Genomic DNA, 115,343 nt, shown 5'->3' on the forward strand with positions numbered 1-115,343 from the left:
CGACCAGTTATAGGTGTCAGCAATACTCGGGTCATGTCATGCTCCTCATGATATTGAAGTACCTGAAATAAGGTTTTAGCCGATTTTCCCAGTTCAAAATGTACGATTTGCCGCGGACGGTTTTCCCAATCGGTAATTAATGGCACATCAATACTGCCCTGTTCGTTAAGCTGGCCCTGTATCAGCGCAACATAGCGCTTGGTTACGGTACGTGCCTGAAACATTTTGCTGATCGCGACTTCTGCATCACGATGTTTGGCAAACATCAGGATACCTGAAGTTGCCATATCCAGCCGATGGGTGATCTTAGCATGTGGATATTTTTCTAATAGACGTAGATATGCGCTGTCCTGATGCTCAGGCAGACGTCCGGGTACAGAAAGTAATCCTGCTGGTTTATCTATAATAATTAAATCATCATCTTCATATATAATAGATAATGGCTGTTGCGGCGGTGCATAGATAAAGGGTTGATTCAAAGCCATGCGGTTATATGAAGAATGAATTAGCCCGAAAAATAACAAGGGATTATACAGCTGTCAATTCTTGATTTATAACAGGTTAATCAGTTGATTTTCTGGTCTGGAATTCAACCTGAAGAAACAGCTTTATATTTTTGAAAGTATTATTTTGATAGTTCTACTATCTAAAGATTTATTGTAATAACAGAATATTTCAGGTGTCAGGGAAAACTTTACGGTTTACTTCAACTATCATAACTTTGTAAGTGATGATCTTATAGCCTATAAACTTCTGGTTTATAGCGTCCTAAGCCGAATCGAGACCTTTTGGGTAAGTACTGCACTCGCGTTTTGCGCCGCTCACAGCATGCTACTCTTTTCGATCCCTACTACACCTTGAGATCTACTTTAACTAAAGCTGGACGGAATTAATTTTCGAAGTTCAGTTAATTTTTATATTTTTTAGAAAAATTTTCTACTAAAAGTAAAATTTTAAGGATTTTTTCTTTTATCTCTCATTTTTTAATATTTTTATTGCAGTAAAGTTTATTTTTACAGAATTATTTTCTTTTAAAATCAGAAAACTTCTAACTCTATATTTATCTCGTCATTAAATAATTTTATTACTTTAAGTTTCTTTTGTTGAGCTCAGTTAAAAGATCTAGCTGAATTTCCTGAATTTTAGCTAATCGGTCCCACTGGTGCATCAGCAGATGATCAAGCTTTTCATGTAAATGCCGGATTTCAAGTTCTGCTTTCAGGTTGACCTGATAATCATTTTGCGAACGTAACCGGTCTTTGGCTTCCTGACGGTTCTGGCTCATCATGATAATAGGCGCCTGCACTGCAGCCAGACATGATAAAATCAGGTTTAGCAAGATAAATGGATAAGGATCTGCCGGACGGTTTATCATTATAACGGTATTGACTAATATCCAGCCTGCCAGAAAAAGTGTAAAACAGATCAGAAATGCCCAGCTACCACCAAAAGTTGCTATTTTATCGGCCAGCCGTTCACCCAGTGTCCAGTTCTGGTCAAATTCTGTTTCTGTGTCTTTTGTAATAAGCTCATGTTCTTGCAAGCTTTGAATAACTTCATACTGAAGACTAGAAACTTCCCCCTGTTCAGACTTTAATAACCCTTGTACGTACTGCATACGATAATGGGTTAAATCAACCTGACAAATGTAATCATGAATAGACCATGCTGGAAAATCCTTTGCTATTTCCTGTGTAATATCTTGCCGTACCGTATCTAAAGGAATCAGACTCTTTTCATTAAAATTTTTTTTACAAACCAGACATTTATGTAATTCGTTTTTATCATTCACCCTTATGTCCTTTTTTGTAGTTCAGTCTGCTTATTTTAATTAATTTAAACGATCAAAATCTTTAATTTTAGATAAATAAACTGGTGCCTGATTCATCTTATACCAAGTTTCTTTAAATTTTGGTATATCGTCATCCCGGTTCTTATTTATATTTTCTCTTACTAATTTACGCTGAGTTAAGTAGTTAATACTTGTTTGACTATTAATATAAGGACCGAAATTATCTGAATTGTCATAGCCTACCAATTGCAGATCATGTTCTTTTAGTTGAAAGCGATAGCGCCAGTAACCATAACGGCCATGGGCATAATGCACATTCAGCAACCCTTGTTCGACAGATAATAGTAATTCCGGCGCATAATATACGCCCCCATCTTCATACTCCGACGAGAAGCATGACAGATTCTGTATGATCTTTTTATATTGACCATTTTCATTTACAAGCACAATTATGCCACGACGATTTCGGTCTAGCTTTCCCTGATACTCATCATTTACCCATTTTGCAGGATCAGTTGCCTTAACTATCAGCACCACATCTGTTTTCCGGTCTTTATTCAAATCTCCTGTTATAACTTCAGTAAGTCTATAACTTCTCGGAATATAAGATTTGTAGCGACTACTGTCTTCTTTCAGCCGGATTTCTTCAGGACTTTTATTTTCAGCCCATATTAATGTTGGAAACGTAACAACCATGAAGAATATAAAAATATAAGGAATCATCAGAATGATACTTCCAAGGTAATAGCTTTTTACAGTATGAACTCGACTGTCTGTAAAATACAGGAGTGTTTAAAAAGCAAAAAGCCCTATAGAGTAATAGGGCTTTTCTAAAAAACAGGGGTATCTGTTTTATTTATTGCTTAAGCCACCTTATCGTTATATTGGGTGCCGTAGCATTTGGTACACGGGGGTAAACGGTCTGTACCAATTTCTAAGTAAACGCGATGTCCGCATTGAACACAAAAATAGAAACCTGTTCCCGGTTTTGAGCCAGCTGTTACCATCTTTGTTCTCCATGAGTGTTTAGAAAATGGTCTAAGCAGTATAACCCTGTTGTGATGAATGTCTATTGTCCATTTTTGTAAATGATGATGGCAGATGGGCGAAGTAGTATTTCTAAAATGTATTCGCAAAATTAGACTCTAATTTAGGCACTTCAATACTATTTACTGTGAACAGATTTAAAATATCATCTCTGTCCATAAAAATGATCTGACTTCTACGATTAGCGTCTAATTTGTTACCTAACCAATTTCTTGCTGCTTTAGTAATTTCGCCACCAGCAATTATATAAGCATGATCAACCAAGACTCTTTTATTAGTCTCAGGATCAAAGATCTCATGTCCTAACATCATTGTGGTTTGGTTATAAATTTCAGCAATATTATGGTTACCTGATTTAGAAACTCCAGATGAATCTAGCTTCCCTTTTTTAACTTGTATTCCAAAATAAATTATATGTTGCGTAGGTAAAGTATATTTCATCCATATGTCTTTACCGTACTCCAAAGCTTTATCCTTATGACCTGCAACAGTGATCCGTTGGAATCCTATAGTTCTAAATAAGGGGAGTAAAATATTTTCAATAAGCTGGTCTTCGGAACATTTATTTAAGTAATCTGCTAGGTGCTCTCTTTTTTTTATTTCTGCTTCTGAAAATACTCTATTTGGATTTTCATTAGGTTTTATTGTTTGATTCGTAATTATATTTTTAATATAAAGATTATTATCTTCTCCATAATAAGCTTCATAACCTTCTCGACTTAAAGGCTTATTAAGTTCAATCAATGCATTAATCCTATATGGATCATCTTCTGTAGCCTCAGATTTATGCATTAATACCCTTAAAACATTTATAAATTTTTCAGGTAAGCAGTTTTGCAGGCATGGTTCTTGTAATAGCTCATTCAATCGTTCAGCTGTCCAATACCATCGAGTAGAACCATCATGCTTAAATGGTAAATCACATTCCTCAAAAAATTCAGTAATAAACATACTACTCTTGTATTTAAAATAGTTTTTATCACCAATAATACATTCAGCTAGTGCGCGTAAATTTCGATCCTTGAATTTCATAAAACTTAGTTTTTAAATTATTTAACGACAATTTAGATTATTATTTAACCAATTTCAATAAAATAAAATCTCCCCTAACCCCTCTTTAAAAAGAGGGGAACTCTCTCCTTTTTCAAAGGAGGGTTGGGGAGGATTTTAAATTAAGCCACATTCCCTTCCAAAAAATCCTGTGCAAAGCGCTGTAACACCCCACCCGCTTCATACACATGTACTTCTTCTTCGGTATCCAGACGGCAGGTCACAGGCACTTCAATCGTCTGTTCTTTACCATCATCTGTGGCACGTTCAATCACAAGCATCAAAGTCGAACGTGGTGCAATATTCCCAATCACACTATACAGCTCAGTACCATCCAGTTTTAATGTTTTACGATCTGTACCCGGCTTAAATTCAAGCGGCAACACGCCCATACCAACCAGATTGGTCCGGTGAATACGCTCAAAACCTTCAGCCACAATTGCTTCAACTCCCGCCAGACGTACACCTTTGGCAGCCCAGTCACGACTTGAACCCTGGCCATAATCCTTACCGGCAATAATGATCAGCGGCTGCTTGCGATTCATGTAGGTTTCAATCGCCTCCCACATGCGCATCACCTCACCTTCAGGCTCCACACGCGCTTTTGAACCCTGCTTAATGGTACCGTCAGAACGTACCACCATTTCGTTATACAGTTTCGGATTCGCCAGGGTGGCACGCTGTGCAGTCAGGTGATCCCCACGATGCGTCGCGTAAGAGTTAAAGTCTTCCTCGGGCACACCCATTTTTGCTAAGTATTCACCCGCTGCCGAATCACGTACAATCGCATTTGATGGAGATAAATGATCGGTAGTGATGTTATCGCCAAGGATTGCTAAAGGACGCATATTTGCAAGGGTACGCGGTGCAGCCAACGCTCCTTCCCAATATGGTGGACGGCGAATATAGGTACTTTGCGGCCGCCAGTTATATAGCGGGCTTATTGCCTGCTCGGATCGGTCCAGATTGAACATAGGGATATAAACCTGCTGAAACTGCTCCGGTTTTACACTACGTGCCACCAGTTCATCAATTTCCTCATCAGAAGGCCAGATATCTTTCAGATAAATCAGGTTTCCTGCCTGATCATGACCCAGCACATCATTTTCAATATCAAAGCGGATAGTCCCAGCAATTGCATAGGCAATGACTAATGGCGGTGAAGCCAGAAATGCCTGTTTAGCATAAGGATGAATCCGGCCATCGAAGTTACGATTACCAGAAAGTACAGCTGTGGCATACAGGTCACGGTCAATAATTTCCTGCTGGATAGCCGGATCTAACGCGCCTGACATACCGTTACAGGTGGTACAGGCATAAGCTACGATACCAAAACCGAGTTTTTCCAGATCTTCAAGCACCCCTGCTTCTTCAAGATATAATGCTGCCGCCTTTGAGCCGGGGGCAAATGAAGATTTCACCCAAGGCTTACGGGTTAGACCTAACTCATTGGCTTTACGTGCCAGCAAACCAGCAGCTACTGTATTTCGTGGGTTCGACGTGTTGGTGCATGAGGTAATGGCAGCAATAATAACTGCCCCATCCGGCATTAAACCGTCATCACGCTGTTCAACTACCCCGGCAATTCCTTTTGCTTTTAAGTCACTGGTAGAAACACGCGCATGCGGATTAGATGGACCGGCGATGTTACGGGTTACCTGAGACAGATCAAAACGTAATACTTTTGGATAAACCGCTTCTTTCATCTGCTCGGCCCAGAGCCCGATCTGTTTGGCATACTGCTCAACCAGTTGTACCTGCTCCGGTTCACGACCTGTGAGGCGCAAATAGTCGATAGTATTCTGGTCAATATAGAACATTGCTGCAGTGGCGCCATATTCCGGTGTCATATTGGAAATCGTGGCACGGTCACCGACTGACATGCTATCAGCACCTTCCCCAAAAAACTCCAGATAGGCACCTACTACACGCTCCTTACGTAGAAATTCAGTTAAAGCCAGCACAATATCAGTCGCAGTAATGCCAGGCTGACGCTGTCCAACCAGCTCTACACCAATGATATCCGGCAGACGCATCCATGAGGCACGGCCAAGCATCACGTTTTCAGCTTCCAAGCCACCCACCCCAATCGAAATTACGCCCAGCGCATCGGTATGGGGGGTATGCGAATCTGTTCCGACGCAGGTATCTGGAAATGCAACACCATCTCTGACCTGAACCACTGGTGACATTTTTTCAAGGTTAATCTGGTGCATAATGCCGTTTCCAGCAGGAATGACATCAACATTTTTAAATGCAGTTTTAGTCCAGTTAATAAAATGAAACCGGTCTTCATTACGGCGGTCTTCAATAGCGCGATTTTTTTCAAAAGCATCCGGGTCAAAACCGCCATATTCTACAGCCAGCGAATGATCAACAATCAGCTGGGTCGGTACCACCGGATTAACTTTGGCCGGATCACCGCCCTGTTCAGCAATTGCATCACGCAGGCCTGCCAGATCAACCAAGGCAGTCTGGCCTAAAATGTCATGACAAACCACACGTGCCGGATACCATGGAAAGTCACGAGTCTGGAGGCGCTCAATCAGTTGCTGTAAAGATTCGGTTAATATTTCTGGTTCACAGCGGCGCACCAGTTGTTCAGCAAGTACTTTGGAAGTATAGGGAAGCTGGTCATAAGCGCCTGGCTGAATATCTTCGACGGCCTGACGCACATCAAAGTATTCAAGCTGGGTATCTGGCAACGTTTTGCGGTATTGGTTATTCATACGTACTTGCCTCTGCATCTTTTTGCTTTATTTCATCTTTTTGTGTTGATTTCACTTTCCGTGCATTGGCATTGTACGCTGTTCAAAACCCATTTCCCAAATCTTATATATTTCAAATACCTATATATAAAAATACTGGTTTTTGAAATATTTAGTTACCTTTAAATAGGCTTTTCTAGCAAAAAGCTGCTTTTTTATTAAAAATCAGGGAAAATACAACTCATTCTTTAGTATTAAATTGCAAGATTGAGACTGATAACATGACTAGTTTGGCTTTTCTCTGTTTTAGCTTAAAAGGTGTTGATGCACAAAAATTCTTGCAGGGCCAAGTCACGGCAGATGTAGAGCGGCTGGACAGTAACTACCGTTATACTGCTATTTGTGACTTAAAAGGCCGTATTCATTTTGGCTTATGGTTAAGTCGGCAGGATGCTGAAAATTTCAGTATTGTGGTGACTCAGGACCAGTCTGAAGAATTTGCCAAGCATATCCGCAAATATGGTGCATTCTCTAAAATGACATTTGAAGATATTGGTGCCGTTTTTCCAAGCATGGATAATGCTCTCACCAGATTTAGTAGTGAAGATACGGATTTAAATGCCTGGCAATTACAGGCAATTGAACAGGGCCAGGCCTGGATCACCAGTTTAACCGAGCATGAATTCCAGCCTCAGGAACTACGTCTGCATCAGCGTGGTGGTGTGCATTATGACAAGGGGTGTTATCTGGGTCAGGAAATCGTCGCTCGGCTATGGTTCAAGGCAAAACCGAAGCACTGGCTACATTTAGTACAAGGCTCAGGTACTGCCCCTGCTCCGGCGACTCTACTGCATGATGATGTAGAAGTGGTTAATAGTATCGCTGTTGAAAATGGCTATAAGGCATTAGTAGTCGCTAAACCGGTAGCACTTGATACGCTTGGATTAACCTTATTGGAATTGCCAGAATCGCTTAGAGGCGATGTGGCACGGCCAAAATAAAGCTGTGTTTGAAATTATGGGTCGTAAATATGACCTCCAGTAAATCTGGAGGTTTTTTATCAATCAGTCTATATTTTTTAAAACTCATTCTTTCAACCCTATTGTTCTGGAAAAAACCAGGTTTAACCAAATTTTTAATATAAAAATCAAACAACTATAAATATTTTTTATCTCTGAAGCAGGTTAAGATATAAAAACTATTTCAATAGTTTTAGAGCTTTCATTAAAAATTATTACCTAATACATTCTTTTATTTTTTAATCAGAATTTAAAGAAAGACCGGCATAGTCATAGCTGTAGCCTGATTAATCTTGCAAGATTTTTGGTGTCCCATATTTACATTCATATAATTCAGCTTATGATTTATGTTGAATGAATCACAGTTATTCCACATAAATGGAATTATGTGCAGAAAGAAGAGGAAAAAAATGAAAAAAATTCTGCTCGCCAGCCTGATTGCAGTCACCAGCACGTTTAGCATGGCTGCACCAAGTAGTGATAAAAATCCGGCTTTTGAACAAATTGAACAGCTAATTAAAGCAAATGATTACACCACCGCTTATCAACAGTTGCAAAAGCTGGCTCAAGAAGGTAATCCGCAGGCGTTGTATAATCTGGGTTACCTGACCCAGGTGGGAAAAGGCGTAACTAAAAATGAGCAGCAGGCCTTAAAATACTACCAGCAGGCCTCAGAGAAAGGCTATGTAGTGGCCGATTATGTACTTGCCAATAACTACGTGACTGGTGGACTGGGCCTGCCTAAAGATGAGAAGAAAGCCAGAGAGTATCTGGAAAAAGCCTCAAATGCGGGCTTTGATGATGCAACTGTCCAGCTTGCAGTGGCGCTATTTTCAGAAAATAAGCCAGCATCTGACCAACAGGCATTAAAGCGACTTGATCCGCTTATCAAGAAAAACAGTATGCCGGCAATTCATACCAAGGCACTCTATGACATTAGTACGGGGATCAAGAACAAGCAGGAAACCAAGGTTAATCAGGGGCTCCAAAGTATTCAGAATCTGGCCAAAAAAGGTTATATACCAGCCTTGATGGCAGTGGGTAATATGCTTGCCAATGGAACCATTGTGCAGCAGAATCTGCCTGAGGCACAGAAAATTTTTAGTGCACTGGCCCAGCAGAATGTTCCACGCGCTAAAGAATCACTGGATACCGTTAATAAAATGATGACTGATCAGAATAAAGCCAAAAAAAGCTAAAGATTGAATATAAAACCCCGCCAGATGACGGGGTTTTTTATAATTTATTTTTCTGCTTTAAAAGGATGGAACAACTCTTTTAAACCATGCGGTTGACTCCGTAGATACTGCGGTGCGATCGAAATATTTTCACCAAGTTTTGCAGCTGCATGCCAAGGCCAGCGTGGGTCATATAGCATAGCACGGGCTAAACCAATTGCATCTGCCTGACCTTTTTGGAGGATTTCTTCGGCCTGTTCGGGCTCGGTAATCAGTCCGACTGCGATAACAGGAATGCTTACACGCTGTTTAATTTTCTCTGCGAAAGGCACCTGATAATTTGGCCCGACTTCAATACGCTGCATTTCATGCAGTCCGCCTGATGAAACATGGATGTAAACCGCTCCCAGCATCTGTAGGGCTTTTGATAGGCCGGCACTACATTCTACATTCCAGCCTCCCTGCTCATCCATCCAGTCAGTAGCTGAAAGACGTACCCCGACCGGGAAGCCTGCTGGTACTGCATCACGAATCGCCTGAAATACTTCCAGTACCATCCGCATACGGTTTTCAAGTGAGCCGCCATATTCATCTGTACGCTGATTGGATAAGGGCGATAAAAACTGATGCAACAGATATCCATGGGCTGCATGGAGTTCAATCAGGTCAAAACCTGCTTCGACTGCACGACGCGCAGCTGCCGCAAAATCTGCCTGTACCTGATGAATCTGATCAAGTGTTAAGGCATGTGGTTTCAGGTCAGCTGCGGCAAAACTTAATTCACTGGGTGCCACCGTATTCCAGCCATATTCATGATCTGGTGCAATCTGGCCTTTGCCTAGCCATGGCTTATCGGTTGATGCCTTACGCCCGGCATGAGCTAACTGAATCGCAAAAGGCATGGGAGATATCTGGCGGACTTTACTGAGCAAAGCCCACATCTGATCGCGTTGCTGATCATTCCATAAGCCCAGATCAGCATAGCTGATTCGACCTTCAGCCTGTACCGCCGTTGCCTCTACAATGCATAAACCGGCACCAGACAGAGCATAATTGGCCCACTGCTGTTCATGCCAGTAAGTCACCTCACCCTGATCAGTGGCTGAATATTGGCACATAGGTGCAATAATAATGCGGTTGGCAAGTTCAAGGCTACCAAAATTAACTTTCTCAAACAGCTTGGCCATATATTTCTCCGGTTTTATTATTAAGTGGGCAGAGTGCCTAGACGCTCACTAGCCTACACTGAACCAGCTTTATTTTTATAGTCCAGCCTAAAAAAACCATACAAAATCATGAGCAAGACAGCCTTTAATACAACATACTCTGTACAGGAGTTAATATGAACCAAACCTTAACGGCTCAAACTCGGATGTGCTTTCCAGCAGTAACGCTCCAGCCAGTCTTTGGCCTCTTCAGCATAGTCGATCCCAATACGCGGTGTCTGTACAATTTCAGGCTGCTGAGTTTTCTGTTCTATCCATAGCCCACTTTCCAGTCCGACTTTTTGTCCTTTAAAAGTACGATTAATTCCCATATGCCGGGTCAGTTTCCCTGGACCAGCCATTAACTTGAATTCCTGCCGTGTCTCGGCATCCTCAAAATAGCCGGCCCGCAACATCACACCTTCTGGCACACCTTCAGTCTGGGTAATAATATTAAGCATTTCATACATACCATAGATCAGGTATACATAAATAGTTCCACCTGCTTGGTACATAACTTCGGTACGTGGTGTTTTACGGTTATTATAGGTATGACAGGCTTTATCCTGACAGCCCAGATAAGCTTCTGTTTCTGTAATGATACAGCGCCTGATTTCTCCACTATCTTGGCGCACACATAACCTACACCCAACCAGATCATGCGCAACGTCTGAAGTATCGCGCTGAAACCAGGTTAAAGGTAGAATCTCTGCCATGTGTTCCCTCCTTTTCATATCAATGCCAGCTTGTAAATTATTCATGCAACCCGATATTATTGCTATTGCATAAGAATGAGTCGATCAATGCCTGAATTACCCGAAGTTGAAACCACCAAAAAGAGCCTCGAACCCTTATTACAGCAAAAAGTTATGTCTGTTGAGGTCCGTGAGCCGCGGCTTCGCTGGGCCATTCCTCAAGATATTCAAAAGCTACAAGGCCAGAAGCTCATCAGGTTAAATCGCCGCTCTAAATATATTCTTGCGCAGTTTGAACACGATACCATGTTATGGCACTTAGGCATGTCAGGTTCGTTTCGCTTGTGTGAGCCTGCGACCGAATTACGTAAACATGATCACTTGATTATTAGTTTCGAAAATATACAGCTGCGTTATCATGATCCGCGTCGTTTCGGCTGTATTTTATGGCTGAACCATGAAACACAAAATAAATTAATTGACCCATTAGGACCAGAGCCACTATCTGAGGCATTTAATACTGAATACCTGGTAAATAAACTCAAAAACAAGCAGGTCGGCATAAAAGTTGCACTCATGGATAATCATGTAGTGGTCGGTGTCGGCAATATTTATGCAACCGAGAGCCTCTTCAATACCAGAATCCATCCAGCTCAACCTGCTTCAAGCTTAAGCTATGAACAAATTGATCAGCTGGTGATTGAAATTAAAAGGATTTTAAAATTTGCAATTGAACTGGGGGGTTCGACCTTGCGTGATTACAGTAATGCCGCAGGAGAAAATGGCTATTTTCAGCAGACTCTGCTGGCATATGGCCGTGAAGGCGAAATGTGCATTAATTGTGAAACGCCTTTGCAGAATATCCGTTTAGGGCAGCGTGCAAGTGTTTTTTGCCCTGAATGCCAGCCGCTACGAACAGTAAAATAAACCGGTTCAGTTGCAGGAGAAATTATATGAAAACAGCAATCGTCCGTCATATTCTGGTTAAAGAAAAAACACTGGCTGAACAGTTGAAAAAGAAGCTTCAGAGTGGTGCAGACTTTAATAAACTTGCACAGCAATACTCGACCTGTAACTCAGCTAGACGCGGAGGTGAACTGGGTGAAGTCAAAAAAGGTCAACTGGTGCCGGTAATCGATAAACTGGTTTTTAGTGGTGCTGAACGTGTAATCCATGGTCCGGTAAAAAGCCAGTTTGGCTTCCACTTGCTGGAAATCAAGTTCCGTATGAATTTCTAGCGGTTTTATTCAGCTTTATTTTTTTAAAACTTAAAGTGACGCGTTCGGTCAAAATAAAAAACGGCATTTGTTGTGCCGTTTTTCCATTTATATTTTAAGGTGCGGGGCGATTTTTAAGCACATCACGGATTTCGCGCAGTAACTGGATATCTTCTGGTGTAGGTGCTGCCTCTTCTTTAGATGGTGCTTCCTCGTGTTTACGGCGTAAACGGTTAATCATTTTAACCATTAAAAAGACAACCCAAGCCAGCAACAGAAAATTAATCAAGATAGTGAGAAAATTGCCATAGGCAAAGACATTCAAACCTGCTTCCTTGGCCGCTGCAAGATTACTAACATTATTTGGATTATCGCCTAGCACCAGAAACCAGTTAGAATAATCAACTTCTCCACCCAGAATAAAAGAAATCAGGGGCATAAAAATATCTTTAACCAGAGAGTCAATAATTTTATTAAACGCCCCACCAATAATGACACCAATTGCAAGATCAATCATATTGCCTTTAATGGCAAATTCTTTAAATTCTTGAATAATACTCATTCTATCTCCAGACTCAATTTACCGATGCCCTAATTTTTTTCACATTCTTAATCCTATTTAAAGGGCATTAACCTTTAGGATAATTTAGCGATTTCTTTAAAGATTCCAATTTCTTTTTGTTATTTATATAAAAAACCGCCAGATTACTGGCGGTTTTTTCAACTTAAACGAAAATTAACTGCGTGAAGCACGTTTACGTTCGTTTTCTGTCAGGAATTTTTTACGAATACGGATTGATTTAGGTGTAACTTCAACCAGTTCATCATCTTCAATAAATTCAAGCGCCTGTTCCAGCGTAAATTTAATAGCTGGAGTCAGTGTTAATGCTTCATCTGTACCAGATGCGCGCATGTTAGTTAACTGTTTTGCTTTAGTCGGGTTGACTACCATGTCGTCTGAACGTGAGTTCATACCAACAATCATGCCTTCATAAACTTCAAGCTGTGGTTCAGCAAAAAGACGGCCGCGGTCTTGCAGTGAGAACAAAGCAAATGCCAGACAGGTACCATTTACCATAGAGATCAGCACACCGTTTTGGCGTTTAGCTACAGCACCTGCTTTGGCTGGGCCATAGTGTGAGAAGCTAGAAGTCATGATACCTGTACCAGAAGTGATGGTCAGGAATTCAGAACGGAAGCCGATCAGACCACGTGAAGGTACAGTTGCTTCAATACGGATACGGCCTTTACCGTCAACTTCCATATTGGTCAGCTCACCCTTACGGTTACCCATCTGTTCCATGATTGAACCCTGATGCTGTTCTTCAACATCAAAGGTCACATTTTCATACGGTTCCTGCATTTGACCGTCAACTTCTTTCATGATCACTTGAGGACGGGATACACCCATCTCGAAGCCTTCACGACGCATGTTTTCAATCAGTACAGACAGATGAAGTTCGCCACGACCTGAAACTTTGAAACGGTCCGGGCTGTCTGTATCTTCAACACGTAAAGCAACGTTATGGATCAATTCGCGGTCCAGACGTTCACGGATATTACGTGAAGTCACGAACTTGCCTTCACGGCCAGCAAATGGTGAGTTATTTACCTGGAAAGTCATAGATACGGTTGGTTCATCTACAGACAGTGGCGGTAATGCTTCAACATTTTTCGGATCACAAATAGTGTCAGAGATGTTTAGTGCATCAATACCGGTAATACATACAATGTCACCTGCATTTGCAGAATCAACATCGATACGCTCGAGGCCATGGTAACCCATGATTTTCAGAATACGACCATTACGGGTCTTGCCTTCTTTATCAATCACAGTTACTGGTGTATTGGTTTTAACTGAACCGCGCTGAATACGGCCAACACCGATTACACCAACAAAACTGTTATAGTCAAGTGATGAAATCTGCATTTGGAATGGGCCATCAACATCAACTGCTGGTGGTTCAACGATGTCAACAATAGTTTCAAACAGCGGTGTCATGTCTTCAGCCAGTTCTTCTGGTGAAGGACCAGCAACACCGCGTAAGCCTGAAGCATATACAATCGGGAAGTCTAACTGTTCATCAGTTGCACCCAAGTTGTCGAACAAGTCAAATACTTGGTCGATAACCCAGTCTGGACGGGCACTTGGCTTGTCTACTTTGTTAATAATGACGATTGGTTTCAAACCACGTGCAAACGCTTTTTGTGTTACAAAACGGGTTTGTGGCATTGGGCCTTCTTGAGAGTCAACCAGAAGAAGTACACAGTCTACCATCGACATAACACGTTCAACTTCACCACCAAAGTCTGCGTGTCCCGGAGTATCTACGATGTTGATACGGTAAGTGGTATCAGTACGCTTATCTAACCATGTAATCGCTGTATTTTTAGCGAGAATGGTAATACCACGCTCTGATTCAAGCGCATTCGAGTCCATGACACGCTCAATCTCGCCGGCACGATCACCGAGTGCACCTGATTGTTGAAGAAGTTTATCGACAAGAGTGGTTTTCCCGTGGTCAACGTGCGCAATAATTGCGATGTTGCGGAGAGTTTTGATATCTGACATGAAATTCGATACGCCTACAATTTTGAGGGCAAATTATACAAAAAAATGCTACGCATTAGTAGTGACAGTTGATTGACAACTACAATATATTTTGACAAGCGGTGTACTTTAAGGTTTTTAAAGTGTAACAACTCGATTAGAATAGCGCCACCTTGCCACTCCCCTGTTTGTCTCATGTCTGACTTAAACACTTCATCTGATCAAAATGAGCGTCTAGATCTAGTCTACGGCCTTAATGACCGGCCTCGTCCATTAATTGCATTTCTGGCTGCATTACAGCATTTGCTCGCCATCATTGTACCTATTGTTACTCCAGGCCTGCTGATCTGTCTGGCGCTGGGGGTGTCTCGTGAAGATACCAACATGATTTTATCAATGTCTCTGGTCATTTCAGGTATCGCAACATTCTTGCAGTGTAAGAAAGTCGGACCATTTGGTGCTGGACTATTGATTGTACAGGGCACCAGTTTTAATTTTATTGGCCCTATCATTGGGATTGGCTCAGCCATGGTAGCGTCAGGCACGCCGGTAGAAGCGGTTATGGCTGCTATTTTCGGTGTAGTGATTGCAGGCTCATTCATTGAAATGGGGGTATCCCGTATTTTACCTTGGGTAAAAAAACTGATTACGCCTTTAGTAACTGGTATTGTTGTACTGCTCATCGGGTTAACCTTAATTAAAGAAGGTCTGATCTCTATGGGCGGTGGTTATCAGGCAATGGAAAGTAAAACTTTTGCCAGCGCCGATAACCTGATTATGTCTTGTACTGTCCTGGCAATTATTATTTTGCTAAACCGTATGCGAGCAGTCTGGATCAAAAGCTCTGCCATTTTAATTGCTTTAGTTGCCGGTTATATTCTGGCCGGATTTATGGGTTATTTAGACTTCTCTACGCTTGAAGAGGCGCCTTTAATCCAGATACCGACACCAATGCACTTTGGATTAAGCTTTTCATGGAGTTTATTTATTCCGATGGCGTTCATCTATCTGGTTACCTCATTAGAAGCAATTGGTGATATTACCGCAACCAGTAAACTGTCAAATCAGCCAGTAGATGGTGATAGCTGGATGCAGCGTATTAAAGGTGGTGTTCTGGTAAATGGTGCCAACTCTTTGCTGGCAGGTTTATTTAATACTTTCCCGAGTTCAGTCTTTGCACAAAATAATGGTGTCATTCAGCTGACTGGTGTGGCTAGCCGTTATGTAGGTTTGTGGATTGCAATTATGCTGATTATCCTGGGTCTGTTCCCTGCCGTTGCCGGGATTATTCAGGCAGTACCACAAGCGGTACTCGGTGGTGCAGTGATGGTGATGTTCGGGGCAGTTGCTGCATCCGGGGTAAATATCCTGTCAGGTATTCAGCTTGACCGTCGTGCCCTGCTGATTATTGCAATTTCTCTGGCACTGGGCTTAGGTGTGGCGCAGGTGCCTCAAATTCTGGAACATTTGCCTGAATTATTTAAAAATATTTTTAGTTCTGGTGTAGCAACAGGTGGTATTGCAGCATTAATTCTTAATATCGTATTACCTGAAACCAGGAAATAATACTTGTTATAGTGATATTGCCCAGCCCAGCCTGGGCATTGTTTTTGATGAGAAATGCCATGGATCCAAGAAGTGAAGTTGTGCTGCGGCAGATTGACCAGCTCTCTGGGCAGGTGCTTTTTATTCATGCACCTAATGATCAGCTATTAAACCAGTTGGGACCGCGGATAGATGCTTCTATCTGGACCTGGAATTTTAGTGATTATCAGGGGTTTCAGGCAGCAGGTTTTAAAACACATTTTGGTGTAGATTTTCCGCAACAACAGTTTAATCAGGTGGTCATATTTGTTCCCAAGTCCAAGGAATTGCTTAACTATGTACTACATAATATTGTCAGCCATTTAGAAATCGGTCAGTCTGTGTTTTTGGTCGGAGAGAAAAAAGGAGGTGTTGAACGTGCAGCCAAGCAGTTACATACTTTTGGGCATCCGGTCAAGCTCGACAGTGCACGTCATTGCCAGTTCTGGCAATTAAAACTGGAACATATAGAACAGCAAAAACCACTAGAGAGCTGGTTAAAAACCTATACTGTCCAGTTAAAAGACCAGCAAATCGAGATTTGTGCCCTTCCGGGCGTTTTTAGCCAGAGTCATCTGGACGTTGGCACCGCTGTATTAATTCCTTATCTGGACCAAGTAAAATCAGGTACACTTGCCGACTTTGGATGCGGGGCTGGTGTTATTGCCTGCTATTTGGCAAAATCCAATCCGGCAAATACTGTATATGCTCTTGATGTCGATGCTTTTGCTTTACGTTCAACAGAACTTACTTTTCAGCGTAATCAGGTTCCAGCATCCCAATTGCGTCTGCAACCTGTGAGCAGTATTGCAGATGCACCTTTTGAGCTTGATGCAATTGTCAGTAATCCGCCTTTTCATCAGGGTATTCATACCCATTATGAGGCCAGCGAAGAACTCTGTAAGACTGCGCCTCAGCATTTAAAGAATGGTGGCGAGCTATGGATTGTTGCAAACCGTTTTTTAAATTATCCCCATTTGATTGAACAGCGTTTTGGTCAATGCACTCTTAAGGCTGATCAACAAGGCTTTAAAGTTTTGTATGCCTGTGCGCGTTAATGTAATAAAGGAATCTCGATGAGCGAAATAAATCAGCCCGCGAAACTCAAGCGCAAGCTGGGAGCTCGCCACTTAAATATGATTGCGATCGGTGGTTCTATTGGCACAGGACTGTTCCTTGCGTCAGGATCAACTATTGCCAATGCCGGTCCTGGTGGTGCGCTGCTGGCTTATGGCCTAATCGGTATCATGATCTATTTTCTGATGACCAGCCTTGGTGAACTGGCCACCCATAATCCAACCTCTGGTGCTTTTTTTACCTATGGCAGCAAATATGTAGAAGATGGGTTTGGTTTTGCCTTGGGCTGGAACTACTGGTACAACTGGGCTATTACTGTCGCATTTGAACTGGTGGCAGTTCAGTTCATTATGAAATTCTGGTTTCCAGATATTCCTGGTTTTTACTGGAGTGCAATCTTTCTGGCCATCATTTTCGGCATCAATGCACTGACCGTTAAAGGATTTGGAGAAAGCGAATTCTGGTTTTCCATGGTCAAAGTAGTAGCCATTATTGCCTTTATCATTATTGGTATCGCCATGATTATAAAAATCATGTTAACGCCGGGAATGATTACTTTTAGCAACTGGACCAAAGGCGAAGCACCATTCGTTGGTGGCTTACAGGCAATGATCGGTGTAGCCATGATTGCTGGTTTTTCATTTCAGGGCACTGAGATGGTCGGAGTAGCTGCAGGGGAATCCAAAGATCCAAAACGCACTATTCCGCTTGCTATTAAACAGATTTTCTGGCGTATCCTGCTGTTTTATATCGTATGTATTTTTATCATTGGCACGTTAGTGAGCTATGATGATCCAAGATTGCTACAAGCAGCTGCCAGTGAAGATATAGCACTTTCACCCTTTACTTTACTTTATGAACAGGCCGGCTTTGCCTTTGCTGCCAGCCTGATGAATGCTGTAATTTTGACTGCCATTCTATCGGCGGGTAACTCGGGTATGTATTCGTCCACTCGTATGTTATTTGATATGGCACGTGAAGGCCGGGCGCCAAAAATATTTTCTAAGCTGGATTTACGTGGCGTTCCAATGAACGCATTATACGCCACCACTGCGATTGCCGCGCTGTGCTTCTTGACGACATTTGTCGGTGAGCAGGAAGTCTTTAACTGGTTACTGAATATGTCGGGCATGTGCGGTTTCATTGTCTGGTTGGGTATTGCGATCTCACATTATCGTTTCCGTAAAGGTTATATCGCGCAAGGCTACAAGCTTGAAGACCTGGCTTATCGAGCAAAATTCTTTCCTTTCGCTCCATGGTTCGCATTTATTTTATGTTCCATTATTATTCTTGGGCAAAATTATGAAGCTGTGACAGGAGGAAAAATTGATTGGATTGGACTGCTATCAACCTATATCAGTATTCCCTTGTTTTTAGTCATCTGGTTTGGTTATAAGCTTAAACATAAAACCAAGTTAGTTTCTTACAAAGAAATGGATGTTAAACCGGGAAACCTTGACTAGTCCCTACCTTCAAGAACTTAACCCTCTTTCTAAATATGAATATACCCAGCTCACTCTATATATGATTGTGCTGGGTATTTTTATTTCTATATTTCTTTATACTTGTAGCGCTCTTGGTTATTTTCATATGACATAAGATGTAACTATGAAAAGCAATTATTGCCTTCTAAATTAGGAAATAAAAATTATTCTACTATATCGCGCCTGCTCTTCTTAAAAAATTCAGATAAATAAGTAGCCTATAAGTTAAGAATAAAAATTAAGGTAAAAATTTTGAACTGACCAGAGATAAACAGTGAGTAATTAAAAGTAAAGATAGATACTGAAAGATGGCTTATTAGAATAAAATTAGTATAAAAAAAAGCAGTTCCGAAGAACTGCTTTTTTTAGTTAAACTCAGATTATTGAGCTTGACCTGGTTGAGCAACAACAGTACGGCTACCAGTAATTGTCGCGAATACACGACGGTTCATAGCACGACCTTCTTTAGTGCTGTTGTCAGCAATTGGTTGATCCCAGGCAAAACCTTGAGCAGTCAAGCGAGATGGATCAATATTGTACTCGTTCACCAGTGAAGATTTCACAGAGTTAGCACGAGCCAGTGACAGACGTTCGTTCAGAGCACGTGGACCAGTGTTATCAGTGTGACCATCGATGCGAGCAGTAGCATTTGGATATTCTACTAACTTCTCAGCAACTTTAGCGATTTCTGGCTTGTACTGATCTTTGATATTTGATTTGTTAGTATCAAAGAACACACGAAGTTCCATATTCAGATCTTCAGTCAGTTCTTGTGGTTGTGGCTCAACAATTGGTGTTGGCTCAACAGGAACAACTTCTACTACAGGAGCAGCAGGTTTCAGGTGACCACCTAAAACAACGTTCAGACCAGCTAAAGCTGTATAGTTCCAGAACTGCTCGTCAAAATGGTAAGTACCACGTGCTTCTGTACGTAGAGACAGGGCATCATTAATACGCCAGAATGCACCAAGACCTGCGTTACCTAGAGTACCTTCTTCATCTAAGCCACGACCAGCACGACCAGCATCAGTGTCAAACTCATATTTATAGTGACCAGCACCTAACAATGCATAAGGCTTGATTTTACTGTCATAGTTTTTAGTGAACAGGTCAGAAGTAACATAGAAGTTACCAGCGATATTTTCGCCTTTATATTCATTACCTGCAACGCTGGTATCACCTTTGATCTGGCTATATTCAGCTTCAAAACCTAACCATGGAGTAAGTTCAACACCAAGTGCTGCACCAACAAACAGGTCATCATCAAGTTCTACGCTATCAGTCAGGTCGCCATCGTTACCGCCATTGTTGTGCTGGGTATCAAACATTGTGTAACCAAGCATTAATGGGGTAATAGTTACGCCAGCATTTGCAGCAGCAAGAGGAGCAGCAACAAGCATAGCAAGTGCAATACGACTCAATTTCATGGATTATCCTCCAGAGATAACATTGTTGTTCAAGCTCAGCCTAAAACTAACTTTTTGGCTCCTGAGATAAGCTTATATATACCCCAGTATTATTTTTAAGCTACTCACTTTGAATCATACAAACACTTTGTTTTTTTTCCAAGTGCTTGATAATTTTAATCAAGTAAATTATTGACAAAATTACTTACAATTTCCGTTGTAATTCGGTAAATTTTCACTCAATTTATTCTAATGAATAGCTTATCTTTTTCGCTTCTGTTTATTTTAACAGTATTCAAAAGCTAAGCTAATGATCATTTGTTCTGGTTTTGAATGCAATAACTACACACTAATTTACTGTTAAAAAAACAAAAAACTATAATAAACAGGTAATTTTTTAACCATGAAGAAAAATAACAATGGAGTTTCTTTACTGGAACTCGTAGTTTGTATAGCGATTGTGGCAATTTTAGCTTCTTTTGCTATTCCTGCTTACCAAGAGTACCGAGCACAGCAGGAAGCCAAATCACTTCCACACTTATTAAACATGCAGATTATTCAAGCTAAAAATTATGCATTAACTTATCGTAATCAAATAGTTATCTGTTCAAGCCAAAACCTAGAACAGTGTGAAGATGAGCAATGGAATAAAGGTTTGCTCATCTTTGTAGATACCAATAATGATAAGGAGCTTAATTCTGATGAAAAAATACTGTCTAAAATAATGCTTGATCTTGAGTATGGTCGACTAGATTGGCGAGGGGCTCTTAATAAACCGCGTTTGTTTTTTAAAGCAGATACCGGGCTACCGCGTGGTTCGAATGGTAGTTTTTTCTATTGTGCCAGCTCATCTACTAACCTAAATAAACGTTTAGTACTTAGTCCTATGGGCCACTTACGAGTAGAATCGTTAGCAAGTACTTGCTAAGAACTGTTCAGTCTAATGTTCACTAGTGTTTATTCTTTATTCATTAATTTTTTCTAAATATACTGCTCAAGATCAGTTATTTTTATAATGAAATAGTGGAGATTAGAACAATGGTAAACATCGTGATTCTTAACGGTGCGCGTACTGCGATGGGTGGTTTCCAAGGTTCACTCGCTACAAAGACTGCACCAGAATTGGGTGCAGCAGTAATTAAAGAAGCAGTTTCCCGTGCTGGGCTGCAGGCACATGACGTTGAAGAAGTCATTATGGGCTGCGTGCTTCCAGCAGGCTTAAAACAGGGTCCTGCTCGCCAGGCAATGCGTTTGGCTGGCATTCCAGATAGTACAGGCGCTGTTACTATTAATAAACTCTGTGGGTCAGGCATGAAAGCTGTAATGCAGGCCGCAGATATGATCAAAGCCGGTTCAGCAGACATTGTAGTTGCAGGCGGTATGGAGTCCATGACAAATGCGCCTTACCTTCTGCCAAAAGCCCGTGGAGGTTTTCGCATGGGTCATGGCGAAATCAAAGACCACATGTTTCTTGACGGCCTGGAAGATGCAGAAACTGGACGCCTGATGGGATCTTTTGCCCAGGATATGGCCAATGAGCGCGGTTATACACGTGAACAAATGGATGATTTTGCCATCCGCTCTTTAAAACGTGCTCAAACCGCAATTACTGAAGGTTATTTTAAAGATGAAATCGTCCCTGTAACTGTATCTAGCCGTAAAGGTGAGGCAGTAGTAGATCAGGATGAGCAGCCATTTAATGCCAATATTGATAAAATCCCGTCTTTGCGTCCGGCTTTTGCAAAAGATGGAACAATTACAGCAGCCAATGCCAGCTCAATTTCGGACGGAGCATCTGCGCTTGTTCTCTGCTCAGATGAAACTGCTAAGCAACGTGGTTTACAACCTTTAGCAAAGATTATTGCGAGCGCTTCAAACTCCCAGCACCCTTCTGAATTTACCATTGCGCCGGTAGGTGCAGTAAAAAAAGTTCTAGACAAGGCAGGCTGGACCGCGGCTGATGTCGATTTATGGGAAATTAATGAGGCATTCGCAATGGTTACCATGTGCCCAATCGATGAGTTTGGCCTTGATCCAGAAAAAGTAAATATTCATGGTGGTGCATGTGCTCTTGGTCATCCTGTAGGTTCTACCGGCTCACGTATTATTCTGACACTTATTCATGCCCTGAAACGTACAGGTGGACATAAAGGCATAGCTGCGTTATGTATTGGTGGCGGTGAGGCTACAGCTGTGGCAATTGAAATTCTTTAAAAATAATCAAATAAAAAATCCCGCTATTGCGGGATTTTTTATTTAGAAAAATAAACTTTTAATGAAGACGAATACTTCGAGGAGCAGGTAATTGCATTTCTCTAAATACTTCGGGTTGCTGTAAATACAGCTGATATAAATAGTTTTTAAGATCAAGTAAAAATTTTTCTGGTCGAACCAGAATATTTTGTCCCTCTGGTGTCAGATCTAAAGACAGATGTGTGTCATTTACCCTCAGATAAGGCAGAACTTTTCCAATCAAATCTTTTAATGTAATTTCATGAATCTTATAGTTTTCCCACTGATCTTTTATTAACAATCTTGCCAGACTTCTACTTTGCCAGGCGGGAAATGCCTGCTGACCTGAAGGCGTTGCGCAGAGTGCCCATCCTTCATGATAAAGCGCAATAATCATACGTTGCGCGATAATATTTTGAATAAATTGCTGATAGTTCTCGAGCACCGAATAAGTTTTCTGCTGATTTTTTGATACAGTTTTACGCTGATAAGGGTTTTTCATAATTATTAGTTATATTAAGAATATTTTTAGACAATCTTAGGGGAACAAATAATGTTTTGCAACTGAAGAGGATATATGGTGGGCGCTGACGGGATCGAACCGCCGACATTCTGCTTGTAAGGCAGACGCTCTACCAACTGAGCTAAGCGCCCTGAGAAATAGCATAGCTATTAGAGATAGTAGCATAAGCAGTTATGCTTATACACTAATTAATATCTTAATCTCAGGAAATTAGGATACCAAATTTTATGAAATGGCGCAGCGGACGGGGCTCGAACCCGCGACCCCCGGCGTGACAGGCCGGTATTCTAACCAACTGAACTACCGCTGCATCACATTACATTATTTAAAATAATGTAAAAGTCACTAAGTTATGGTGGGCGCTGACGGGATCGAACCGCCGACATTCTGCTTGTAAGGCAGACGCTCTACCAACTGAGCTAAGCGCCCTCAATAGGATTTGCATAAATGGCGCAGCGGACGGGGCTCGAACCCGCGACCCCCGGCGTGACAGGCCGGTATTCTAACCAACTGAACTACCGCTGCATTTGCACAATGTCGCTATTGTGGTACAAACTCTGAAATCTTAAGTGGCGCAGCGGACGGGGCTCGAACCCGCGACCCCCGGCGTGACAGGCCGGTATTCTAACCAACTGAACTACCGCTGCACGAAAGATCACAACATAAAGGCTTGGTGGGCGCTGACGGGATCGAACCGCCGACATTCTGCTTGTAAGGCAGACGCTCTACCAACTGAGCTAAGCGCCCTTTAGGTCTTCATCGTTTGTGAGGTGCATTATAGAGAATCCTCATCTGGTGTCAAACGCTTTTCTATCTGTTTTCATAAAAATACTTTCGAATGATTAAAAAATAGGTAAATTAAAGGAAAAACAATGTTTTTTGTATTTTATTTAAACATTTCTCTAAAAAATTAGAGGTGTTTATACAGACTATTTTTATTTATATCTGATAAACATAATGTGACTTATGTATTGTTTAAATCAATTCAAGCGGTGTTTCTGAGAGAAAAACTAAAGCCTGCTCGGGGATTAAATCAAAAAGCTCAATGATTTCTTCATTACGCATACGAATACAGCCATGTGACATCGGAATACCCATCGGCTCAGTATCTGGTGTACCATGAATATAAATATAGCGCTGGAAGGTATCTCGCCCTTCTCCCTGATTAAAACCAGGCTCAAGCCCATGTAACCAGAGTATGCGTGTTAGAATCCAGTCTCTTTGTGGGAACTGAGCAGCCAGTTCAGGACTATAAATCTCATCAGTAAACTGACGTGCAATAAACACTGAATTTTTAGGATGTTCCGCCCCAATTTTTTTTTCTATACGATGCCAACCTCGTGGAGTCTGGCCTGTATTTTCCTGCTCACCTACTCCATTTTTACCAGAAGAAATGGCATAACACTTTTTTAGTTTAGGAAGATGAAGCTTCTGCTGTGCCAGATCAATTAACAGATCTGTCTGATCCAAGGTATAGCTAAACATTTTTTACTCAATTTCTCCCGGTACTTTTTTTTCGATGGACTGTAAAGGTCGATCTTGAGGCTCAGGACGCATCCATAACCAGATGGCCACAACCAGCATGATGCCATCTGTAAAGATTTTGACAAGCAGTGGTGCATTAGTAAATAGCATCATAATACCGCTTATTAACATCATGATACTGGCCAACCATTTCGCTTTACGCGGAACAGTGCCATTAGCTCTCCAAGCCCTGAGCGTTGGCCCATATTTTGGATGATTCAGTAACCAGTTATCCATTTGTGGCCAGCCTTTAGATGCAGCCCATGCAGCAAGTATTAAAAACACTGTCGTTGGCATGCCGGGTAAAATTGCCCCTATCAGTCCAAGTACAATAAAAATCAGTACCAGACTTCGCCAAAACAATGTTCTCATATCTCTTTCCTAATCCCGCAATTGCGCTAGTATAAAGTGTTTTATATGCGCACTATATTTTTATTCTGCGCGTTTTCTTATGATATTTATGGGCGGACTATGTATATGTTTGGTGATCAGCAGGCTTATTTTGAACCATGGTTACAATTTAAGCATCCTGCCATACGTCAGCTGGCTTTTAGTCTAGCCAGTCCGAATATTCTTAAAAGCCTGCCACAAGAACTCATAATTAAGCATCATTTTAATTTACATCGTGACCATATCTGGCAAAAATATTTCCAAGCCTATTTGCCCCGTTTAAAACAGCTTGACCAGCAACCTGAACCACTTGAGCACTTCCTTGGACAGCTTAAAAGTACGCGCCTAGGACTACGTTTTGAAATGCTGATCTGGTTCTGGCTACTTGATCATGCATATCATCCATATCGTTTACTTGGACATAGCATCCAGATTATTGATGGACCAAAAACAATTGGTGAGCTGGATTTTTTAATTCTAAATACCGAAACGGGAAAAACAGAACATTGGGAAGTGGCTTTAAAATATTATCTGGCTGAAAGAGAACCTTCTTTGGCATCGTGGTTTGGTCTTAACCGTAGTGATACCTTATTACGCAAACTAAATCACTTTACGCAGAAACAGTTCCAGTTTGAAAAGGTATCAGGACATCTTATTCAAGAGCGCTACGCTATTCTCAAGGGACAACTTTACTTCCCCTTAAAAAACTGGCCTGACTCTTCTGAGCCCTTTTCAACCTGGATTAATTTCTCTCGTAGATTTGGAGGATGGGCCGATTATATTCCCCAGCAAGACTACTATCGTCTACAGCGACAGGAGTGGTTATGCCCGGATCAGGTGCAAAGTTCGAACAGGGCTTTATGGTGGACTCAAGGTTTATATTATTCTGATCATGCATCTCCACAGTTCTTTATGTACCGTCTATCTCCCTTACTCAAAACCTCTAATAATGTTTAAAAAATGCAATATAAATAAGTCATTTATCTTTTTCTGAAACATTTAATAACGTTTCTACTATCAAAACATAATGTTATTTAGTAAGCAGATTTTTTAGCCTGAGTGAACATCAAAATAAATCTAACTTGGAGATGATGATGAAAAAAATTTTAGCTGCTTCAATGTTTTTGGCAATAGTACTGACTGGTTGTAACACAGTAAAAGGCTTGGGCGAGGATGTTTCTAGTGCAGGAAGTGCTGTATCAAATACTGCAGAAGATACTAAACAAAAACTTTAATTTTGCTATCAGTTTTTCAAAAAACCTTATCTACGGATAGGGTTTCCTAATTTTATACAGACTAGCTTTGCTTTAATTAAACTCCCTTTCAATTACATATTCCCCTATTATATCGGCAAGTTTTAAAGATATTGACTCTCCGGTATGACTTCATCATCAGACACTCTCGACCTTAGCCTGCAACTTTTGCGCCAGCCCTCAGTTACTCCTGTAGACCATAACTGCCAGAATATTATGGCTGAACGTTTATCAAAGGTCGGTTTTCATATAGAAAACATGCGCTTTGAAGACGTAGATAATTTATGGGCCCGTCGTGGTACTAAAGACCCAGTTTTCTGTTTTGCAGGACATACTGATGTGGTGCCCACTGGAAACCTGGATGCCTGGAATTCTGATCCGTTTATTCCTGAAATACGTGATGGTAAGCTATATGGTCGTGGTAGTGCCGATATGAAAACAGCTCTGGCAGCAATGGTAATCGCTTCAGAACGTTTTGTTGCCAAGCATCCTGACCATAAAGGCTCAATTGCTTTTTTAATTACTTCTGATGAAGAAGGTCCTTCAATAAATGGGACCGTAAAGGTAGTAGAAACACTTGAGTCCCGTAATGAGAAAATGACCTGGTGTCTGGTGGGCGAGCCATCTAGTACTCATCAGCTCGGTGATATCATTAAGAATGGTCGTAGGGGCTCTCTAAATGGTGTTTTAACTGTTAAGGGTAAACAGGGACATGTAGCATATCCACATCTGGCGATTAACCCGATTCATACAGCTTCTGCAGCGCTTGCAGAGCTATGTGAGACTGTATGGGACAGCGGGAATGAGTATTTTCCAGCAACCTCTTTCCAGATTTCCAATATCCAAGCTGGTACTGGTGCAACCAATGTAGTGCCTGGCACAATGACAGTTACATTTAATTTTCGTTATTCTACTGAAGTGACCGCGGATGAGCTTAAAGCACGAGTAATTACTATTTTACAGCGCCATCAGGTTGATTTTGATATTAAGTGGACCTTGTCTGGCTTACCTTTCCTGACACCCGTGGGGGAGCTCGTAAACGCTGCTGTACAAGCGATACATGAGGTTAATGGTGTAGAGGCCAAGCTTTCAACCAGCGGTGGTACTTCAGACGGACGTTTTATTGCTCCAACTGGTGCACAGGTACTAGAGCTTGGGGTATTGAATGCCAGTATCCACCAAATTGATGAACACGTAAATGTAGACGATCTGGAACCGCTAGCAGAGATTTATGAAAAAATCCTGATACAGCTCCTGAGCTGATGAATATAAGATAAACAAAAAAGGAACCCTGTCGGTTCCTTTTTTGTTTCAAATGAATTTTTAGAATGTCTTATGACTTAACTGGTTTTGAATCTCGTTCAGATTGGGAACCTGAAAAATCTGGTCTCCCATACGTACATACTGATAAATATTTGAATCATCAAAGGGCTGTTCTTCATCGACCACCTCTGAAATCCGCAGTCTGATAGTCTGAGGCATTTCATCACAGATCAAGGCAAAGCGCTGATCTACCTGCTCTCCTTCTATTACCAGTGCAACTGCTGTTTTAGCCGTAGGGCTATTTACCTTATAGACCGGAAGCTTAAAATCATGCCAATCAATATGATCGACGTTAATCGAACTATCAAGAGCGGACAATACAATATTCTGGGGTAGCAACATCGGTACCTGAGCATAGCATTGAATAATATAAGCATCGATAAAACCGGTCGATACTGTAATCAGGTGCTGTAACTCCTGTTGATCAATCTTTGCTAGAGTTGAATTCGCATTGGTTTGACTCATCTTTTTTCTCCCGCGTTAGACCATAACCTCAAGTAACGCTTCAATATTGGCCAACAGGTCTGCTTCCTGGAAAGGTTTGCCCATATATTGCGTTGCTCCGAGTGCAAAAGCGCGCTCACGATGTTTCTCACCTGTACGTGAAGTAATCATAATAATTGGCATATTACGATGTACATCATGATGACGTACCAGATTAGTTACTTCAAAACCATCCATACGCGGCATTTCAATATCGAGCAGCATTAAATCAGGCTTAATACTTTCCAGCTGTTCAATCGCTTCAACACCATCTTTAGCGGTCACTACATCATAACCTTGACGCTCAAGCAATCGGCTGGTGACTTTGCGTACAGTGACTGAGTCATCAACGATCATAATCAGACGTCGTTCATCATTAAAGCGATGCAACTCACGAGACTCTTTTACTTCCTTGACACGTAATGAAGACTGAACCTGACGAGCAATATACTGCCCATCCAGAATGAGACAAACCTGTCCATCACCTAAAATTGTTGCACCAGCTACTGCACCTACGCTGGCCAGCTGTTGACCCACTGGTTTTACCACAATTTGTGCACGAGATCCGACCAACTGGTCAACCAGTAACGCTACTGTCTGGCCACTACTCCCTTTAATCAGCAGTACCGGCAGAGAGTGGACTATACCGGTAAGACGAGGCAGAGACTGATTTGCTACAAACTCTGAAAGATAACGTAGCTTATAATACATATTGTCGATACGGAAAGTATCTTCTTTGCCAGCAAAATAGTCTTCCAGCATAGAAGGAGAGATACGCACAATACGTTCAATCTGCGCCAATGGTACAGCGTATTGCTGGTCACCTGCTTTAACCATCAGGGCATCACTGATTGCTACTGTAGTTGGTACACGAATCGTAAATGTTGTACCCTGCCCCTGTACAGACTCGACCGTCACATGACCACCCATCGCCTTGATACTGCTCTGTACCACATCCAGCCCTACACCACGACCAGAAATCTGGGTAATTTCTACTGCAGTGCTTAAACCTGGATGAAAGATCAACTGGGCCAGCTCTTCAGCTTCCAGTTTTTGTTCCGCTCCAATCAGACCTCGCTCTAGTGCTTTATTTTTCAGCTTTTCAAGATTAATACCTTGGCCATCATCTGTAAAAGTAATGATGACATCTGTACCTTGGCGATTAATATTCAGCTCAATACGGCCACTTTCAGGTTTCCCTTGCTTGAGACGCTGCTCAATGGTTTCAATACCATGATCAATTGCATTTCGCAGCATATGTTCAAGCGGGGTGACCAGTCGCTCTAAAATATTGCGGTCCAGCTCTCCTTCAGTGTTTTGAACAACGAGTTCTGCAGGACGGTTTAGTGCTGAAGAGGTCTGCCGTGCTATGCGCTGTAAACGCGGTAATAATCGAGAAAAGGGTACCAGACGGGTCCGCATCAGGTTTTCCTGAATCTCTGCCTGAATCCTTGACTGCTGTAATAGCAGACCTTCAGTATCACGTATTTTTTCAGATAATGTGGTTTTAAAGTCAAGTAAGTCAGATGCTGACTCAGCCAGTGATTTGGATAACTGATTTAGCGAAGAATACTGATCCATTTCTAAAGGATCAAAATCGCTGTAACGTGAATTCTCAGTACCATGCTTGGCAATAATCTGACTCTCAAGCTCACCCTCCATACGGCGTAACTGGTCAGCCAGTCGTTGAATAGCCAGTTCCATGTCGGAAAGAATAGAGCCGACCTGTCCCACATCCATTTCAACACGGGAACGGTTGATGGAATTTTCACCTGCAAGGTCAATCATTTTCTCAACCAGATCGGCTGAAATCCGGATCATTTCATTATTTTCAGTCCGCTCTGTATTGTCCCATTCACCCATCATGGAAGGTGGTTCAGTACCATCACCATGCACGAATTCAAACAGACTGCTATCAGCTACGATATTATCTGCAGGAATCTGATTAATGAGCTGAGCAGGAATTTCAGTAAACTGGATTGAGTCCAAGCTGTGCTTCAAACTGTCAAAGTTTTCATACTGCTCTTTGAAGATAGCATTTTCCAACCAGCGTAAAGCAGTATGTAAAAGCGGGTCATAAACACTGGTGGTAAGATTGTGCAGACCAAATTGTTCAAAAGTATTTTCCAGCGCATAAGCAATCACGGCTACCGGCTCAAGCTCGGCCATCCGTGCGCCGCCCTTAAGACTATGAGCATTCCGTTGCAGCTGTAGCAATAGACTCCGGTTACTGCGCTCTTCTACCCATTGATCTAACAAGTTATGAGCGGTCTGTAACAGCTCTTCGGCTTCCTCGAGAAAAACTTCTTCAACAATTGATCTTACCTGTTCATCTGTTTGTAACTCTTCGGAATGCTCAGCGATTTCCGCATCCGCAAGTGTACAATCAGCTATATCTGATTCAATATTTTGGCTCGACTCGGACAGCTTCTCTTCTGCTACTTTTGGCTCAGCCGTAGTCACTAATACACCAGTGCTGATCGACTCAATATTTTTGAGGATTTCAATAGTTGCTGGCGCCGGGTAGTCAATCTGCTGTTCACGTAGTATCTGGATGCGTTCTGCCAGCTCATCCTGTACCAGCCGGATAATACTCATCAGTACAGTAGAGACCTGAACCTGCCCGTTAATAATTCTCTGATAAATGCTTTCCAGCTCATGTGCAATTAATCCCATATGGGTGGCCTGCACCATGTTTGCACCACCTTTTAAGGTATGCAAATAACGCATTAGATTGTTCAGAGCAGTAACTTGGCCTGATTCTTTTGTCCAACTGTTCAGGTCACTATCCATACCAGCCAGTAATTCTTCGGCCTCTTCCAAGAAGATATCGCGCAGATCAGCATCAGCAACCTGATTACTATGTTCAGAATGCATCAGCGCTTTATCAGCCGCTATACGTGCTGAAAGCTCTCCCAGGTTGAAAGTATGTTCCAAAACTGCTACGTCAACCGGAGCTTTAAAAGGCTCAGTAACAGTGGACAACTCTTCTACCTGTTCTATTTCTTGCTGTACAAATGCAGATAATTCTTCAAGCAGACTTTGATGAGCCGGGCTCAGGCTGACACGCTGTCCCGCTGCAAGCGTATCAAACAGATAAATCAGCTGCTGATGAGCTTGAGTATACAGTTCATATGCATAATCAAGATTTAATAGCTGCGGTTTTGCCAAGAGCTGCTGATAGCTCTGAAGTAGTTCTAACGTAAAATCATATACGCCTTGAGAGGCACGGTTTCGTGTATGTTCAACCAGTTCCTGTGCCTGCTGTACCAAAAGCTGTAAATATTCTGGATATTCGGTACGGACCCGCTGATCAAACTCGAACTCGGCATCTAGTAACTGGTTGATTTCAAGCTCGAGGAGCCGTGAAACCAGACCTTGGGGGTTCACGAGATCATCCACAGGTTCTTGATGGAATCCGTAGTTTTCCCAAGCATGATTAAAAGTCTGATAAACCTGTTCCAACTGTTCTATATTACATTCCTGTTTTAGAATGTAGAGATAATCCCTTACAAATTCAGCATAATGAGTAAGTAAAGCGGTTTCATTTGAAGTAGATACCAGCTCATCTTGCAGCATGGTTTTAAACAGGTTTTCAACTTTACTACTTGCTTCAAATATGTGTTCTACCTGAGCCATGGCCGAGCTGCCACGCAAAGTATGTAAAGCGCGGATCAGAGCATTATAATTACTGCCCTGTTCATTATTATTCAAGAACTCATCAATAGTTGCCAGATGTTCTTCCGACTCTTCAAGAAAGATCGCCAGTGTCTCGGCAGTTAATGAATCAAATTCCTCGTGAATTTCAAGCTTCTCTACACCTAGTGGTGGTAGAGTCTCTGCTGTATGTTCCACCAGCTCAAGCCCGGTGACTGTCTCAGGCGAACATAAGGTCCAGCTAAGCTCCAGTAATTCCTCAAGTGCCGGTTCAAGACTGCCCTGCTGTTGCAGTTGTTGCCCGATCAATACGAGGGGACGCAAATCAATCGCATGAGGCTGACTATTTTGAAAGTTATAAAATAACTTGTATTTGTAAATCTTAAAGACTAATTCTACATAACGACTGATCGCCGGGGTAAAAGCCTGTGTTTTAGCAATTATTCGATTCAAGAGATCTTCAACCGTCCAAGCTAACTCACCGGAACTTTTAGCTCCTACCATCCGGCCGGAGCCTTTTAAGGTATGAAAATAACGGCGAATACTGGTCAGCTTGTCCTGCTGCTCAGGCTGCTGTATCCACTGCTGGATCAAAACATCCAAATCAGTAAAGATTTCTTCTAGTTCTTCAACAAAAATTTCAAGAATCTCTGCATCTTGGTCAAGATAGCTATCTTCAGGAAGAGTCGTTGTTCCAATCAGGTCTTTTAGTATTTGTTTCATAGCTAAAACTTCTTCGTTTCTTCTACCAAGACCGGCAGAAAACTATTTTGTAACCATCATGCAAGACGTTACTTTCGAACACGAATTCATCTTGTCGATGCGCTTAGTGCCTGTGACAGCAGCCTGCTTCAGGGACTGCTGTCTGGTTTTCTATTTTTATTGAGATTATTCAGGCAGTTTAAAGTCAGTTACAGATTCACGTAGTGACTCTGCCATACTGGCCAGCTCTGATACTGAACGTGCAGTATCGAAAGTAGCGCTGGTGGTCTGCGAGGTAATTTCCTGTACGATACTCATGGTACTGGAAATATGACCTGCTGAAGCAGCCTGTAACTTTGCAGCATCAGAAATGCTCGCAATCAGTTTTGCCAGATCGCCTGATACTTTCTGAATTTCATCCAGTGCAATACCCGCATCTTTTGCCAGATTGGCACCGCGTACTACCTCGGCTGTGGTTTGCTCCATCGAGATTACTGCTTCATTGGTATCGGCCTGAATAGTTTTTACCAGTGTCTCGATCTGTTTCGTTGCAGAGGTTGAGCGCTCTGCAAGACGCTGTACTTCATCTGCAACCACAGCAAAGCCACGGCCTGCTTCACCAGCCATCGATGCCTGAATAGCCGCATTCAATGCCAGAATGTTTGTCTGGTCTGCAATATCATTGATGAGGGAAACGATATTACCAATTTCCTGAGAAGACTCACCCAGACGCTTAATACGCTTTGATGTTTCCTGAATCTGTTCACGGATGGTATCCATCCCTTCAATAGAACGGTTTACAACATCTGCACCATTAGAAGCAATCTGTACTGAGCGCTGTGCAACCTCGGCAGATTCAGAAGCATTGGCAGATACCTGGTCAATTGAGGTTGCCATTTCACTGATTGCACTGGAAGCGCCGGCAATTTCCTGAGCCTGATGTTCTGAAGCCTCAGCCAGCTGGTTAGTAATATTTTGCGTATTTTGGGTATAACGTGATACTTCTTGCGAGGTTTCATTGATACGTGATACCAGATCACGTAACTGGTCGATCGCAAAGTTAATCGAGTCCGCAATCGCACCAGTAAAGTCTTCAGATACGGTTGCATAAGAACGCAAGTCACCATCTGCAAGATCTGCAATTTCATCCAGCAAACGTAAAATTGCATTCTGGTTACGGTCGTATTCGTCCTGTAGGCGGGTCACACGCTGTTTATCCGTTGCCCCCCGTAGTGCCAGAAGTTTAATTACAGAGAAAATCAAGGCAGCAATTGAAGCCAGCAGCAGAATTGCAAGAGCCACTTCTGCCCAGTTACTACTTGCCGACTCAGTCAGTTTGTTTAGAGCTGCCAGCAATTCGTCAGATTGAGAGAAAATTTGTGCTGATGCCTGACGGACCTGAACAATCTGGTTGGAGTTATTTAGAACTGTCGCTGCAGCAGATTTTAAGACCGCATTATACTCATCTTGAATATTGGTTAGAGATTCACGTAATGCAGGGTCATTAATACGCTCTACACCTAGCTCACTACTGCCGTTCAGCTGTGCATTGAGATAAGTACCGAAAGTTTCAGTATCAGCATTGAAGTCGTCTGCAGATTCACGTGAGCTGTCATTACCTACAAGTACGGAACTGATCGAACGCAAGATACGTTCTGCAATAAATACCTGGTTTTTAGCAATAACTACCTGGCTACTACTCATATTTTGTCGTGCCATCTGGTCGACTAGCAGGTTATATTCTGCCTGAATACCTGGAATGGTTTCAGAAATAGCAATATTGGTATCGTAGAGTTTGTTAATAATTTTTTGCTGGCTGGTAATCTGGTCAATATTTCGAGATACCGCATTCCAGGTCTGTTCAACCTGCCGAACCTCGGCATCAGTTGAGCCATGAATATCCTGTACAGTTTCTAGGTTTTCAGCAAAGCGCGCCTGTGACTGTGACAGGGTTTTAATGGACTCAGGCGTTCCAGAAGCAGTCGCCTCGGTTGCTTGACGGGAAATAGTTTGCGACAGTAGACGCAATTCCCCCAAACTACGAGTTAACTCATTATGACGAGGTACGCTATAGAATAAAAACAGTAAAAGAATAACGGATAGAATTAAAGATAATGCTGCCCCATAAATAAACGGTTTAGATTTGGAACTATCTCCAAATAACCGTGCAAAGTCTTCGACTTGTGTTTGTATTTTGGTTAAAAACGCATTACTGCTGTGAGCAGCACCGCTTTCTCCCGTATTTTTCTTTTTGAGTTTAAAGCCCATACAGCCTCTCCCCTGAAAACGCTTTTATTGAGTAGGCGCGTCAAATTAGTTTATAAATTTTGTAGATGCGTTCATGTACTGTGAGTCTTTCAATAAACGGCTGAATAAAAACACATGCCAATGCTGGTTATGCTGATAAAAATAACCCTGACAATATGGATTTAACTGATCCTCTAGCCCGTCATTCTTTGAAAAAAAACTTTGTTTGTTAAAATGCTGAATCCCCAAAACCCGATCGACCACCACACCCACATATTGTTCATTATGACTAATGCAGAGTACTTTTTGAGTAGGTGAGAAATTGCTGCGTTGTCCAGATATAAACTGTGCCAAGTCAGCCACACAAAGTAGTCTTCCCCGAATATTAGCCAGTCCACGTACCCAAGGCTGAGTATTAGGAACTGCGGTATACTTTGGAGGATAAATAACCTCAGAAACCTCCCCAAGTGGAGCAACAAAATATTGCCCCAGCATTTCAAAAGCAATACCTGACCACCGGTTTACTTCATTATTGCTGGCAGCATAGCTACGGTTGCCACGCTTTGCCAGCCGAAGTAATTCGATAAATCCATTTGCTGCCATAGCACTATCCTGCGTTGAGGTATTGTTGGATTACTTCGATTAGTTTATTTTCATCAACAGGTTTGGTTAGATAGTCACGGGCGCCTTGACGCTTGCCCCAAACCCGGTCAGTTGCCTGGTCTTTTGTACTGACAATGACCACCGGGATATCTTTAGTTGTTTCACCACGAGCAATCTGACGAGTTGCCTGAAAACCGTTAACACCCGGCATCACCACATCCATCAATACCAGGTCCGGTAATTCTGCCTGGGCAATAGTTACCCCATCTGCGCCATTAGTCGCTTCAAGAACCTCATAACCATGCTTGGTCAAGATCTCTTTAAAACGGAAAGTTTCGGTAGGTGAGTCATCAACAATCAAGATACGAGCCATTTTCTTCCCCAAGTTCTTTTTCTAGACACTGACATGATTACGTATTGCATTGAGCAATTCGTCTTTACTAAACGGTTTGGTCAGATATTCATCCGAACCCACTACACGACCTTTAGCCTGATCAAATAGCCCATCTTTACTAGACAGCATAATGACCGGTATATTCTGATAATTTTGTGAGTTTTTAATTAGTGCACAGGTCTGGTAACCATCTAGACGCGGCATCATGATATCGACAAAGACAATATCAGGATTGGCTTCGGCAATCTTGGACAATGCTTCAAAACCATCAACTGCGGTAATTACCTCACAGCCCTCACGTTGCAGCAAAGTTTCTGCTGTACGGCGAATAGTTTTTGAATCATCGATTACCATAACCTTAAGGTTTTGAAATTTGTCTTCCATCTAATCGGCCTTCCCGCTTATTCAACATAATATTTGACGGATTAATTTTTACAGTTATTCAACTTTTTTAACATAAATTTACTTGTATTTCCAATGAACATTTTAAGTATAGCTTTACAGGGTGTCATTTAAATCAATAAGATAATTTATGTTTTTATCAGAAACTGGTTTTTTTTTGCCTATACCGTATTTTTAACTGCAAAAATCAGCTCTAATATAACAATTTTATTACTGAAAGATAAGTGCTTCGGTCCAGTGTGTTGGGGAATTTTATGGTGTTACATGCTATAGCTAAAAGTTGCTGGATACGAACGAAAAATATAACCCGTGAGTTTTTGATGGTTTGCAGCCTGAGCTGCCTGACTATTCCAGTTATTGCAAATGTCACTGAAACACCTAAAGCGGTGTGGTACCGTTATTATGATAATAATGGTATTGCCAATATTAGTACCTCGGTGACACCGGCCCATATTCGTTATGGATATGAAGCACTAGATCAGAATATGCAGGTTATTCAACGCAGTCGGCCCTACAATGTAGATAAAGACATAAAGCAGGCTCCACAGCGCGCTGTTCAGGCCCGAGAGCGTGAACAGGACCTAAAACTTAAAAGAGCATATACCAACAGCCGAGTAGCTCAGGCTAAACGTGATGAACATTTAGCTAACCTCAAAAAACAGCTTAGTTTTCAACAAGACCAGCTTCGACAATTACAGAGTGACCGGATCTATTTTAAACGGCAGGAAATGGATTATTTAAGGAAAGGCCAACCTGTACCTGCTGTCTTGAAAAATAGTCTGAACAGCAATTATCAGAATCTTGTTCTCATTAAAAATAATATTACTTCTTTACAAACGAACTATCGCAATACCCAAGCCCAATACGACAGAATTATCTCACGTTTAAAAGCCATTGAATAATGTAAGCTTTTTAGAGAAAAATAATTTAAAAGCATTATGCTGAACATAAGGATGAATATGCATGCGAGTAGCAACGCGTATATTGACTCTGCCTACTCTTGACCTTATTCCCAGAATAAGCCTGTTATGTCTCTGTCTGGCCTTAATAGCCTGTGACAGGTCAGAACCTGTTGCAACACCGACCGAAGCCACTAAAATTGAACTGATTCCTCAAGATCTGATTCCGGTTAAAAGTGGTACTTTATTTAATAGAACGGCTTTTACCGGAACAATTAAAGCTGTAAATCAAAGCTCAATTCAGGCACAAATTACAGCAACTGCCACTCAAGTGAATGCATCCGTAGGTCAGTCTGTTCATAAAGGCCAAGTGCTAGTGCGGCTTAATAATCAGGATAATGCTGCCAGACTGGCTCAAGCACAAGCTAATTTAGCCTCTACCCGTGCTCAGGCTGAACAGAGCCGTTTAATGGTAGAACGTAAACGTCGCCTTTTTAATCAAGGATTTATCTCCAAGGTAGAGTATGAAGAAGCCCAGGTTGACTATAGAGGCCAGCAGGAAAACGTCAGAAGCTCAACAGGCGAATGTAGATATTGCACAAAAAGCTGACCGAGACGGTATTTTACGCAGTCCGATTTCAGGTGTAATTACTGCACGCCAAGTGGAGCCGGGCCAGACAGTGAGCGCCGGTCAGACCTTATTTGAAATTGTTGATCCTAGCCAGCTGGAAATACAGGCATCCTTACCAGCTGATCAGCAGCAGGCCTTGAAAGTCGGCCAGAAAATCGAATACCAGATTCAGGGTAACTCGGCGCAGCTCACTGCAACCTTAAGCCGGATTTCACCAATTGCTAATCAGGTCAGCCGCCAGATTGAGTTCTTTGCAAGACCAAATGAAGCCATTCAGTCCCTAAGTATTGGTGCTTTTGTTGAAGGTTATATCATTAGCAGTGACCAGCTTCAGGGTCAGCTTATACCTCTAGATGTGATTCAGAGCATAGACCAGAGCCCATATGTCTGGGCTATCCGCAATAATCGTATTACCAAGGTTCCCCTTACTCTTCTGCGTCAAGACTTCAGCAATAATACGGCTGTGGTAAAAGGACTGCAAAATACGGATGTGGTCAGCCGGGTCCAGTTTTCCAATGATCAGGTTAACCAGCCGGTCAGTATCAGCAAGCCTGCATCATAAGGATCTAGACATATGTGGTTTACGCGGATCAGTGTGAAGTACCCGGTCTTTACTATCATGATGATGTTATGTTTGATGGTGCTGGGACTTGCCTCATGGCAACGAATGGGTGTAGAAGAATATCCCGACGTAGATTTTCCCTTTGTAGTGGTGTATACCAGTTACCCAGGCGCATCCCCGGAAACGGTTGAGTCTGAAATTACAAAAAAAATGGAAGATCAGATTAACACCATTTCAGGCCTGAAAAAGCTTACCTCGACCTCAAGCGAAGGGCTTTCAACCATTGTGGCAGAATTTGACTTGGATATTTCATCCTCTGTAGCCGCACAAGACGTTCGCGATAAAATTGCATCAGTAACAGCACAGTTCAGGGATGAAATTGAAGATCCGGTAGTAGAGCGGTATGATCCGACCTCAAGTGCCATCATGTCGCTGGTATTCGAATCTAATAACATGTCATTAAAAGACCTGAGCTCTTATCTGGATCAGCGGATTTTACCGCAGTTAAGGACTGTAGAAGGAGTCGGTAACGTTAATCTGCTCGGCGATGCACAGCGACAAATCCGCATTGCAGTCGATCCCAAAAAGCTCCGAAGCTTTGGAGTCGGTATTGACCAGGTAATTAATACTTTAAAAAATGAAAATGTACAGATTCCAGGTGGAGCGTTGCAGCAACCTGACTCGGAACTGGTGGTTGAAATTCAGGCCAAGGTTCTCAATCCGTATCAGTTCGGCGAGCTTATTATAGCCAATAAACAAGGTACTCCAGTTTACCTAAAACAGGTTGCCACGATTACCGACTCTCAGGCTGAAATGGAAACCGCGGCCTATTTAAATGGCAAGTCAGCAGTTGCCATTGATATTTTACGTAGTGCGGACGCCAATATTGTAGATGTGGTCAAAAATGCCTATCAAGTCATTGACCGGATCGAGCAACAGTTACCGGCAGGTACTACGCTAAAAGTAGTAGTTGATAACTCAGAATCAATTCAATCCACCATTAAGGACGTTGCCCGTACCATTGTAGAGGGGGCGGTACTGGCAATTATTATTGTACTGTTGTTTTTAGGTTCTTTCCGCTCTACTGTCATTACCGGTTTAACTCTGCCGATTGCCTTGCTTGGAACACTAACCTTTATCTGGGCATTTGGTTTTACTATCAATATGATGACTCTACTGGCACTCTCTTTAAGTATCGGCTTACTAATTGATGATGCGATTGTAGTTCGGGAAAATATTGTCCGGCACAGTGATATGGGTAAAGATCATGTGACCGCAGCACTTGATGGTACTAAAGAAATTGGACTGGCAGTGCTGGCAACTACCCTTACCATTGTGGCTGTATTTTTGCCTGTTGCTTTCATGGGTGGCATTATTGGCCGTTTCTTCTATCAGTTTGGCGTTACTGTAAGTACCGCTGTCCTGATCTCCATGTTTGTCAGCTTTACTCTTGACCCGATGCTCTCTGCACACTGGGCTGAACGCAAAGATAGACCTAAAAAACAGAATACTTTAACTCGTTTTTTTGCATGGACTTCTAAAAAGCTGGATGACCTGACAGCAGTTTATGAAAAGTTGCTCAGGTTAGCCTTACGCTTTCGCCTGTTAACAGTATTGATTGCTGTGCTTTCTTTATTTGGGGCATTTGCCTTGTCAAAACTGATCGGTACTGAATTTGTACCTACACCTGACAAAGGTTCTATTCGGGTAAAGTTTGAAACTCCGGTTGATGCCTCTTTGCAATATACCCAGGCAAAACTGCAACAGGTCGAAAATATTATTCGGCAGCACCCGGAAGTACAGACCACATATGGCGTAATTAACGGTATGACTGACCGCGGAAAAAACCACGGCAGCATCCGGGTGACTGTTACGCCAAGACACGAACGTGAACAAACCTTAAATGATCTGAACAATGACCTGCGTAACCGGTTACAACAGGTCGGTGGTATTACTATTACTTCAGTGGCATCGGCAGATGAGGTCGTTTCTGGTGGACGCAAACCTATCCAGATTTCAATCAAAGGACCCGATCTGGATGAACTTCAGAGAATATCCGACCGTTTTATGGCAGAAATGAAAAAAATTAATGGTGTAGTTGATCTTGAAACTTCTCTTAAAGAGCCAAAACCCACACTCTCTGTCAGTATTAATCGTGTCTTGGCGAGTGATTTAGGACTATCAGTGAACCAGATTGCAAATGTCGTACGTCCACTAATTGCAGGTGATAACGTCACAACCTGGGAAGATGAACGTGGTGAGAACTATGACGTCAATCTACGCCTGAGTGAAAATGCGCGCACTCTGCCAAGTGATATCCAGAATATGTATATTACTTCAGAAAAACTGGATAATAACAACCAGAATATTCTAGTTCCGCTAGCAACGGTCGCAAGCTTCAAGGAAACTTCAGGTGCGTCCCAGATTAACCGCCGTGAACTGTCCCGTGAAGTGTTGATTGAAGCGAATACTTCAGGACGCCCTGCTGGCGATATTGGCGGGGATATTGATGCCATGCAAGCCCAGTTCAAGCTGCCGCCTGGCTATAGTTTCGACACAGAAGGTGCTAATGCAGATATGGCTGAATCTTTAGGATATGCAATCACTGCAATTACCTTATCTATTGTATTTATCTATATTGTTTTAGGTTCACAGTTTAATAGCTTTATTCATCCGGCTGCTATTATGGCTTCTCTCCCCCTTTCACTGATTGGGGTATTCTTGGCCCTCTATTTATTTAACTCGACCATGAACCTGTTCTCGATTATCGGTATCATCATGTTAATGGGTCTGGTGACTAAAAATGCCATTTTGCTGATTGATTTTATTAAAAAAGGAATTGAAAGTGGAATGGACCGCTACGATGCCATTGTTGCTGCGGGTACAACACGCTTGAGACCCATTCTGATGACAACTAGCGCTATGGTCATGGGGATGGTACCGCTGGCACTGGGCTTAGGTGAAAGTGGTGAACAGAGTTCGCCCATGGCTCATGCTGTAATTGGTGGCGTGATTACCTCTACGTTGTTGACACTGGTCGTGGTTCCAATCATTTTTACTTATCTGGATGATCTAAAGAACTTGATGATACGTCAATTCCGTAAATTAATGTCATAATCAGGCCATGAAAAAAATGAGATGAAATATTCATCTCATCTTTTGTCGTATAATCTTATTTTTACAATGCTCACTTTTAGGACTGTTTTCATGCGCGCAAGCCGCTTTCTATTTGCAACGTTAAGAGAAACCCCAAATGATGCAGAAGTTATTTCGCATCAGCTCATGTTAAGAGCTGGGATGATTCGTAAATTGGCTTCAGGGCTGTATACCTGGTTGCCGATGGGCGTACGTGTGCTGAATAAAGTAGAGGCGATTGTACGTGAAGAAATGAACAGGGCTGGTGCTCTGGAAACTTTTATGCCCGTGACCCAGCCCGCCAGTCTCTGGGAAGAATCTGGCCGTTATGTACAATATGGTCCGGAATTACTGCGCTTCAATGACCGTCATACTAACCCGTTTGTACTCGGTCCGACTCATGAAGAAGTAATCACTGACCTGGCGCGTAATGAGCTTAAAAGCTACAAGCAGTTGCCAATCAATTTTTACCAGATCCAGACCAAGTTTCGTGACGAAGTTCGACCGCGCTTTGGCGTTATGCGCTCACGTGAATTTATCATGAAAGATGCCTATTCTTTTCATGTTGACCAGGCATCCCTACAAGAAACCTATGATGTGATGTATGAAACTTACTGCAGGATCTTCAGTCGATTAGGACTCGATTTCCGTCCGGTACAAGCAGATACAGGTTCTATTGGTGGCTCAGGTTCACATGAGTTTCATGTGCTGGCTTCAAGTGGTGAAGATGATATCGCTTTCTCGACAGAGTCGGACTATGCAGCCAATATTGAAATGGCAGAGGCTATTTTAGTGGGAGAACGTGCAGCGCCTACTCAAGCACTCGAAATTGTAGACACGCCAAATCAAAAAACCATTGCAGATGTTTCAACTTTCTTGAACACTGATCCTGCCCATTCTGTTAAGGCACTCCTCGTGCAGGGTATCGCCGATGAAAAAGGTCACTCACCTGTAATTGCATTATTTTTGCGTGGTGACCATGAGCTTAATGAAATTAAAGCAGAGAAGCATCCACTGATTGCTGCACCGCTCACTTTCGCGACTGAAGAACAAATTGCCGCACTGGGCTTGACTGCTGGCTTCATTGGTCCCCAAGGGCTGGTCGAGAAAGGGCTTACCGTAATTGTTGACCGTGCTGCTTCAGTACTTTCAGATTTTGTTGCTGGAGCGAATGAAGCTGACAAACATGCAACTGGAGTGAACTGGGAACGTGATGCATCATTTACTGAAGTTTATGATTTGCGTAATGTGGTCGAGGGCGATCCATCTCCAGATGGCAAAGGTACTTTACAAATTAAGCGTGGTATTGAAGTCGGACATATTTTCCAGCTTGGTAAAAAATATTCTGAAGCGCTAGGCTGTAAAGTTTTGGGAGAAGATGGCAAGCCACTTACCGTTACTATGGGTTGTTATGGTATTGGGGTAACTCGTGTAATTGCTTCAGCAATTGAACAAAACTATGATGAAAAAGGTATCATTTGGCCTGCTGCCATTGCTCCTTTTGAAGTAGCGATTGTACCAATGAATGCCCATAAGTCGCCACGCACTCTGGAGGCCGCTGAAGCACTGTACATCGAACTACAAGCTCAAGGTTTTGATGTACTGCTAGATGACCGTAATGAGCGCCCAGGCGTTAAGTTCTCTGACCTGGAGCTCACTGGTATTCCACATCGAATTGTGATTGGTGAAAAAGGCTTGGATGCGGGTACTTTTGAATATAAAGGCCGTACTGATATAGAATCAGTTAACATTAACAAAGATGAATTACTGGCAAAACTTGCTAAATAGGTTTCCATAAAAAATCCCGCTCAATGCGGGATTTTTTTATTAGCAGAATTTAAGGCCACCGTAACAGTTGGAAATAGGCAGCTGACCTAAGTCCATAGGATCAATATTAACTGTTGCTCCTAATAAACCTCCAACCGCACTTGAAATAGGAAGTTTAACATTTGATCCGTCCATATTTAAATTTGCAAACTGCGTATCAGGAATAGACATCCACCAGCCTTTTTGAGCTGCATTTGCTTTCCAAGAGTTATCAGTTACATTTTGCCAAAAAATATCCTTATTCTGTAATGAGAGAGAAGCATTACTTGTTGCCCCCCCATTGCTATCTGCAATTACTAAGCGATGGACGGTACTAAATGGAATATCTTTCATATTGGTATCTAAATGAAGATTCTTTAATAATGGATAGCCTGCAATATTTAAAGTACTATTCGCGTCCATACCTAATAGATCAAATGTAGAGGAACGATTTACCACTAGAGTAGTAGCATAATCTGTAACTTTCGCATCTGCCGTCGATATTGGTAGTCCCAATAGGGTGACTTGGATGCCTTTAATATTAGCATTTGTAACTCTCACTCCAATATCACCACTTAAACTATTAATCCCCTTATCATCATTAAGTTTACTTAAATCTGAATTTCCACCTATACTCATCATACCTAAAGCTGAAAGTGCACCCAGACGGAAACCAGCCACTTGACGTGTGGCTGCTGAATTAGGATTATCAATAGCAAATTCAATGAAAGGATTATTTAAGACAAAATCTGAGTTTACATATGAACCATCTACAGGATTTATTCCAGTCAGAGCAATATTATCAATATCAATATCACAGCCTGCTCCCTTACTTCCCCCGCATCCTAACTGTAATTTCTTAATATTGGCATTCAGAGATAATTCAGCAGCCAGTCCTAAACGATAAAATCCCATATTGCTTTGCTGCATAGAGCCAGAGTTTATGCCTTGATTATATGTTAAATTTAATAAAGCCTGCCCTTCAACTTGTGAGAGGGCATTGTCATCTAACTCTGTCATCGCATATAGGGTTGAACTGCTTAATATAGAGACAAACAAAATACCTAAACCAGTCTTTTTCATTATCTTTCCTTATCTGTTCTTTTTATAATCTAGCGTGGTGTAATACCTAAAGTACTACGCATGGTGCCACCCGTAATTGCAAGGTCTGCAATCTTTTGCATGCTACCTGAAGGGGACATCGCCATCTCTGCTTTAAAAATCTTACCTGCATTCAATGTATTAACTTGTCCAGGGCTCATTAATGTAGAAGGGCGGTTAAACTGTATTTGACTGTCTACCTTCACGGTATCCTGCTTTACATAGACTCTAGATTCAAGACCGACACTACCCTGCATTTTATTGATATTTATGCTTGAAGTTTTAGACGTGCCATCTGACCTTATGTCTTCATTAATCAGACTTACATAGCTTCCTAGCACTGAAGGCTCTTGCTTTTGTGAAGTATTTAACTCGCTAAAATCGAAATTTGCCTTTAGAGTTAAAAAATTGCTATCCAGATTCCCTTCAGTCGGGTTAATACCCGGAATAATAAACAACTCACCATTACCATCCAGTTTAAATGCCAACGAGGTTAAAACATCATTTTTGCGAGCAAAGTTATCAATGGGTACTACCTTTTTATCACAGCTTGTTACCCCAGCCGGACAATTATATAAAGAGCCAGGTAACTGGCCAATTGCGACTTCTGCTTTAGCAGCGAGTAACAAGTGGTCAGCCTTAATGTAGATTCCCTCATCTTCAAATCCGATGACACCATCAGATTTTAAATACGCATCTATATTTCTGAAACCTGCATAATAATTTACTTCTTCACCATGCGAACCTCTTGCGCCATCAACAATAATAAGCGAGGTAGTACTAGGCGTATTGGTTTTCTGGTCAATGCCATAACCTTCTGTAGACAAAGCCAGGTTATAGCCTAACCCGGCTTTGCTGCTTCCGTGGTAACTATAATTCTTAGAAAATAGGGCAAGATTGGTATTTAAGTTAAAAATAGGAATACCAATACCCCATTCCGCACTTTGATTGGTTAATGCTGCCATAGAATTATCAGAAATGAATCTTGCTTTACGGGAAATCGCCTGAAAGTCCATACCACGCATAGCCAGTAAGGCAATATTTTGTGTAGTACCGGATGGCACTATGTTATAGACCAGTTCAACTGCTGTTTCACCCAATACCTTTCTCATATTTTCATTAATGATAAAACTTAATGTAGGTGTCTGGGCAGCATTAATATAGATATCACCCAAGTCTATATAAGCATTTTGGGTGTTATAAGCAGTTATACTATTTGCATTGCGAATGGCCAAGGGAGACAAGTTAGAAAATTCGATCGCATAACTGCCTTTACCCGTATGACCTAACTCAAGAGTTGTAGCCTGATGATTAGCAGTAAGTAATGGATTTCCCTGACGGGTAAACTCTGCTGCCAACCCTAAGTGTAATCCACCTTTGGTATCATACCCTTGTGCTTTACGTGTTGTTTCTTTCAAATCTGTAGCATTAACTGTATTAAAATTTGCCAGTCCTGTCTGGTCAGCATTTAGAAAAATCTTGCCATTGGTTAAAGCACCTGATGCTCCCATACGGATCAGGTTTTTCTGGTTAGCGGGGTCAGAACCGTAACGTAAATCTAGGTTTACTCCAGGGTTAGTAGCATCACTCCGGCTTGAATGAACATCAGTTAGATCAGAAACCCGGCCCAGTTCAATTACATGATCTGTGGCTCCATTTTTACTTTTTGTGGCCAGTACAATTCCTTCTGTCGGGTCGATATACATATATCCATCCGCTGAAATATTAAAATTTAAATCTTTCAAGGTCAGATTATGGCCATTCAAGCCATAACCAATACTGGCATTTTGTAGTCTGAAATCCAGATGAGCTTTCTCGTCACGGTTAAACAAGCCCGCTGTTGTTTCCAGATTAAAAATAAGTGGCGAGATAGTCGCGAGGCTCAAGGAACCCAGGTTTTGTTGAGCCACGGTGTTCGTGCAACTAGTATCACAGATCAGCATCAGTTTTTCGACAGTCGCCTGAAAAGGTGAAATACTGCCCTGTATTTTTATTCCTACGCCCCGCTCAGTTTTCCCGACATCAATATCTAAAGTACTTTTGATATTCTGCTGATGGGTTCCCTCTACTCTGACATTATGTAAACCTAGTTTCATTTTTCCAGTGTTGGAATAATCTACCCAGTTTGCTTGATCAATAACCACTTTAGATACTTCATGAGTAATAGAAATACCATCCTGACCGGTGACTGTACTTAATGACGTATCAGAAAGTTGCTGCAATGCATAAGAATGCTGTGCCATAAATATACAGACACTGAGCCACTTTAATTTTGTTATTTTTCTCATTTCAACATCCTTATTGATGAGCTCTCTTTTCTTTTAACAGCGACTTGTCGTTGTGCCCGCACAGTTATAACTGAAAATCTTCAGATTACCTGACATATGCAGGTTCCCATGCATGTTCACTCCCATAAAGCCTTGATCCCCTCCTTGATCAAATCTCGGGACCAGCTTGCCGCCATCGTAAGTTGTATACTTTTTATCATTTAAATACCCTTCACTTCCGCTTTCTACCGCAAGACTTTTAAAGCCCAAATTACGGACTTTTAACGGATGATCATCATAAAAAGTAAGTTGCAGTGCGGTTTGCGGTTCACCCTCCCGGTTTAGAATTGTAGAACCATCTAAAGAGAATTTATCTATTTGAAGAGTACCCTGTAACTGTTTAAATACCAGCCATTTTTGACTGCCATTTTCGGTATGGTTATTGGGTGAAAAAGCAAATCGACATAAAATATCTGAAACACATTGATAAGAATAAAAAGCCTGAGTTACAGTTCCCTGTGGATCATATTCAGAAATATTTTTAAGACTCATATTATTGGCATACTGATGGTTTAACGACAGTGTCCAGCTTAAATCAGCTCCCCCCTGACCTGTAATGTTCAACAATGCCTCATTATCGAGATTTATAAGTTCTGCTTGGGCTGTAGATGAAAGGACTAAAGCACATAATAAATTAAATTTATTTAACATATACTTCTCCTATAGTCCGGTCGTCTTGAATTTAAGATGCTGTATCATGACCCCGTCAATCACCGCAGAGCCTAAATTAGTCATCGTATTGGATGGTCCTCTAAATACCACACCTGTAGCATTACTATCAGTATTTGCTTTAAGTAAATTTGTAGTTGGATCACGTGTTACGCTACCAATCGAGATACTGCTATGAGTAGCATTTGCGCCCTGATATTTAATAGTTGAGGTACCAGCTTTGACATCAGATAAATTCGAACCGCAATAAGCCACATTACAGGTTGAGCCCTTAAAAGAAGCTGCGGTTAAAGCACCCTCAAGCTTGGTATCTTTATCTGTATCATTATAAAAAGTATAAATCTGGCTATAGATTTCCGGCACATTCGGAATGCGGGTGACCTCAAGAATAATATTATTTCCTTCAGAACCTAGGACAAAAGGCTGGTACATATTACCCAAGACCAGATTAAGGTTTGGACTGTACAGGTATAAACCTTCCTGATCATTAAAAATTGGTGCGAAAGATTTATCCAAAGCTGGTGTAGCTACCGTACCCTCCTGAATAGCTGCTGTACTCAAACGTATAGCTTTAGCATTACGGCTGGTTTCCGAGTCACTTATCTTGAGAGTGGATGGGTTATCATTGGTATTCAACCGGATAATATTAGCCATACCAAGTGACTGGTTATGCTGGGTATTGTCTGAAGCTTGAGTCTGAAATAAACGGACTTGAGATCCATTTAGGCTCAGGCCATTTGCTACGAATTGCATCCGCAGTCTTTGATTTCTATCAAGATCCTGATCATTTCCATCAGAAGTTGGCTTGGGAATCGGTGCTCCCGTAATGGGATTTAATGTATTAGAGGAATCCCAAGAGCGTGAAAAAGCATCCAGCCAGAAACCCAGCTTGATATTATTATCTGATTCATCGGCATTAACTTTAACCAGGGGAGCTTCTAGAGCCAGATAGCTGATATCACCAGAAGGATTTTTTGCAGCGAACTGTTTAATATTGGTCGCTGTTCCGGCACGGAATAACCATGGATTTGCAGCATCTCCCCAGTTAAACCCCTGATTACTGAACCTCTCGTTCAAGTCTGAATTGGATTTTGATAAGGCCAGACCGTAGATAAAAATGTCTGCTTTATTATGCATTGCTGCGGCTTGTGCGGCGGTTAGTTTAAGTTGTTCATAGTTCTCACCCGTCGGAATAATTCGGATGAAACCTGTATCATATTTAGCTGCATCGGTAATATTTGAACGGTTATAACTTGAAGTTGCCGACTGATCATTGGGTCCCTGAAAGACCATTTTAAAATTCTCGGGAAGAAGTGCTATTCCCTCTCCTGTTGTTTCAGCTAAACGGTCATCAGACAAGGATTCAAGTGCATAACCAGTTTGGGTCAAGCATAAGCCGGCCATAGCGGCCAAACAGGACATACGAAATCCTGTAGTCTTCCAATGATGAATCATCTCGGTCTTCCTTTTTATCTGATGCTCCGCATCATTTATTTTTATTCCTCGATATCTTGGTATTTCTAGCTTTATTCAGTTATTGCTATAGCAGTACTTATACCTAGATCTTTTAAAGTTAATTATGCTGAATATAAATGTAATTGCAAAAAAAATAGCCTTGAAAGACATGGTTTCCGATGAATGAATTGTAAAAAAATAGGCGGATTCAAATGATCCGCCTACTTATAAATGAAACCTGAATTATGCTTTTGGCAAAGTCACACCTCGTTGCCCCTGATATTTCCCGCCACGATCCTTATAAGAAGTTTCACACACTTCATCACTTTCAAAAAACAGCATCTGAGCAACACCCTCACCCGCATAAATACGCGCTGGCAAATTGGTAGTATTTGAAAATTCTAACGTAACATGGCCTTCCCACTCTGGCTCAAGTGGTGTGACATTAACAATAATACCGCAGCGTGCATAGGTGGATTTACCCAGACAAATTGTTAGTACATTGCGTGGAATACGGAAATACTCTACCGTACGAGCCAAAGCAAACGAGTTAGGGGGAATAATACAGACATCTGATTCAATATCGATGAAACTTTTATCATCAAAATTTTTTGGATCAACAATTGCAGAATGGACATTTGTAAAAACTTTAAACTCACGTGCACAGCGAACATCATAGCCATAGCTGGACACACCATAAGAAATCAGTTTTTGACCATTTTCATCGAGGCGGACCTGGTTTTCTGCATACGGTTCAATCATGCCGTGTTTTTCGCTCATTTCGCGAATCCAACGATCAGACTTAATAGCCATCTTGTTTCTATCCAAAAATACTGAAAATCAATTATTGCGCTGTACTTTAACTTAAATCTGTCCCAATGAAAACAAGATCAGCTACAAGCCTTGATACGTATGCATGTTGAATATTATTACAGACTCAGTAAAGCCGAGTAGCTTAGTGGAATAGAAAAGCTGACCAGAATCAAGGAAGCCGTTCGCTGTAGATTACGCTGATTTAACCACCGGACTTTTGGGGTATTCAAACTTGAACCAATAAAAGTCCAGAATAATGCAATCGGCACAATAAGAGCCAGAAAAACTCCCATATGCACAGCATAGATAGACCAGTTGACCCATGCAGCAACCGGAAAAATAGCTGAAGCAAACAATAAAGCTTTAGGATTGAGTAGAGTCGCTACAAATAGCTCACGAGGACGAATCGCAGGCTGGTTCAGATCAAGCTGTACATTTGCAGTTTTCCATAGTTTAACTGCCAGAAAAATAATATAAAACGCACTTAAAAGCTTTAATAAAGTTGGCAGGATCGGCAGGGTAGCTGATACTGTATCAATCAAGGTGCCCCAGACAGTAATGGCAATAATATAACCTAAAACTTCTGCTGGAATTAAACGTGCAGAACGTCGCACCCCAAGCCGGATTCCAGAAGAGGCTAGTAGAGTATTTGTCGGTCCTGGTGTAAGCAGCACGCTTGCCACTAGGCCAATAAAAAGCCATGAAATCATAGAGTCACCTCACTATTGAGTGAGCGAAGATTAAAGGAGTTTATAAACTCTCGCAAAATATAATTTTAGGAGCCTTTATAAAATAGAATTTACCACCGAGTGTTATTTATATAAATATTTTAAATACAATAATTTGTAAGAAAAAATACAAATAGAACGCTTGAGTCACTTCTTCTGTTCGAAAGACTATAAATAAAAAAGGATCAGCTCTGATCCTTTTTTATTTATAACTAGGTAGTTGAAATATTAAGCAGCTGCTTCTGTAGTAATTCCTGCATTTTGTACCTCAGCTGCCTGAACAGGCACAGTTTTTTTCGAAGCAGGAAATGAAGGAGTATAAACTACTGTAGCAGAACTTATTATAGGAGCAGCCGCGACTAGTATACCTAAAGAGAGAGGTAAAACTTTCAGGAGAGTTTTCATAAGATTAGCTCTAAAAATAAAAGTTAAAAAAACAGCTGAGAGCTTAGCGGGGAGCTAGTAAAGAAAAAATGATAAAAACGGCGAAAATTTCCAAATTGACTTGGCAGTCACTCTAGAGTAAATACTTAATTAATTTTAGTTATTTTAAAATATTAAGCAACAAAACCTTCTTGAACTTCACCCTGCCGTATCAAGAAGGCTTTGCTTTCAGTATATCGAAATTAGAAGATGCGCTTCTCATCTCGACTATGTTGAGGCAGTTTTTCAGCAATTTTTCTGGCAATTTCAATATAACTTTCAGCTGCCTCATCCTCTGCAATTACAGAAGGTTTACCGGCATCGGCATTTTCACGGATCTGAACATTGAGTGGAAGACGCCCAAGCAGCGGGATCTGGTACTGATCTGCCAACTGGTCACCTCCACCTGTACCGAAAATCTGTTCCTCATGACCACAATTTGAGCAGATATGTGTAGACATATTTTCGATTACACCTAATACCGGAATTTGTACCTTATTGAACAGTTCGATTCCCTTAGTGGCATCCATTAATGCTACATTCTGAGGTGTAGTTACAATTACAGCACCTGTTACTGGAATACGCTGAGCCAATGTAAGCTGTATATCCCCTGTTCCGGGTGGCATATCAATTACTAGAACATCCAGTTCAGGCCATAAAGTCTGGTTAAATAGCTGCATCAGTGCGCCTGTAGCTTTGGGACCACGCCACGCTACAGGTGTATTATGATCTCCGGTTAAATGGCCGATTGAAAGTACGGCCATGCCATAGGCTTCAAGAGGAACAAAATTTTCTGCTTCAATAAGAGGCGTATGTCCAGCATTGCCAAGCATAGTCGGAATACTCGGCCCATAAATATCGGCGTCCAATACTCCAACTTTTAAGCCCAGTTTCTGTAATGCTAACGCCAGATTAACAGTTGTTGTAGACTTGCCTACCCCACCTTTTCCAGAAGAGACCAGAATAATATTCTGAATACGTAAATGTTTTGGTACATCGCGTTGCTGGGGCGCAGCTTTTTCAATAGGTAGATTATTCGGGTCATTGTCAGGCGCAGTATTAGGACTGACTTGAGCTGAAGCATCCACTACCGGCGGTAAAGAACTTTTCTCACTCTGGTTGTCTTGAGCAGGGGTCGCAGCTGCGAGATTATTTTTTTGTTGAATTACATGCAGGTTCAGTTCTTGCAATCCGCATTTTTCTAACTGGTCAGCCAGTTCATCATGTAATTGCTGTAGATAAGGCTTTTCTTCAGGATATGTTTTAATGGTCAGTTGCAGGGTTGCCTCATGCAATTGCAACTGGGTAATACGGTCCTGCAAACGGTTATTAGAATGCGGCAGCACATAATTTTGCAGTACCTGCTGGATTTCTTCTTCCTTCACCCCTTTAGCTGGTGAAAACACTGATTTTAATGAAGAAAACCATGACATAACTTTGACTCCAAACCGGACCATTTCTGCTGAATAGGGTTAGTTTACCTGTAAGTGTCGTGAAGGTTAATAGCTGTTCTGTGCCAGACAGACAAAAGCCTCTAATTTCCAAGTAATTTAGTCAGCTTTATAGCTGCTGGTTTCTAATTTTTTTCTAAATCTAGTTCTATTCAATTCTTTTTAATTATCTCTGCCTTTATTCATCAAATAAAGATTTGGTCTTATTTTCTTTGAAAACTCATTTTTCTTTCTTTAATTAACTACAGCGTGAGACTTACTGTTAAATAAAGCCTTGCTTTGTTTTCCTTCGCTCATCAGGTAAAATTGACCGTCTTAAATAATGAATACGAATGAGAGAGTCAATCTGTGCGTAATATCTTAGTCACTAACGCCCTTCCCTACGCTAATGGCCCCATCCATATGGGACACTTACTTGGTTATATCCAGGCGGATATCTGGGTTCGTGCTATGCGTGCAATGGGCCATGACGTGACTTATGTCTGCGCAGATGATGCTCACGGTACAGCAATTATGTTACGTGCCGAGGCAAATGGTATTACACCGGAAGAACAGATTGCCAATGTGCAAAAAGAACACATTCGTGACTTTAATGGCTTTGGGGTTCACTTTGATCATTATGACTCTACCAATAGCGACACGAATAAAGCACGCTCTCAAGAAATCTATATTAAAAACCGTGAAGCTGGAAATATTGCGGTTCGCCCGGTTACTCAGCTATTTGACCCTGAAAAAGGCATGTTCCTCTCAGACCGTTTCATTAAAGGTACCTGCCCAAAATGTAAAACGGAAGACCAATACGGTGACTCGTGTGAAGCATGTGGAACGACCTATAATGCAACTGAGCTGATTAATCCAAAATCAACTTTAAGCGGCGCGACACCAGTAGAGAAATCTTCAGATCACTACTTTTTTAAATTACCTAACTTTTCAGAATATCTGCAGACATGGACTCGTGATTCAGGACGTTTACCGGTTTCAATTGCCAACAAGTTAGATGAATGGTTTGATGCAGGGCTTTCAGACTGGGATATTTCCCGTGATGCGCCTTATTTTGGTTTCGAAATTCCAGATGCACCGGATAAATACTTCTACGTTTGGGTAGATGCACCGATTGGCTATATGTCGAGTTTTGAAAACTATATTCAGACCAAACGCCCAGATTTAAATTTTGATGATTTCTGGAAAAAAGATTCTGAAAATGAGGTATATCACTTCATTGGAAAAGATATCGTTTATTTCCATGCCCTGTTTTGGCCTGCCATGCTTGAAGGTGCTAACTATCGTACCCCTACAGGTTTATTTGTAAACGGCTTTCTGACTGTCAATGGGCAGAAAATGTCAAAATCTCGTGGGACCTTTATTAAAGCAGAAACGTATCTGGAACATTTAAATCCTGAATACCTGCGGTATTATTTTGCTTCAAAGCTTTCAGACAAAGTAGAAGATTCCGACCTTAACCTGGACGATTTTATTCAGAAGGTAAATTCTGACCTAGTTGGAAAAGTGGTTAATATTGCCAGCCGCTGTGCCAAGTTTATTAATACTAAATTTGATCATAAACTATCTGCTGAATGTGCTGAACCTGAGCTGGTACAGAGTTTTATTGAAGCTGGCGATTCGATTGCGAAGGCTTATGAAGCCCGTGAATTCTCGACTGCTATTCGTGAAATCATGGCCTTGGCTGACCGTGCAAATCAGTATATTGATGAGAAAAAACCTTGGGCGCTTGCGAAAATTGAAGGTGAAGAGCTTCAAGTTCATAATGTATGTTCTGTTGGTATTAACCTGTTCCGCCAACTGGCAATTTACTTGGCGCCCGTACTTCCAGTATTAGCTCAACAGGTTCAAGACTTTTTGAAGCTTGACAGTTTTAACTTTGAATCCCGTAAGCAGATACTGGTAAATCATGAAATTGAATTATTCCAGCCGCTGATGCAACGCGTTGATCCAAAAGCAGTTACAGCAATGGTTGATGCATCTAAAGAGTCATTAGGAGCACCTGTGGCAGAGCCTGCTAAAGTAGAGAAGAAAAAAGAAAAAGCCAAAGAGAAAAAAGCTGAAGCTCAAGTCGGTGAAGCAGACATTATTGGTATTGAAGACTTTATAAAAGTTGACCTGCGTGTAGCAGAAGTTTTAGAAGCTGCGCATGTAGAAGGGTCTGATAAGCTTCTTCAACTTACCTTAAATGTTGGCGAGACTGAACCGCGAAATGTATTTAGTGGAATTCGTGAGTTTTACCAACCTGAAGATCTTAAAGGTAAATTAGTTGTTATGGTGGCAAACCTGGCCCCACGTAAAATGCGTTTTGGTGTTTCTAACGGGATGGTTCTGGCGGCAGGTAATGGCGAAGGTGTGTGGGTAATTTCACCTGAGAATGGTGCTAAACCGGGTGATAAAGTGTCTTAACACTCAACACTTAAACTGCATAAGGTCTTTATAGCAACTATAGAGGCCTTTTTATTTAAAATTATAATTAATTTATTGAAATTTATTCTAAATTATTAAAAAATACCTGCGCTTTTTTATTTATTACAATTATTCGGGGAATATATGAAAAATCTATTAGTAATTGCACTAGCTGCATCAACTATTGCAATTACAGGTTGTACGATGCGTATTGCAGATATGACGGTTGCTTCAACCAAAAACTATAACTTAAACTCTAATCAGTTTATTAAAGGTGAACGCGTTACAGGTGAAGATAAAGTACCTGTTGTATTATTTCCACTAGGCATACCAAACTTTAAAACTGCTATTGATCGTGCCATTGAAAAAAATCCGTGCTCTGTAGCGCTTTCTGATGTAGTTATTACTCAATTAAATCAGGCTTTTCTTGTTGGTCAAATTGGTTACCGTGTAGAAGGCTCTCAAGTGATTGACCTTTCTCAACCGAACTGTAGAAAATAAGATAAAAGTCCCTCAAGTGAGGGGCTTTTTAAAAAGGTCTTATTATTTTATAAAAAAAGAAAGTATTACTTCATCCCAAAAATTAATTTAAGACCTAATAATGTCATCACACCACCAGCAATCCGGTCAAAAATAGCCTTAAACTTTAAATAAACCTGACGTGGCTTCTCGGCAGATAATGCAACAGCTACCAGAGAATACCAGCCAGCATCAATAAAGAAACACAGCAGAGGTAAAACCACATAAAAATAGGCAGGTATTTCTTTAGGTAAGAGCGCAGTAAAAATACTGGCTAAAATAATAGAAATTTTAGGATTACTTAACTGTGTAATCAGGCCTAAACGATAAGCTTGGGCATAGCTCATCGGTTGAACTGATCCATAGGTGCTACCCATTGGTTCTTTAGCATGCTTAATAATTTTATAAGCCAGCCAAAGCAAATATAAACCACCACAGACTTTCAAAATAAAATAGGCCGAAGGCACAGCCAGCAATATGGCTTGTAACCCCATGACAGCAAGAAAACCGAACAATGCTGCGCCAGTCCCTGTGCCCAGTGCAGTAAACAGGCCATGCTTACGTGAAATCGCAATTGAATTTTTTGCCACATAAATAAATGTTGGGCCCGGACTTATTGCGCCCAGCATCAGAGCTAGTGCAATTGAACCTATAATAAATAACGATTCCACAAGCGTGTCCTCAAATCATTAGAGAGAAATCTTTAATTGTGGTCTTTATAGCGAAGTGCATAGAGTTAGTCTATCAATTTATTAGAAAACATACAGCAGCCAAGATACAAACTGAAATTGTATGGTATTAAATAAAGACTCAGAATATTTTTATATTAAGAAAATAGCAGAGTATAACTTTATCTCATGAAACTTGCTGAAGCGTTGATACTGCGAAGTGACTTACAAACCAAGCTTGCATCTTTGCAGCAACGTATTAATAACAATGTACTGATACAAGAAGGCGACCAGCCCAGTGAAGACCCCGAGAAATTGCTAAAAGAAGCATTTGTAGTCAACACCGAGCTGCATGATTTGATTAAACGGATTCACATGACTAATGCCCAGGCCCAAACCGTTCAGGGTAAAGCTTTACTGGATGTTTTAAATGAACGGGATTTCCTGATTAGTCAGCATCGTATTCTTCAACAGGCAATTGACAGTACACGGCGCGAATCTGCACGATACAGTTCCAGTGAAATTCGCTGGATAAAAGTAGTCTCTGTCAGCGATCTACAAAAACAGGCCGACCAGATCAGTCAGAAATTACGTCAGAACAATCTGGAAATTCAAGCATCAAACTGGCAAGTAGATCTCATTTGATTATTTTATTGATCTGTTTTTAAAAACAGGACAATATTCAAAGTTCGGGCATATTGGGCGAGTACAAGACCTTTTTATCCGGTTTGTAAGGTTTTAAATAAGACAAACCCTTGCATAGAGGTAAGACGTCTACTTCAATACTTCATTAGTCTGACGTAGCACTTTTCATCTTTTATCTCTTACTCTTTAGTTGGCACTACCGTGTACTGACAATATGCCCACCTTCCTTTCTTTTTCAGCTAAGTCTCTTGTAAGGATATAATTTGTCTTATGGCCTAGCTGTTTGTGTATCTGTCAAACGGTAATGCTGCTCATATACAGGCGTACCTGCAATACTGAGCGGTGTCTGAGTTACCGGTTTATTCAACTGATCTTGACCGCATCCGCTCAGCAGCATTAATACAAATAGATAAAAAATTGGGGACTGCTTTTCCATACTGGCACTCCTTTTTTGTTGTTGTTATTGTTTCATACTGAAAATAATACAACAGTCATCGCTCAGCAAACAGCCTGAATAAGTAAACTTTTATATAAAACTTATATTTACTTTAGCCTTCCTTGAACTTGCAGAAAACCATAGGGAGCATGCTCAAAACTGCACCTTTGAAAAGTATAAATGCAGTTTTCTTTTTATACTATGGTGTCTTATATTTAACTAAAGCTTTAAAGTTTCAACAAAAAACTTACTTACATATCAGTATATAGCTTTCAATATATGCCTATTCGAACTCTCCATCATTTTTAATACTTAAAAATTCAATTAGCGAGAAAGCTATGACTTGTAATAAGCTCACTCTTTGTTTGAAGCTTTATTTATAGAGTTGGCGGTCGCTTTAATATAGGGAAATATGAGTGGAACTTAAGGTTTATAACCTTGGGTTCTAAAACTGGGAAGCTGTATGGATAAAACACCACGTTTTATAGAAACTCCACCGGACTGGACACCGGATGAACGCCCGACCTTACCTGGTTCTCCAGCAGCAATCGCCCACTCACGCCCAAAGCGTTTTCTTTATCTGTTTATTGGATTATTTGTAGCCATTGCGGCCAGCTTGAGTAATGGCTTTATCACTGCCAATCTACCTATCATTCAGGGAGAATATGGTTTAACCGTATCAGAAGCGGCATGGCTACCAGCAGCCTATGTTATGGCTAATGTCAGCTCAAACCTGATTTTATTTAAAGCCCGACAACAATATGGTTTACGTCTGTTTTCAGAAGTCGGGCTGATTGCTTTTATTGCAGTTCTGATTCTGCATATTTTAGTACATACCTATGAAATGGCTCTCTTTGCCCGTTTTATTGCCGGTCTGGCTGCCGCGCCGCTCAGTTCTCTGGGTATGTATTATGTTATGCAAGCTTTCAAGAAAGAAGATATGGCCAAAGGTATTTATATTGCTTTTGGTTTTCAGCAGCTTGGCTTGCCTCTAGCCTGGATTATTTCACCTTACCTGGTCGATACTCATAGCTGGATGGTACTTTACACTTTTGAACTAGGGTTAGCCATCTGCTGTCTGGCAATGGTAGTTTCATTAAAATTACCACGCAGTTTAAGAATTTATGTTTTTGAAAAACAGGACTTTTTCACCTTTTTATTACTTGCTCTAGGTTTTGCCTGCCTGTGTATAGTACTTACTCAGGGACCAATCTTGTGGTGGTTTAATAGTGAATGGCTGGCATATGTGCTTATTGCTGGTCTTACCCTGTTAGTCGCCGGATTACTTTATGAACACTACCGGGTCAACCCGCTTATTATGACGCGCTGGTTGAGTACAGGGGCAATTTTACATTTTATTCTGGGCGCTTTTGCCATTCGTCTGCTCATGTCGGAACAAAGTTATGCCGCTGTCAGTTTTTTAAAAACGGTAGGTATGGGGCCAGACCAGTTTGTGCCACTGTATATCGTTATTGGAGTAGGTATTTTGTTCGGTACACTTTTTAGCGCTCTAACCTTTTCCAGAGAGCGAATTATTATACATCTGGTACTGGCTGAGTTTTTAATCCTGGTAGCATGTGGTCTCGATTATCATCTGACCAGTGAGGTACGGCCTTCCAATTTCTTTACCAGTCAGTTTCTGGTTGGATTTGCAGGCGGTGTTTTTATTGGCCCCCTGCTACTGGCCGGTTTTGCCAAAACATTAGCACAAGGGCCATCGCATGTCGTTACCTTCATTGTGCTGTTCTCTGCAACTCAGACTTTTGGTGGACTGGTCGGTTCTTCATTTTTCAATACCTACCAACAGCATCGTACCCAAAATTACAAAGCTGAAATTACTTTAGAAATGGACAGAACCGATCCACTGATTAGTCAGCGTTTACATCAATACCAAGCCGCCACAGCTGCCCAGTCACCTGATACGGTACTCGCACAAACTCAAGCATTACGAAACTTGAATCAAGTTGTAACCCGCGAAGCACAAGTCCGGGCCTATAATGATGTTATTGCCCTGAACGGGCTGTTTGCTGTAGTACTGTTAATCTGGGGACTGTTTATTATTGTCCGGATGAAGATTGTTGCAAGACGCATGCAGACATAGACACAATCTGCAAGTTAAATGAAAATTTGATATAAAAACAGAATTTGAGTTATATCCATGCCAGAAGACCAAAATAAAACTGATCAACAGACAGAACCAGTAGCACAATCTGAACAGGTTGAGCATGAAAAGACTGAAGCTCCTGCTACACCTCAACCTTCCAGCAAGCTGATTCCAACCAGACATTCCACTTTATTCTGGATGCTGCTTGTTTTAATTATTGGTATTACAATTATCTTATGGGCCTGGCGTTTAGGTCCGTTTCATACAGCAATCGAACGTACTGATAACAGCTATGTTAAAGGGCAAACAACTATTTTGTCTTCTCAAATTAATGGCTATATTCAGCAGGTTATGGTCAAAGACTTTGACTATGTCAAAAAAGGGCAACCTTTACTGAGAATTGATGCGAAAACTTATGGGGAACAAGTTGTCCAGGCAGAAGCTGCGGTAGAACAGGCAGAAAACAATCTGGCTAACCAAGAACAGGCAATTGCCCAGCACCGCGCCGATATTGCAGCAGCTCAGGCGCAGGTAGAACAGGTCAAAGCACAGTATGAACTAGCGCGTAGCCAGCTACAGCGCTATCAGCAGCTTGGTAATAGTGGTGCTGCCTCTAAAACAGAACAGGATAGAGCCGCAGCTGATGTAAAAAATGCACAAGCACAGCTTAGACAGGCTGAGGCAAATGTTGAGGTCGCACGTGAAGCATTGAAAACTGCTCAAGTGGCCCAGATTGGTCTGAAAGCACAGGTCAAAAATGCACAGGCACAACAAGCACAGGCTCAGACCACCCAAAATTATAGTCTGATCAGTGCTCCAATGGACGGCCAGCTTGGGGAGGTAAACCCGCGTGTGGGGCAATACGTTGCTGCAGGTTCACAGCTGTTATTTCTGATTCCAAAACAGACTTGGGTTATTGCCAACTTTAAAGAAACCCAGATTGCCAATATGAAAGTTGGTCAGAAAGCAAGTTTTACAGTAGATGCTTTGAATGATCGTCAGTTTACTGGTCGCGTAGAACGGATCGCTCCAGCAGCCGGTTCAGAATTTAGTGTAATTAAGGCTGATAATGCTACAGGCAATTTTACCAAGGTGGTACAGCGTATATCGGTACGGATTGCAATTGATCCAAATCAGCCAGGAATTAAGGATTTGCGTCCGGGTATGTCCGTAATCAGTTCAGTTGATACCAGCTCATAATGAGCTGTTTAAATAACTACCATGTAACAGCAGTGAACTGCCTTTTTAGCTACAACAGTTTATGATTGTTTTATCTTAGTCTAGTCTATATTGCCAGTTTTTATGCTTGACCTTTTAGCTCAGCCTGTACCTTACCAGACTATTATTCAGCACGCTCAACTGAGCTTAACTGTCAAGCGGCTAGATCTGGTTCATCCAGAAATTTCTGGCAATAAATTTTATAAACTTAAAAACAATATCCATTTTGCTCTGGCAGAAGGATTCAAACAACTTCTGACTTTTGGAGGCGCTTTTTCGAATCATATTGCTGCTACCGCCGCCGCAGGCAAACTTGCCGGTTTATCTACTATAGGTATTATCCGGGGAGAAGAACTGGCTCAGCGTCCGTTTAATCCAACCCTTATGCAGGCCCAAGCAAATGGCATGCAGCTCTATTTTATAAGTCGTCATGAATACAAATACCGGGCTGATCAGGCCTACCTGCAGACGTTACAGCAACGTTTTCCTCAGGCTTATATCATTCCAGAAGGCGGTACCAATTCACTCGCTGTAACTGGGTGCAAGGAAATCCTTTCTTCACAAGATCTGGAAAACTATGATGTTTTCTGCTGTGCGGTGGGTACTGGCGGAACTATGAGTGGCTTGATTGAAGCCAGTTCAGAACAGCATCAGGTCTTAGGTTTTCCAGTGCTAAAGGGAAATTTTTTACAAGCAGAAATTACTCAATGGACTAACAAAACCCACTGGCAGCTGCTACAGGATTATCACTTTGGTGGTTATGCTAAAACTACGCCTGCGCTGCTCGACTTTATACAACACTTTAAGAAAGCTTATAGTATTCCTCTTGAACCAATCTATACGGCAAAAATGCTATTTGGACTAATAGATCTGATTCAAAAAAATTATTTTCAACCTCATACCCGTATTCTCGCCATTCACAGTGGAGGATTACAAGGTTTCCCTCTACATCCTGAATCTTTTTCTGAAAATCGACTATAATGCCGAGCTTTTTTATGACTGGGAATTACTGATGGCTGCAGCATATTATGATGTGATTGTTATAGGTGCCGGCGCATCTGGACTAATGCTCGCAGCTTTGGCTGCCAGACGGGGGCGTAAGGTTCTGGTTGTAGAGAAAGCCAATAAAGTCGGCAAGAAAATTCTTATGTCTGGTGGCGGTAAATGTAACTTTACCAATTTATATGTCGAGCCTGAACACTACATTTCCCATAATCCGCATTTTGTTATCTCTGCTCTATCCCGCTATAGCAACTGGGATTTTATTGGACTGGTGTGTGATTATGGTATTGAGTATGAAGAGCGCAAGCATGGACAGCTCTTTACCTTAAACGGCGCCAAAGATATTTTAAATATGCTGCTCAGTGAATGTAAAAAAACAGGAAATGTTGAAATTCAAAGCAGCTGTGAAGTCAAAGCGGTAAATCCACTTTATGAAAACAGCTTCGAAGTTATCACAGCACAAGGTCAGTTTAACTGTGAATCTGTTGTTGTAGCTTCTGGTGGTTTGTCTATTCCTACACTGGGTGGTTCAGGTTTCGGCTATGAACTGGCAAAACAGTTCGGTCATTATGTTTACCCTACCCGTGCAGGCTTAGTTCCTTTCACCTTTAGTGATCAGTTCAAGGAAGTGACTACCCGTTTAAGTGGTAATGCACTGGAGGCAACTCTAAGTAATTCCTTAAATACTTTTACTGAGGCCCTGTTATTTACCCATCGCGGTCTAAGTGGCCCAAGTGCCCTACAGCTGTCTAATTATTGGTGTAATGGTGAAAGCTTTCAGATTAATTTTCTGCCGGGAACAGATATAGCGATATGGTTAAAACAAAAAAAGCAGTCGCAGCCTAAAGTTCTGCTCCGTACATTACTTAATGAATATATGGCTAAAAGTATTGTAGTAGAGCTACAGAACTTGATTTGGCCTGAAGAATCTGAAATTGGAATTGGTAATTTAAGTGACCAGAGACTAGAAGAAATCGGTGAGAATCTGCAAAATTTTAATGTTAAGCCTTCTGGCACAGAAGGTTACCGTACCGCTGAAGTGACTTTGGGTGGGATAGACACGACTGAAGTTTCATCCAAAACTATGGAAAGCAAAAAACAGAAAGGGATTTATTTTATTGGTGAAGTATTGGATGTCACTGGCCACTTAGGAGGATACAACTTTCAATGGGCATGGGCTTCTGCCCATGCTGCCAGTCAATATGTATAAGTTATTCGAGATAATCTGTACGTAATAAAATGATCTGGCGCGTCTGCTGTAAACGGTTAATGGTTGCCTCCATCTTGTTTACAGCAAGCCTCATTGAACTTGGTTTTTCTGTTTTAAACATTGTATCTAAAAGATTTTTAATTAACATAACAGTTCCTTGTTTAGATTTTTATTGAATAGCTAAGTACTATTTTTCTTTAAGTCTTCATCATATATAAACTGTTTCCTCAGCACAATTGAGGCCCTGCAAAATTTACCATATTTTCATGACAATGTTTGGTTTTAAACATTTTTCAGAACTCCTCATGCTTCTGTTCTGGACATTTTATCTTTGAATTATGTTCGGACTTATTTTCGGTTACATTCTGTTTATGACTTAACTCAGAATTTTTCTTAAAGATAAACTTATACGCCGCACTTAAAAAACCTGTAGTAATACCGGCAATAATTAATGGTGCAAGAACCTTGTTGGGTGGACGTCGCTCCGGATAGTTTTGCATTATTTTTATACTTCTCCTGTTATGAACTTAAAAAGAAAGGCCACGCTCAGGTGACCCATCTTTTATTCAGATCAAAGCTTATTTTTGATCATCTTTCTTTTCTGGATTTTTGTTAGCATCTACATTCGGCTCAGCTTCACCTGTAGAGCCAAATGGATTATTAGTAGGCGGATTTACTGGATTAACCCCTACTGAATCAGGCGTAACCTGATCAATGCCAGAGGCTTCATCATCACCATATGGTGCAGTCGTTAATGTCGCCGGAGTAGTATTTGACAAATCTGTACGCATTGGCGCATTGGTATCATTATCGGTATCTGGCATAAAAGTTCCATTCTCCGCAGTTTTAGTTGTGCTGTCAGTTACCTGAGACGAAGCCCCATCCATAGATAATTCAGATGATTTAGCAGCTGAAGTATCTGTACCTTGAGATGAAGTCATTGACGGGCTAGTTGCAGGGGTGTGAGCAGCTGTAAATGAACCAGTGGTTGAAGTCATTGTTGAACTGGTAGTACCGGAGTCATTATTTCGTAAAGGATTTGGATGGTTCGCCTCACGTTTCGCTTTATCAATCAAGTCAGTCAAAACACGTTCAGCCGGTTGGCGTCCACCTAAACCAAAGGCTAGAGCAAATGCTACTGCCACCGCACCCAGAGTTAGACCAAAAGCAAGGTTTACAATAGAGTCGGCAATGCCCATTGCACGTAGACCCATAGCAATTACCAGACCCATGATTAATACACGAACCAGGCAACCTAACCAACGTGAACTATTGTATTCACCACGTTCAACAACATTCGCTACTATATTGGCCAGCCAGAAACCTACTACCAAAATTACTGCACCTAGTAGAATATTGGCACCAAAGTAAATGAACATGGCAATCAGCGCGCTGACTTGCTCAAAACCAAGACGGTTTGCTGCTTCAGACAGAGCAAACAGCATAGTGAAGAATACAATTAGGTAACCAACAATACTGGATACTTTGGCATTACCCATGAAACGCTGAACACCAACCTTAGCTGGTAGTTCATCTGCACCTGTACCGGCAATCAGTTCAGCAACCAGACGGCCAACAAAGCGTGACACGATGTATGCCAGAATCAGAATCAGGCCCGCAGCAATAATATGCGGAATTGCATTCATGATTTCATAGAGCATCGCAGTTGCAGGTTGAGAAATACTTTGTATACCTAGTGCTTCAAAAGCTACAATCAGTGCTGTAATCATAATGATTGCAAACACGAATGAACCAAGGAATCCAGGTAAATTAGAATTTTTAAATAAACCTACTTTTTGTACCTGAGTCTGCAAGTCAAGGCTGTTAACCAGACCTTCTACAATACCACGAACAATTTTGGCCAGAATGTAGCCTGCAAATAGGATGATAGCTGCCATGAATATATTAGGAATATATAGCGCAGCTTTATTAACCAGGTTTTGAACTGGCACCAAGAGGCCATCCAGTCCCAGAATAGAAAGGACAATTGGCAGGAACAGTAAAAGGATTAACCAGTAAATGATATCAGCAATATTTTTACTGATAGGACTTACACCAACGTCATTACTCAACTTTTCATCAAGTTGTGTACGGGCCAGTACCTTGGTTAAACCGGTACGCACCAGACGTGCTACCAGCCAGCCAATAAAGCCTACCGCGATTGCTGCGATCAGATTAGGAATAAATACCAGCACCTGACTGATCATATTACTAAACGGACCGCTGACGCTATTGATATTCAGAACATTTAAAGCAGCAATAATGGCAATAATTAAAATAAACCAGAATACAATACGTGAGAAAAGTCCCTCATAATTCGGAGACGTTCCTGTAGTTGTAGTGTGGCCTGCTGCATTAGATAATTTATGATTAGTATTCATTTTTTGCAGAAGCTTTTTAACTCCGGCAGCAATGACCAATGCAATAATCCAGCCCAGAATTAATATCACAACCGCCGCAATAATGGGATGGAATTGATCCCAATAGTACATTGCATCAAAACCCGGACCACGGGCTCCTCCAGCATAGTAATCATTCATTTTGTTATGCCCTCTTGTTATGCTTCAATTTGCTTGTTTTAAAGCGTTTTAAGTTGTTAAGAATGTTTAGAAAGCTAGGCTTATATTCCTTTTCAACATATTTTGTGGACAATGTTTATTCAACTACAGTGAGCATAAATACAACAAATCGTCAGTAAAAGATTGCAAAAAAGCCCTAATGTATACACATTAAGGCTATAGGCTGAGGTGACTTAAGTGGATAGCAATATTTAAACGGCCGCCACTATAGTCTGATCCTCGTCTAGCTAGCCTTATTGACCATGGGCAGAGCCAGTACCGGTATCATGAGCTGCTGCTGTACCGCCAGTATCTGTTGCCGTTGCCGTACTGTTGTCTACTGCCGTCGCTTCGGTATTACCGGCTACTGCTGGGGTTGTATTGTTCATGGAAGGTTGTTCCATTTCTGCATTAGGATGCTGTGGCGGAGCCTCAGAAGAATCCGGATCACGGTCGCCAATCATATAAACCACTAAAGCCGCCAGAAAAATACCTACCGCAATAAGAATATAAATAGGTAAACGGTTTTTTTTTGCCGTATCCTGTGGGCCATTAGTATGAGGCGGTTTATTAAAATCGTGTTGCATAGTCATTCTCTTATTCTTATGGCTTGGATTTTCATCATAACAAGCACTTATGTTGTATTGTGTGAAAAAGCATAGTGGGAACGTGTGCAATGTTTCTAAGTTGTAGTTAAAAATGCGCTATACTATTGGGCCAAGTTTTATGCATTCTGTTTATTTATGGCATATCGTCTACAGCGTACCTCACTGGATTTAGACACAGATGTTACGCATCAGTGCTATTTACATCATACGCGTGACCTGCACCTGATCGGGATTATTGAGTTTAGCAAGCCTAGCTATGTATTAAAGTGGGGCGATCTAGAATACTTCCGGCGTCGTACTGAAGAATTTTCAGTAATGCCGTTTCCCGATTGTGTAAATGCGATGATCATTGATATTCGTAATATCAGTGCATTTCTGGATCAGGAAGTGCCTATCATTCCTTGGCGCCTGCTTGAAGAAGACTGTCCAATCCGGCTGGTGGTCCCACAAGACCGTATTGAACATTATTCAGGGATATTTGAACCGACTTGGCTCAGTTCAGATGTTGACAGTGCAATTCAGGAGATCCGCGAGTTCGTAGATATGTTTGTGCATTAAACATATCTATATATACTTATTATCCCTTACCAGTAATTTTCCACCGCAATATTTCCCTCACCCCGACGATTCATACTGAGCCCACGCCGTTTCAGTGCCTCTTTGGTATCTTCTACCATTTGCGGATTACCACAAAGCATTACATGACTGGTCTCAGGGTTAAATTGCAGCCCTACCGCAGCTTCCAGTGCACCATTTTCAATAAGTACGGGCAAACGTTCATGTAATCGTGCATTTGGGTCACGGGTGATAACTGGTATAAAATGAAAGCCTTGATGCCCTTCCCCAAATATTTTGGCCATTTCCTGAATGCGGTCTATATAAGCCAGCTCAGCCGCTGTACGCACACTGTAGACCAGCTGAATTGACTGATATTTAGTCCAAGTTTCAAAATCCTGTAGCATTGATAGAAACGGTGCCAGACCGGTTCCTGTGGCAAGCAGCCATAGATCTTTAGGCAGTGGCAACTGATAACGTGCCAAAGTCAGATACCCATAAGGAATCTTTTCCAGATACAGCCCGTCATTTACTTTCAGGTACTGTAGCTGAGAAGTAAAAGCACCGTCAGGCACAACAATCGAGAAAAATTCCAGGGTTTCATCAAAAGGTGAAGAAACAATTGAATAAGCACGTACGATCAGCTCATCTCCAACTTTTAAGCCTATACGCGCAAACTGGCCGGCAGTAAACTTGAAATGTGCAGGTCGTGTCAGCGTAAAACTGAACAGGTTAGAGGTCCAGCGCTGTACTGATAAAACTTTTTCCTGAGTAAATTTTTCAATTGACATGATTTCTACATGGCATGAGAGACTGTGCTCATGGTAGCATGACCATCTATTTATTTTATATTTTTTAAACGTTAAGGCTTCATTCATGCGTATGACATTACGCCAGCTGGCGGTTTTTGTAGCAGTTGCTCAAGAGGGTACCGTCACTCGGGCAAGCGATGCCGTAAAACTGACTCAAAGTGCAGCCAGTATGGCACTGGCAGATCTGGAAGATGGTTTGGGTGCCCCCCTGTTTGACCGCTTAGGTAAACGTCTGCAACTGAATGATCTGGGACGTTTCTTGCTTCCGCAAGCTTTAGAAATACTAGGTCGTTGTGAGTCTTTTGAACAGGCTGCCAAAGGTGAACTACAAAGTATTGATTTGCGTCTGGGTGCGACCTTAACGATCAGTGATTATTTAATGCCTGATCTGATGGCTGGTTTTTTGCAGCTTCAGCCCCAAGCTCATCTACAGCTTCAGGTAGGTAATACCCGCCAGATGATTGAAGCTGTAAATCAGTTTCAGCTGGATTTGGCACTCATTGAAGGCTCATGCCATTTACCCCAACTGCAATGTATCCATTGGCGTGATGATGAGCTTGCTGTCTGCTGTGCACCTGATCATCCATTGGCACAGCTTAAACAACCGCTGAGTCAGAAAGATTTTTTAAATGCTGAGTGGATTTTGCGTGAAGAAGGCTCAGGTACACGTGAAGTATTTGATAATAGTATTTTGCAGGATCTACCTGATGCAAACATCCGTTTAACGCTTGGGCATAATGAAGCCATTTTAAAAATTGTCGCTGGCGGTATGGGCATTTCCTGTATTTCCAGACTAGCTATTGAGCCTCTTCGTGAAAAAGGTCAGTTAGTCATACTAGACACACCCTTCTGGCAGTTAACGCGCCCTCTTTTTATGCTGGTTCACCGCCAGAAATATCAGGGTCCGGGTTTAAAAGCATTTATGCGATTTTGTGAAGAGAAATAAAAAAAGCGCCTTAAGGCGCTTTTTTTGATCAGTCTACATCATTTTCATTGGCTATATTCTTACTGTCTTTCTTATTTTGGAGCAATTTTTGAAAAAATCTCATTTTTTAGCAGGAATTCATCTGGCTAATATCACGCTCATTTCAGCCAGATTAAGCGGGTACAGGTCTCTGCTATAATGTTATGCTCTTAACCTTAACAGCATAATTTGCAGTATTTCAAATTTAAAATATTCTAATAAAAAAAAGAGGCTTTTGCCTCTTTCTTGCCTCGACAGCAAATATTTTAGTCTTTTTGTACTGAACCAAAAATCTTGTCGCCTGCGTCCCCTAGACCCGGCACAATGTACCCCTGTGCATTTAGTCCTTCATCAATTGAAGCAGTAAAAATACGCACATCTGGATGAGCATCTTCTACTTTCTTGATTCCTTCAGGCGCTGCAACCAGGACCATCACCCGGATATCCTTACAGCCACTGGCTTTAAGGACATCAATTGCGGCCACTAGCGAAGCACCTGTGGCCAGCATTGGATCAATAATCATGGCAATACGATTTTGTACATCTGGAACCAGTTTCTTATAGTAAGTCCGCGCTTCTAATGTTTCTTCATCACGTTCAAGCCCCAATACAGAAACTTTGGCGCTCGGAATCAGGTTTAAAAAACCGTCCAGCATACCAATGCCGGCACGTAAAATTGGTACTACGGTAATTTTTTTACCGGCAATACGTTGAGTTGTAACTGGTCCTGCCCATCCTGCGATTTCATGGTCAACTACTGGCAGATCCTGTGTTGCTTCATAAGTCAGCAGCATAGTAACTTCCTGAGCCAGTTCACGGAAATTCTTGGTGCTAATATCGGCACGACGCAAAAGGCCAATTTTATGACGGATTAATGGATGTCGGATTTCTTGAATGGGCACGGGAGAACACCTAAAGAATAAGTTTTAGTTGGGGACATTATAAATGTTTTTTATATCTGAAATAAGCAAAGCCCCCAATGTCTGGGGGCTTTTTTTGTTAAATCCAATAATTTTTAAGGATTATTGCTGACTTAACATGAAGTGGATTGGAGACAAAATCTCGGCTTGGAGCGCAAGCTTGATCATCGGATCTGGATAGATACCCAGGAACAATACCAGCACAGCTGCACCAAGAACCATTAAACCGCCGACTTTCTGGCCCCAGTGCTTATCTGCATCGATACGTGGTGTCTCAGGCGGCGTCATATACATAACCACCATTACACGCAGGTAGTAATATAGACCAATACCCGAACCTACAATCACCATTGCAGCCAAGAACCAGTGCTGGGTAGTAACTGCTGCCATAACTACAAGAAACTTACCAATAAAGCCTGCAGTCAACGGAATACCGGCTAAAGACAGCATCATGACAGTTAAGGTTGCAGTCAGAACCGGACGGCGCCAGAACAGACCTCGGTAATCTGCCAGTAATTCAGCTTCATCCAGATTATTATATGGACTCGACATCAGGGCAACAGCACCGAAAGCGCCGATCGTAGTTAATACATAAGTAATCACATAAACGCTTACACTGCCCAGACTTACATAGGTCATGCTGACCAGTGCAATCAGCAGATAACCGAAATGCGAAATCGATGAATAACCTAGAATGCGCTTTAAGTTTACTTGACGAACTGCCAGCAGATTACCGACCAGAATCGATAAAACTGCAATAATGGTAATAATAGTCACTAATGACTCAATCAGGATCGCACCTGAAGTGAGTATATAGCGCACAAACAGGCCAATAGTCGCTACTTTTGCTGCGGTAGCAAGGAAGGTTGCCATCGGTGCTGGTGCACCTGCATAAACATCAGGCGTCCATTTATGAAATGGCGCCAGCGATAGTTTAAATGCAATAGCAAAGATAATCAGTCCCAGACCAATAATTACCATTGGTTGCTGGATTGCCTGCATGAGTGCCTGTACAGAGTCATAGAATGACAGTGAGCCAGTATAAGCATAGATATATGCCATACCCATCAGCAGCATAGCTGAAGCAGTAGCTGACAGCACCAGGTACTTCACACCAGATTCAAGAGAACGGGCGCGCTGATGTGTATAGGCCAGCAAACCGTAAACCGGAATTGACATCAGTTCGAGGCTGATAAAGAAAGATGCATAGTGACTGCTTGAAACCATCAGCATTGCACCAACCACTGAAGTCAGTAGCAGAATATACAGCTCTTCACGGTTACTCTTATAGGTCTCGATATAAGCATGAGACAGTGTTGAACAGGCCAGCGCAGCGATCAAGATCAGTAACTGGTACAGCATGGTAAATGGATCAACCATAAACATGCCCATAACATTCGCCGGTACAAAATGACCACCGAACATTTCCATCAGGATATAGATGACGGACAGGTTTAAACCCACTACTGTGGCAGTAGCAATCAAGTTATGGTTACGTTTGATGGCCGTGAGGATCATTACCACGATCGCAGTTAAGGCCACGATCATCACAGGAGCTAATGGCATAAGCTCGGAAAATGACATTGTGAAGTTCATGGCTTATTGGATCTCCACATTTTCGAGTTGAGTCGACACCTGCTGGGTGACATCAACGACTTCTTGAACAGGAATGTAGCTATTTGCTAACCACGCCATACTTGAGTTGGACACATCAAGGAAAGTTTGTGGATAGAGACCAAGCCAGACTAGACCTAGCGCACAGATCAGCAGAATTACCATTTCACGAGCATTCAGATCTTTTAATGGATGTGAATAATGCTGCTTTTGTTCTTCATTTGGCACACCAAATAAAGCTTTGTGAATCAGGATTAAACCATACAGACCGGCAAATACCAGACTGACTGCTGCAAGAATTGTAAATACTGGGAATTTTGCATAAGAACCCATCAGGATCAGGAACTCACCAATGAAGTTACCCAAACCAGGAATACCGACTAACGCTGCCACAAAGAACATCAGGAAGAATGGCAGATACTGGAACTGACCGCGAATACCGCCCATCAGACGCATATCACGTGTATGCAGACGCTCATAAATCTGGCCACACATAATAAACAATGCAGCAGACGACAAACCATGAGCCAGCATCATGATCATCAGACCCTGGAAGGTCAGGATATTACCGGCATATAGCGCCAATAACACAAAACCCATGTGCGAAATGGAAGTGTAAGCCAGCAGACGCTTCATGTCTGTTTGCTGGAAAGCACACCATGCGCCGTAAAAAATACCGATCAAACCAAAGATAATAGCGATATTGGCAAAATCTGCAGATGCTGCCGGGAAGAACGGAATAACAAAACGGAGCAAACCATAAGCAGCAGTCTTAATCAGGATCCCTGCAAGGTCAACCGAACCTGCTGTAGGCGCCTGAGCATGGGCATCTGGTAACCAGCCATGTAACGGGAATACTGGCAACTTGACCGCAAACCCGATAAACATACAGATCATAAATGCGTATGCAACTGAAGGCAGCTGAGTGTCCAGTGCATTGGCAACGCCCAGCAGATAGTTATAGCTGAAGTTGATGGTACCGGTCATCATATAACCGTAAATCACCAGCCCCAGAATACCGATCAGCATGATCAGGCCTGCAACCTGCGTATAAATAAAGAACTTGGTTGCCGCATAAACACGCGAACGTCCATTTGAACCTTTATGTCCCCAAAGTGCGATCAGGAAGTAGATCGGCACCAGCATCATCTCCCAGAAGAAGAAGAACAGGAACATGTCGATAGCCAGAAATACCCCGATGACTCCACCTAGAGACCATAATAAGTTCAGGTGGAAGAAACCAACATTTTTCTGGATTTCACCCCATGAACAGCCTACTGCCAGCACACCAAGAAGTGCTGTCAGGCCGACCATGAGTAAAGAAAGTCCATCTACTGCCAAATGAATATTGATACCCAGGGTTTGAATCCAAGGTAGTGCAAACTCTGCAGACCAGGTTGGAACCTTCTGGCCCAAGCTATAGTCATAAGTACCAGTCTGCCAAAGAGCAATGGTCAGGCCCAAAGTAACGAGCATGCCAATTAAAGCAATCCAGCGTGGTAGATGTTGGTCGAGCTTGTCGACCAGCCAGCAAATAAAACCTGCAATGAACGGAACAAGGATCAGCGCGGGTAAAATTAAATTGTTTTCCATTTTATTTCCCCACTACCTGAATCACGATCAGGATCATCAGCAACACCACTACCCCGAGTGACATGCTAGATGCGTATTCACGTAGCAAACCGGTTTGACGAGAACTTGTAAAGCTGTTGCCGCTTTTAACTAGCGCAGGCAGAACCAGCCACAGACTGTCAATCGGATCACGACCCATGATCTTCGCGATGAGCAAATATGGTTTTACAAAAACAAGATGATAAAGGGCATCGAAGCCAAAAGCATTACGCCAGATATTGGCAATACCTGTACCAAACGATGTATTGGCAATGCTTTTTACGACATTGTAAGCAAAAGCAAACAGGATAATTCCCACGATCAGACCAGCAATTGCAACACCGCTTGCTAGATGCTCGGCATGTGCAACCGCATCTTCCAGCGTTTCAGGAATACTAAATGCAGGAATAGCTGTAGCCAGAAGCTTATTTACTGGACCTTGCAAGAAGTAACCCAAACCAGTTGACAACGCTGCAAGGATTGCCAGCGGACCCCAATAGGTTACTCCCTTAATTTCATGCGCATGAGTCTTCTCTTCACCAAAGAATACTACCCAGATCAGGCGGAATGTATAAATTGAAGTGAGGAAAGCACCCCCTACCCCTACCCAGTACAATGTATTATAAAGTGGCAGGTTGGACATGGCTGACTGTGCATAAACTGCACCAAGGATCGCATCTTTAGAGAAGAAGCCCACGGTCACGATTGGTAACGCTGCCAGTGCACCACCACCAATAACAAAGCACCAGAACACAAATGGAATTTTCTTGCGTAAGCCACCCATTTTGAAAATATTCTGTTCATGATGACAAGCCAGAATCACTGCACCTGAAGACAGGAACAGTAATGCTTTAAAGAAAGCATGTGCCAGCATGTGGAACAGCCCTGCTTGATAAGCTTCTGCACCAACCGCCATAAACATGTAACCCAGCTGACTCATGGTTGAGTAAGCCAGAATACGTTTGATATCGGTCTGTACCAAGGCAGCAAAACCAGCAACCAGCAAAGTAACCGCACCAGTAATAGAGATAAACTGCATCACTTCTGGCGCCATTTCCATTACAGCAAACATACGGCAGGTCAGGTAGACACCTGCAGTTACCATAGTAGCGGCATGGATCAGTGCAGAAACAGGTGTTGGACCTGCCATTGCATCTGCAAGCCAAGTTTGCAGTGGTATCTGTGCAGATTTACCGGCTGCTCCAAGGAATAACATTAAAGCAGTCCAGATAGATAGTGACGAGCTTAGAGTCATGACCTGAGCTGCATTTGCCACGATATACTGGATATTTAATGTTCCGAACTGTTGATAAAGCAGGAATAATGCAATCAGCAGGAATACATCACCTACACGAGTCACGGTAAAGGCTTTAATTGCCGCCCAGCCATTAGCAGGATTCGAATAATAAAAACCGATCAGCAGATATGAACACAGGCCCACGCCTTCCCAGCCCAAGAATAAAAGTGCTAGGTTATCGCCAAGTACTAACAACAACATGCTTGCTACAAACAGGTTGAAGTAAGAGAAAAAGCGTGCATAACCTTCTTCACCACGCATATACCACGAAGCAAAGATATGGATCAGAAAACCTACCCCAGTAATCATACCGGTCATCAACAAAGATAGACCATCCAGATGCAGACTAATGCCAGGAGCAAATGTACCAACACTGAACCAAGTCCACAAATGCTGAACCTGAGCCACTGAACCATTACCGACAAATTCCATACCGGCAATCAGTGCGATCAGAGCAGATAGGCCTACTGAGCCTGCACCGATTACTGCAGAGATATTTTCAGAAAGCTTATCGCGTCCTGCCGCCAACAAGAGAAAACCGATCAGCGGGAATAATACTGTTAAATATAAATAGCTCATCCGCGCATCTCACTAGCAGCATCCACATCCAGATGATGGAAGCGATGATAAAACTGAAGGACGATCGCGAGACCGATACAAGCCTCTGCTGCTGCCAAGGTCAGAATCAGGATAAACATAATCTGTCCATCCGGCTGTGCCCAGGCACTACCCGCCAATACAAATGCCAATGCTGCTGCATTCATCATGACTTCAAGGCTCATTAACATAAACAAAAGGTTACGTCGTACCATTACACCATAAAAGCCCAGTGCAAAAAGAATGGTCGCGACAATCAAACCATGTTCTAGAGGGATGTTACCCATTATTGTTTTCCTCTTCTGCACCCGGTTCACGTCGACCAATATGGAATGCAGCAACCAGCGAAGCCAGAAGCAGCATTGCGGCAACCTCAACCAATAATAAATAATGTGTAAAGAGTGACTGACCTACAGCCTTGGGTCCGATAATTTCACGGCCGAGCGTAGCACCTGCAGTAGTGTATTCACCACCGAGCATCCACACTAAAATCAGTCCCATCAGGAATGACATCAGTGCCGGGTAGGCCCAGGCAGATGAGTTTAACCATTTACGCTCCTGCTCCATGGTTTGCTGCCCCAGATTCAGCATCATAACCACGAACACGAACAGCACCATAATAGCGCCTGCATAAACGATCACTTCAAGTGCACCAGCAAACGGCGCACCTACGATCAGAAAAATACCTGCTACTGCCAGAAGTGAAACAATCAGGCTGAGTAAAGCATGTACCGGATTGGTGTTGGTTACCACACGAATCGTCGAGATAATGGCCACAAGAGCCATTAGATAGAATGGCCACATCATGGTAATAGACTCCGTACATCAATAGGTGCACTTTCTTTTTGTGCCTGACCTTTGTCTTTGCCTTCGATTGCCATACCTGCTACACGATAGAAATTGTAGTCAGGATATTTGCCAGGACCAGAAATTAGCAGATGTTCTTTTTCATAGACCAGATCCTGACGAACATATTCACCAAGTTCAAAGTCAGGTGTCAGCTGAATGGCTGTGGTTGGGCATGCTTCTTCACACATACCGCAGAAGATACAACGTGAAAAGTTGATACGGAAAAATTCCGGATACCAGCGGCCATCTTCTTTCTCTGCCTTTTGCAGTGAAATACAGCCTACCGGACAGGCGACAGCACACAGGTTGCAGGCAACACAACGCTCTTCACCATCCGGGTCACGTGTCAGAATAATCCGTCCACGATAACGTGGCGGTACGATCTGCTCAGCAGGTACTTCCGGATATAAAATGGTGTCACGTTTACGTCCGACATGGGTGAAGACCATCCATAGCGTACGAACAATTGACCCAACTCCAGCTAGAATTTTATACATTTTTAACTCCCTGCTGTCCTAGGCCGCATTCATCAGAATAACAGCGCCAGTTACCAATAGGTTTACTAACGCCAATGGCAGACACACTTTCCAGCCGAAATTCATCACTTGGTCATATCGTGGACGCATAAGTGAACCACGAGCCAACACAAACATCATTACAAAGAAAGCAGTTTTAATAATGAACCAGAATGCTGGTGGCAAGAACGGAATTTCAAGATTGAATGGTGCAAGCCATCCACCAAAGAACAGAGTCACAATCAGGGCAGAAATCAGGATGATGTTGACGTATTCAGCAACGAAGAACATCCCCCATTTCATACCACCATATTCAACATGGTAACCTTCTGCAAGTTCCTGTTCGGCTTCCGGTTGGTCAAATGGATGACGGTGAGTCACCGCTACGCCTGCGACCACGAAGATCATAAAACCAAGGAACTGGGGAATGATAAACCACATATCACGCTGGGCTTCTACAATTTCACGCAGGTTGAAAGAACCTGCAATTGCAACTACACCCATCAGTGAAATACCCAGGAAGACTTCATAAGAAATCGTTTGGGCTGCAGAACGCAGGCCACCCAGTAATGCGTACTTGTTGTTTGAAGACCAGCCGCCAAATAATACGGCATAAACTGCAATACCAGCCATTGCCATAAAGAACAGCAGGCCGATACTCATATCGGCTACGCCCAGAGTTGGTGATACAGGTATCACCATAAATGAGAGTACTGCAGTTGCCATCGCAACCGCAGGTGCCAGACGGAATGTCAGTTTGTCAGAGAATTTTGGTGTCCAGTCTTCCTTGAACATGATTTTAAGCATGTCGGCTACGATCTGGAACATACCGCCTGGACCTACACGGTTCGGACCATAACGGTCCTGCCAGACAGCCAGCAGGCGACGCTCAATAAAAGACATCAGCGCTGCCATTAATACCACCACCAGCAGTACGATAATGGCCTGTACTACCATAAAGGTAGTTTCCCAGCCGGCTGCCCATTGCGGTAGTACGCGTAAGGTTTCGTTCATGATTACACTCCTACCGCAACTGATACAGGCTCAGCCAAGGAAACCGTAGGTGCCAGTCCTACCGGATAACCGATGTAACCTGTCGGTAAATATTCAATCACTTGTACAGGAAGGCTGATGGTGGTATCCCCTGTTTTAACAGTAATACGCTGACCATCTTGTACATTGAGGCGGCTGGCATCCTGTTCACCTACAGCAAACATCGCTTCAGGAATACGGGTTTCCATCGCTGGTGTTTTAACAGTGAACTCACCAGAAGCAAAGATGTGATGCATTGGAACCAGACGGAAGCTTTCTGCATTTGCCAGAACTGCCGCAGGTGCAATATAGCTACGTGCCGGGCGTTTAGCCAGACGGTCAAACAGACGCACGCCGGAGTCTCCACCTTTTAAATGGCCACCAACTTCATCTTGATATTTATTCCAGGCTTGTGGCGAGTTCCAACCCGCAGCCCAGGCAAATGGTACCAGAGATGATGCTTTTTGCGGACCCACATAACCTTCCATAGAAAAGGTTAATGCAGAGTCAATATCTGTTGGCTGTTTTGGCTCATGTACAGAAAGCGGCGCACGCATTGCAGTACGACCAGAATAGCGACGTGGTTCACGCGCAATTTTCAGACCATGGATACGATAGCCTGCGTCTGGAGCAACATCTTGGATCGCTTCAAGTACAGGTACATTTTTGGCGACACTTTCAATGACATCATCCAGTACAGTCCAGCTAATGTTCTTGTCTTCAAGACCGGTCTGTAAAGCATGCAGCCAGCGCCAAGACTCCTTGATCGCATAAGCAGGGTTATAGTATGACGGATCATAAACCTGATAGTAACGCTGTGCGCGACCTTCCTGACTAACTACCGTACCATCTCCTTCAGCAAAGCTTGCAGCAGACAATACAATCGATGCTTGAGCAACAGTCGCTGTATCAGAATGATCCAATACAATAACCTCAGCCGCTTTAGCCAGTGCGGCATCAATACGGGTAGCTGGCAGACGACGATACAAATCGTTTTCAACCACAATTACTGCATCATAATCCTGTGCAAACGCCTGTTCGAGACTTAAGCCACCAAGCAGAGCCAGCCCCATTGAATTCACTTCAGGAACAGTCAGACTTAAACCGGCATGAGCACCCAGATTTTGTGCGACCTGTGCAGCAGCTTCCATGATGGCAGCATCTTGCAAGCTGGTGCCTGAAATGATCAAAGGTTTTTTCGCAGCTTTCAGTGTATCAGCAATAGTCTGTGCAAATGCAGATGCACTGTCATCCAGACCAGTAATGGTTTCACCCGCTACTGCTTGTGCGACCGCAAAGCCTAAACGCGCGATATCGTTTGGAGAAGCAACCACTTCACCTGTAGCGACATCTGCCAGTCGGGTCTGGGTTGCAGCCAAGATATAAATCGGAGATTTTGCATCTTGAGCAATACGCTTGACCGGTTCAGCCAGCCATTCTTGAGTACGGCGCTCTGCAGCCATTTCTTTGGCTTTATTTTTTGCAGCCTGACGTACAGACAAGGCCATACGTGGTGCGGTCTGGGTCAGATCTTCACCTAAAATCAGAACGGCATCATAGCTTTCAATTTCACGCATGCTCGGGTTATAAATTCCCTCAGTCTGCATGATAGCTGCGGCTAGCTCGACCAGTGACTGCTCTTTCTGGTTCATACCTGTTGAGTAGTTTTCCTGCCCAACCAGTTCGCGTAGTGCAAAGTTAGATTCAAGGCTGGCACGTGGCGAACCAATTCCCAGAACTTTTTTACCTTTTAACTTGGCAATAGTTTGATCCAGCGCTTCATCTACAGTTGCGGTAGTCACTGTAGTACCTGAACGGAACTGCGGTTGACGTGGACGGTCGGCACGGTTGACATAACCGGTACCAAAACGACCCTTGTCACACAGGAAGTACTGGTTTACTTCTCCGTTAAACCGGTTTTCAACACGGCGCAGCTCACCATAACGCTCGCCCGGAGAGATATTACAACCTGAAGAACAGCCTTGGCATACGCTCGGCGCATACTGCATGTCCCATTTACGGTTATAACGCTCTGAGTGGGTTTTATCAGTGAACACACCAGTTGGACAAATTTCTGTCAGATTTCCAGAGAATTCAGATTCCAAGGCACCTGATTCTGGACGACCGAAATACACACGTGACGCGTTGCCATATACGCCCAGGTCAGTACCGCCGGCATAGTCATTGTAATAACGTACACAGCGGTAACATGCGATACAGCGGTTCATTTCATGCGCAATAAATGAACCCAGTTCCTGATTGTAATGCGTCCGCTTGGTAAAGCGGTAACGACGGCGGTCATGACCGGTCATCACAGTCATATCCTGCAAGTGACAGTGGCCGCCCTCTTCGCATACCGGACAGTCATGCGGGTGGTTTGTCATCAAGAATTCAATGACAGACTCACGAAAATCTACCGCTTCCTTATCTTCAATCGAAATATAGGTATTGTCAGCCGCGGGGGTCATACATGACATAACCAGACGACCGCGCGTATCCTCAGGATTTGCATACTGGGTTACTGCACATTGACGGCAGGAACCTACAGAGCCTAAGGATGGATGCCAACAAAAATACGGAATATCGATACCCAGTGACAGACAGGCCTGTAGCAGGTTTTCTGAGCCGTCAACTTCGTATGATTTTCCATCGACATGAATTGTAGCCATAGTCGAATTCCTTAAGCTTGTTCTGCTTCACGAGCTGGAGCATGATCTTTGATCTTCGCTTCGAACTCATGACGCCAATATTTTAATGCGCTCTGTAGCGGTTCCATCGCACCTGGTGCGTGGGCACAGAATGTTTTGCCAATCCACAATTTCTTGGTGAGTTCCTGAAGATGCTGGATATCCTCCATCTTGCCTTCACCATTTTCAATTGAACGCAGTGCTTTCACACTCCATGGCAAACCATCACGGCACGGTGTACACCAGCCACAAGATTCACGCGCAAAGAATTCTTCTAAATTACGGGTCGCTGAAACCATGCACTGGTTCTCATCAAAAACCATTAGCAAGCAGGTTCCCAGACGAGAGCCAGCTTTCATGATACTGTCAGAGTCCATTGGCAGATCAATATGATCGGCGGTCAGAAAGTCTGTTGATGCACCACCTGGCAGCCAGGCTTTCAGTTTCAGTCCATCACGCATACCACCGGCATGCTCTTCAATGACTTCACGTGCCGTAGTACCAAATGGCAGCTCCCATAGCCCCGGAAATTTTACCTTGCCTGATGCACCATAAATTTTGGTACCAGGATCTTTAGACTTGCCTGCAGACAGACCGATATACCATTCCGGACCACGCAGCATAATCGCTGGCAGATTGTTGTAAGTCTCTACGTTGTTGACAATTGTAGGACGTCCCCAAGCACCTGCGACCTGTGGAAATGGCGGTTTGGTACGCGGATTGGCACGGCGGCCTTCTAGCGAGTTGATCAGTGCAGTTTCTTCGCCACAGATATAACGTCCTGCACCAGTGTGCACGTACATTTCAAAGTTCCAGCCAGTATCCAGGATATTTTCACCCAAATAACCTTTGGCACGGATCTGTTCCAAAGCTTCATTTAAATACTGTGCAGCTTCGATATACTCGCCACGGATGAAGATATAACCATGAGTCGCTTCCAGGGTATAACCTGCAATCAGCATACCTTCGATCAGCTGATGCGGTAAACGCTCCATCAGCAAACGGTCTTTGAACGTACCTGGCTCCATCTCATCGGCGTTACAGATTAGGTAACGTGGTCCTGAATTATCATTTGGCGCCATCAGCGACCATTTGATACCTGCCGGAAAGCCTGCACCACCACGTCCTTTAACGGTTGCAGCTTTGACAATTTCCAGTACATCTTTTGGCGGCATACCTAGCGCTTTTTTAAAGCCTTCATAACCTTCAAGCGTTTCATAGTCATCAGCACTACGTACATGCTCTTGTTTACTTAGACGCCAAGTTAATGGATGAGTTTCCGGGTTACCGTCGCCGTAAATTGGTTTTGGTTCGGTATTCATACATACTTCTCCAATAACTGTTGGATAGAGGTCACTTCAACCAGACCGTGAGTATCTCCATCAATCATTAACGTTGGGCCTTTGTCACAGTTGCCCAGGCAGCAAATTGGTAGCAAGGTAAAACGGCCATCAGCAGTCGTTTGACCAAACTGGATGCCAAGTTCACGCTGAAATGCTTCTGCCAAAGTTTCTGCACCCATCAGAAAGCATGCAATCGAATCACACAACAGGATCACATGACGCCCTACAGGCTGGCGATAAATACGGTTGTAAAACGTTGCAACACCTTCCAGATCAGCAGTACTGATTGAAAGCAGCTGGGCAATCGCATTAAGCTGGGCATCATCTACCCAGCCGTTACGGCGCTGCACACATTTTAGTGCGTCCAGTGAAGCCGCACGTGCATAGGGATAATGACCAATGTGATGCTGAATTTCATGGATTTCTTCAGAAGTCAAAATCCCTTCGACATTCACACGTGGTTTTTTGTCAGTCAAAATCATCATAATGCGTTACCCCTTAGCGATCCACGTCTGCCATTACGACATCAATAGTCGCTAAATAAATGATCAAGTCAGACACAAGGCTGCCATTAATCACAGAAGGAATTTGCTGCAAGTGCGTGAAGGTCGGTGTACGGATACGGGTACGATAGCTCATCGTTGACTTGTCTGAAGTCAAATAATAAGTTGACGCGCCTTTAACCACCTCTGCCATCACTGCGGATTCACCTGCTGGCATCACAGGTCCCCAAGACACACTCAAGAAGTGGGTAATCAGGGTTTCAATATCTTTTAAAGTTTTATCTTTTGGTGGTGGTACAGCCAGTGGATGGTCTGCCTTATAAGCACCAGAAGGCATATTATCCAAACATTGCTTGATAATTTTCAGTGCTTCGTTAATTTCATGGAAGTGAACCATGACACGCGCGTAAGCATCACCTTCATACTCTACTGGCACTTCAAAGTCGTAGTTTTCATAACCGCTATATGGACGGTATTTACGCACATCAAAATCAATACCCGTCGCACGCAAACCTGTACCCGTCACGCCCCAAGCCAATGCTGCTTTAGCATCATACTGTGCTACGTTTTTGGTACGGCCCATAAACACCGAGTTGCGAAGTGCAGCCGTATAGTATTCATTCATCCGTTTCGGCATCCACTCAAGGATTTCACGGATAAGTTTCTGCCAGTTATTTGGCAGATCATGTGCAGTACCACCAATACGGAACCAGGCCGGATGCATACGAAAACCAGTAATTGCTTCAATTGCATCATAAATTTTCTGGCGGTCGGCAAACATATAGAACACCGGAGTCATACCGCCGGCATCCTGAATCGCAGTACCGATATATAACAGATGGTTATTGATGCGAAACAGCTCTGACATCATGACACGAATACACTGTGCACGATCTGGCACAGTAATACCAGCCAACTGTTCAATCGACATCAGATAAGGCATGTTCTGAGAACAGCCGCCCAGATAGTCTACGCGGTCAGTATAAGGAATGTATGAATGCCAAGTCTGGCGTTCACCCATCTTTTCGGCACCACGATGGTGATAACCAATGTCCGGTACACAGTCCTTAATCTCTTCACCATCTAGCTGCAAGATGACACGGAATGCACCATGCGCAGATGGGTGGTTAGGACCCAGGTTCAGGAACATAAAGTCTTCATCGGCATTGCCGCGTTTTAGCCCCCAGTCTTCTGGTACAAAACGCAGATGCTCCTGTTCATAGTCCTGCTTGGCCTTGTCCTGCATATATGGCGTATATTCAGTTGCACGCGCAGAGTACTCTTTACGAAGCGGATGACCTTCCCAGTAAGTTGGCAAGAGAATACGACGAAGCATCGGATGACCTTCGAAGTTAATCCCGAACATGTCATAAGCTTCGCGTTCATACCAGTTGGCATTTGGCCAGATATTGGTAATGGTACCTAGGTTCAGGTCATGCTCATTCAGCGCCACTTTAATCCGGATATCGGTATTGCGCTCAAGCGATAACAAATGATAGAACACAGTAAAGTCTGATGCAGGCAAACCATCACGATGCTGGCGTAAACGCTCATCCATCGCAGACAAGTCAAATAGCATCACATACGGCTTACTTACCGTACGCAAGAACATCAGCACTTCTTGTACACGTGCGCGTTCGACCCAGACCGTCGGAAAATTTTCACAAGTCGGTTGCACGTAGAAGTTCTCACCAAACTTGGTTTTGAGTTCTTCTACAATTGCAAATGCTGGGCGTGAATCAACTGGCGTTGATTCTGGCATAGCAATGTCAGTTTCAGCCATTGGCTTGGCTTCCTATTCAATACAAATTTGGTCAACCCTAACGACAATTACACCCATACGGGTGCATTTAAAAATTCAGTCGCTAAAATTATTCAATTTCATCCATAGAGCGCAAATTAGTCACAGCAATACGCTGAGCCTGTTTACGGTCCCGTTCCGGCATCATCTTTGGCTTATATACTGGCTGAAGATCATCACCGATTATTGTAGAAAGCGGACGGCGCTCTAATTGAATCTGGTCTTGTAACAGCATCAATGCCTGGAGCAGAGCTTCAGGACGCGGCGGACAGCCTGGTACATATACATCTACAGGAATAATTTTATCTACACCCTGGACTACAGAGTAAATGTCATACATACCGCCCGAGTTGGCGCAGGCACCCATGGAAATAACCCATTTTGGCTCAAGCATCTGTTCATACAGACGCTGAATTACCGGTGCCATTTTGGTAAAACAGGTTCCGGCAACGATCATCAGGTCAGCCTGACGCGGTGAAGCACGGATAACCTCGGCACCAAAGCGTGACATATCATGAACGCCTGTTAAGGTCGTTGCATACTCTACATAACAGCAAGATGTACCAAAGTTAAAAGGCCAGATAGAATTTTTACGGCCCCAGTTTACAGCTGTGTGCAGCACGTCCTCTAAACGGGTCATGAACACATTTTTATTCACTTCACTCTCAAGCGGATCAGTTACGATTTGACGCTCTTGAAGCGGATATTGCTCAGCATCTGGATTCGCACGGGTTAAGGTATATTTCATCCCGAGTTACTCCTGTTCAGATGTCAAAACAGTCGATGTTTTTTGTTTCATACGACCTGAGGATTGAGCTGGAATCTGACCCGTTGGGTCCATCACCAGCTCGTCGATAGAGTTGAAGCGGGTAATTTCTGCAAGATCCATATTAGGTGAGCCTACTTTAGGTTTAATCCCTGCTGCTTTACGCTTGTCTGAAGGTGCCCAGTTCAGTGCACCTGTCGACATTTCGTAAATCAAACCAACGAGTAAAACTAAAATAAATACAGCGGCTGTTGCAAAACCGATCCAGCCCACTTCGCGCACAGAAGATGCCCATGCATAAAGATAGAGAGCTTCAAGGTCAAATACCACGAAGAAAATAGCAACAAGATAGAACTTTGCAGACAAGCGAATACGTGCACCACCGGCACTCACTACACCTGATTCAAACTGTTCCTGCTTGGCACGCCCCCATGATTTACCCCCAAGGAGTAAGGGAACTGTCAGCATAAAAACACAAAGAAATGTAACGCCGATCACGAAAGCAATAATTGCCCAATCGTATGGAGTAATGGCACTCATGCGGGGATAACTCCTGGCAGGCCTATATTAACAAAGAATGTATGTATTGGCCGTTTAAATATACCAAACATAAAATTAATCCCGCCAATTGTACCTGATTTATGATTTGACTTGCTAGTTAAAGGCACTTAGTCTTTTGGATGATTTTTTATTCGTTTTTAAACCTATATAGACAAGTCTTGTACTTTTACAGCCATAAAATCGGTTAAAAAAATAATATTCTCAAGCTCTATTGTTTTTTCATATTAATATTCTTTTCTAACATCCTTATTCTTTCAGTTTACATTTTTCTTGATCTTGCTTTAAAACATGACTGTATTTATAAATATTACTCAACTATGATCAACATTTAAACAACAATGCTTTATTAACTTTTTATGAGACTGTAATTATATATCTTGCAAGGCTTAGCTCATGCCCTATTTTCAAGGAAGAATACTAAAGGTTCAGGCATGGCAATACTTCTTCATCTTCGCAATAATGATTTTCGCTTGCTGCATGTGGGGTATTGCAACCCGTCCTTTTAATCATCTGGCAGCTTTCTGGCCAGCTAACTCCATTCTCTTGGGTTGCTTGGCACGCTTTCCGGCTACCCGAAATGCCTATACTTTAGCAGGTGCTTTTACTGGTTATGTAGTTTCAGACCTTCTGTCATTTCACTCATGGAGTATTGCCCTTGGTTTCACTACTGCCAATTTGCTCTATGTAATTATTGCCTTTGCCTTTTATATAAAATTTCGCCCTTATTTTCGTCTACTGCACCAAGGCTATTTTTATTTGTTTCTGCTTTTATTCTGCTGCATAGGCAGTTTGGTTAGCTCACTCTTTATTGCCAGTCTATTTCCTCAATTAGATACCAAACTTATTCACGGCTCATTCTGGACTATTTTTGGTTACTGGTTTAGTGCCGAGTTACAGAATGCGATTTTAATTTTGCCTCTTATTTTAAACTTGCCTTATCAAAAAGGAATTCATCAGATCTTTCGCCCAGCAGATGGACCATATAGCTTTCTGCATATCTTACCCATTTTTGTACTGTTATTTTCGTTATCACTCAGTTACTACGATTCAGGCCCAGGCGCCATTCTTTATCCGATTGCAGCATTAATCTGGTGTGCCCTGAATTACCGGCATTTTACTGTGGCACTGATTACATCAATTAGCTGCTTCTATATTGCTTTTTTCATGTCAGATAAATACCTGACACTTTATCCTGAACAGTACTATCTGGAAATGATTTCACTCCGCTTTGGTATTATTACCATGGCAATTGCCCCCTTAACTGTTTCAAGTATTAACCGCATCCGTTCCCAACTGATCCGGGAACTTCAACATCATGTAGCACATGATGAGCTGACTGCCAGCTTAACCCGGCGCCAATTTATGCGTTCTGCCCATTTACTTCTTAGACAGCGCACTCAGGAAAGTCAGTCACTTGCAGTACTTATGCTTGATATTGATCATTTTAAACTGATCAATGACAAATATGGGCATCAGGCTGGAGATGAGGCATTAAGGGCCTGTGCTGCAGTTATTCGGCGCAGCTTGCGCGGCTATGATCTTTTTGGCCGGTTAGGTGGTGAAGAGTTTGCTATAGTGTTGCTTGATGTTGGTCCTGCTGAGGCATTTGAAATTGCTGAAAGGATAAGAGAAACTTTAAAAACACATATCATCCAGCTAGATGCAGAGACTCAATTTTCTATCCGGATCAGTATTGGCCTGACTTTATTTAATCCGGCAGTCCCACACAATATAGAAGCACTACTGCATAAAGCTGATTTAGCTCTCTACGAAGCTAAACGCTCAGGACGGGACCGTGTTGTGATCACTCAATAATTTTTTGATAATTCAGTTACATGCTTTAATGAACTTAATACACTGCTAATTTTCACTACAGGTTATGCTTAAAATCAAAGAATAAGGAGCAATAACATGAGTTTAAAATTTACCCATAAACCTAATTATTTTTTATATGCAGATTTACTGATTAAATATATACAGGGGTATGTACGTAAATATCCAGAAGTTAATAATGCCATTTTTGACTTAAACGATATTTATAAGCTTTTCACTGAAGATTATGCTTCTACTACCGTTAATCTGGCTGGCATTTTAAATATTGCGGACGAATATACAGTTGAAACTATCAATGGGGACTGTAAAGTAATTCTTAACCATCGTATCGATGTCGAAAATCATAAACTTCTGGTTGATTTTAATCAGGCAGCTTTAGAAGGTTTACGCCAAGGTAATCCACTGATTGCACCTGACCCCACCATCCAGCAATAAGACTAATATAAAAAAAGCACCTGTCAGGTGCTTTTTTTATCGATACGATTTTTTCTGGCTTCATGTTTAAAACGCTGAGCAGGCCAAGTCATAATGAAACGTGCCCCTCCCAAGTCCGGGCTCTGATCAACCTGTATGGTTCCACCAAACCAGTATGCAATACGACTGACAATAGAAAGGCCCAGTCCATAACCACCTGAAGCACGGGTTCTGCTGTCATCTAGACGAGCAAAGGCTTCAAAAATACGGGCACGGTCTATTTCTGGAATACCTGCTCCATCATCTTCAACACTGACAAAAGCTTTCCCATCTTTATCGATACCACCCGAAATTCGCACATTATGGTCACAATAACGAACTGCATTACCCACCAGATTTTGTACTACACGATGAAGGTAGCGGCGTTCAGCATCTACCCGGAGATCAGGGGCTGGTGCTAACAACTCAATTTCCTTTTGGGTCTTTAAAGCTTCTGTTTCGGTTGCTACCTGACTCAGCACTTCTACCAGCGGAAGTTCTTCAAACTCAAGCGAAGGTGTCCCCTGTTCCAGTTTGGCATAAGTCATAATTTCATCAATCAGGGTATTCAGTGCTTCAATATCCTTATCGATCATTTCAATCTGTTGCAGACGATATTCATAATCATCTTCTTCTGCCAGCATTTCCATACCGAAGCGAATCCGGGCCACTGGTGTTCTTAGCTCATGTGAAACGGCGCGCATCAACTCACGTTGTGCTTCAATAAGGCGCTGGATATGATCTGACATATTGTTGTAACTGGCTGCCAGATTAGCCATTTCATCATTACCTTCAATCGGTACACGTAATGACAGATCACCAGATTTCATACGGTTTAAAGCATAACGTACCTGACGGATCTTGCGCTCTAGCGGTACAATTAAACCGTAAACTCCCAAGCTCAATAAAAATAGGCTCAGCAAGGTAATGCCACCAGCCAGCTGGAATGGCATCCAGTTAAAGACCGGCACAGGACCAATCACCAGCACTTCAGACGGATTGCTTGGCATTGGTGAAATAATCGTAATATTGGTACCACGCATGGTCGCGCTGTCTTTATAGAGCATAATGCTCTGATCCTGACGCAGCTGACCGATCTGTTCAGAATCGAGCTGGAGCTCATGCAGGTTTTGAATAGAAATTGGATAAGTAAAGTATTTTTGAATCTTGGCCAGATATTCGCGCTCCTGACCCGGATAGTAAATCAGATAATCTAAAATAAAAATTGGCAAGGCCTTCATTTGACGCTCGCCAATCTTGTCTACTTTGACATAGAGATAATGTTTAGGATCATCTTTTAGCCCAAGAATAATATACGCAGTTGTATTCTTGGCATCATAACGTACTACTGCCTGCAAATTATTGATTCGTTTGCGTTCCGCACGTGACAGCTCTACTTTACTGGCATCAACATAATAGATTGAAAGTTCCAGAAGATCAGAGGCATCCGCAATCCAGTCCAGCTTTTGCTGTTCACTTGGCTGCCGGGAAACCCCCTCACTGATCACATAAGAAATACCATCTGTGAGTGATTCCCGATATTCCTGCGCCCGTTGATAGTTAATGATTTGGACCAGCAGGTAACCAAATACAGCAACTAAAGCAACCAGAACTACAAGTCCTGCGTATATACGCAGGAATATACTGTGTTTGAACACTCGACCAACCTTGTAAGGAGATGAATTTGTTTAGAAGCAAAAAAACCGCTATATCTTATAGACCATTGGTTTCTTTGACAAACAGATATCCCTTGCTTCGTACAGTTTTAATACGTTTTGGATTTTCTGGATCATCACCGATTTTTGGACGAATACGTGAGATACGTACATCGATTGAACGGTCCTGACCATCATATTCAATACCGCGCAGACGCTCAAAGATATCTTCACGTGATAAGATACGGCCCGCGTTCGAAGCCAGTAACCACAGCAAATCATACTCAGCACTGGTGAAATCAACCAGCTCACCATTGAGAGTGACCGAGCGACCGCCATTGTCAATAACCAGATCATCAAACTCAATACGCTGTGCTACTTCATCTTCTACAGTTTTATCTGTACGACGCAGCAGTGCACGGATACGCGCCAATAGTACTCGTGGCTGAACTGGTTTCGGCACGTAATCATCAGCGCCCATTTCCAGACCCAGTACCTGATCCATGTCTTCAGTACGTGCTGTAAGCATCAGAATCGGTTGATGGTAATGTGGACGCACTTCACGACAAACGGTTAATCCGTCTGCTCCTGGCAACATTACATCAAGTACGACCATATCTGGCTGTTCACTGATGATACGGCGGATTGCACGGTTACCATCCGTTTCCACCCCCACTTCCAACCCGTTACGGATTAAGTATTCCTGGGTCAGACGAGCAAGACGCTCATCATCTTCAACGATTAAAATTTTTGGTAACTTTTCTTCTTGGCTCATGAAATATGCCTCTATGTATATGTTTGTTGGTATCTTTAATGAATCGAAACTCAGTGATACGTCATTAATAATTCGCAATATACACACGTTTACATTGTAAACAAGTAGCTGTTCACCAAACTGATACATGTCAGCATTGTTTTGTAATATTCTTTTAATGCTTGATATCACTAGGCTTTTATATAAATTCTAGTATTTGTCCTGGATTTTAGCTTTTTTTTAACCGATAAAATGTATTTTTATATACAAAAGATTGCATTGTTCAGAAACTGAGTAATTGATTCGTCGCTTTTTTAGTTATCCACATAGTTATCTATAAGCATGCTGAACCAGCTTTGTTATGCTATGCCTTAGCCAATAAGGCTTATAGCTGAATGACAGAAAATGGGAAAATTTGCTGCGAAGCAAAGGCCTTTTCCAAGAAAAATTTTTACTAAAATGTCAATATTGATATACCCTAAAAATTCCCGTATCTTGTGTCCAATTCAAATATAAACCACTAAGTCTTGTGTTTATCCTGATCAGCTGTCCTGTTTTGCAAACAGATGAATCAGGCTTATTAAACATAACAATAGATGACAATGGAGAGCGACTGAGATGAGCGCAATCACTTCAACCCCAGGTCAACTTCAGGTGATTAAACGCACCGGTGAGGTTGCCGCTTTCGATGCAGAAAAAATCTCTGTTGCGATTGGTAAAGCATTTTTGGCGGTAGAAGGCCAGCAAAGTGCTGACTCTAGTCGCGTCCATGACCGGATTACCCAATTAACTGAAATGGTCATGAATACCTTCAAGCGTCGCTTGCCTTCTGGCGGGACGATTCATATTGAAGAAATTCAGGATCAGGTTGAACTGGCACTTATGCGCACTGGCGAGCAGAAAGTTGCCCGTGCTTATGTTATTTATCGTGAACAGCGTAACCAAGCTCGCCAGCAAACTGGCGCTCATCACCATCCAACACTACAGATTACTGACAGTAAAGGACAGCTTCAGCCACTGGACATGAGCAAACTTCAAACCACACTGGAAAAAGCTAGTGAAGGTCTGGAAGGTATTGATGTACAGGCAATTATTGATGAAACTGTAAAAAACCTCTACAACGGCGTTAAAGCATCTGATATTGCCACCACCATGATGATGGCAACACGTACCCGTATCGAACAGGAGCCTAACTATACTTATGTTACGGCCCGTCTGTTACGTGATGAACTGGTGGCAACCGGTCTGGCATTTTTGGGATTGTCTGAGGATACACCGGAAAGTGAAGCGCTTGAAGCTTTCTTGAAAAAAGGGGTCGAGCTTGAACTGCTTGATGCCGAGTTGCTGAAGTTTGACCTGAAAAAGCTGGCAGCAGCAATTCAGCCAGAACGTTCAAACCAATTTACCTATTTAGGCCTGCAAACCTTATTTGACCGTTATTTCATCCATTCTAATGGGATACGTTTCGAACTGCCGCAACTATTCTTTATGCGCGTTTCTATGGGACTTGCTGTTCAGGAAGATGATCGAGAAGCCCGTGCAATCGAATTTTATAATCTGCTGTCCAGTTTTGACTATATGGCATCTACGCCAACACTATTTAATTCAGGCACCCTGCGTCCACAGCTTTCCAGCTGCTACCTGACCACCATTTCAGACGATCTTTACAATATCTATGGCGCAATGCGTGATAATGCCATGCTGTCAAAATGGGCTGGTGGCCTGGGCAATGACTGGACCCCGGTCCGTGCGCTGAACTCATATATCAAAGGGACTAATGGCAAATCTCAAGGTGTAGTTCCATTCCTTAAAGTTGCAAATGACACTGCAGTTGCGGTTAACCAGGGTGGCAAGCGTAAAGGTGCAGTATGTGCCTATCTTGAAACCTGGCATCTTGATATTGAAGAGTTTCTGGAACTACGTAAAAATACAGGTGATGACCGTCGTCGTACCCATGACATGAACACGGCCAACTGGGTACCTGACCTGTTTATGCAGCGTGTCTTCGAAGATGGTGAATGGACCCTGTTTACTCCTTCTGAAACGCCTGATCTGCATGACCTGACAGGTTCAGCATTTGCGGAGCGTTATGCTTATTATGAGTCTGTTGCCAAAGAACAGAACATGTTGCACAAGAAAATCCGTGCAAAAGACTTATGGCGTAAAATGCTGTCTATGCTGTTTGAAACAGGTCATCCTTGGATTACTTTCAAAGATGTATGTAACCTGCGCTCACCTCAGCAGCATGTGGGTGTGGTTCACTCTTCCAACCTGTGTACTGAAATTACCCTGAATACCAATCAGGATGAAATTGCAGTATGTAACCTCGGTTCTATTAACCTGGTACAGCATGTACAAGGCGGCAAGCTTGACCGCGAGAAACTGGCACGTACCGTAAAAACAGCTGTACGTATGCTCGATAACGTTATCGATATTAACTACTATGCTGTACCACAAGCCAAAAACTCTAACCTGAAACACCGTCCGGTTGGTATGGGTATCATGGGCTTCCAGGATGCACTGTATGAACTTGGCATGGCTTACGGTTCAGATGCAGCAGTTGAATTTGCTGATGAATCTATGGAAGTGATCAGTTACTACGCCATTCAGACTTCAAGTGATCTTGCAGTTGAGCGTGGTGCTTATTCAACCTTCAAAGGGTCGCTATGGGATCAAGGAATCTTACCAATTGACTCTCTGGAAATTGTAGCAAAATCCCGCCCGGACCGTATGTTTGAAGTGGACCGTACCCAACGTCTGGACTGGAATACTTTACGTGCCAAAGTCCAGAAAGACGGTATGCGCAACTCGAATGTAATGGCCATTGCACCGACTGCAACCATTTCTAATATTTGTGGTGTTTCGCAATCAATTGAGCCAACCTTCCAGAACCTGTATGTAAAATCAAACCTGTCTGGTGAGTTTACAGTGATTAACCCGTATCTGGTACGTGCCCTGAAAGAACGCGGCCTGTGGGATTCGGTAATGGTAAATGACCTGAAACACTTTGAAGGTTCTGTACAGAAGATTGCCCGTATTCCAGATGAGTTAAAAGCTATTTTTGCCACTGCATTTGAAGTTGAGCCACGCTGGATTGTAGATGCTGCTTCACGACGCCAGAAATGGATCGATCAGGCCCAGTCTCTGAACCTGTATATTGCAGGTGCCAATGGCAAAAAACTTGATCTAACCTATAAAATGGCATGGTTGCGTGGCCTGAAAACAACCTATTATCTGCGAGCGCTTGGTGCTACTTCAGCCGAGAAATCAACTATTAACACCGGTGCATTAAATGCTGTTAAAGCCACAGCAGCGGCCCCAGTAGCTGCAGCTCCTGTGGTAGAAACCAAACCGGAAACTGTAGCTGAAGAAGACGGTTTTGCTCAAGCTGCGCCGGTGCCTATGGCATGTTCGATTGATAATCCTGACTGTGAAGCTTGTCAGTAATTGATGAGCTAAGGCCTTTGTCCTTATCCTGGAAGTAATAATATGTTTAAGGATAAGGATGGAGAGCCAAAAATAAATTTGTAAAGTAAAGGAAATGATCATGCCTCATATGACTCATAACTATGTGTTAGGACTCACGGTTCTGGTTTTTTCCTTTATTTTTTTCTACGTACCGATGGTATATGCCTTTATTAAAATCCGGGCACAACAGCGTAACCAAAATAAGTAATTTTCTTTAGATGAATTACTTATTTTGATTATGTAGAAATACAAAATCAAATCTAAATTAAAGATTACGAAAACTAAAAGTAATTGGAGATTTAGAAAAGATTTGAGAAAAATGTTGGGGATATTGCAGTATCCCCTCCATAAATCTCAGATAACCGAAAACACGGTTGACTCAGATACTTTCCATAAAGAAAGTAACGAAATCTTCGTTCACTTTGAGTTTGGAGTCAACCGTTAATTCTTACATTTAGTCTAAAACTATGTTTTTAGGAGTTTTAAAAATGAAAGTTAATTTTCAGTTGTTTTTCACTCAAGTACTAGGAGATTTTTATGCACTACATGTGTTTAAGTTACGATCTACACAATAAACCACGCTCAAATTATTCCAAGATTTATCAAACTCTTGGCAAGTATAAACATGAGAGATTACAGAAGTCGATATGGCTATTGGATACAGCCAAAACGACTGATGAGATCATGAACGATTTTAGGCATTGTGTTGATTTGAATGACCATCTAGTTGTCTTTCCAATTGACCAAAATTTGTTAAACATTTTAAAGGAATAGGAACCCCCAGCCATTTTAATATTCATATTAAATGGTTTTGAAATAGAGACAGGTTTATAATCTTGACTCTATTTCAAATGGGGTTCACCTTTTTATACTTAAGGAGAATCCCATGTCTATCCTAAGTTGGGACGATTTCGAAGATGATTCGCAAAAACCGGCTGCTCCAGCACAGCAGCCTGCGCCCGTCGAACCGCAAAAAGCGGCTCATACGCAAGTGGTATCTGATGCAAAGCCATCACCGCAGAATGCGGCTTATGGACAATCCGCTGGAACCGGTCAGCTGCGACCAGCAGATTCAACCGATACGCTGGCTCGAGCATCTGAATCCTTAAATCATTTGGATGTTGCGCCCGGGCTTGAAGAGCTGGAAATGGGTGCGCAGCGTGTACAGGTTGATGATAAAGCCATGATCAACTGTCGTGCTGATTTAAACCAGCTTGTTCCATTCAAATATGAGTGGGCATGGCAAAAGTATCTGGATGGTTGTGCCAACCACTGGATGCCGCAAGAAGTTAACATGAATCATGATATTGCGCTCTGGAAGTCTGAAAACGGCTTGACTGAAGATGAGCGTACTATTGTCATGCGTTCACTCGGTTTCTTCTCGACTGCCGATTCACTGGTCGCAAATAACCTGGTACTGGCAATTTACCGTCATATTACCAACCCGGAATGCCGTCAATATATTCTGCGACAGGCATTTGAAGAAGCAATTCATACCCATGCTTACCAGTATTGTATCGAGTCGTTGGGCATGGATGAAGGCGAAGTCTTCAATATGTACCGTGAAGTACCGTCAGTAGCACGTAAGGCAGCGTGGGGACTGAAGTATACCCAGTCTTTAAGTGATCCGACTTTTAAAACGGGCACCCCTGAAAATGACCAGATTCTACTACGTAACCTGATTGCCTTTTATTGTGTTCTTGAAGGTATTTTCTTTTACTGTGGCTTTACCCAGATTTTATCAATGGGCCGCCGTAATAAAATGAATGGTGTAGCTGAACAGTTCCAGTACATCTTGCGTGATGAGTCAATGCATTTGAATTTCGGGATCGATATGATCAACCAGATCAAAATCGAAAACCCGCACCTATGGACTGCGGAGTTCCAGCAAGAAATCATTCAGATGATTTTAGAAGGCACCATGCTTGAGATTGAGTATGCACGGGATACCATGCCACGTGGAGTACTTGGTATGAATGCAGCAATGATGGAAGAGTATCTCAAATTTATTTGTAATCGTCGTTTAAACCAGTTGGGCTTGCCTGAGCAGTTTGCTGGTGTAAATAATCCATTCCAGTGGATGTCTGAGATGATGGACTTGCGTAAAGAAAAGAACTTCTTTGAAACACGCGTAACTGATTATCAGACGGGTGGCGCATTAAGCTGGTAAAAGTAGCTTAATATAAAACAACATATCAGATGTTATTTTCATTATATATATTTTAATAGTAAAGATAGAGCTTTAGGGCTCTATCTTTATATCAATTCTATCAAATTAGTAATAAAAATTTATTTAATATTTTAAAGATTATTTATATTTGAAAAATTAATATCTAACTTAGCTTAAGTATTAAAAGCAACCAGCTTATAAATAAAAATTATATTTTATAAAAGTTATTAAATTAGTTTAAAACCTTATTTTTTAAATATTTCTAATATTTAATATAAACTTTATTTATCAATTTTCAGATGATCTAAAATCCGAAATATAAGAATCCTGAATAGCTTCTATACAGTTTTTAATAATAAGATCATTCCCCTTTTTCCAAATTAATTTAACTTCAGATTGATTATTCTTATCATTTATAGAAAGCAACTTTACATTCTGTGGAAGAACGCTAGCAAACTCCTCAGGGACAATACAAATCCCAAAATCCTTTGCAACTAAATCCAGTTGGGACAACTTTCGTGAAGTTATTCTTGATTTTTTTTGAGAAAAACCATTGCTTAAGCAAAGATTAGAAGCTAAGTAGCTCAGTCCTCCTCGTTCAGAATGGGGGGTAGAAACAAATTCTAATTCCTTTAAATCCCTGATATAAACACTAGTTTTGTCTCTAAAATTCTGATTAGAAGCAGAAACTGCTACATATAAAGGGGCTTCATATAAACTTATAGAAGCTATTTCATCTAAATTGTGATGAACAGGCGGTCGAATAAAACCGATATCAATATTACCGCTAAGAATTGCTTCAATTTGATCCTCAGATGAAATAGTATTAATTTCTATATTAATTTTATATTTTCCGCATAACTCATCTAAAATCTGCAACTTTTTTTGATCAAAGATAATGCTGCTAGAGTGGCTGATTTTTATACTTCTGTCTTCTCCCTCGCTAATTCTCTTTGCCATTTCAATTGAATTATTAAAATTCTCAAGATGATTCTTTAAACTTTTATAAAGAACTAATCCAGCAGGGGTCAATTTAATTTTTTTTTCGGATCTATCAAAAACACAAAAACCTATTTCATCCTCCAGATTTTTTATTTGTCTGCTTAAAGCTGACTGAGCAATAAAAAGTTTTTCGGAAGCAGCATTAAAGCTGCCTTCTTCAACAATACTGATCAGATAATTACATTGTTTAAAAGTTAACATATCTCGAAAATAGATAGATGAGTAATATTTCTATATTAGATTAGATCAATAAATTAATATATCTTTTCTTTAACAGAATTGAATAGGGTTAAATTTAACATGATTATTAATAAAAAAATTATTTTATTTATGACTATAATAGCTATATGTCTAGCAGCCCAATCTTATGATAACTACACTAAAAATATTTCCAAATCAGCATTAGAGACTATAGATTTATTAACCGATTAATCTTTATTTTATATAATATTAATAAATTATTTTATTTAACAATCCTTCAAATTTTAATATTTAATTCAATACTGAATTATATTTAAATTAAACTTAATTTTATTAAAATCTTACTTTTGTCTAATTATTAAAAACCAAATTAAAACCTTTACATCAGGATAAAACCTTATTTATTCTATTATTTTTTTAAAATATCTCTAAACTATAATTTAAAATTAATAAAAATTTAAATATAGTTAGTTCTTCTAATATTTCACTTTAAAAGAAAATTCTTATTTATGAGTATTAAATATATATCTATTATATATACAATAAAAAAGGGCTGATTGCCCCCTTTTACTTGTCTTTTGAATATTTTTAATCTTCAGACAAAAGTCTGGTTAGAATTTATAACGCAAGCTTAGTGTTGCGTTACGTGGCGCACCATAATTCATACTGCTCTCGCCGATCCCTTCATAATAAACTTTATCAAATAAGTTATCGACATTGAGCTGAACCTTGATATTCGGGTCAACCTGATAACCCAGCATAAGACTTGCCAACCAGATATTACCTTGGTCAATTCGCCAGTTATCCTTTTTTGTTAATGAATAAGTTTTACTCCGATAATCCACTCCTGCTCCAGCACTCCATTTATCTTGGCTATATTTAACAAACAGATTTGAGGTAGTACGGGAATTATTGGGATTTACCTTCTCACCTTTAGCATCTCGTGCTTCAAAGTTGGCGATACCAAAGTTAAGACTCCATTGATCATTAATTTCGCCATCAACCTCTAGCTCTACCCCTTTACTGACGACTCCATCAATACTTCGGTAAGCCTGTTCAGAGGTCTTAACGCCATCAACAATTACATATCCATCCGTAATTTTCTCGGCAAAGTTATCTTGCTCTATTCTAAAGACAGATAAAGCTGTATTTAAACGGCCATCAAAAAATTCACTTTTAATACCCGTTTCATAGTTTTTACCAACAGCCGGGTCTAAATAACCACCATCTATATCACGACGGTTTTCCGATTTAAAAATATCGGTATAACTGGCATACCAGGAATGATCTGCTGCAAAGTCATATATGACTCCGACATAAGGAGTAACCTGATTGTCGAATTTACGCGTTCCCTTGCCATCACTTGATTCAAATTCCCAGTTTGACAGCCGTACCCCTGTCACAACTTTAAGAGGGTCAAGCACATGAAATTTACCAGCAATATAAACACCGCTTTGAGTAGTCTTGTTTAATGCCAGTCTTTTCGGGTTAGTAATCGGAGTCAGCAACTCCGTATTCATATTGGAAAAATCCAGCTCATTAGGGGTATTGATGTCCAGATCATTTGTACTTTCTTTTTTTCCCTGAATCGTTCCATATTTATTGGTAAGAAGCTCATTCTGGTTCCATGAAGCACCAGTTACAATTTCCTGCTGGCGTCCAGCCCAAGTAAAGGGCGCAGTAATATAAATATCGACATTATTTTCATCATTTCTCTGTTCAGAGGAATAAACAGAAATAGCCCCCAAACTTTTATGAGTATTTTTATCTACATTACCATCGACATAAAGCAGAGCTGTATCTTTGTCATCCCGACGATAAGAATAACCTATATGTAAATCAACATCATTAAACAGGTTATGTTGGAGTGAGGTAAATATGGCCTTTGAGTCAACATCCCAATAGGTCCAGTCTGAACTGACGGTTAGGGAGCGGTTAAATTTGGTTCGGGTACCATCATTATAAAAGGCGGGTAACCCTCCCCAGCGAATTCCATCACGTTCTAATTGCTGGTACATGGCAGCAAACGATAAACTGGTCCGATCGGACAGGTCGTAGTCTAGTGCTCCATAAGCAATATTGCGCTCTTTGGAATAAAAATCCATAAAGGAATTTTCTTGTAAATGTTTCACAAAGACCCGACCGCGTAATGAACCGTCTTCATTTAAAGCATTTGAAAAATCTGCCGAGCTAGAGTAGCTATTCCATGAACCGGCTGATGCAGTCAGGTTACCTGTCAGTTCTTTTGCATTAGCATGTTTGCGGATCAGATTAAGGCCGATTGCCGGATTTCCAGCTCCCGTCATTAAACCATTTGCCCCTTTAACTACCTCTACCCGGTCATAAATACTTAAATCCGGATCACCTTCAGCCAGTGTTAAGGTACTTGGCAAGCCATCGACCAGATAATAATCGACCTGGAAACCACGTGCATAATAACTCTGGCGTTCATCGGTACGTGAAGCTGTTACTCCCGTAATATGGCTCATGAGCTCCTGAAAAGACTCAATATTCCGGTCATCCAGATAGGCCCGTGTATAGACCTTAACTGTCTGTGGCGTGTCTCGTAAAGATAGATCTAGCTTGGTCGCTGTACTTGCACTTTTAACCGTATAGCTTCCGGAGTTTTCTGTGTCTGCCTGTGGCTGCTCTGCTGTTAAAGTAATGGTTTGAAGCTGCTGTACATTATCAGAATGACTTGTTTCATTTTTCTGATCCGCTTCTGCTGCAAAGGTAGTTTGTATCAGTAAGGCAGTGGAAGCAAACAGAATAGTCCGTACTGCCAAAAATAAAGATTTCGGCGTAGAGTTTAATGGTCTAGACATACGAGTTAAGCCAAAAATAGTTGTCGTCAATAATTCCCTTAATGAATTGATATAGTCTCCCTCATCTTTTTATTAAGGTTAGACTTTTATAGGGCACTGGCTGCAACTCGCCTTAGCCTTGCATAGTACGGTTCTTCTTTCAAAGTCCACTAAAGTCAATTTTTTAAAGCAAGGTATATCAATTCAATCGCGGCAGAATCTTAACATGAAGTATAACTAAATGATACTAATTATCATTTTTATCATCATTATCTTATTTTTGGATTTTGAATATAATTGTTCAGATATTAAAATCATTTCTAAAAATTTAATTTAAACAAATTATTAGCTTCTCTTTTTCCTATTAGAAAGCGGTATAAATTTATAAAAGATTCATCAGATTTTAATTTCTATAATTTTACTCAATTCAGTGTTTGACTATTTTTATCAGTTATTTATTTTTGCACAGGTTCAGTTCTGCTCTTCCTGTTTTTGCTTAAGATTTTCGATATGTAGCCGGTCAGTTTTCCAGCCCTTTTCTAGTATTTCTTTTTCTAGACGATATTTAATGCGTTTGAGTTTCATTGCCGGAATCACAGTCTGCTGGAATTGTTTGACGTAATCTGTCCATGCTTTTCCCTGTAATACATTAGCTGGCATGGGCGTCTTGAAAGTACTCTGGGGGGTAAAAACTATAATTGAATGCAAATACTCAGGCTCAACTACATCTTTAAGCACTGACTCCAATACCTTAATGTGTTTGTAGTTCTGATATAACGGATTTTGAAACTTAAAAGATTTTTTATATATTTTCTGTGTCCAGTGTTTCTGGCGTTCTCCGCCAAAGATCCATCCTTGATAATTTTTAGTTTCTATAATAAATATACCATAGGGACTTAACAGAATATGATCAATTTGAGTAGTACCAGTCTGTTCATCAGGTAGCGTGCAATCATTTAGCATAATATACTCTTCACTCAAGTATTTTTTAGCATGTACCTTCACTGTGAATTCGCCCAGTTTGCCTTTAAATTTAGGAGAAGAAACCCAAGCAATCAGGCCGATTACAGCCACTATGATTATAAAATTAAATAACATTTTCCTTACCCCAGTTGTTTAGCTATAAATATGTTATGAAGTAGAATTCAAGGTTCTATCAAGCTTTTCAAACTCATTCAGCGCTATTATGATTTAATATGCATGTTCAAGGAAATAAATTATATTGGCTCAGAGATCAGAACTTTATATTTCAGTCGACATTGAAGCGTCTGGCCCTATACCTGGTATTTATAGCCTGCTTTCCATTGGCGCATGTAATATTGATCATCCTGAACAGAACTTTCAATGTGAAATCAAGCCATTAAATAGTAATGCAATACCGGAAGCATTAAATGTCTGTGGACTTTCATTAGAGAGCTTACAGCAAACCGGTCTGGAACCAGTTCAGGCTATGCAAATGTTTAGTCAGTGGCTTAGCTCACTTGTAATAGATCAACGGCTGGTCTTTGTAGGTTTAAATGCCGGTTTTGACTGGTCGTTTATTAACTATTATTTCTGGGCATTTTTAGGGCATAACCCGTTTGGAATCAGCGCACTGGATATTAAGTCTTATTTTATGGCTGCCCAGCACTGTAAATGGTCAGAAACCAGTTCACGGCATATGGACCGGCTATTACATCCAAAGTTAAGTAAAAATCACAATGCTCTAGATGATGCTTTATATCAGGCAGAGCTTTTTAGGTTAATACGGGGTCAGCAGTTAAAGATGAACCGTCCGCTTGGCTAACTCAGCAAATCAACGCCTTAAAGCTGGATATTCTTTTCCAGGTTCAGCAGAATTGTTTTATTATCCAGTCCACCCGCAAAACCAGTTAATGCACCACTAGCTCCTATTACCCGATGACAAGGTGCAATTATTGAAATCGGATTACGACCATTTGCAGCACCTACGGCGCGCATCGCCTTAGGTCGACCAATCGCTTGAGCAATCTGCCCATAACTACGAGTCTGTCCATAAGGAATTTTTAACAGTTCGGTCCAGACCAGTTTCTGAAACTCTGTTCCGGCAAAGTCTAGCGGTATGTCAAATCGCTGCCGGTTTCCCTCAAAGTATTCTTCAAGCTGCTGGCGTACCTGAAGCAAAACCGGATGCTCCGGCTCAACCACCAGTTCTGCCAGCTGAATACGTTTAGGTTGCTCATTTTCCCAAAGAACGGCTACCAGTGCTTTCTCGTTTGCGATCAGCCTTAAACGGCCCACTGGAGAATCCATATACTGCATTGCAAGTTTCATATTTTTTTACCTGCCTCTAATTGCTTGAAGATAATTTCATGAGAACCAATCCAGATACAATCAGTACTGCTGCCAGCATTCGCATTGCTCCTGCCGGTTCATTTAAAATAAAAATCCCCAGTAAAAAAGAACCAATTGCGCCTATTCCTGTCCAGACAGTATAAGCTGTACCTAGAGGTAAAGTCCGCATCGAAATAGAGAGCAGCACTACACTCAGTATCATAAAAACAATCGTAATTACGCTTGGGCCTAAGCGAGTAAAGCCTTCTGAAAGCTTCATTGAGTAAGCCCAAACTACTTCAAAAAGACCTGCTAAGAGTAATAGTAACCATGCCATCCGGTCTTTTCCTTTCTCGTCAGGCCGTCCTGACAATTTTTCCACTATGGGGAGGCCGTTCCTCCTGAAACTTTGATTATTTTAACTGAGCTTGTCCAGATAAACAGTAGCTCAATACGAAGGTATCTTTTGCTCAGATTCCATTCATTTAAATTTAAAATCTCTTGAGCTCTAAGTAAACCCTAAAAATAGTGTTACCGCAAATGGGGGAAAAATTTATAAAGTTATGCACAAAAGCCAAGCTTCACTTCCAGATAAGTATATAGCTTTAAAAAAACCTTGTTCTGCAGGCTGTAGCTATAAATTAGTCAGTTCAAATTTTAGACACTGGCTAATAAAAATACTTGCTTTTGGAGTGATTAAGTCAATAAAAAAGGATTCAGTTGAATCCTTTTTATACTTTTTTTGTCTAATTAATAAGCAATTGATAGTTAATTGTTTATAGTTTACCCAAGTTATCCCTAGCGTTATCAACAAGGATATCCATAGAGTTATAAACAAAGTTATCCACAGACCTTATCGAGTTATTTAAAATAGCTTAAACTTCTACACTGCCTACTTTATTCAGTTCAGCCCGCATCTCATCAATGACATTTTTATAATCTGGTTTTCCAAAAATGGCTGAACCTGCTACAAACATATCTGCACCTGCTTCAGCAATTTCACGAATATTGGCAGGTCCTACGCCACCATCTACCTCTAAACGGATATCACGGCCACTTGCGTCAATAATCTTGCGTACCTGACGTAGTTTTTCTAAAGTCATTGGAATAAATTTCTGGCCGCCGAACCCCGGGTTTACACTCATCAACAGAATCTGGTCTACCTTATCCAGTACATAGTCCAGATAATGCAATGGAGTTGCCGGGTTAAACACCAGCCCAGCTTGCGCTCCGCCAGATTTGATCAGTTGTAAAGAGCGGTCAATATGGTCAGATGCTTCTGGATGAAAGGTAATAATGTCCGCCCCTGCGTCCAGAAAGTCACCAATTATGCGATCAACTGGTGAAACCATCAGATGTACATCAATGGGTGCCTGAATACCATATTTTTTGAGCGCCTTGCATACACCCGCCCCAAAAGTAAGATTAGGCACATAATGATTATCCATTACATCGAAATGAACTACATCAGCACCGGCTGCTAATACTTTTTCCACATTTTCACCGAGACGGGCAAAATCTGCAGATAAAATTGAAGGTGCAATTAGATAGGGCTTGGACATCGGAGGACCTGGCTTGAGAAATTGACTATTGTATTATTATAGCAAAAAGCTCCTGATTACTGGGCACTAAAGCATAAATGCAATCCCTGTTGAAACAGGTTTTAAAATTTTGAGAAAGTACTTTGAGTAAAACTCTGCTACAGTATGTTTTTTATTGAGAATGAGAAGCAACATGAATAGTCGCACAGAAATTGATACTCAAGATGCTGGTCGTATAGCTAAACGTCTGGTAAATCACTGGAAACACAAGTTTGAAATTGAAGAGCATGGCACAGCTTTTACAATTGTTATGCCAGATGCAAAAGTCATTTTAACGCCTGAAACTGAACAGTTAGCTGTTCAGGTAGAAAGTCAACGTGCCGAAGATGAGCATCAACGCCTGGAAAAAGTCGTTATTGATCACCTGAATCGTATGGCACAACAGGAATTTCAGGCACAATGGCGAGCATACTAGAAGTATGCTCTGTATCATTCAAGCTTATTTCTCTTCCAGCTGGATGGCATGAAACTGTAAGTGATCATCCACAAAGCTTTGAATAAAGTAGTAACCATGATCATAGCCAGTATGCTGGCGCAAGCGTAGTGGCTGGCTTGCCTGTTTGCAGGCTTGTGCAAACAGTTCAGGATGGAGCTGGTCATAGAATTGGTCATCCAGCCCCTGATCAATCAGGATTTCAGGAAATAAGGTACCTTTTTGTGTCATCAACTGTACAGCGTCGTGTTTAGTCCACTGCTGGCGGTCTTCACCCAAGTAATGTCGAAATGCTTTTTCTCCCCACGGACACTGACTCGGTGCGCAGATTGGTGCAAATGCGGATACCGATTTAAACTTTTCCGGATATTTCAATGCTAGCGTCAAGGCACCATGGCCACCCATAGAATGTCCGAATATCCCGACTTTATCGGTCTGCACTGGAAAGTTTTTCAGAATTGCCGGATAAAGCTCATCTGTCACATAACTTTCCATCTGGTAATGTTCAGACCATGGCTCTGCACAGGCATTAATATAAAAGCCAGCGCCTTGGCCTAAGTCCCAACTGTCTCCCTGGGCAACATTTTCCCCTCTTGGCGAAGTATCAGGAGAGACCAGAATTAGTCCGAGCTGGGCAGCAAGTCGTTGGGCGTGGGCTTTAATTGCAAAGGTTTCTTCGGTACAGGTTAAGCCTGCCAGATAAAATAAAGTGGTGCAGGGTTCATCCAGCAGCGCCTGAGGTGGCAAAAAAATACTAAAACGGCTCTCACCCTTCAGATATTTTGAAGTCCACTGATAAATACGCTGTTCACCATCAAAGCAACGATTAGTCTGCAATAGTTCCATATTCTTATTCCTTTTATTTTCCTGCCCTTTCGAGCTGAGCAGACTGGGATACAGCTAATGATAAATTAGGCTGATTTGCTGTGGTAGCCGGGAACAGGCGCTGTTCCAGTTGAGGCAACATCAGTTCCATATTTTTGCCGATGACCCACTGAGGCTCAGAAGGATCAAAACCTTGAGCATTCTCCCAAGTCGCTACCGTACTGCGTGCCTGTTCAAACGCCGTTTTTAAGGAAGACTGTTCACGCATAGCCTGATCAAAGAAAGCCCGCCCAAAATAAGTATAGTCAGCTTCATTGGAGCAGCCAAATGAAGCACGGTCAGCAGCAGAAGCTGTGATAATTAAAGTGTTGGCAGACTGCAAGGCCGGTATAAAACTGCCAGAATAGCAGGCAGAAATTACAATTACACGCCAGCGGATACCGGAACGGTCCAATGCTTCACGTAGCCATTTTGGATCAACCTGATCCAGCTCTAAAGGCGCATTTTCAATTTCAAACTGATTTTGCAGCCCGTGTGAAGTCATATATAAAAATAGCACATCACTTTCACGGTTCATTTGCTGCCCGATACGGCGTAGCGCCAGATTAATGCTGGTTCTAGAAGCAATAGGTATTTCAGTACGGGTTTGTGGGTTATTAATTAGCATTACCGAACGGCCGAATGTTCCGAAACGGGTATCAAACTGTTCCCTAATCCGTTTTACTTCAGATTTAAAAACATCCTGATAGCTAGCACCAGCGACACCCAAGAAATACCAGTGCGTTTGAGCAAACTCACCATACTCCACATCTTCCAGAGTACGATTCAGTATTTGACTCTGCTTATAGAAAGCCTCTTCAGAAAATGATGGCGGGACACTTTCTACTTTCCAGATTGGCTGGTCTTTAACTGACATCTGCCATACGACCAATGTAATAAATGTCGCCAGCATGATCAGGGCAAATTCCCACCACGGCCATTTTAGTTCACGACCAAATACCCAGACCACAGCCATACTCTGCCAGACAAACAGCACCATAAACAGGATGGGCAAATAGTCATAAATTGCATAAGGTAAATAATCAAGTTGTCCCAGATACTGAATCAGGCTTTGCAATAGCGCAATATGCGTATCCAGAATCAGCCATAAGATAGTTGGCACCAGCATTAATCGTGGATTATTGGTACGCTGTGACAGGAATATGCCGACAATTAAGGCCAGAAAAGGCCATAAGGCATAACTCACCAGTCCTTGCGAATTAAACTCGCCAGTTTCACCAGCAGTCAGCCAGCTAAATAAAGTATTGGCCAGCCCTCCCAGTATGCCCCAGACAATAAACTGAAGGATTGAAGGCCGCACAGCAGCCAGTGCACGACGAGAACCTAAAAATAACCACATCCCGGCAATCTGATTGCTTTGAAAATCATGCCAAAAATTAATCGATGGTTTGAGGTTAATCATAGGATGTCTGGGAAAATGATATTTTTTTAAAGGCCTAAACAGTTTAGGCCTGAGATAGAATTTAGCAATGCCACTTTCTAACTATATAACAAAACTTTGCTTAATATTGAAGCTGTTACCAAATAGTTTTAATCAGGCAGATAAAAGTAGGCATCGAAGCGGCAGGCGTCGCCTAACCATTGATGATCAGGTGTTTGTTCGGCTAGAAATCCTGCATGACGTGGCCGTTTTACTATGACCCGTTTTGCAACTGCTTGTGCAAGAGATAAAAGTCTATCTCCCAAATCCATCTCTCCCTGTTCAGGCAACAGCATATGTAAAAGCTGCATCTGTTTTTTAACTTGGGCCTGTTTTTTATGGTCCTGCTGATTCTGGTCACGCTGTGGAAACATCGGATCAAGATAAACAACGTCTATCCTGTGCTGTCGAGCTGTTTGCTGACGCAAATAATCAGCAGAGTCGGCAAAAACCAGTTTAATCCTTGCTGCGGCTGAGTTCAGGAATGCATCAGTTTGTGCCTGGGCCAGACTTTCTTCCAGCAGCGTAAATAGAATGGGATGACGCTCGACTAAAGTGACTTCTGCACCCAAATGGGCCATCAGCAAGCTGTCATGCCCCAAACCGGCAGTGGCATCAATCAGTTGCGGCTTTTCTCCCAGTTGGCAGGCGCGGGCAAGCATTTCCGACTTTAAACTGGCACGCTTTAAACGTGGAATTTCAGCTTTCCAGTCTGGTTGCATTTTCATGCCATTTGCACATAGCCATAAACCCTGCGCGTTTGTACATAAAGCAAGTTCCGGATTCAGGCGTAAAAAACGGCTATTGATTTTCTCAACTGTCTCTATATCCAGATTTATATCTCGTGAACCAAGCACAGCAGCGTAGTGCTGTGCTTGATCCTCATATTCAGCTTCACAAAATAAGCGCATGGCTTACCATAATCTCCAGCCAGTAAAGGCAAATAGCAGGATCAGTAATCCGGATGCGATCCGGTACCAGGCAAAGATCATGAAATCGCGCTTGGCCACATAAGCGACTAAAACACGAATCAAGAACAATGCTGAAATAAAGGAAACTAGAATTCCCCAGCCGATTACCAACCAGTCAAAATTACTTTCCAGTACATCATAACTTTGATACAGATCTAAAAGACCGGCTCCGATAATGACAGGAATACCGAGAAAGAAAGAGAATTCGGTTGCCGATTTACGTGACAGACCCAACATCATGCCGCCAATAATTGTTGCGCCTGAGCGCGAGGTACCCGGAATCAGTGACAAGACCTGAATCAGGCCAATCCAGATTGCCTGTTTGATACTGATATTCTCAACTTCAGGTGCATTGACTTTAGGTGGATTCTTTTCTACCCATATAATAATCAGGCCACCAACAATCAAACCAATTGCTACTGCCACATCATTAAATAGAAGCTCTTTAACCTGCTGACCAAACGTCAGACCCACCAGTACAATTGGAATAGAGGCCAGAATCAGCCCAAAGCCCAGACGGCGACCTTTTTCCTCGCCCGTGATCATACCTGTGGCAGCGCCCCATAGACGCGACCAGTATTCATAAATCACTGCCGCGATTGCCCCCATCTGGATGGCAATTACAAAGACTGCACTTTTTTCTTTAGTCCAGAAATCCATTAACTCTGAGGCCAGAATCAAATGTCCAGTACTTGAAATCGGAAGGAATTCAGTGATTCCCTCAACAATACCCATGATGGCTGCTTTAAATAGCAGTAAAAGATCCATACCGTATTCCTAATTATGCTTTACCTTGTTCTGGTATTTTTTTCCACGCATTGTCACGCAAGTAGACTGGTAAAGCCTGCTCGGCACTTAACCACTCGGCTTTTAATGCCTGTACTCGTGCGATCGCTGCAATATCTTGGGCTGTTGCCGTAATCTGCTGGTAGTTTACCTGTGCCGTATCAACCAAGGCTGAACCAGAACCCACCAGTGGAAACTGGACAACTTGTCTGGCAGTCTCATAATCAAGTAGCTGTTCCTCAGCAACTGGCCGCATAATATGCTGTTCATCTAACTGAAAACTGCCTATATAAACTTCCTGCATCCGTGCATCCAGTACGGCACTCACTTCTTTGAGGCCCGTCAGACGATAGGCTGCCTGAGCCAGTGCCTGTAAGGTTGATACGGGAATGACTGGCAAATCGTTGGCCCAAGCCAGTGCCTGGGTGACTGCAGCATTAATGCGTACGCCGCTGAATGAACCTGGTCCACGGCTAAACGCTATTGCGGATAACTGCTCCAATTGCAGTGAAGTTTGCTGCAATCCCTTTTCAATCATAGGTAGTATCATTTGTGTCTGTGCTTTAGTACGCTCATCCAGCTGAAAGAACAGCTCCTGAGCGTCATCTACTATGGATACGGAACACTGCTCGTTGGCAGTTTCCAATGCCAGCAATTTCATGCACAACCTTAAATAAAATCAGTTAAAAATTGTTGGCTATCATACTCCACTCATGTTTCAGTGGCGAGGATTTCACAGAGCAAATACAAAAAAGCCAAGTCTATACTTGGCTAAATTTTCGTCTTTCAGATTCCGTTAAAGTTTAACTTCTTCTAGGTGTGTAAACCGCTTAAAATGTTCTGCATAATGTAGTGCGCTGAAACGGATATGCGCTGCAACCTGCTCATCCACCTGTTTCACGACTTTTCCAGGTGACCCCATAACAACTGAATTATCTGGAATAATTTTACCTTCTGGAATCAATGCATTAGCACCAATAATACAGTTTTTACCAATCACTGCATTATTTAGAATTACAGAATTAATTCCAATTAATGTATTGTCTCCAATGGTGCAGCCATGCAGCATGGCTTGATGACCAATCGTAACATATTGCCCGACATTCATCTCGATGCCGGCATCAGTATGTAATACTGCATTTTCCTGCACATTGGTATAATCACCAAGGTGAATTTTAGAATTATCTGCACGGATCACCGCTCCAAACCAGATGCTGACCTGCTGCCCCATTTCAACCTGACCAATCACTGTGGCGTTGTCTGCTACCCATCCATCCCAAGGCTGCTGTAAAGCTTTAGGCGCGTGCCCTTCAAATTTATATAACATGTTTCTATTCCCTGTTTTTTTAGTCAGTATTTTCTAGCCTGAAAAGTAGGCGAGTTCAACAAGAATGGCCATTCTTTTTTATAATTTAAGCCATATTTAAACAGCGCAATTAACATTCGGGCAGTTAGGCCCCAAATAATTTCATTATTAATCCGCATACTGGGAAAATATAATGACTGATGCGCATAGTGAACCTCATAAGGTACAGGAGGTGCATGCATCAGTTCGTCTAATGAAACATAAAAAATCCGGTCGATTTCAGAAGGCTGCGGATTGAGTTCCAACCCGGCCGGAATAAGTCCAACTACCGGTTTAACCAACATACCATTACGCGCACGATGCATAGGTAAATCGCCTATCAGCTCTACTTCAAAGGGGTTAAGGCCAGTTTCTTCCTGAGCTTCCCGTAGTGCAATCACAATATTGCTGGTATCTGTCGCATCTCGTTTCCCGCCTGGAAACGAGACTTCACCTGCATGACTGTTCAGATAGGCAGAACGGCGTGTTAGCAGCACTTTTGGATCAGGCTCATTGGTAATAGCAATCAGGACTGCGGCATGAGCAGGCTGTATACGTCTTGAAAACCGCAAGCGTTGTTGCAGAAGTTGTATGAGTGAATGATCATCCATGCCATTACCTTATCTTCGCTCTTTTATTCTATTTTCATCATAGCTGAAATTGTCGGGCTTGACATACAAATGATGCGAAAGCATAAAATTTCGGTTATGCTGAATGCCACCTCTCCTGGCGTTAATGTATATGAATTTCTGCATCATTTGTGGGCATGAGACAACTGAAAAAATTCCTTTAGGCGATCATCAAATTCGTCGTGTCTGTGTTCAATGTGGAAATATACATTATGAGAATCCGAAGGTAATTTGTGGAGCTTTAGCACTTTGGGAAGATAAAGTCCTGCTTTGTCGCCGTGCTATTGAACCGCGTTACGGACTCTGGACACTGCCAGCTGGCTATATGGAATTATTTGAAACCATGGAACAGGGTGCAGCACGTGAAACCCGTGAAGAAGCTGAAGCCGAAATTCATATTGAACAGTTATACTGTATGTATAATATTCCACGAATCGGGCAGATCTATGTGCTGTTTAAAGCTAACTTAATTGATGGTACATTTGGAGCGGGTGAAGAAAGTATTGAATGTCGTCTCTTTGATGAACATGAAATTCCCTGGACTGAATTAGCTTTTCCGAGTGTTGAGCGGACTTTGCGTCATTATTTTGAAGACCGGAAAAATAATTCTTTTATTACCCATCTTGAAACTATTGGTACGCGTATAGATCACACCGGCTAATATAAAATATAATAAAAAGACCAGAACAAATTAATATTACTCTGGTCTTTTATAGAACTTGATTCATATAAATACAAATCATTTGATGTCAGAATTTTATTTAGTTTTAACCTGATAACAGTCTGGCAAAGTCATTTCTATTTTTCCGCCCGCCAGCTTTGCCAGATTTAAATCAGCCTGTGTGACTTCTTTTTTAGTTGGATCATTTTCAGTCTTTTTCTGGTTTGCATTATTAAAGGTATTCTGGAAGCTTGCTAATGTATTGGCCCATTGTACAGCTTCTCCTGCAGAGTCCGTAAAGCGAATTGACCTGTTACCGTTTAATAGTCCACCAAGCTGTATCCTCGCTCCCCCAACAGAAAGTATTTCACCATTTTCTGCGAGCTGCAATTTGACATTCATTCCCACTAATGCACCATTGATATTATTAAAAGTATCATTGGCTAAAATCATGCGTACAGAAATAGAATTATCATTAGTAAATACGCGCGCCGTGGTTCCTAAACGATACTGTTGCACTCCATAATTATCTATTAATTCCGGACTGATACTATCTGAATTACATAAAGCCGTAGACATATCTGATGCAGTTGCATTTGGCCTGATATTAGTTCGAATATCTCCATTGGCATCTACTACAATGCCGATTTTAATATTATTGACCGAAGTATCATTAAACTTGAAGGTCAGGTCAGCATAAAGTGGAAAAATATAATTTTCGCCTACGCGGCTATTATTAATAGACTTGAAGACTTTTTTATCCAGATAAGTAATATGGTAGATTTTGTACAGGTCCATAGGTCCTTGAAATAACTCACCGGCTACCTCCTGCTGCCAGTGACCTAAATCATTTTTATCTGCTTCTGTGATCGTTGTTTTTCTGGTAATTTTTTTATAGAACTTTTCTTGCCCGGCCATAATACTGTTATTAAGTAGTTTACCTTGAGTAATCAGTAAATCCTGAGAGTTCTGTTCACTGACTTTAAATGTAAAAGGCTGATCTATTCTCTTAGTAAGTGGATTAATCCAGTGATCCTGTGATTCCGCAGTGATTCTCACTGGCCTGGTAGAGGTAATAAGTTCCAGATTAGCACCGATAACTGCAGATGTAGCTTTAGTAACACTTCCTTTCCATTGAATGCCACTCCCAAGAGTGTAGCCCTGCCGGTCAGTAATCAACATAAAATGACCTAAAGCACGTTTAATAGAAATATCATTTAAGTCACAAACTGGTTTATTACACCCTACCATGCCTTCTGAGCCGGCATTACTTGCTATTTGATCAATTAAATTTGTTGGAAAGACAGCAAATTCAGGTTGGTAAACTGCAGAATTAGCAATATTGACTAATTTATTTAGTGTAATAAAAGCATCTTGATCTGTAATTTGTGAAACATCCAGCCATGGGCGAATCAATTCAACATATCTTTTACTGACAATATCTTCGGCAGTCACTGAGGTAGAAATTTTTTCCAGATTTTGTCTTACTGCATCTGTAATATAAAGTGCCTGGATATCCGTAGGCACTTCAATTCTTTGTTCTTTGAGTGCCAATGCCTGAATAATTTTAACCAGTTCTAAGGCAACTTTCACGGTAGGATCACTCTGCTGAAGCATTTTAGCATCTTGCCCGGTTATTCCAGCAGCAAGATCAAGCAAGGTCAAACGAGGAACCGTACCAATTGTATCGGATGAGCTAATTTTATTGAGGTCTACTTCACCCAGACTAATTTTTCTGTCATCACTGCCCATCATAAAGAATTTTGCCTTATCGCCTGTACGGCAAGTTCCTGTAACTACAGAGTTAGCAAAATCCATTAAAGTTATAAACGTATTATTGGCGTCACTACTACAGGTAAAATTCAGACCATCAACGGGATAATCTAAAATAAATTCAGTACACCCTTTATCATTTGCTTTACATGTTCCATTGACATACGTCATCGTATCTTTTTCGGGGATAATATTTGCACTTTCACCACCGCAGCCACTCAATGCAGCCATTAATGCAGTCATCGTAAATGGTAGTAGATATTTATTTTTCATTCTTCATGCTCTTTTTTTCGGTTTAACGTAGTGCAATTAGTTTTAACTGTCCCTGATTACTCAGTACATAATTCGGCGTATCTGGGGCTGAAAGTAAGGGAGTCATTAGTAAGTACTGAGTATGGACTGGTATACGGATCACACCTTCAAGTTTTTTAAAATGAATCATCGAGGCATCAGTATCATGGTTTTTAAAGCCTCCAGCCCCCTCAATGACACAACCTTTTGCATCCAGAAATATGACTAAAGGCCAATAAAAAGTCGGTCTGTTTTGCTGGGAGGCGTACGAGTTAATCTGGACATGCTGTATCTGGTCAGATAGTTCAACCACTTCAAAATCGAACTGATCCTTTAAAGGAGCGCGCGGCCAGATATTAATTTCTTGCTCTGCATTCATCCTTTTAGCTTTCTTAATCTTTTTATCTTTAAAACACTGTTGTCCTAAACTTTCTACTGCTTTAGCCTGAGATATACGATAGTAAGTAGGAGCTAAAACAATTACCTGATTTGCCTGTATCGAACTCTTTTTGAACAGATGATCTAAAGTGGACTTGCCTACCCCTTTCTCTCTTTCAATAACCTGTAAACGCGTGGAGCCATTACGTGTATCAATAATCCCTTCTGGCATAGTATAGAAACGTTTTTTTCCATCTATATTAAATTCTTTATCTTCCAGATATTCACTTTTAATATATTGTTCACCGTCAATTACTGTTAAAGCCTGTTGCTGTGCGGTGAGGGTTGTTGTATTATTTTTTTGCTCTTTTTGATGGGTTGCTTGCGTCTCTGGAATAATAATGTTTTTTTGTGGCGTCACAACTCGTTTTGGCTGCTTTATAGAAGAACTATGTTCTGGCAACTTTTCTACTGGTTTAACTATCGATGTAACAGGCTGTATTTCTTTAGGGGCGAAAATTAATGGCTGATTATCTGCATTAATTATATCTTGAGCTGTTTTCTTCTCCATCCCATTTGAAGAAGATGGAACATTTTTTGATGACATAATCACAACATCTCTCTGACTTTTGTCATCCCTAGATGTTTTTAGTTTATGAGTAAAATTGGTAGTTTCAGCCTCAGGCTGAACCAGTTTTTCAGGTCTTTTATCTGGGCGTTGTACTACCATAGGCCGCCCATCAGGACCAATAATAGTATGAAACTCTCCAGCTGATACAAACGATACTGGCATTAAACTTAATGCGAATATCATTTTAATGACGATGTCCCTTTTCATTTTCTTTTCAAAGCCTACCACTTTGTTCTATAACTTAGACCCAAGATTGTAATTTTAGTATCCGTTTTCATATTTAAACCCGCAAACGGGTTCAGCAAGATATTATTTACCCCAGGCAAATTCCCTAAATTACTGGCACCTGCTGGAATTTTATCGCGGCTTTGTAAGAAACCAATTGATAAATCCAGATCTGTATCTGCATCAAAACGATAGCCTAATCCAAGACCAAATAGTTGTGCGTTATTGATTGGAACCATGGTATTACGTTTATGATCAGGAATAGCGCTGGTCCGTGGTTCATAGCCTGCCCGTAGCTTTAAACGGTCTGTAGCTGAATATTCGAGGCCAATTCCAAAATTCCATGGCGAAGTAAATTCTAGAGGTAAGGCCAGATTGGCATCCCCAATATTTTCAGATAAAAGTTTTGCAATTTTTAGCGCAGAAATTTCCCGGTCGAACTCAAATTTAAATTTGTCCCAAGCCCTATAGTCTGTCCAGCCTATATCGAAGTTAAGCTGTAAATCAGGTAAAATTTTATATTTTATTCCTGCCTGAAAGTGTGCTGGGTATTCAAAATCCATAGCCACCAGCCCTGACTCACTTCCTGGAATAGAACGGGGAAAGCCTAAAATAGCAGCCAGAATCTGCCCAGTCGGTGAGGACATGAGACCATTGATGAGTTCTTGTGGAGCTTTGGCATTATCAATATGGTATTTACCTTTTAACCGCATTTTTGCAGAACTTTGATATACCATGCCTAAGCTAAAGTCATCCGTTGGCTCCCACAGCACACCCAAGTTATAACTTGGACTCAGAGATTGTTCTAAAGCAACCTGCATCTGTCCAAAACGGCTAAAAGGGTTCATACCTTCTTCAGCATTACAAATACCTAATAGTAAGATATCAGTAATAATGTCCTGGTTTTCCTTGAAAGGTGTACAGACTACCTCATCAATCATACGTAACATTCCAATCAATTCATTGGGAAAACGTAAATCTGTTTTCAGACCAATGGCTTGATAAGACATGCCAATAGATGCGCCAATTGATAATTCATCATTCACTTCATAAGCAAAAGATGGCGATAGATAGGTAATCCTCTCCAAGGCAACCTGTTGCCCCATAAAATTACCAGGATTTCCATTTTCAGCACCGAAACCGGCTACCAGAGGTGCATACATAGCGGTAGCAAATGTAGTTTTAGATCCAGGCGGATTATATGCAATCCCCGCTGTTGGTGCGACCATTGGCATCCCTTCGCCCAAATCGACCATTTTTTTTAAAATCGGGACATACAGGCTGACATACTCTACATCACCCCTGACCGGACCTTTAAAATCAGTACACAAGTCCGAATCAACTTCTGGCCCGTCATTACATACTAATGGGTCATCAGAATAACCAAATACATTGTAGCCAGCAGGTACGGTAAATTCACGTTTGATATCAAAATTCGCCACAATTCCTTGCAGGTCGGTCTGTAAGCCTTCAATTTTGGTCAATGCTGCCGGGTTAAAATGGATTGCACTAATCCCGGGAGGGTCTGCTGTTACAGCATTTCCCATAGTTAATGACCGAATATCAACAGATAAATTTTGCCCTAATTGAGCAAATGCAACACTGGAACAGCCCGATAATAAAATTGCAGACACTAGCGGGCGAAGTCGATTAATTTTCATACGACCAGCCTCTTAGCGTAATTTTTTACCAAAACCCAAAATATCCAGTGGGAAAGAAAGACCTAAAGAGACATCAGGTGCATCTTCTGTCAGCCCTATACCCAGTGTACCGTTTACAATAGTCTCTGGTGATACCCGTACGCCTAGAGATATTGCAAAGGTTGAACTGGTTTGATCTGCAACCGAATAACTCTCTCCACTTGTATATGTGAATTCAGCATCAGTATTGAAACTTTGCTGATAAGACATGGTCATCGAAACATCATAGTTAAATGAATAGGCAAAACCAAAAGCGAATCCACCACTTATACCTGGATTAAACTCATCAATGATTCGTGACCCACGGCGCTGATTCAGTCCAGTTTCTTTAAAACCGTAGTTGGCTGATACTGAGGCGAAGAGTACAACAGGATCAATATATTTACGGGTACTCGCCCCTATACCTGCCGAATAATATCCTTTACCGGTAGAAAGGTCTGTTGTTGGATTAATCTCATAAGGACTATCGCCAGTTTTACTGGAAAGATTACCAAATAAAATCAGCGGTAAGCGTCCAGCTTTTAAGGGAAAAGGCTCCCAACGCGCCCCTACTGAAATATCCCCCAGACCCGCAGTAGAAGCATCTTTGAGCAGATCTGTTTTTGCAACCAAAGGTAATGAAGCAGTGAACGTTAAATTATCCAGCACGCCATATTGAGCAGTAAAGGTATTGGTTAGGGTATGACTGGCATTTTCCTGCACCCGTAATTGGTATAGCTGCCCTTGAGCCATTTCTAAATCTAGCTGTGTATCTCTGTAATAAGTATAGTCGACATCATAATATGCAGAGATATCACCCTTTTTGATTAAAGAATACTGACGCTCATTGGATGTAAACACTTCCTGTAAATTGGTTTCTTTAGTCGCATCACCTGCCTGTTGTTGCAGAGCCATTGAAGCGTCTTGCTGCTCTGACACTGTTTCTGATGTAATAGCCTGTTCAGGAGATGCGGCTTCAACGTCCTGCCGATTTGCTGTTTTCTCCTTCTCTGGGGCTACCGGCTGTTCTGCCGCATAAGCTATCCCAAATAACATCTGAATACTTAAAGCCAAGACTGTTCTATTCATCCACTTACGGTCCATTTTCCATCCCACCTTTTTATTTTTTTAATTTCAAACAATTGCTGTGCTGCTATTTATTTTTGTAATAGAGCCTCAGATAGTTATAGGTAGGTTGCCCATAACTTTCTGATTCCTTATTCAAATTTCGATCTAGACGTATAGTTGAGGCTTTATCGGCAATTTTTTCCATATAGAATTGCGGGTATTGAATATCTACGAAGGCATAACGGTTTACTGTGGCATCTTCTACATGACGCATATCGGCATCTTGCAAAGCCAACAGATTTTTTCTTTGTTCAGGCGCTACGTTAATCAAGAACAGTGTATTATTTTCCCAAATTTCCTTAAAACGCTGCTCGTCAAAACTTAT

Annotated in this window: 102 protein-coding genes, 6 tRNA genes and 1 pseudogene (2 of these 109 running past the window's edge); 34 read left to right on the top strand and 75 right to left on the bottom strand. The window is 41.8% G+C overall.

All coding sequences use genetic code 11. The features are described 5' to 3' along the window. From AC0VYT_RS11475 to acnD, 6 genes are all read right to left on the bottom strand, one after another. Positions 1 to 485, bottom strand: partial view of an RluA family pseudouridine synthase gene (locus AC0VYT_RS11475; RefSeq protein ID WP_005018808.1) — the 5' portion only. It extends 181 nt beyond the left edge of the window; only the first 485 of its 666 coding nucleotides appear in the window; it begins with the start codon at positions 483 to 485; its stop codon lies beyond the left edge, outside the window. Positions 486 to 1,084: 599 nt separating this feature from the next. Continuing rightward, positions 1,085 to 1,792, bottom strand: coding sequence for a DUF1003 domain-containing protein (locus AC0VYT_RS11480; protein WP_005018807.1), 708 nt, complete (start codon positions 1,790 to 1,792; stop codon positions 1,085 to 1,087). Positions 1,793 to 1,831: 39 nt separating this feature from the next. Next, complete coding sequence (locus AC0VYT_RS11485) at positions 1,832 to 2,515, bottom strand: hypothetical protein (protein WP_005018806.1); 684 nt, start codon at positions 2,513 to 2,515, stop codon at positions 1,832 to 1,834. A 140-nt stretch (positions 2,516 to 2,655) separates the two neighbouring features. Beyond that, positions 2,656 to 2,838, bottom strand: coding sequence for a zinc ribbon-containing protein (locus tag AC0VYT_RS11490; RefSeq protein WP_227499300.1), 183 nt, complete (start codon positions 2,836 to 2,838; stop codon positions 2,656 to 2,658). A gap of 73 nt (positions 2,839 to 2,911) precedes the next feature. Then, positions 2,912 to 3,871, bottom strand: a complete 960-nt coding sequence (locus AC0VYT_RS11495; protein WP_005018801.1) for a hypothetical protein — start codon at positions 3,869 to 3,871, stop codon at positions 2,912 to 2,914. 140 nt (positions 3,872 to 4,011) lie between these two features. Continuing rightward, positions 4,012 to 6,618 (bottom strand): Fe/S-dependent 2-methylisocitrate dehydratase AcnD, encoded by a 2,607-nt coding sequence (acnD, locus tag AC0VYT_RS11500; RefSeq protein WP_005018799.1) that lies wholly within the window; start codon positions 6,616 to 6,618, stop codon positions 4,012 to 4,014. Positions 6,619 to 6,878: 260 nt separating this feature from the next. On the opposite strand from acnD, the gene ygfZ reads away from it, so the two are divergent. Together ygfZ and AC0VYT_RS11510 are read left to right on the top strand one after the other, a co-directional pair. After that, the gene (gene ygfZ / locus AC0VYT_RS11505) at positions 6,879 to 7,598 is read left to right on the top strand and encodes a CAF17-like 4Fe-4S cluster assembly/insertion protein YgfZ (RefSeq protein ID WP_005018798.1); all 720 of its coding nucleotides are present in this window, start codon (positions 6,879 to 6,881) and stop codon (positions 7,596 to 7,598) included. 428 nt (positions 7,599 to 8,026) lie between these two features. Further along, positions 8,027 to 8,815 (top strand): tetratricopeptide repeat protein, encoded by a 789-nt coding sequence (locus AC0VYT_RS11510; protein ID WP_005018797.1) that lies wholly within the window; start codon positions 8,027 to 8,029, stop codon positions 8,813 to 8,815. A gap of 44 nt (positions 8,816 to 8,859) precedes the next feature. Here the strand turns inward: AC0VYT_RS11510 and AC0VYT_RS11515 are convergent, their stop codons facing one another. Next, positions 8,860 to 9,981, bottom strand: a complete 1,122-nt coding sequence (locus AC0VYT_RS11515; protein WP_005018796.1) for an NADH:flavin oxidoreductase/NADH oxidase — start codon at positions 9,979 to 9,981, stop codon at positions 8,860 to 8,862. 167 nt (positions 9,982 to 10,148) lie between these two features. Beyond that, positions 10,149 to 10,715 (bottom strand): DNA-3-methyladenine glycosylase, encoded by a 567-nt coding sequence (locus AC0VYT_RS11520; protein WP_005018795.1) that lies wholly within the window; start codon positions 10,713 to 10,715, stop codon positions 10,149 to 10,151. 87 nt (positions 10,716 to 10,802) lie between these two features. On the opposite strand from AC0VYT_RS11520, the gene mutM reads away from it, so the two are divergent. Continuing rightward, positions 10,803 to 11,621, top strand: coding sequence for a bifunctional DNA-formamidopyrimidine glycosylase/DNA-(apurinic or apyrimidinic site) lyase (gene mutM / locus AC0VYT_RS11525; RefSeq protein WP_005018794.1), 819 nt, complete (start codon positions 10,803 to 10,805; stop codon positions 11,619 to 11,621). 26 nt (positions 11,622 to 11,647) lie between these two features. Then, positions 11,648 to 11,932, top strand: coding sequence for a peptidylprolyl isomerase (locus AC0VYT_RS11530; protein WP_005018793.1), 285 nt, complete (start codon positions 11,648 to 11,650; stop codon positions 11,930 to 11,932). A 94-nt stretch (positions 11,933 to 12,026) separates the two neighbouring features. Here the strand turns inward: AC0VYT_RS11530 and mscL are convergent, their stop codons facing one another. Continuing rightward, positions 12,027 to 12,473 (bottom strand): large conductance mechanosensitive channel protein MscL, encoded by a 447-nt coding sequence (mscL, locus tag AC0VYT_RS11535; RefSeq protein WP_005018792.1) that lies wholly within the window; start codon positions 12,471 to 12,473, stop codon positions 12,027 to 12,029. Between the two features lie 174 nt (positions 12,474 to 12,647). Continuing rightward, positions 12,648 to 14,483 carry a translational GTPase TypA gene (typA, locus tag AC0VYT_RS11540; protein WP_005018791.1) on the bottom strand — a complete coding sequence of 612 codons (1,836 nt, stop codon included), beginning with the start codon at positions 14,481 to 14,483 and terminating at the stop codon, positions 12,648 to 12,650. Between the two features lie 174 nt (positions 14,484 to 14,657). Here typA and AC0VYT_RS11545 point away from each other — a divergent pair, with 174 nt between their 5' ends. The 3 genes from AC0VYT_RS11545 to AC0VYT_RS11555 are packed head-to-tail and all read left to right on the top strand — an operon-like array spanning position 14,658 to position 18,586. Continuing rightward, positions 14,658 to 16,028, top strand: a complete 1,371-nt coding sequence (locus AC0VYT_RS11545) for a uracil-xanthine permease family protein (RefSeq protein ID WP_005018788.1) — start codon at positions 14,658 to 14,660, stop codon at positions 16,026 to 16,028. Positions 16,029 to 16,087: 59 nt separating this feature from the next. Continuing rightward, positions 16,088 to 17,104 carry a class I SAM-dependent methyltransferase gene (locus AC0VYT_RS11550; RefSeq protein ID WP_005018787.1) on the top strand — a complete coding sequence of 339 codons (1,017 nt, stop codon included), beginning with the start codon at positions 16,088 to 16,090 and terminating at the stop codon, positions 17,102 to 17,104. An 18-nt stretch (positions 17,105 to 17,122) separates the two neighbouring features. Continuing rightward, a complete protein-coding gene (locus tag AC0VYT_RS11555) occupies positions 17,123 to 18,586 on the top strand; it encodes an amino acid permease (protein WP_005018786.1) in 1,464 nt (487 codons plus the stop codon). Positions 18,587 to 18,987: 401 nt separating this feature from the next. Here the strand turns inward: AC0VYT_RS11555 and omp38 are convergent, their stop codons facing one another. Next, positions 18,988 to 20,034, bottom strand: coding sequence for an outer membrane protein Omp38 (gene omp38, locus AC0VYT_RS11560; RefSeq protein ID WP_005018785.1), 1,047 nt, complete (start codon positions 20,032 to 20,034; stop codon positions 18,988 to 18,990). A gap of 382 nt (positions 20,035 to 20,416) precedes the next feature. Between omp38 and AC0VYT_RS11565 the strand changes: the two genes are divergently transcribed. Together AC0VYT_RS11565 and AC0VYT_RS11570 are read left to right on the top strand one after the other, a co-directional pair. Beyond that, positions 20,417 to 20,941: a type IV pilin protein gene (locus tag AC0VYT_RS11565; RefSeq protein ID WP_005018782.1), complete on the top strand. Its 525-nt coding sequence runs from the start codon at positions 20,417 to 20,419 to the stop codon at positions 20,939 to 20,941. Between the two features lie 110 nt (positions 20,942 to 21,051). Then, the gene (locus tag AC0VYT_RS11570; RefSeq protein ID WP_005018781.1) at positions 21,052 to 22,227 is read left to right on the top strand and encodes a thiolase family protein; all 1,176 of its coding nucleotides are present in this window, start codon (positions 21,052 to 21,054) and stop codon (positions 22,225 to 22,227) included. A 58-nt stretch (positions 22,228 to 22,285) separates the two neighbouring features. Here the strand turns inward: AC0VYT_RS11570 and AC0VYT_RS11575 are convergent, their stop codons facing one another. The 9 genes from AC0VYT_RS11575 to AC0VYT_RS11615 form a co-directional block, all read right to left on the bottom strand. Beyond that, positions 22,286 to 22,747: a DUF2750 domain-containing protein gene (locus AC0VYT_RS11575; RefSeq protein ID WP_005018780.1), complete on the bottom strand. Its 462-nt coding sequence runs from the start codon at positions 22,745 to 22,747 to the stop codon at positions 22,286 to 22,288. A 76-nt stretch (positions 22,748 to 22,823) separates the two neighbouring features. Beyond that, positions 22,824 to 22,899 (bottom strand) — tRNA-Val (locus AC0VYT_RS11580). A gap of 102 nt (positions 22,900 to 23,001) precedes the next feature. Next, a tRNA-Asp gene (locus tag AC0VYT_RS11585) sits at positions 23,002 to 23,078 on the bottom strand. 43 nt (positions 23,079 to 23,121) lie between these two features. Beyond that, positions 23,122 to 23,197, bottom strand: a tRNA-Val gene (locus AC0VYT_RS11590). Between the two features lie 19 nt (positions 23,198 to 23,216). Continuing rightward, positions 23,217 to 23,293, bottom strand: a tRNA-Asp gene (locus tag AC0VYT_RS11595). Positions 23,294 to 23,338: 45 nt separating this feature from the next. Next, positions 23,339 to 23,415 (bottom strand) — tRNA-Asp (locus AC0VYT_RS11600). 24 nt (positions 23,416 to 23,439) lie between these two features. Further along, positions 23,440 to 23,515: transfer RNA gene (locus AC0VYT_RS11605), tRNA-Val, on the bottom strand. A gap of 228 nt (positions 23,516 to 23,743) precedes the next feature. After that, positions 23,744 to 24,253, bottom strand: a complete 510-nt coding sequence (gene elsL, locus AC0VYT_RS11610) for a cell wall-recycling L,D-carboxypeptidase ElsL (protein WP_005018779.1) — start codon at positions 24,251 to 24,253, stop codon at positions 23,744 to 23,746. 3 nt (positions 24,254 to 24,256) lie between these two features. Then, complete coding sequence (locus AC0VYT_RS11615; RefSeq protein ID WP_005018778.1) at positions 24,257 to 24,664, bottom strand: YbaN family protein; 408 nt, start codon at positions 24,662 to 24,664, stop codon at positions 24,257 to 24,259. Positions 24,665 to 24,769: 105 nt separating this feature from the next. Between AC0VYT_RS11615 and AC0VYT_RS11620 the strand changes: the two genes are divergently transcribed. From AC0VYT_RS11620 to dapE, 3 genes are all read left to right on the top strand, one after another. Next, positions 24,770 to 25,639, top strand: coding sequence for a DUF1853 family protein (locus tag AC0VYT_RS11620; RefSeq protein WP_005018777.1), 870 nt, complete (start codon positions 24,770 to 24,772; stop codon positions 25,637 to 25,639). Between the two features lie 137 nt (positions 25,640 to 25,776). Next, positions 25,777 to 25,917, top strand: coding sequence for an entericidin A/B family lipoprotein (locus AC0VYT_RS11625; protein WP_005018775.1), 141 nt, complete (start codon positions 25,777 to 25,779; stop codon positions 25,915 to 25,917). Between the two features lie 144 nt (positions 25,918 to 26,061). Further along, positions 26,062 to 27,198, top strand: a complete 1,137-nt coding sequence (gene dapE / locus AC0VYT_RS11630; RefSeq protein ID WP_005018773.1) for a succinyl-diaminopimelate desuccinylase — start codon at positions 26,062 to 26,064, stop codon at positions 27,196 to 27,198. A gap of 60 nt (positions 27,199 to 27,258) precedes the next feature. Here dapE and AC0VYT_RS11635 read toward each other — a convergent pair whose 3' ends face one another. The 6 genes from AC0VYT_RS11635 to pilG all read right to left on the bottom strand — a co-directional run bounded on the left by AC0VYT_RS11635 (position 27,259) and on the right by pilG (position 35,728). Then, entirely contained in the window at positions 27,259 to 27,723 is a 465-nt protein-coding gene (locus AC0VYT_RS11635; RefSeq protein ID WP_005018772.1) for a hypothetical protein, read from the bottom strand. 15 nt (positions 27,724 to 27,738) lie between these two features. Next, a complete protein-coding gene (locus tag AC0VYT_RS11640) occupies positions 27,739 to 32,121 on the bottom strand; it encodes a hybrid sensor histidine kinase/response regulator (protein WP_005018771.1) in 4,383 nt (1,460 codons plus the stop codon). Between the two features lie 165 nt (positions 32,122 to 32,286). Next, a complete protein-coding gene (locus tag AC0VYT_RS11645) occupies positions 32,287 to 34,368 on the bottom strand; it encodes a methyl-accepting chemotaxis protein (protein ID WP_005018770.1) in 2,082 nt (693 codons plus the stop codon). 45 nt (positions 34,369 to 34,413) lie between these two features. Then, on the bottom strand, positions 34,414 to 34,950 hold the full coding sequence (locus AC0VYT_RS11650) for a chemotaxis protein CheW (RefSeq protein WP_005018769.1): 537 nt from the start codon (positions 34,948 to 34,950) through the stop codon (positions 34,414 to 34,416). Between the two features lie 4 nt (positions 34,951 to 34,954). Continuing rightward, positions 34,955 to 35,323, bottom strand: coding sequence for a response regulator (locus tag AC0VYT_RS11655; RefSeq protein ID WP_005018768.1), 369 nt, complete (start codon positions 35,321 to 35,323; stop codon positions 34,955 to 34,957). A gap of 21 nt (positions 35,324 to 35,344) precedes the next feature. Beyond that, a complete protein-coding gene (gene pilG / locus AC0VYT_RS11660; protein ID WP_005018759.1) occupies positions 35,345 to 35,728 on the bottom strand; it encodes a twitching motility response regulator PilG in 384 nt (127 codons plus the stop codon). Between the two features lie 338 nt (positions 35,729 to 36,066). Here pilG and AC0VYT_RS11665 point away from each other — a divergent pair, with 338 nt between their 5' ends. From AC0VYT_RS11665 to AC0VYT_RS11680, 4 genes and pseudogenes are all read left to right on the top strand, one after another. After that, positions 36,067 to 36,648 (top strand): hypothetical protein, encoded by a 582-nt coding sequence (locus tag AC0VYT_RS11665; RefSeq protein ID WP_005018758.1) that lies wholly within the window; start codon positions 36,067 to 36,069, stop codon positions 36,646 to 36,648. 61 nt (positions 36,649 to 36,709) lie between these two features. After that, positions 36,710 to 37,838 (top strand): annotated as a pseudogene (locus AC0VYT_RS11670) (efflux RND transporter periplasmic adaptor subunit). Positions 37,839 to 37,850: 12 nt separating this feature from the next. Beyond that, entirely contained in the window at positions 37,851 to 40,955 is a 3,105-nt protein-coding gene (locus AC0VYT_RS11675) for an efflux RND transporter permease subunit (RefSeq protein ID WP_005018753.1), read from the top strand. Positions 40,956 to 41,045: 90 nt separating this feature from the next. Further along, on the top strand, positions 41,046 to 42,761 hold the full coding sequence (locus AC0VYT_RS11680) for a proline--tRNA ligase (protein WP_005018749.1): 1,716 nt from the start codon (positions 41,046 to 41,048) through the stop codon (positions 42,759 to 42,761). A 39-nt stretch (positions 42,762 to 42,800) separates the two neighbouring features. On the opposite strand, the gene AC0VYT_RS11685 is transcribed toward AC0VYT_RS11680, so the two are convergent. The 8 genes from AC0VYT_RS11685 to apbC form a co-directional block, all read right to left on the bottom strand. Further along, positions 42,801 to 43,862 carry a hypothetical protein gene (locus tag AC0VYT_RS11685; RefSeq protein WP_005018748.1) on the bottom strand — a complete coding sequence of 354 codons (1,062 nt, stop codon included), beginning with the start codon at positions 43,860 to 43,862 and terminating at the stop codon, positions 42,801 to 42,803. A 29-nt stretch (positions 43,863 to 43,891) separates the two neighbouring features. Next, positions 43,892 to 46,168 (bottom strand): DUF6160 family protein, encoded by a 2,277-nt coding sequence (locus tag AC0VYT_RS11690; RefSeq protein WP_005018745.1) that lies wholly within the window; start codon positions 46,166 to 46,168, stop codon positions 43,892 to 43,894. Positions 46,169 to 46,201: 33 nt separating this feature from the next. After that, positions 46,202 to 46,858 (bottom strand): hypothetical protein, encoded by a 657-nt coding sequence (locus AC0VYT_RS11695; RefSeq protein ID WP_005018743.1) that lies wholly within the window; start codon positions 46,856 to 46,858, stop codon positions 46,202 to 46,204. A gap of 9 nt (positions 46,859 to 46,867) precedes the next feature. Next, positions 46,868 to 48,331: a hypothetical protein gene (locus AC0VYT_RS11700; RefSeq protein WP_005018741.1), complete on the bottom strand. Its 1,464-nt coding sequence runs from the start codon at positions 48,329 to 48,331 to the stop codon at positions 46,868 to 46,870. Between the two features lie 243 nt (positions 48,332 to 48,574). Beyond that, positions 48,575 to 49,144 (bottom strand): dCTP deaminase, encoded by a 570-nt coding sequence (gene dcd, locus AC0VYT_RS11705; protein WP_005018739.1) that lies wholly within the window; start codon positions 49,142 to 49,144, stop codon positions 48,575 to 48,577. A 116-nt stretch (positions 49,145 to 49,260) separates the two neighbouring features. Next, the gene (locus AC0VYT_RS11710) at positions 49,261 to 49,854 is read right to left on the bottom strand and encodes a LysE family translocator (RefSeq protein ID WP_005018736.1); all 594 of its coding nucleotides are present in this window, start codon (positions 49,852 to 49,854) and stop codon (positions 49,261 to 49,263) included. A gap of 246 nt (positions 49,855 to 50,100) precedes the next feature. Then, positions 50,101 to 50,277, bottom strand: coding sequence for a hypothetical protein (locus tag AC0VYT_RS11715; protein WP_005018733.1), 177 nt, complete (start codon positions 50,275 to 50,277; stop codon positions 50,101 to 50,103). A gap of 221 nt (positions 50,278 to 50,498) precedes the next feature. Beyond that, entirely contained in the window at positions 50,499 to 51,728 is a 1,230-nt protein-coding gene (apbC, locus tag AC0VYT_RS11720) for an iron-sulfur cluster carrier protein ApbC (RefSeq protein ID WP_005018730.1), read from the bottom strand. A gap of 366 nt (positions 51,729 to 52,094) precedes the next feature. On the opposite strand from apbC, the gene metG reads away from it, so the two are divergent. Both metG and AC0VYT_RS11730 read left to right on the top strand, forming a co-directional pair. Continuing rightward, positions 52,095 to 54,155, top strand: a complete 2,061-nt coding sequence (gene metG, locus AC0VYT_RS11725; RefSeq protein WP_005018727.1) for a methionine--tRNA ligase — start codon at positions 52,095 to 52,097, stop codon at positions 54,153 to 54,155. Between the two features lie 144 nt (positions 54,156 to 54,299). Beyond that, the gene (locus AC0VYT_RS11730; protein WP_005018724.1) at positions 54,300 to 54,656 is read left to right on the top strand and encodes a hypothetical protein; all 357 of its coding nucleotides are present in this window, start codon (positions 54,300 to 54,302) and stop codon (positions 54,654 to 54,656) included. A gap of 65 nt (positions 54,657 to 54,721) precedes the next feature. Here the strand turns inward: AC0VYT_RS11730 and AC0VYT_RS11735 are convergent, their stop codons facing one another. Then, on the bottom strand, positions 54,722 to 55,345 hold the full coding sequence (locus AC0VYT_RS11735) for a LysE family translocator (protein WP_005018722.1): 624 nt from the start codon (positions 55,343 to 55,345) through the stop codon (positions 54,722 to 54,724). Between the two features lie 186 nt (positions 55,346 to 55,531). On the opposite strand from AC0VYT_RS11735, the gene AC0VYT_RS11740 reads away from it, so the two are divergent. Then, positions 55,532 to 55,987, top strand: coding sequence for a DIP1984 family protein (locus AC0VYT_RS11740; protein WP_005018719.1), 456 nt, complete (start codon positions 55,532 to 55,534; stop codon positions 55,985 to 55,987). Between the two features lie 268 nt (positions 55,988 to 56,255). Here AC0VYT_RS11740 and AC0VYT_RS11745 read toward each other — a convergent pair whose 3' ends face one another. Next, a complete protein-coding gene (locus tag AC0VYT_RS11745; protein ID WP_005018716.1) occupies positions 56,256 to 56,423 on the bottom strand; it encodes an NF038215 family lipoprotein in 168 nt (55 codons plus the stop codon). A 463-nt stretch (positions 56,424 to 56,886) separates the two neighbouring features. On the opposite strand from AC0VYT_RS11745, the gene AC0VYT_RS11750 reads away from it, so the two are divergent. The 4 genes from AC0VYT_RS11750 (at position 56,887) to AC0VYT_RS11765 (ending at position 61,957) form a co-directional block, all read left to right on the top strand. Further along, positions 56,887 to 58,524, top strand: coding sequence for an MFS transporter (locus AC0VYT_RS11750; protein WP_005018714.1), 1,638 nt, complete (start codon positions 56,887 to 56,889; stop codon positions 58,522 to 58,524). Between the two features lie 57 nt (positions 58,525 to 58,581). After that, complete coding sequence (locus AC0VYT_RS11755; protein WP_005018711.1) at positions 58,582 to 59,727, top strand: HlyD family secretion protein; 1,146 nt, start codon at positions 58,582 to 58,584, stop codon at positions 59,725 to 59,727. Between the two features lie 102 nt (positions 59,728 to 59,829). Continuing rightward, positions 59,830 to 60,726: a 1-aminocyclopropane-1-carboxylate deaminase/D-cysteine desulfhydrase gene (locus AC0VYT_RS11760; RefSeq protein WP_005018708.1), complete on the top strand. Its 897-nt coding sequence runs from the start codon at positions 59,830 to 59,832 to the stop codon at positions 60,724 to 60,726. Positions 60,727 to 60,757: 31 nt separating this feature from the next. Continuing rightward, positions 60,758 to 61,957: a BaiN/RdsA family NAD(P)/FAD-dependent oxidoreductase gene (locus tag AC0VYT_RS11765; protein WP_005018705.1), complete on the top strand. Its 1,200-nt coding sequence runs from the start codon at positions 60,758 to 60,760 to the stop codon at positions 61,955 to 61,957. A 1-nt stretch (position 61,958) separates the two neighbouring features. Here the strand turns inward: AC0VYT_RS11765 and AC0VYT_RS11770 are convergent, their stop codons facing one another. The 4 genes from AC0VYT_RS11770 to AC0VYT_RS11785 all read right to left on the bottom strand — a co-directional run bounded on the left by AC0VYT_RS11770 (position 61,959) and on the right by AC0VYT_RS11785 (position 65,102). Beyond that, positions 61,959 to 62,105, bottom strand: a complete 147-nt coding sequence (locus AC0VYT_RS11770; protein ID WP_005018703.1) for a hypothetical protein — start codon at positions 62,103 to 62,105, stop codon at positions 61,959 to 61,961. 145 nt (positions 62,106 to 62,250) lie between these two features. Further along, positions 62,251 to 62,457 carry a hypothetical protein gene (locus AC0VYT_RS11775; RefSeq protein WP_005018700.1) on the bottom strand — a complete coding sequence of 69 codons (207 nt, stop codon included), beginning with the start codon at positions 62,455 to 62,457 and terminating at the stop codon, positions 62,251 to 62,253. 78 nt (positions 62,458 to 62,535) lie between these two features. Beyond that, a complete protein-coding gene (locus AC0VYT_RS11780) occupies positions 62,536 to 64,497 on the bottom strand; it encodes a mechanosensitive ion channel (RefSeq protein ID WP_005018698.1) in 1,962 nt (653 codons plus the stop codon). Positions 64,498 to 64,769: 272 nt separating this feature from the next. Further along, complete coding sequence (locus AC0VYT_RS11785; RefSeq protein WP_005018696.1) at positions 64,770 to 65,102, bottom strand: flagellar basal body-associated FliL family protein; 333 nt, start codon at positions 65,100 to 65,102, stop codon at positions 64,770 to 64,772. 156 nt (positions 65,103 to 65,258) lie between these two features. Here AC0VYT_RS11785 and AC0VYT_RS11790 point away from each other — a divergent pair, with 156 nt between their 5' ends. Continuing rightward, the gene (locus AC0VYT_RS11790; RefSeq protein ID WP_005018694.1) at positions 65,259 to 65,681 is read left to right on the top strand and encodes a hypothetical protein; all 423 of its coding nucleotides are present in this window, start codon (positions 65,259 to 65,261) and stop codon (positions 65,679 to 65,681) included. A 26-nt stretch (positions 65,682 to 65,707) separates the two neighbouring features. On the opposite strand, the gene AC0VYT_RS11795 is transcribed toward AC0VYT_RS11790, so the two are convergent. After that, positions 65,708 to 66,469, bottom strand: coding sequence for a ferredoxin--NADP reductase (locus tag AC0VYT_RS11795; protein ID WP_005018692.1), 762 nt, complete (start codon positions 66,467 to 66,469; stop codon positions 65,708 to 65,710). An 85-nt stretch (positions 66,470 to 66,554) separates the two neighbouring features. Between AC0VYT_RS11795 and gigC the strand changes: the two genes are divergently transcribed. Further along, positions 66,555 to 67,436, top strand: coding sequence for a LysR family transcriptional regulator GigC (gigC, locus tag AC0VYT_RS11800; RefSeq protein WP_005018690.1), 882 nt, complete (start codon positions 66,555 to 66,557; stop codon positions 67,434 to 67,436). A gap of 284 nt (positions 67,437 to 67,720) precedes the next feature. On the opposite strand, the gene upp is transcribed toward gigC, so the two are convergent. The 14 genes from upp to AC0VYT_RS11870 form a co-directional block, all read right to left on the bottom strand. After that, on the bottom strand, positions 67,721 to 68,356 hold the full coding sequence (gene upp, locus AC0VYT_RS11805) for a uracil phosphoribosyltransferase (RefSeq protein ID WP_005018688.1): 636 nt from the start codon (positions 68,354 to 68,356) through the stop codon (positions 67,721 to 67,723). 120 nt (positions 68,357 to 68,476) lie between these two features. After that, positions 68,477 to 69,970 carry an NADH-quinone oxidoreductase subunit NuoN gene (nuoN, locus tag AC0VYT_RS11810; RefSeq protein ID WP_248130380.1) on the bottom strand — a complete coding sequence of 498 codons (1,494 nt, stop codon included), beginning with the start codon at positions 69,968 to 69,970 and terminating at the stop codon, positions 68,477 to 68,479. Between the two features lie 3 nt (positions 69,971 to 69,973). Next, positions 69,974 to 71,581: an NADH-quinone oxidoreductase subunit M gene (nuoM, locus tag AC0VYT_RS11815; protein ID WP_005018684.1), complete on the bottom strand. Its 1,608-nt coding sequence runs from the start codon at positions 71,579 to 71,581 to the stop codon at positions 69,974 to 69,976. A 1-nt stretch (position 71,582) separates the two neighbouring features. Then, on the bottom strand, positions 71,583 to 73,475 hold the full coding sequence (nuoL, locus tag AC0VYT_RS11820; protein WP_005018682.1) for an NADH-quinone oxidoreductase subunit L: 1,893 nt from the start codon (positions 73,473 to 73,475) through the stop codon (positions 71,583 to 71,585). Beyond that, a complete protein-coding gene (nuoK, locus tag AC0VYT_RS11825) occupies positions 73,472 to 73,780 on the bottom strand; it encodes an NADH-quinone oxidoreductase subunit NuoK (protein WP_005018679.1) in 309 nt (102 codons plus the stop codon). The genes nuoL and nuoK overlap by 4 nt, the downstream gene beginning before the upstream one ends. Continuing rightward, positions 73,773 to 74,297 carry an NADH-quinone oxidoreductase subunit J gene (gene nuoJ, locus AC0VYT_RS11830; protein ID WP_171053883.1) on the bottom strand — a complete coding sequence of 175 codons (525 nt, stop codon included), beginning with the start codon at positions 74,295 to 74,297 and terminating at the stop codon, positions 73,773 to 73,775. The genes nuoK and nuoJ overlap by 8 nt, the downstream gene beginning before the upstream one ends. After that, complete coding sequence (nuoI, locus tag AC0VYT_RS11835; RefSeq protein WP_005018674.1) at positions 74,297 to 74,839, bottom strand: NADH-quinone oxidoreductase subunit NuoI; 543 nt, start codon at positions 74,837 to 74,839, stop codon at positions 74,297 to 74,299. Before nuoI ends, nuoJ begins: the two co-directional genes overlap by 1 nt. 18 nt (positions 74,840 to 74,857) lie before the next feature. Continuing rightward, a complete protein-coding gene (gene nuoH, locus AC0VYT_RS11840) occupies positions 74,858 to 75,871 on the bottom strand; it encodes an NADH-quinone oxidoreductase subunit NuoH (protein WP_005018671.1) in 1,014 nt (337 codons plus the stop codon). A 2-nt stretch (positions 75,872 to 75,873) separates the two neighbouring features. Further along, positions 75,874 to 78,558: an NADH-quinone oxidoreductase subunit NuoG gene (nuoG, locus tag AC0VYT_RS11845; protein WP_005018669.1), complete on the bottom strand. Its 2,685-nt coding sequence runs from the start codon at positions 78,556 to 78,558 to the stop codon at positions 75,874 to 75,876. 11 nt (positions 78,559 to 78,569) lie between these two features. Continuing rightward, complete coding sequence (gene nuoF, locus AC0VYT_RS11850; protein WP_005018667.1) at positions 78,570 to 79,898, bottom strand: NADH-quinone oxidoreductase subunit NuoF; 1,329 nt, start codon at positions 79,896 to 79,898, stop codon at positions 78,570 to 78,572. Next, a complete protein-coding gene (gene nuoE, locus AC0VYT_RS11855; RefSeq protein WP_005018664.1) occupies positions 79,895 to 80,404 on the bottom strand; it encodes an NADH-quinone oxidoreductase subunit NuoE in 510 nt (169 codons plus the stop codon). The genes nuoF and nuoE overlap by 4 nt, the downstream gene beginning before the upstream one ends. Before the next feature lie 13 nt (positions 80,405 to 80,417). Further along, positions 80,418 to 82,205 (bottom strand): NADH-quinone oxidoreductase subunit C/D, encoded by a 1,788-nt coding sequence (nuoC, locus tag AC0VYT_RS11860; RefSeq protein ID WP_005018663.1) that lies wholly within the window; start codon positions 82,203 to 82,205, stop codon positions 80,418 to 80,420. An 88-nt stretch (positions 82,206 to 82,293) separates the two neighbouring features. Beyond that, on the bottom strand, positions 82,294 to 82,971 hold the full coding sequence (locus tag AC0VYT_RS11865; protein WP_005018660.1) for a NuoB/complex I 20 kDa subunit family protein: 678 nt from the start codon (positions 82,969 to 82,971) through the stop codon (positions 82,294 to 82,296). A 6-nt stretch (positions 82,972 to 82,977) separates the two neighbouring features. Further along, entirely contained in the window at positions 82,978 to 83,529 is a 552-nt protein-coding gene (locus AC0VYT_RS11870; protein WP_005018657.1) for an NADH-quinone oxidoreductase subunit A, read from the bottom strand. A 414-nt stretch (positions 83,530 to 83,943) separates the two neighbouring features. Here AC0VYT_RS11870 and AC0VYT_RS11875 point away from each other — a divergent pair, with 414 nt between their 5' ends. Both AC0VYT_RS11875 and AC0VYT_RS11880 read left to right on the top strand, forming a co-directional pair. Next, on the top strand, positions 83,944 to 85,365 hold the full coding sequence (locus tag AC0VYT_RS11875; protein ID WP_005018644.1) for a GGDEF domain-containing protein: 1,422 nt from the start codon (positions 83,944 to 83,946) through the stop codon (positions 85,363 to 85,365). A 96-nt stretch (positions 85,366 to 85,461) separates the two neighbouring features. Beyond that, complete coding sequence (locus AC0VYT_RS11880) at positions 85,462 to 85,818, top strand: hypothetical protein (RefSeq protein ID WP_005018643.1); 357 nt, start codon at positions 85,462 to 85,464, stop codon at positions 85,816 to 85,818. 23 nt (positions 85,819 to 85,841) lie between these two features. Here AC0VYT_RS11880 and bfmS read toward each other — a convergent pair whose 3' ends face one another. Beyond that, positions 85,842 to 87,494, bottom strand: a complete 1,653-nt coding sequence (gene bfmS, locus AC0VYT_RS11885; protein ID WP_034675732.1) for a sensor histidine kinase BfmS — start codon at positions 87,492 to 87,494, stop codon at positions 85,842 to 85,844. 55 nt (positions 87,495 to 87,549) lie between these two features. Next, positions 87,550 to 88,266, bottom strand: coding sequence for a response regulator transcription factor BfmR (gene bfmR, locus AC0VYT_RS11890; protein ID WP_005018641.1), 717 nt, complete (start codon positions 88,264 to 88,266; stop codon positions 87,550 to 87,552). A gap of 597 nt (positions 88,267 to 88,863) precedes the next feature. Between bfmR and AC0VYT_RS11895 the strand changes: the two genes are divergently transcribed. From AC0VYT_RS11895 to AC0VYT_RS11910, 4 genes are all read left to right on the top strand, one after another. Further along, positions 88,864 to 91,692, top strand: a complete 2,829-nt coding sequence (locus tag AC0VYT_RS11895; RefSeq protein ID WP_017400934.1) for a ribonucleoside-diphosphate reductase subunit alpha — start codon at positions 88,864 to 88,866, stop codon at positions 91,690 to 91,692. Positions 91,693 to 91,792: 100 nt separating this feature from the next. Next, positions 91,793 to 91,921: a preprotein translocase subunit YajC gene (locus tag AC0VYT_RS11900; protein WP_075040964.1), complete on the top strand. Its 129-nt coding sequence runs from the start codon at positions 91,793 to 91,795 to the stop codon at positions 91,919 to 91,921. Between the two features lie 338 nt (positions 91,922 to 92,259). Beyond that, a complete protein-coding gene (locus AC0VYT_RS11905; RefSeq protein ID WP_228263147.1) occupies positions 92,260 to 92,487 on the top strand; it encodes a CRISPR-associated protein Cas2 in 228 nt (75 codons plus the stop codon). 112 nt (positions 92,488 to 92,599) lie between these two features. Then, positions 92,600 to 93,883, top strand: coding sequence for a ribonucleotide-diphosphate reductase subunit beta (locus tag AC0VYT_RS11910; RefSeq protein WP_005027688.1), 1,284 nt, complete (start codon positions 92,600 to 92,602; stop codon positions 93,881 to 93,883). Between the two features lie 288 nt (positions 93,884 to 94,171). On the opposite strand, the gene AC0VYT_RS11915 is transcribed toward AC0VYT_RS11910, so the two are convergent. The 3 genes from AC0VYT_RS11915 to AC0VYT_RS11925 all read right to left on the bottom strand — a co-directional run bounded on the left by AC0VYT_RS11915 (position 94,172) and on the right by AC0VYT_RS11925 (position 98,988). Beyond that, the gene (locus AC0VYT_RS11915) at positions 94,172 to 95,086 is read right to left on the bottom strand and encodes a LysR family transcriptional regulator (RefSeq protein WP_248130382.1); all 915 of its coding nucleotides are present in this window, start codon (positions 95,084 to 95,086) and stop codon (positions 94,172 to 94,174) included. 611 nt (positions 95,087 to 95,697) lie between these two features. Then, positions 95,698 to 97,911, bottom strand: a complete 2,214-nt coding sequence (locus AC0VYT_RS11920) for a TonB-dependent siderophore receptor (protein WP_005404879.1) — start codon at positions 97,909 to 97,911, stop codon at positions 95,698 to 95,700. Between the two features lie 450 nt (positions 97,912 to 98,361). Then, positions 98,362 to 98,988, bottom strand: a complete 627-nt coding sequence (locus tag AC0VYT_RS11925) for a nuclease-related domain-containing protein (RefSeq protein WP_005018607.1) — start codon at positions 98,986 to 98,988, stop codon at positions 98,362 to 98,364. A 124-nt stretch (positions 98,989 to 99,112) separates the two neighbouring features. On the opposite strand from AC0VYT_RS11925, the gene AC0VYT_RS11930 reads away from it, so the two are divergent. After that, entirely contained in the window at positions 99,113 to 99,676 is a 564-nt protein-coding gene (locus AC0VYT_RS11930) for a 3'-5' exonuclease (protein WP_005018606.1), read from the top strand. A gap of 17 nt (positions 99,677 to 99,693) precedes the next feature. On the opposite strand, the gene AC0VYT_RS11935 is transcribed toward AC0VYT_RS11930, so the two are convergent. The 3 genes from AC0VYT_RS11935 to rpe all read right to left on the bottom strand — a co-directional run bounded on the left by AC0VYT_RS11935 (position 99,694) and on the right by rpe (position 101,744). Next, positions 99,694 to 100,182 carry a methylated-DNA--[protein]-cysteine S-methyltransferase gene (locus AC0VYT_RS11935; protein WP_005018605.1) on the bottom strand — a complete coding sequence of 163 codons (489 nt, stop codon included), beginning with the start codon at positions 100,180 to 100,182 and terminating at the stop codon, positions 99,694 to 99,696. A gap of 16 nt (positions 100,183 to 100,198) precedes the next feature. Next, complete coding sequence (locus AC0VYT_RS11940) at positions 100,199 to 100,519, bottom strand: DMT family transporter (RefSeq protein WP_005018603.1); 321 nt, start codon at positions 100,517 to 100,519, stop codon at positions 100,199 to 100,201. 538 nt (positions 100,520 to 101,057) lie between these two features. Continuing rightward, positions 101,058 to 101,744: a ribulose-phosphate 3-epimerase gene (gene rpe / locus AC0VYT_RS11945; RefSeq protein ID WP_005018601.1), complete on the bottom strand. Its 687-nt coding sequence runs from the start codon at positions 101,742 to 101,744 to the stop codon at positions 101,058 to 101,060. A gap of 172 nt (positions 101,745 to 101,916) precedes the next feature. On the opposite strand from rpe, the gene AC0VYT_RS11950 reads away from it, so the two are divergent. Beyond that, positions 101,917 to 102,198, top strand: a complete 282-nt coding sequence (locus AC0VYT_RS11950) for a DUF2218 domain-containing protein (protein WP_005018600.1) — start codon at positions 101,917 to 101,919, stop codon at positions 102,196 to 102,198. A 24-nt stretch (positions 102,199 to 102,222) separates the two neighbouring features. Here the strand turns inward: AC0VYT_RS11950 and fghA are convergent, their stop codons facing one another. The 7 genes from fghA to AC0VYT_RS11985 form a co-directional block, all read right to left on the bottom strand. Then, positions 102,223 to 103,062, bottom strand: a complete 840-nt coding sequence (gene fghA, locus AC0VYT_RS11955; protein ID WP_005018599.1) for an S-formylglutathione hydrolase — start codon at positions 103,060 to 103,062, stop codon at positions 102,223 to 102,225. A 13-nt stretch (positions 103,063 to 103,075) separates the two neighbouring features. Then, a complete protein-coding gene (locus AC0VYT_RS11960) occupies positions 103,076 to 104,503 on the bottom strand; it encodes a C13 family peptidase (protein WP_005018597.1) in 1,428 nt (475 codons plus the stop codon). Positions 104,504 to 104,631: 128 nt separating this feature from the next. Then, entirely contained in the window at positions 104,632 to 105,432 is an 801-nt protein-coding gene (locus tag AC0VYT_RS11965) for a class I SAM-dependent methyltransferase (protein ID WP_005018596.1), read from the bottom strand. A gap of 3 nt (positions 105,433 to 105,435) precedes the next feature. Then, positions 105,436 to 106,260 (bottom strand): undecaprenyl-diphosphate phosphatase, encoded by an 825-nt coding sequence (locus AC0VYT_RS11970; RefSeq protein WP_005018595.1) that lies wholly within the window; start codon positions 106,258 to 106,260, stop codon positions 105,436 to 105,438. A gap of 13 nt (positions 106,261 to 106,273) precedes the next feature. Next, on the bottom strand, positions 106,274 to 106,939 hold the full coding sequence (gene tsaB, locus AC0VYT_RS11975; protein ID WP_005018593.1) for a tRNA (adenosine(37)-N6)-threonylcarbamoyltransferase complex dimerization subunit type 1 TsaB: 666 nt from the start codon (positions 106,937 to 106,939) through the stop codon (positions 106,274 to 106,276). Positions 106,940 to 107,074: 135 nt separating this feature from the next. After that, on the bottom strand, positions 107,075 to 107,605 hold the full coding sequence (locus AC0VYT_RS11980; RefSeq protein ID WP_005018592.1) for a gamma carbonic anhydrase family protein: 531 nt from the start codon (positions 107,603 to 107,605) through the stop codon (positions 107,075 to 107,077). A 23-nt stretch (positions 107,606 to 107,628) separates the two neighbouring features. Further along, a complete protein-coding gene (locus tag AC0VYT_RS11985) occupies positions 107,629 to 108,234 on the bottom strand; it encodes a CoA pyrophosphatase (RefSeq protein WP_005018581.1) in 606 nt (201 codons plus the stop codon). A gap of 130 nt (positions 108,235 to 108,364) precedes the next feature. Here AC0VYT_RS11985 and AC0VYT_RS11990 point away from each other — a divergent pair, with 130 nt between their 5' ends. Further along, positions 108,365 to 108,913: an NUDIX hydrolase gene (locus AC0VYT_RS11990; protein WP_005404874.1), complete on the top strand. Its 549-nt coding sequence runs from the start codon at positions 108,365 to 108,367 to the stop codon at positions 108,911 to 108,913. A 96-nt stretch (positions 108,914 to 109,009) separates the two neighbouring features. On the opposite strand, the gene filF is transcribed toward AC0VYT_RS11990, so the two are convergent. The 5 genes in view from filF to filB are tightly spaced (at most 59 nt apart) and all read right to left on the bottom strand, a layout consistent with a single transcriptional unit that may run on beyond the window. After that, positions 109,010 to 110,959, bottom strand: coding sequence for a putative pilus system protein FilF (gene filF, locus AC0VYT_RS11995; protein ID WP_005018578.1), 1,950 nt, complete (start codon positions 110,957 to 110,959; stop codon positions 109,010 to 109,012). Between the two features lie 22 nt (positions 110,960 to 110,981). After that, entirely contained in the window at positions 110,982 to 112,148 is a 1,167-nt protein-coding gene (gene filE, locus AC0VYT_RS12000) for a putative pilus assembly protein FilE (protein ID WP_005018577.1), read from the bottom strand. Between the two features lie 59 nt (positions 112,149 to 112,207). Further along, on the bottom strand, positions 112,208 to 113,872 hold the full coding sequence (gene filD / locus AC0VYT_RS12005; RefSeq protein ID WP_005018576.1) for a putative pilus system OmpP1/FadL family transporter FilD: 1,665 nt from the start codon (positions 113,870 to 113,872) through the stop codon (positions 112,208 to 112,210). A gap of 12 nt (positions 113,873 to 113,884) precedes the next feature. Next, positions 113,885 to 114,994: a putative pilus system protein FilC gene (filC, locus tag AC0VYT_RS12010; RefSeq protein ID WP_005018575.1), complete on the bottom strand. Its 1,110-nt coding sequence runs from the start codon at positions 114,992 to 114,994 to the stop codon at positions 113,885 to 113,887. 49 nt (positions 114,995 to 115,043) lie between these two features. Continuing rightward, positions 115,044 to 115,343: the final stretch of a putative pilus system C39 family peptidase FilB gene (filB, locus tag AC0VYT_RS12015; RefSeq protein ID WP_005018574.1), read on the bottom strand. The gene runs 534 nt beyond the window's last position; the window shows 300 of its 834 coding nt (coding positions 535–834); the start codon falls outside the window, past its right edge; the stop codon is at positions 115,044 to 115,046.

Source organism: Acinetobacter sp. QJM3NY_42, from assembly GCF_056173745.1.

What these genes read in the sequence shown, in the direction of transcription:
- gigC (WP_005018690.1), top strand. Translation starts at nt 66,555, where the DNA reads ATGCGTATGACATTACGCCAGCTGGCGGTTTTTGTAGCAGTTGCTCAA.
- nuoJ (WP_171053883.1), bottom strand. Translation starts at nt 74,297, where the DNA reads ATGTGGCCATTCTATCTAATGGCTCTTGTGGCCATTATCTCGACGATT.
- nuoG (WP_005018669.1), bottom strand. Translation starts at nt 78,558, where the DNA reads ATGGCTACAATTCATGTCGATGGAAAATCATACGAAGTTGACGGCTCA.
- AC0VYT_RS11650 (WP_005018769.1), bottom strand. Translation starts at nt 34,950, where the DNA reads ATGGCAGCAAATGGATTTATCGAATTACTTCGGCTGGCAAAGCGTGGC.
- AC0VYT_RS11750 (WP_005018714.1), top strand. Translation starts at nt 56,887, where the DNA reads ATGGATAAAACACCACGTTTTATAGAAACTCCACCGGACTGGACACCG.
- AC0VYT_RS11645 (WP_005018770.1), bottom strand. Translation starts at nt 34,368, where the DNA reads ATGGGCTTTAAACTCAAAAAGAAAAATACGGGAGAAAGCGGTGCTGCT.
- AC0VYT_RS11925 (WP_005018607.1), bottom strand. Translation starts at nt 98,988, where the DNA reads ATGTTATTTAATTTTATAATCATAGTGGCTGTAATCGGCCTGATTGCT.
- AC0VYT_RS11935 (WP_005018605.1), bottom strand. Translation starts at nt 100,182, where the DNA reads ATGAAACTTGCAATGCAGTATATGGATTCTCCAGTGGGCCGTTTAAGG.
- AC0VYT_RS11770 (WP_005018703.1), bottom strand. Translation starts at nt 62,105, where the DNA reads ATGTTAATTAAAAATCTTTTAGATACAATGTTTAAAACAGAAAAACCA.
- nuoN (WP_248130380.1), bottom strand. Translation starts at nt 69,970, where the DNA reads ATGAACTTCACAATGTCATTTTCCGAGCTTATGCCATTAGCTCCTGTG.
- AC0VYT_RS11640 (WP_005018771.1), bottom strand. Translation starts at nt 32,121, where the DNA reads ATGAAACAAATACTAAAAGACCTGATTGGAACAACGACTCTTCCTGAA.
- AC0VYT_RS11790 (WP_005018694.1), top strand. Translation starts at nt 65,259, where the DNA reads ATGGCATATCGTCTACAGCGTACCTCACTGGATTTAGACACAGATGTT.
- mscL (WP_005018792.1), bottom strand. Translation starts at nt 12,473, where the DNA reads ATGAGTATTATTCAAGAATTTAAAGAATTTGCCATTAAAGGCAATATG.
- AC0VYT_RS11685 (WP_005018748.1), bottom strand. Translation starts at nt 43,862, where the DNA reads ATGAAAAAGACTGGTTTAGGTATTTTGTTTGTCTCTATATTAAGCAGT.
- AC0VYT_RS11960 (WP_005018597.1), bottom strand. Translation starts at nt 104,503, where the DNA reads ATGATTAACCTCAAACCATCGATTAATTTTTGGCATGATTTTCAAAGC.
- fghA (WP_005018599.1), bottom strand. Translation starts at nt 103,062, where the DNA reads ATGGAACTATTGCAGACTAATCGTTGCTTTGATGGTGAACAGCGTATT.
- AC0VYT_RS11755 (WP_005018711.1), top strand. Translation starts at nt 58,582, where the DNA reads ATGCCAGAAGACCAAAATAAAACTGATCAACAGACAGAACCAGTAGCA.
- AC0VYT_RS11980 (WP_005018592.1), bottom strand. Translation starts at nt 107,605, where the DNA reads ATGTTATATAAATTTGAAGGGCACGCGCCTAAAGCTTTACAGCAGCCT.
- AC0VYT_RS11745 (WP_005018716.1), bottom strand. Translation starts at nt 56,423, where the DNA reads ATGGAAAAGCAGTCCCCAATTTTTTATCTATTTGTATTAATGCTGCTG.
- AC0VYT_RS11795 (WP_005018692.1), bottom strand. Translation starts at nt 66,469, where the DNA reads ATGTCAATTGAAAAATTTACTCAGGAAAAAGTTTTATCAGTACAGCGC.
- AC0VYT_RS11520 (WP_005018795.1), bottom strand. Translation starts at nt 10,715, where the DNA reads ATGGCAGAGATTCTACCTTTAACCTGGTTTCAGCGCGATACTTCAGAC.
- AC0VYT_RS11865 (WP_005018660.1), bottom strand. Translation starts at nt 82,971, where the DNA reads ATGAAATATACCTTAACCCGTGCGAATCCAGATGCTGAGCAATATCCG.
- AC0VYT_RS11575 (WP_005018780.1), bottom strand. Translation starts at nt 22,747, where the DNA reads ATGAAAAACCCTTATCAGCGTAAAACTGTATCAAAAAATCAGCAGAAA.
- AC0VYT_RS11775 (WP_005018700.1), bottom strand. Translation starts at nt 62,457, where the DNA reads ATGCAAAACTATCCGGAGCGACGTCCACCCAACAAGGTTCTTGCACCA.
- AC0VYT_RS11550 (WP_005018787.1), top strand. Translation starts at nt 16,088, where the DNA reads ATGGATCCAAGAAGTGAAGTTGTGCTGCGGCAGATTGACCAGCTCTCT.
- AC0VYT_RS11760 (WP_005018708.1), top strand. Translation starts at nt 59,830, where the DNA reads ATGCTTGACCTTTTAGCTCAGCCTGTACCTTACCAGACTATTATTCAG.
- filF (WP_005018578.1), bottom strand. Translation starts at nt 110,959, where the DNA reads ATGAAAAATAAATATCTACTACCATTTACGATGACTGCATTAATGGCT.
- nuoF (WP_005018667.1), bottom strand. Translation starts at nt 79,898, where the DNA reads ATGAATACCGAACCAAAACCAATTTACGGCGACGGTAACCCGGAAACT.
- AC0VYT_RS11700 (WP_005018741.1), bottom strand. Translation starts at nt 48,331, where the DNA reads ATGATTCATCATTGGAAGACTACAGGATTTCGTATGTCCTGTTTGGCC.
- AC0VYT_RS11940 (WP_005018603.1), bottom strand. Translation starts at nt 100,519, where the DNA reads ATGGCATGGTTACTATTACTCTTAGCAGGTCTTTTTGAAGTAGTTTGG.
- AC0VYT_RS11990 (WP_005404874.1), top strand. Translation starts at nt 108,365, where the DNA reads ATGAATTTCTGCATCATTTGTGGGCATGAGACAACTGAAAAAATTCCT.
- AC0VYT_RS11740 (WP_005018719.1), top strand. Translation starts at nt 55,532, where the DNA reads ATGAAACTTGCTGAAGCGTTGATACTGCGAAGTGACTTACAAACCAAG.
- AC0VYT_RS11555 (WP_005018786.1), top strand. Translation starts at nt 17,123, where the DNA reads ATGAGCGAAATAAATCAGCCCGCGAAACTCAAGCGCAAGCTGGGAGCT.
- AC0VYT_RS11920 (WP_005404879.1), bottom strand. Translation starts at nt 97,911, where the DNA reads ATGTCTAGACCATTAAACTCTACGCCGAAATCTTTATTTTTGGCAGTA.
- pilG (WP_005018759.1), bottom strand. Translation starts at nt 35,728, where the DNA reads ATGGAAGACAAATTTCAAAACCTTAAGGTTATGGTAATCGATGATTCA.
- nuoI (WP_005018674.1), bottom strand. Translation starts at nt 74,839, where the DNA reads ATGTATAAAATTCTAGCTGGAGTTGGGTCAATTGTTCGTACGCTATGG.
- bfmR (WP_005018641.1), bottom strand. Translation starts at nt 88,266, where the DNA reads ATGAGCCAAGAAGAAAAGTTACCAAAAATTTTAATCGTTGAAGATGAT.
- ygfZ (WP_005018798.1), top strand. Translation starts at nt 6,879, where the DNA reads ATGACTAGTTTGGCTTTTCTCTGTTTTAGCTTAAAAGGTGTTGATGCA.
- AC0VYT_RS11710 (WP_005018736.1), bottom strand. Translation starts at nt 49,854, where the DNA reads ATGATTTCATGGCTTTTTATTGGCCTAGTGGCAAGCGTGCTGCTTACA.
- mutM (WP_005018794.1), top strand. Translation starts at nt 10,803, where the DNA reads ATGCCTGAATTACCCGAAGTTGAAACCACCAAAAAGAGCCTCGAACCC.
- AC0VYT_RS11895 (WP_017400934.1), top strand. Translation starts at nt 88,864, where the DNA reads ATGAGCGCAATCACTTCAACCCCAGGTCAACTTCAGGTGATTAAACGC.
- rpe (WP_005018601.1), bottom strand. Translation starts at nt 101,744, where the DNA reads ATGTCCAAGCCCTATCTAATTGCACCTTCAATTTTATCTGCAGATTTT.
- AC0VYT_RS11515 (WP_005018796.1), bottom strand. Translation starts at nt 9,981, where the DNA reads ATGGCCAAGCTGTTTGAGAAAGTTAATTTTGGTAGCCTTGAACTTGCC.
- AC0VYT_RS11680 (WP_005018749.1), top strand. Translation starts at nt 41,046, where the DNA reads ATGCGCGCAAGCCGCTTTCTATTTGCAACGTTAAGAGAAACCCCAAAT.
- AC0VYT_RS11780 (WP_005018698.1), bottom strand. Translation starts at nt 64,497, where the DNA reads ATGAATGATTACTATGCTGGAGGAGCCCGTGGTCCGGGTTTTGATGCA.
- AC0VYT_RS11615 (WP_005018778.1), bottom strand. Translation starts at nt 24,664, where the DNA reads ATGAGAACATTGTTTTGGCGAAGTCTGGTACTGATTTTTATTGTACTT.
- AC0VYT_RS11730 (WP_005018724.1), top strand. Translation starts at nt 54,300, where the DNA reads ATGAAAAATCTATTAGTAATTGCACTAGCTGCATCAACTATTGCAATT.
- AC0VYT_RS11965 (WP_005018596.1), bottom strand. Translation starts at nt 105,432, where the DNA reads ATGCGCTTATTTTGTGAAGCTGAATATGAGGATCAAGCACAGCACTAC.
- AC0VYT_RS11905 (WP_228263147.1), top strand. Translation starts at nt 92,260, where the DNA reads ATGTGTTTAAGTTACGATCTACACAATAAACCACGCTCAAATTATTCC.
- AC0VYT_RS11545 (WP_005018788.1), top strand. Translation starts at nt 14,658, where the DNA reads ATGTCTGACTTAAACACTTCATCTGATCAAAATGAGCGTCTAGATCTA.
- AC0VYT_RS11900 (WP_075040964.1), top strand. Translation starts at nt 91,793, where the DNA reads ATGCCTCATATGACTCATAACTATGTGTTAGGACTCACGGTTCTGGTT.
- AC0VYT_RS11655 (WP_005018768.1), bottom strand. Translation starts at nt 35,323, where the DNA reads ATGGCTCGTATCTTGATTGTTGATGACTCACCTACCGAAACTTTCCGT.
- AC0VYT_RS11985 (WP_005018581.1), bottom strand. Translation starts at nt 108,234, where the DNA reads ATGGATGATCATTCACTCATACAACTTCTGCAACAACGCTTGCGGTTT.
- filD (WP_005018576.1), bottom strand. Translation starts at nt 113,872, where the DNA reads ATGAAAATTAATCGACTTCGCCCGCTAGTGTCTGCAATTTTATTATCG.
- filE (WP_005018577.1), bottom strand. Translation starts at nt 112,148, where the DNA reads ATGCCAGTATCGTTTGTATCAGCTGGAGAGTTTCATACTATTATTGGT.
- nuoM (WP_005018684.1), bottom strand. Translation starts at nt 71,581, where the DNA reads ATGGAAAACAATTTAATTTTACCCGCGCTGATCCTTGTTCCGTTCATT.
- AC0VYT_RS11880 (WP_005018643.1), top strand. Translation starts at nt 85,462, where the DNA reads ATGAGTTTAAAATTTACCCATAAACCTAATTATTTTTTATATGCAGAT.
- AC0VYT_RS11675 (WP_005018753.1), top strand. Translation starts at nt 37,851, where the DNA reads ATGTGGTTTACGCGGATCAGTGTGAAGTACCCGGTCTTTACTATCATG.
- elsL (WP_005018779.1), bottom strand. Translation starts at nt 24,253, where the DNA reads ATGTTTAGCTATACCTTGGATCAGACAGATCTGTTAATTGATCTGGCA.
- AC0VYT_RS11570 (WP_005018781.1), top strand. Translation starts at nt 21,052, where the DNA reads ATGGTAAACATCGTGATTCTTAACGGTGCGCGTACTGCGATGGGTGGT.
- nuoH (WP_005018671.1), bottom strand. Translation starts at nt 75,871, where the DNA reads ATGAACGAAACCTTACGCGTACTACCGCAATGGGCAGCCGGCTGGGAA.
- AC0VYT_RS11565 (WP_005018782.1), top strand. Translation starts at nt 20,417, where the DNA reads ATGAAGAAAAATAACAATGGAGTTTCTTTACTGGAACTCGTAGTTTGT.
- nuoC (WP_005018663.1), bottom strand. Translation starts at nt 82,205, where the DNA reads ATGGCTGAAACTGACATTGCTATGCCAGAATCAACGCCAGTTGATTCA.
- tsaB (WP_005018593.1), bottom strand. Translation starts at nt 106,939, where the DNA reads ATGAAATTGCTGGCATTGGAAACTGCCAACGAGCAGTGTTCCGTATCC.
- omp38 (WP_005018785.1), bottom strand. Translation starts at nt 20,034, where the DNA reads ATGAAATTGAGTCGTATTGCACTTGCTATGCTTGTTGCTGCTCCTCTT.
- AC0VYT_RS11485 (WP_005018806.1), bottom strand. Translation starts at nt 2,515, where the DNA reads ATGATTCCTTATATTTTTATATTCTTCATGGTTGTTACGTTTCCAACA.
- AC0VYT_RS11910 (WP_005027688.1), top strand. Translation starts at nt 92,600, where the DNA reads ATGTCTATCCTAAGTTGGGACGATTTCGAAGATGATTCGCAAAAACCG.
- AC0VYT_RS11665 (WP_005018758.1), top strand. Translation starts at nt 36,067, where the DNA reads ATGGTTTGCAGCCTGAGCTGCCTGACTATTCCAGTTATTGCAAATGTC.
- nuoK (WP_005018679.1), bottom strand. Translation starts at nt 73,780, where the DNA reads ATGGGTAACATCCCTCTAGAACATGGTTTGATTGTCGCGACCATTCTT.
- AC0VYT_RS11510 (WP_005018797.1), top strand. Translation starts at nt 8,027, where the DNA reads ATGAAAAAAATTCTGCTCGCCAGCCTGATTGCAGTCACCAGCACGTTT.
- AC0VYT_RS11765 (WP_005018705.1), top strand. Translation starts at nt 60,758, where the DNA reads ATGGCTGCAGCATATTATGATGTGATTGTTATAGGTGCCGGCGCATCT.
- AC0VYT_RS11785 (WP_005018696.1), bottom strand. Translation starts at nt 65,102, where the DNA reads ATGCAACACGATTTTAATAAACCGCCTCATACTAATGGCCCACAGGAT.
- typA (WP_005018791.1), bottom strand. Translation starts at nt 14,483, where the DNA reads ATGTCAGATATCAAAACTCTCCGCAACATCGCAATTATTGCGCACGTT.
- AC0VYT_RS11970 (WP_005018595.1), bottom strand. Translation starts at nt 106,260, where the DNA reads ATGGATCTTTTACTGCTATTTAAAGCAGCCATCATGGGTATTGTTGAG.
- AC0VYT_RS11870 (WP_005018657.1), bottom strand. Translation starts at nt 83,529, where the DNA reads ATGAGTGCCATTACTCCATACGATTGGGCAATTATTGCTTTCGTGATC.
- AC0VYT_RS11950 (WP_005018600.1), top strand. Translation starts at nt 101,917, where the DNA reads ATGAATAGTCGCACAGAAATTGATACTCAAGATGCTGGTCGTATAGCT.
- AC0VYT_RS11530 (WP_005018793.1), top strand. Translation starts at nt 11,648, where the DNA reads ATGAAAACAGCAATCGTCCGTCATATTCTGGTTAAAGAAAAAACACTG.
- AC0VYT_RS11625 (WP_005018775.1), top strand. Translation starts at nt 25,777, where the DNA reads ATGAAAAAAATTTTAGCTGCTTCAATGTTTTTGGCAATAGTACTGACT.
- AC0VYT_RS11695 (WP_005018743.1), bottom strand. Translation starts at nt 46,858, where the DNA reads ATGTTAAATAAATTTAATTTATTATGTGCTTTAGTCCTTTCATCTACA.
- AC0VYT_RS11690 (WP_005018745.1), bottom strand. Translation starts at nt 46,168, where the DNA reads ATGAGAAAAATAACAAAATTAAAGTGGCTCAGTGTCTGTATATTTATG.
- nuoE (WP_005018664.1), bottom strand. Translation starts at nt 80,404, where the DNA reads ATGATGATTTTGACTGACAAAAAACCACGTGTGAATGTCGAAGGGATT.
- nuoL (WP_005018682.1), bottom strand. Translation starts at nt 73,475, where the DNA reads ATGAGCTATTTATATTTAACAGTATTATTCCCGCTGATCGGTTTTCTC.
- AC0VYT_RS11915 (WP_248130382.1), bottom strand. Translation starts at nt 95,086, where the DNA reads ATGTTAACTTTTAAACAATGTAATTATCTGATCAGTATTGTTGAAGAA.
- AC0VYT_RS11495 (WP_005018801.1), bottom strand. Translation starts at nt 3,871, where the DNA reads ATGAAATTCAAGGATCGAAATTTACGCGCACTAGCTGAATGTATTATT.
- dapE (WP_005018773.1), top strand. Translation starts at nt 26,062, where the DNA reads ATGACTTCATCATCAGACACTCTCGACCTTAGCCTGCAACTTTTGCGC.
- AC0VYT_RS11635 (WP_005018772.1), bottom strand. Translation starts at nt 27,723, where the DNA reads ATGAGTCAAACCAATGCGAATTCAACTCTAGCAAAGATTGATCAACAG.
- AC0VYT_RS11875 (WP_005018644.1), top strand. Translation starts at nt 83,944, where the DNA reads ATGCCCTATTTTCAAGGAAGAATACTAAAGGTTCAGGCATGGCAATAC.
- acnD (WP_005018799.1), bottom strand. Translation starts at nt 6,618, where the DNA reads ATGAATAACCAATACCGCAAAACGTTGCCAGATACCCAGCTTGAATAC.
- apbC (WP_005018730.1), bottom strand. Translation starts at nt 51,728, where the DNA reads ATGTCATGGTTTTCTTCATTAAAATCAGTGTTTTCACCAGCTAAAGGG.
- filC (WP_005018575.1), bottom strand. Translation starts at nt 114,994, where the DNA reads ATGGACCGTAAGTGGATGAATAGAACAGTCTTGGCTTTAAGTATTCAG.
- dcd (WP_005018739.1), bottom strand. Translation starts at nt 49,144, where the DNA reads ATGGCTATTAAGTCTGATCGTTGGATTCGCGAAATGAGCGAAAAACAC.
- AC0VYT_RS11620 (WP_005018777.1), top strand. Translation starts at nt 24,770, where the DNA reads ATGTTTGGTGATCAGCAGGCTTATTTTGAACCATGGTTACAATTTAAG.
- AC0VYT_RS11715 (WP_005018733.1), bottom strand. Translation starts at nt 50,277, where the DNA reads ATGAAAACTCTCCTGAAAGTTTTACCTCTCTCTTTAGGTATACTAGTC.